The 81,161-nt window shown below is 55.7% G+C and carries 63 protein-coding genes and 1 pseudogene (1 of these 64 only partly in view); 46 read left to right on the top strand and 18 right to left on the bottom strand.

Features of this window, described 5'->3' with window-relative positions:
- The first annotated feature begins 117 nt into the window (after positions 1 to 117).
- Both Pla52o_RS24065 and Pla52o_RS24060 read left to right on the top strand, forming a co-directional pair.
- Positions 118 to 1,035: a hypothetical protein gene (locus Pla52o_RS24065; RefSeq protein WP_197169470.1), complete on the top strand. Its 918-nt coding sequence runs from the start codon at positions 118 to 120 to the stop codon at positions 1,033 to 1,035.
- Between the two features lie 25 nt (positions 1,036 to 1,060).
- Positions 1,061 to 1,783 carry an HNH endonuclease gene (locus Pla52o_RS24060; RefSeq protein ID WP_146597178.1) on the top strand — a complete coding sequence of 241 codons (723 nt, stop codon included), beginning with the start codon at positions 1,061 to 1,063 and terminating at the stop codon, positions 1,781 to 1,783.
- Positions 1,784 to 2,137: 354 nt separating this feature from the next.
- Here the strand turns inward: Pla52o_RS24060 and Pla52o_RS24055 are convergent, their stop codons facing one another.
- The 3 genes from Pla52o_RS24055 to Pla52o_RS24045 all read right to left on the bottom strand — a co-directional run bounded on the left by Pla52o_RS24055 (position 2,138) and on the right by Pla52o_RS24045 (position 7,060).
- Positions 2,138 to 3,181 carry a tyrosine-type recombinase/integrase gene (locus Pla52o_RS24055; protein ID WP_146597177.1) on the bottom strand — a complete coding sequence of 348 codons (1,044 nt, stop codon included), beginning with the start codon at positions 3,179 to 3,181 and terminating at the stop codon, positions 2,138 to 2,140.
- 292 nt (positions 3,182 to 3,473) lie between these two features.
- The gene (locus tag Pla52o_RS24050) at positions 3,474 to 4,820 is read right to left on the bottom strand and encodes a hypothetical protein (protein ID WP_146597176.1); all 1,347 of its coding nucleotides are present in this window, start codon (positions 4,818 to 4,820) and stop codon (positions 3,474 to 3,476) included.
- 1,781 nt (positions 4,821 to 6,601) lie between these two features.
- Positions 6,602 to 7,060, bottom strand: a complete 459-nt coding sequence (locus tag Pla52o_RS24045; protein WP_146597175.1) for a hypothetical protein — start codon at positions 7,058 to 7,060, stop codon at positions 6,602 to 6,604.
- 1,026 nt (positions 7,061 to 8,086) lie between these two features.
- Here Pla52o_RS24045 and Pla52o_RS24040 point away from each other — a divergent pair.
- The 9 genes from Pla52o_RS24040 to Pla52o_RS24000 all read left to right on the top strand — a co-directional run bounded on the left by Pla52o_RS24040 (position 8,087) and on the right by Pla52o_RS24000 (position 20,794).
- Positions 8,087 to 9,250, top strand: a complete 1,164-nt coding sequence (locus Pla52o_RS24040; RefSeq protein WP_146597174.1) for an AAA family ATPase — start codon at positions 8,087 to 8,089, stop codon at positions 9,248 to 9,250.
- Between the two features lie 10 nt (positions 9,251 to 9,260).
- Positions 9,261 to 10,652: a CpaF family protein gene (locus tag Pla52o_RS24035; RefSeq protein WP_146597173.1), complete on the top strand. Its 1,392-nt coding sequence runs from the start codon at positions 9,261 to 9,263 to the stop codon at positions 10,650 to 10,652.
- On the top strand, positions 10,649 to 11,590 hold the full coding sequence (locus Pla52o_RS24030; protein WP_146597172.1) for a type II secretion system F family protein: 942 nt from the start codon (positions 10,649 to 10,651) through the stop codon (positions 11,588 to 11,590). The genes Pla52o_RS24035 and Pla52o_RS24030 overlap by 4 nt, the downstream gene beginning before the upstream one ends.
- Before the next feature lie 36 nt (positions 11,591 to 11,626).
- Positions 11,627 to 12,547 (top strand): type II secretion system F family protein, encoded by a 921-nt coding sequence (locus Pla52o_RS24025; RefSeq protein ID WP_146597171.1) that lies wholly within the window; start codon positions 11,627 to 11,629, stop codon positions 12,545 to 12,547.
- Complete coding sequence (locus Pla52o_RS24020; RefSeq protein ID WP_197169469.1) at positions 12,537 to 12,971, top strand: TadE/TadG family type IV pilus assembly protein; 435 nt, start codon at positions 12,537 to 12,539, stop codon at positions 12,969 to 12,971. Before Pla52o_RS24025 ends, Pla52o_RS24020 begins: the two co-directional genes overlap by 11 nt.
- 15 nt (positions 12,972 to 12,986) lie before the next feature.
- Entirely contained in the window at positions 12,987 to 13,451 is a 465-nt protein-coding gene (locus Pla52o_RS24015) for a TadE/TadG family type IV pilus assembly protein (protein WP_146597169.1), read from the top strand.
- A gap of 9 nt (positions 13,452 to 13,460) precedes the next feature.
- Positions 13,461 to 14,921, top strand: coding sequence for a pilus assembly protein TadG-related protein (locus tag Pla52o_RS24010; protein ID WP_146597168.1), 1,461 nt, complete (start codon positions 13,461 to 13,463; stop codon positions 14,919 to 14,921).
- 195 nt (positions 14,922 to 15,116) lie between these two features.
- Positions 15,117 to 16,931, top strand: a complete 1,815-nt coding sequence (locus Pla52o_RS24005; RefSeq protein WP_146597167.1) for a bifunctional diguanylate cyclase/phosphohydrolase — start codon at positions 15,117 to 15,119, stop codon at positions 16,929 to 16,931.
- A gap of 659 nt (positions 16,932 to 17,590) precedes the next feature.
- A complete protein-coding gene (locus tag Pla52o_RS24000; RefSeq protein ID WP_146597166.1) occupies positions 17,591 to 20,794 on the top strand; it encodes an SIR2 family protein in 3,204 nt (1,067 codons plus the stop codon).
- A 236-nt stretch (positions 20,795 to 21,030) separates the two neighbouring features.
- Here the strand turns inward: Pla52o_RS24000 and Pla52o_RS23995 are convergent, their stop codons facing one another.
- The gene (locus Pla52o_RS23995) at positions 21,031 to 21,267 is read right to left on the bottom strand and encodes a hypothetical protein (RefSeq protein ID WP_146597165.1); all 237 of its coding nucleotides are present in this window, start codon (positions 21,265 to 21,267) and stop codon (positions 21,031 to 21,033) included.
- A gap of 945 nt (positions 21,268 to 22,212) precedes the next feature.
- Here Pla52o_RS23995 and Pla52o_RS23990 point away from each other — a divergent pair.
- Positions 22,213 to 22,722, top strand: a complete 510-nt coding sequence (locus tag Pla52o_RS23990) for a hypothetical protein (RefSeq protein WP_146597164.1) — start codon at positions 22,213 to 22,215, stop codon at positions 22,720 to 22,722.
- A gap of 336 nt (positions 22,723 to 23,058) precedes the next feature.
- Here Pla52o_RS23990 and Pla52o_RS23985 read toward each other — a convergent pair whose 3' ends face one another.
- A complete protein-coding gene (locus Pla52o_RS23985) occupies positions 23,059 to 23,673 on the bottom strand; it encodes an SDR family NAD(P)-dependent oxidoreductase (RefSeq protein WP_146597163.1) in 615 nt (204 codons plus the stop codon).
- Positions 23,674 to 23,999: 326 nt separating this feature from the next.
- On the opposite strand from Pla52o_RS23985, the gene Pla52o_RS27975 reads away from it, so the two are divergent.
- The 3 genes from Pla52o_RS27975 to Pla52o_RS23970 all read left to right on the top strand — a co-directional run bounded on the left by Pla52o_RS27975 (position 24,000) and on the right by Pla52o_RS23970 (position 26,728).
- On the top strand, positions 24,000 to 24,149 hold the full coding sequence (locus Pla52o_RS27975) for a DUF1559 family PulG-like putative transporter (RefSeq protein WP_197169471.1): 150 nt from the start codon (positions 24,000 to 24,002) through the stop codon (positions 24,147 to 24,149).
- Between the two features lie 43 nt (positions 24,150 to 24,192).
- Entirely contained in the window at positions 24,193 to 25,713 is a 1,521-nt protein-coding gene (locus tag Pla52o_RS23975) for a hypothetical protein (RefSeq protein ID WP_146597162.1), read from the top strand.
- A 688-nt stretch (positions 25,714 to 26,401) separates the two neighbouring features.
- Entirely contained in the window at positions 26,402 to 26,728 is a 327-nt protein-coding gene (locus Pla52o_RS23970) for a hypothetical protein (RefSeq protein ID WP_146597161.1), read from the top strand.
- Positions 26,729 to 26,973: 245 nt separating this feature from the next.
- Here the strand turns inward: Pla52o_RS23970 and Pla52o_RS23965 are convergent, their stop codons facing one another.
- The gene (locus Pla52o_RS23965; protein WP_146597160.1) at positions 26,974 to 27,639 is read right to left on the bottom strand and encodes a protein-L-isoaspartate(D-aspartate) O-methyltransferase; all 666 of its coding nucleotides are present in this window, start codon (positions 27,637 to 27,639) and stop codon (positions 26,974 to 26,976) included.
- Between the two features lie 532 nt (positions 27,640 to 28,171).
- Between Pla52o_RS23965 and Pla52o_RS23960 the strand changes: the two genes are divergently transcribed.
- From Pla52o_RS23960 to Pla52o_RS23945, 4 genes are all read left to right on the top strand, one after another.
- A complete protein-coding gene (locus Pla52o_RS23960; RefSeq protein WP_146597193.1) occupies positions 28,172 to 30,166 on the top strand; it encodes a M13 family metallopeptidase in 1,995 nt (664 codons plus the stop codon).
- A gap of 634 nt (positions 30,167 to 30,800) precedes the next feature.
- Entirely contained in the window at positions 30,801 to 32,120 is a 1,320-nt protein-coding gene (locus Pla52o_RS23955; RefSeq protein ID WP_146597192.1) for a CpaF family protein, read from the top strand.
- A gap of 191 nt (positions 32,121 to 32,311) precedes the next feature.
- Positions 32,312 to 33,280, top strand: a complete 969-nt coding sequence (locus tag Pla52o_RS23950; RefSeq protein ID WP_146597159.1) for a type II secretion system F family protein — start codon at positions 32,312 to 32,314, stop codon at positions 33,278 to 33,280.
- A 123-nt stretch (positions 33,281 to 33,403) separates the two neighbouring features.
- Entirely contained in the window at positions 33,404 to 34,384 is a 981-nt protein-coding gene (locus Pla52o_RS23945) for a type II secretion system F family protein (protein ID WP_146597158.1), read from the top strand.
- A gap of 91 nt (positions 34,385 to 34,475) precedes the next feature.
- Here Pla52o_RS23945 and Pla52o_RS23940 read toward each other — a convergent pair whose 3' ends face one another.
- From Pla52o_RS23940 to Pla52o_RS23930, 3 genes are all read right to left on the bottom strand, one after another.
- Positions 34,476 to 34,922: a DUF4112 domain-containing protein gene (locus Pla52o_RS23940; RefSeq protein WP_231612623.1), complete on the bottom strand. Its 447-nt coding sequence runs from the start codon at positions 34,920 to 34,922 to the stop codon at positions 34,476 to 34,478.
- A gap of 7 nt (positions 34,923 to 34,929) precedes the next feature.
- Positions 34,930 to 35,415 (bottom strand): hypothetical protein, encoded by a 486-nt coding sequence (locus Pla52o_RS23935; RefSeq protein WP_146597157.1) that lies wholly within the window; start codon positions 35,413 to 35,415, stop codon positions 34,930 to 34,932.
- 68 nt (positions 35,416 to 35,483) lie between these two features.
- The gene (locus tag Pla52o_RS23930) at positions 35,484 to 36,035 is read right to left on the bottom strand and encodes a DinB family protein (RefSeq protein WP_146597156.1); all 552 of its coding nucleotides are present in this window, start codon (positions 36,033 to 36,035) and stop codon (positions 35,484 to 35,486) included.
- Positions 36,036 to 36,552: 517 nt separating this feature from the next.
- Between Pla52o_RS23930 and Pla52o_RS23925 the strand changes: the two genes are divergently transcribed.
- Positions 36,553 to 37,059, top strand: a complete 507-nt coding sequence (locus tag Pla52o_RS23925) for a hypothetical protein (protein ID WP_146597155.1) — start codon at positions 36,553 to 36,555, stop codon at positions 37,057 to 37,059.
- Positions 37,060 to 37,100: 41 nt separating this feature from the next.
- Here the strand turns inward: Pla52o_RS23925 and Pla52o_RS23920 are convergent, their stop codons facing one another.
- Positions 37,101 to 37,874, bottom strand: a complete 774-nt coding sequence (locus tag Pla52o_RS23920; RefSeq protein ID WP_146597154.1) for an alpha/beta hydrolase — start codon at positions 37,872 to 37,874, stop codon at positions 37,101 to 37,103.
- Between the two features lie 362 nt (positions 37,875 to 38,236).
- Positions 38,237 to 40,273, bottom strand: a complete 2,037-nt coding sequence (locus Pla52o_RS23915) for a sigma-54-dependent Fis family transcriptional regulator (RefSeq protein WP_146597153.1) — start codon at positions 40,271 to 40,273, stop codon at positions 38,237 to 38,239.
- 175 nt (positions 40,274 to 40,448) lie between these two features.
- Here Pla52o_RS23915 and Pla52o_RS23910 point away from each other — a divergent pair, with 175 nt between their 5' ends.
- The 5 genes from Pla52o_RS23910 (at position 40,449) to Pla52o_RS23890 (ending at position 44,583) form a co-directional block, all read left to right on the top strand.
- On the top strand, positions 40,449 to 41,264 hold the full coding sequence (locus Pla52o_RS23910; protein ID WP_146597152.1) for an enoyl-ACP reductase FabI: 816 nt from the start codon (positions 40,449 to 40,451) through the stop codon (positions 41,262 to 41,264).
- 480 nt (positions 41,265 to 41,744) lie between these two features.
- Positions 41,745 to 42,338 carry a thioredoxin family protein gene (locus tag Pla52o_RS23905; protein WP_146597151.1) on the top strand — a complete coding sequence of 198 codons (594 nt, stop codon included), beginning with the start codon at positions 41,745 to 41,747 and terminating at the stop codon, positions 42,336 to 42,338.
- Positions 42,335 to 43,288, top strand: a complete 954-nt coding sequence (locus Pla52o_RS23900; protein ID WP_146597150.1) for a prenyltransferase/squalene oxidase repeat-containing protein — start codon at positions 42,335 to 42,337, stop codon at positions 43,286 to 43,288. Before Pla52o_RS23905 ends, Pla52o_RS23900 begins: the two co-directional genes overlap by 4 nt.
- 59 nt (positions 43,289 to 43,347) lie before the next feature.
- Positions 43,348 to 44,040 carry an ABC transporter ATP-binding protein gene (locus Pla52o_RS23895; protein ID WP_146597149.1) on the top strand — a complete coding sequence of 231 codons (693 nt, stop codon included), beginning with the start codon at positions 43,348 to 43,350 and terminating at the stop codon, positions 44,038 to 44,040.
- 192 nt (positions 44,041 to 44,232) lie between these two features.
- Positions 44,233 to 44,583, top strand: a complete 351-nt coding sequence (locus Pla52o_RS23890) for a hypothetical protein (protein ID WP_146597148.1) — start codon at positions 44,233 to 44,235, stop codon at positions 44,581 to 44,583.
- A gap of 162 nt (positions 44,584 to 44,745) precedes the next feature.
- Here Pla52o_RS23890 and Pla52o_RS23885 read toward each other — a convergent pair whose 3' ends face one another.
- Positions 44,746 to 46,605, bottom strand: coding sequence for a sulfatase-like hydrolase/transferase (locus tag Pla52o_RS23885; protein WP_231612622.1), 1,860 nt, complete (start codon positions 46,603 to 46,605; stop codon positions 44,746 to 44,748).
- Between the two features lie 385 nt (positions 46,606 to 46,990).
- On the opposite strand from Pla52o_RS23885, the gene rplU reads away from it, so the two are divergent.
- The 4 genes and pseudogenes from rplU to Pla52o_RS27970 form a co-directional block, all read left to right on the top strand.
- Positions 46,991 to 47,302 (top strand): 50S ribosomal protein L21, encoded by a 312-nt coding sequence (gene rplU, locus Pla52o_RS23880; RefSeq protein WP_146597146.1) that lies wholly within the window; start codon positions 46,991 to 46,993, stop codon positions 47,300 to 47,302.
- A gap of 41 nt (positions 47,303 to 47,343) precedes the next feature.
- Positions 47,344 to 48,372, top strand: coding sequence for a serine/threonine protein kinase (locus tag Pla52o_RS23875; RefSeq protein WP_146597145.1), 1,029 nt, complete (start codon positions 47,344 to 47,346; stop codon positions 48,370 to 48,372).
- A 181-nt stretch (positions 48,373 to 48,553) separates the two neighbouring features.
- Positions 48,554 to 49,210: an FKBP-type peptidyl-prolyl cis-trans isomerase gene (locus Pla52o_RS23870; RefSeq protein WP_146597190.1), complete on the top strand. Its 657-nt coding sequence runs from the start codon at positions 48,554 to 48,556 to the stop codon at positions 49,208 to 49,210.
- 218 nt (positions 49,211 to 49,428) lie between these two features.
- Positions 49,429 to 50,352 (top strand): annotated as a pseudogene (locus tag Pla52o_RS27970) (PDZ domain-containing protein); the annotation flags it as partial.
- Between the two features lie 885 nt (positions 50,353 to 51,237).
- Here Pla52o_RS27970 and Pla52o_RS23860 read toward each other — a convergent pair.
- Positions 51,238 to 53,166, bottom strand: a complete 1,929-nt coding sequence (locus tag Pla52o_RS23860) for a family 16 glycoside hydrolase (RefSeq protein ID WP_146597143.1) — start codon at positions 53,164 to 53,166, stop codon at positions 51,238 to 51,240.
- A 183-nt stretch (positions 53,167 to 53,349) separates the two neighbouring features.
- Positions 53,350 to 53,640: a hypothetical protein gene (locus tag Pla52o_RS23855; protein WP_146597142.1), complete on the bottom strand. Its 291-nt coding sequence runs from the start codon at positions 53,638 to 53,640 to the stop codon at positions 53,350 to 53,352.
- A gap of 108 nt (positions 53,641 to 53,748) precedes the next feature.
- Between Pla52o_RS23855 and Pla52o_RS23850 the strand changes: the two genes are divergently transcribed.
- From Pla52o_RS23850 to dprA, 4 genes are all read left to right on the top strand, one after another.
- The gene (locus Pla52o_RS23850; RefSeq protein ID WP_146597141.1) at positions 53,749 to 56,004 is read left to right on the top strand and encodes a serine/threonine-protein kinase; all 2,256 of its coding nucleotides are present in this window, start codon (positions 53,749 to 53,751) and stop codon (positions 56,002 to 56,004) included.
- A gap of 264 nt (positions 56,005 to 56,268) precedes the next feature.
- Entirely contained in the window at positions 56,269 to 57,045 is a 777-nt protein-coding gene (locus tag Pla52o_RS23845; RefSeq protein WP_146597140.1) for a hydroxypyruvate isomerase family protein, read from the top strand.
- 92 nt (positions 57,046 to 57,137) lie between these two features.
- Complete coding sequence (locus Pla52o_RS23840; protein WP_231612621.1) at positions 57,138 to 58,463, top strand: TCR/Tet family MFS transporter; 1,326 nt, start codon at positions 57,138 to 57,140, stop codon at positions 58,461 to 58,463.
- A 266-nt stretch (positions 58,464 to 58,729) separates the two neighbouring features.
- Positions 58,730 to 60,043 carry a DNA-processing protein DprA gene (dprA, locus tag Pla52o_RS23835; protein WP_146597139.1) on the top strand — a complete coding sequence of 438 codons (1,314 nt, stop codon included), beginning with the start codon at positions 58,730 to 58,732 and terminating at the stop codon, positions 60,041 to 60,043.
- A gap of 46 nt (positions 60,044 to 60,089) precedes the next feature.
- Here dprA and Pla52o_RS23830 read toward each other — a convergent pair whose 3' ends face one another.
- A complete protein-coding gene (locus Pla52o_RS23830) occupies positions 60,090 to 60,860 on the bottom strand; it encodes a 4'-phosphopantetheinyl transferase family protein (RefSeq protein ID WP_146597138.1) in 771 nt (256 codons plus the stop codon).
- A gap of 205 nt (positions 60,861 to 61,065) precedes the next feature.
- Between Pla52o_RS23830 and Pla52o_RS27575 the strand changes: the two genes are divergently transcribed.
- A complete protein-coding gene (locus tag Pla52o_RS27575; RefSeq protein ID WP_231612620.1) occupies positions 61,066 to 61,590 on the top strand; it encodes a hypothetical protein in 525 nt (174 codons plus the stop codon).
- Here the strand turns inward: Pla52o_RS27575 and Pla52o_RS23820 are convergent.
- The gene (locus Pla52o_RS23820) at positions 61,576 to 63,030 is read right to left on the bottom strand and encodes a bifunctional folylpolyglutamate synthase/dihydrofolate synthase (protein ID WP_146597137.1); all 1,455 of its coding nucleotides are present in this window, start codon (positions 63,028 to 63,030) and stop codon (positions 61,576 to 61,578) included. The two genes, Pla52o_RS27575 and Pla52o_RS23820, sit on opposite strands and share 15 nt — an antisense overlap.
- A 428-nt stretch (positions 63,031 to 63,458) precedes the next feature.
- Here Pla52o_RS23820 and Pla52o_RS23815 point away from each other — a divergent pair, with 428 nt between their 5' ends.
- From Pla52o_RS23815 to Pla52o_RS23760, 12 genes are all read left to right on the top strand, one after another.
- Positions 63,459 to 64,436, top strand: coding sequence for an ABC transporter ATP-binding protein (locus Pla52o_RS23815; protein ID WP_146597136.1), 978 nt, complete (start codon positions 63,459 to 63,461; stop codon positions 64,434 to 64,436).
- On the top strand, positions 64,433 to 66,328 hold the full coding sequence (locus tag Pla52o_RS23810; protein WP_146597135.1) for an ABC transporter permease: 1,896 nt from the start codon (positions 64,433 to 64,435) through the stop codon (positions 66,326 to 66,328). The genes Pla52o_RS23815 and Pla52o_RS23810 overlap by 4 nt, the downstream gene beginning before the upstream one ends.
- Positions 66,325 to 68,106, top strand: a complete 1,782-nt coding sequence (locus Pla52o_RS23805) for an IRE (iron responsive element) (protein WP_146597134.1) — start codon at positions 66,325 to 66,327, stop codon at positions 68,104 to 68,106. Before Pla52o_RS23810 ends, Pla52o_RS23805 begins: the two co-directional genes overlap by 4 nt.
- A gap of 289 nt (positions 68,107 to 68,395) precedes the next feature.
- Positions 68,396 to 68,650 carry a BON domain-containing protein gene (locus Pla52o_RS23800; protein WP_146597133.1) on the top strand — a complete coding sequence of 85 codons (255 nt, stop codon included), beginning with the start codon at positions 68,396 to 68,398 and terminating at the stop codon, positions 68,648 to 68,650.
- A 511-nt stretch (positions 68,651 to 69,161) separates the two neighbouring features.
- Positions 69,162 to 70,157 (top strand): TIGR00266 family protein, encoded by a 996-nt coding sequence (locus Pla52o_RS23795; RefSeq protein WP_146597132.1) that lies wholly within the window; start codon positions 69,162 to 69,164, stop codon positions 70,155 to 70,157.
- Between the two features lie 15 nt (positions 70,158 to 70,172).
- Positions 70,173 to 70,865, top strand: a complete 693-nt coding sequence (locus Pla52o_RS23790) for a tRNA (adenine(22)-N(1))-methyltransferase (protein WP_146597131.1) — start codon at positions 70,173 to 70,175, stop codon at positions 70,863 to 70,865.
- Positions 70,866 to 70,950: 85 nt separating this feature from the next.
- Complete coding sequence (locus Pla52o_RS23785; RefSeq protein WP_146597130.1) at positions 70,951 to 71,457, top strand: hypothetical protein; 507 nt, start codon at positions 70,951 to 70,953, stop codon at positions 71,455 to 71,457.
- A gap of 436 nt (positions 71,458 to 71,893) precedes the next feature.
- Positions 71,894 to 74,368 (top strand): PSD1 and planctomycete cytochrome C domain-containing protein, encoded by a 2,475-nt coding sequence (locus Pla52o_RS23780; RefSeq protein ID WP_146597129.1) that lies wholly within the window; start codon positions 71,894 to 71,896, stop codon positions 74,366 to 74,368.
- A 14-nt stretch (positions 74,369 to 74,382) separates the two neighbouring features.
- Positions 74,383 to 75,840 carry a DUF1501 domain-containing protein gene (locus Pla52o_RS23775; RefSeq protein ID WP_231612619.1) on the top strand — a complete coding sequence of 486 codons (1,458 nt, stop codon included), beginning with the start codon at positions 74,383 to 74,385 and terminating at the stop codon, positions 75,838 to 75,840.
- Positions 75,841 to 75,962: 122 nt separating this feature from the next.
- Positions 75,963 to 76,724 carry a 3-keto-disaccharide hydrolase gene (locus tag Pla52o_RS23770; protein WP_231612618.1) on the top strand — a complete coding sequence of 254 codons (762 nt, stop codon included), beginning with the start codon at positions 75,963 to 75,965 and terminating at the stop codon, positions 76,722 to 76,724.
- A gap of 41 nt (positions 76,725 to 76,765) precedes the next feature.
- On the top strand, positions 76,766 to 78,838 hold the full coding sequence (locus tag Pla52o_RS23765; protein ID WP_146597128.1) for an FAD-dependent oxidoreductase: 2,073 nt from the start codon (positions 76,766 to 76,768) through the stop codon (positions 78,836 to 78,838).
- A gap of 256 nt (positions 78,839 to 79,094) precedes the next feature.
- Entirely contained in the window at positions 79,095 to 79,412 is a 318-nt protein-coding gene (locus Pla52o_RS23760; RefSeq protein ID WP_231612617.1) for a hypothetical protein, read from the top strand.
- Between the two features lie 10 nt (positions 79,413 to 79,422).
- On the opposite strand, the gene Pla52o_RS23755 is transcribed toward Pla52o_RS23760, so the two are convergent.
- Both Pla52o_RS23755 and Pla52o_RS23750 read right to left on the bottom strand, forming a co-directional pair.
- Positions 79,423 to 80,418 carry an NADPH:quinone reductase gene (locus Pla52o_RS23755; RefSeq protein WP_146597127.1) on the bottom strand — a complete coding sequence of 332 codons (996 nt, stop codon included), beginning with the start codon at positions 80,416 to 80,418 and terminating at the stop codon, positions 79,423 to 79,425.
- 435 nt (positions 80,419 to 80,853) lie between these two features.
- Positions 80,854 to 81,161, bottom strand: the end of a protein-coding gene (locus tag Pla52o_RS23750; protein WP_146597126.1) for an acetylxylan esterase. The gene runs 1,909 nt beyond the window's last position; only the last 308 of its 2,217 coding nucleotides appear in the window; its start codon lies beyond the right edge, outside the window — the gene reads right to left on this strand; the stop codon is at positions 80,854 to 80,856.

The raw sequence follows: 81,161 nt of genomic DNA, 5'->3' as shown, positions 1-81,161 counted from the left end.
GAAGAACCGTTATTCGTCGGTGAATCCTGATCCACAGGAGGCACCATTTACCTTCCCGTTAAGACCGGCCCACTGTCAACTTTTCGTGGGCAATTCCACATGACAGGAAAAACTCCCTTGATGGACTTCGACGAGCTGAAAAGGCGTTCCTTTGTAATCCGCGATCTGCTCAAGAAGTACAAGGTCAAGCTCGTCGCTGGCGAGGGGTTCCAGCAGGCTCTGGCTGAAGCGGAAGCAATCGCCGATGCCGTCACGAAGGGCGAAAAGGGCACCGAGAAAGCGTTCGTCGAAAGCGCTCGGGCCGCAAGCATCGTCTGGAACCTATCTGAAACCCTTAAGCCGTGCCTCGACCACGGGCTCGATCCGACCCAGCATTTGAAGCAGATCACTACCGGCTCGGTCGATTACGGCACTCCGGCCGGCGAAGGCGAAAACAAGAAAATATTCTTCAAGGACTTCGAGCTTGAACTATTCGCCGCAGCAGAGTGCATCAAACGTGGGATGAAGGTGGCGCTCAATCCAGTATCGAACGACCCATCCGGGGACCTGTTCATCGAGCCTTTGCGTGCCGAGGTGAAGCATCCGAACTCGCCGAACCAACTCGTAAAACTGGTCAAAAAGTTCAACGGCAAACTGAACGAGAACGACTGCTTCGGCGTTTTTGTCGTTGGGCTAGAGGACGCCTTCAAGGTCGATCCTGGCAAAGTATTCAGCTACGAGGCTGAATGGCGTGCCTGGCTTGAGTCGAAGGCAAACGAGGTTGAGGAGTTCGGCAAGACGTTTCTGCAACTGGCGGCGAAACTGCCACGGATTCTCGTCGTGGTACAGACCTGGACCGTCTGGTTCCAGGCAGATGGAGCCGTCAATCTTCGCCGCCAGGGAAATGCCGTTCTGTTTGACGAGCACGCCAACGTGCCCGAAGCGGCGGCTTTACGGGCGTCGGAGGTTGCGGCGGCTTTCAACCCCAACTTCGGGTACTGGTCGAAAATTAAGGATAAGGTCACAGCCGTCCAGCCAAACCCGTCCGCCGGATAATATATTTCCCTGATAGGTTACACCGATGGCGAGAGCTAACAATCCCGCAATCCTCGGCGAGTGCGCCTACTGCCCGGTCCCGGGGACTACCAAGGACCACATCCCACCCCAGACGATCTATGCGAAAGGAACCCAGAATAAGCCGTGGGTTCCCGCATGCCGAAGATGTAACGGTGGCGCGAGCAAGGACGACGAGTACATGCAGCGGTTGGCGATGCTCTCGGGAGCCGAGGCATCGAAAGACGCCCAGGCCGTCGAAGAGCGGTTTATGCGGGCTATTCAAAGGAAGGAGGCCAAGGGGCTCCAGGCCGACACGTTCGCCTCGCTGTCGAAGCAGACCCCAGAGCAGGAACTGCTGTTCCCTGGCGGGATCAACATGGCCCTGCAGGGCGAACGCCTTGGACGGATCACTGACAAACTCGTGCGGGGGTGGTGGTACAAGCTGAGCAATGGGCTGAAAATCCCCGCCGAACACTCCATCATGAAGTACACGCTAGGCGACAGGAAGAATACGAACCCCCTGTACGATTTCAACGAGCAAGAGATAGGCAAATGTCCCGGTTTCTTCTCGGGGGACTATGCCTTCTCCATGCAGATGGCGTACTGTCCGAACAGCCAACTGACCTGCTGGCGCTTCATCTTCTTTAAGGTGTTCGGGATCATGGCATATACGTGCAGGAAGCACGAAGCGGGCTTTGACATTCTAAATCTTCGGAAGCCGTACTCCGTGATCGACTACAACGACTGACGGGATTCAGTCAATGCCGTGCCTCAAGCCCCTTGCACAGCATACGTTCTGAAAGTGCGAACTCATTCAGGTGTTACGTCATCCTTCCGCCACCGCAACCTGGCTTCCCAGCCCCGGACCCCGGTGACCAAAAGTTCAATAGCCGTCTTGTCGCTACTACTAATTCGAGCGTTCTCGGGACGCCCAATATCGGCCGATTGCATTCCCAATTTTCACGACTGGCACCGACATGGCTGTCTTCGAGCCAAAGGCGCGAGACCGGCAGATTCAGGGCCAAGCATCAGACAAGTAGCACGCACAGGACGAACCGTCCTATGCAACAACCTGCATGCTCCGGTTTCATCGACCGGTAGATCACTCGCCTGCAAACTTCCTTCGGCAGCAAGGGCATTCACCCTCGATCCCCCGTAATAGAGCCATGAAGGCGGAAGGCTGCGGGATCGTCATGATTGCTTTGAATGCCAATGGATCTCGATGAGCGTAGTGCCGGTAAGTGACGCCGCTGACAGAGTGACCGAGGATTTCGATGGAAGACTCGGGCATGTGCTCGTCGTAGTAAGTCGCGCAAGTCTTGCGGAGATCCTTCAACAGCCAGTCTTTGGCAACGCCGGTTTCAATATCGACTTTATCGCGAATCCCTGCGAGGGCGATCAGCCGTTTGAAGACCGCGTTGGGCCTCGCAGTTCCACCAACGAATATCGGTTCCTCTGGTACGAACATTGGAGGTTGAAGCCGACGCAAATGTGCGTGAACCGCCCGATTAATCGGCCGATAGAACGATTTGTTCGTTTTAACTCGTCGATAGAATAGCCATCCATAGCGAGATCGAAGCTTCGATTGTCGATCAGGCGATTCATGGCTCCAGAAAACGTGCCGCCATAAGAGCGGTTCGTGAGTTGTTTTGGTCTTCCAGATGGTACCCGTATCCAGGCCGTAGTTGAAGAAAAGAACGATCGCCGATCGCCAGTACTGACCAAACGGGTGCGGTTGCTTCCACGCGCGTGGTCGGCGCATCTGGTAAGTGGCAAAGTAGAGTGCGTTCAGTTCCGCCTTGCTCAAATACTGACGGCCAGCGACATCGCGTTGCGGACGCGGCTTTGGGAATCGCGGAAGCGACTCAATGATGTCGTTTTCCCATGCCCATGCGGCGATAGCGCGGACATGATCGCGTGCCTTGTTCGATGTCCGCTCCGGATTCTCACCTCCTTGTTTAACTGCATCGTCGTAAATCCAATCCAGAAAATCTCGAATGCTCGATCGGGATAGCTGTTCCAGAGGGATCTCTTGCCCCCAATTGATCCACTTTCTCACGGTGGCTTTGTATTCGTCGCTTGTGCCCTTCGAGTGCTTCTTGGCTTTGCAATAGCGTTGGACAGCGGATGGAAAATTTGTCGACATCTGGAGAATCTCCTGCGTTGCTGTCGACTACCTCCAGCAAGCTCCTCTCGACATGCGATGTGACCGAATGCTCCCTGCTTGACCTCCGAATCTCGGAATAAAATGCGACACTCCACGGTAGTTGGGACCGTCGCGCCGTGCCCGGTCGATGAAACCGGATCTGGCTCAGATTTCGTTGCACCGAACGGTTCGACTCTTGTGCGAGCAGGCGGCTTCGGCGTGTCGGACCGAAAAGCTCTTAACTTGCTGTGACGCCGTCGAATGCGGCGAGGATAGTGATATCGCTGAACGACTAGCGTCTCATTGATTCCACTACCGAGTTCGCCACGGCCCGTACCACGGACGGAATCTCGTCCATCGTCGCTTTCCACGACCACTTTTCATCAGTGACAAACTCCAGGACTATGTCCTCATCCAGCACATCCCCGCGTGCGACTTCGACGAGGAAGATCGACATTTCTTTCTCCAATAGGAACACGACGTGTTCGCCCAGGGCAAGCTGATTTGTCGTCGATTGCCGCAACAATCCAACACTACCACCGGCCTCTGCAACAGACGGCTTCCCCGGAAACTTTGGTTTTTGCCGTGGCGGGGTATACGTCCAACCAAGCTGGACATTATGCACCGACACCGGTCGGGCACTTTCATTCTTGATGACGAATTCAAGCAGGTCGTGATCGAGGCCAGGCGGTCTTGTCACGCGCGCTTTGACATCTAGCTTTAGCCCCTCGGCAGATGGTTCCTCCGCTGGCTCATCTGTGCCCGGCAGTCGATGCGCAATCGCATCATGTTTGAAGACGACCATGTTCTCATCTGTTGCTAGCCAAAGCTGCTGGTCGCCGTCGAAAACTCCAATACCGCTTAACTCCTCGACATCGCGGTTTATGTGAATCAGCAAATCTGCTGCGTCGTGTTCTTCCAACCGGACAGGTAGAGTTCCCCTGATCGTATCGAAAGCCTGACGCGCGCCCTTCTTGCCCTCTGGCCCCCACTGTATCCAACAACTCGTGATATAGATCGCTCCCTTTCCGTTGTTGAACAACTGAATCTGTGCCTGAAGCTTCTGGCGGTTCCACACCGGATTGACTCGCACTTTCAGGTTTCGACCGCCCTGCTGCTTTAGCTCATTCAGGATGCCGACCTGTTCGCGCAGCAGCACCGTACTTTCCTCCCGGAAGAAAGCTTCCTTGGTGGTCCGGTTCTTCTCCTGCAGGAGAAGAGTTTCGAAGTGCAGCGCGCCCCACGGTTGTCGAATCTCGATGCCGCTAACCGCCTGCTTCGCTTTCCAGCCTTCAAACCATTCGGTTTCCTCAAGGCTCAAGTCGACCGGAAGGCAAAGCGTCCAGCTTTTGACCTTAAACTTTGTGCTGTCGCGCACCGTAGTAAACGAACCACGAATCTGACCCTTCTGGGCGTCCTCGATCTTGCCGGGAAAATACTTGATCTGAAACACGTCGATTCCATCAGGATCGCTGAATTCCCCCTCGAAGGAATCCAGGCCGCCATCGCCTTTGAAGATTCGGATGCGTTGCGAATCGGGTCTCTCCACATGAATCAGTTGGCTTACCATGTCCTCGAATTTTTCACGCGCCCCTGCTAAGCCCCATAGGATTTGCAGATTCGACAACTTGATAGCCAATTTTGTCTCTTTCGTTGATGCGGCGTTACAAATACTTCAGCCCGATAGAGCAGTATCACCGAAAAGCCACCCACCTGGGAATGCCACGGACGGTGTCCAGGCGGAAGAATGTGCGCGTTAGATGACTCCTCGTTGAGACCCAAATGGCTTGATCAAGAGTGCGCCCAGAAGGGCGTGTCTGGTGTCAGGTAATGTCCGAGGCTGCGGCCCAGCGAATCTGCTCCGGTGGCCGACGCCGGAGCAGGCTGACTCATGCCGAAATCTTGCTTCGGTACTGCCATGCAAAGAGTTCCGCGAGACGCCACGGATCTGCTACGGTTGAGAGCCATGGCTCACATGGCATGTTGTCGGGTAATCAGTCCCAGTGGTGAGCAAGGTGATTCGTTGGTGCCACTGGCACGATGCTGGTTGCAACCATGGCAAGGTGCCAGAAGTGCCATGCTGAATGCGCAATGCTCGACAAGGTGCAATCGAATCGGCACTCTGAATTTCATCGGTTCGCTGGACGGTAGTACAGACGGGAATTCATAAGCTGACGGAGGAGATCGGCTCGGCTGGCGAGAGTCTTGGCAGAACAAACCCTTGTAGACGTGATGCCCACCCAAATCCAGAGCAGAGGGATGAACATCGCGACGAAGACCCCGAACGCCTGTAGCGAGACATGCCCGGCGAACGCGTATGCGAACTGAGCGACCGCGACCACGAAGAAGAGCTCGAGCCAATGTGGTGTCGGCGCTTGCCGTGTTCCTCGTCCAGACGCAACCTCGGCAGTTGCCAGAACACACGCCGCCTGATCTGCGGTTAGGAGACTTTTGTCATGCGTAACACTCTAACTTTTCGCTGTCGACTGGATCAAGAACCGTTTTGGAGACGCCAAGGGCAGAGCATCTTGTGGAGGCATGCAGGGCTAGCGAGAGCGGGCTAGCCGTAGACGCTCGGTGTGGCTTCACGGTTGCCACGACCGATACCCATGGTGATCGCGCGGCCCGTCGACTTCTGGGGCTGGCTGCTCGGACGCTGGCTGGCCGCATGACGACAAAGCGTTAGGACCGCCCCGTTGGGGCTTTTCCGGCGATTGTTGTTGATAACCCAGGCCGTTGGCCTGGGCTGACATAGGACTGCCCCGTTGGGGCGGAGATGTGACGGTCGAGGAAGGCTTCGCCAGGGTCAGGTCTTGTATTCGGTGTTCAGTAAGCCAAGTCGATCGAAGCGGTTTTGGAAGGTCCGCTTGACTGCTCCGGTGGCCGACAGCGGATTCATTTGCACGAACGTTACGACGTTCCGATTTTATCGACCGGATGGCCTAGTCACCTATAAAGGACTATTTCACTCCAGAGGATAGATCATGCGTTGAACGTGACCGCTTTGGGGCTTGGTGATTTCAATCGAACGCTGATTCATGCCGGTGAAGATTTCAGCCCACCCCGAACACTGGTTGCAAGCGTTTGGCGTGGATGCCTTGACGCACGCATAACTACCGGCGTCAGCGGATGTTCCATTCCTGCGACAGCAAGTGACAGAACAAGTGACATTATTGCCAATGCTAAGCAAATGCGCTTCCAATGCTTTAGCGACGCAAGTCGATGAAACCCCAATGATTTACACTGTTTCCAATGCGGAAGCGGTGCAAGGCCAATGCTTTGAGAGTGGCTTCAGGTTCTAGTGCCCGCAAGGTCGTGGAGGTTCAAGTCCTCTCATCCGCACTGAGTCAAAGAAAGGGTTTTCGCCCTGGGTTTTATTTTAAAGGCCGCAGCCTGCGCGCGTCCCCTCTGGGGTTCGCTCTACTGCGATTCGGGAACTTGCTGGATCAGCTTGACCGGTCGCAGGCGGATGTAGGTCACGCCGCCTGAAAACATGGTTTCTTGGAACGTCTCGAATCGCCCTTTTCGTTTACCGACGACAAAACGCACGCCTTCGCGTGTAAACGATCTTCGGATTCTCGATTGGGATGTCTGCATCGCTTGTCGATTCAGCGCCCCCCATGTGCCTCCCCTCTCAAAATCGGGCAGTGCAATGCCCTTCGGCGGCGCCGCCTGAAGCGAGCGAGTTTCGGGCAGCGGAATGACGAACGCGGCGATGGCGATCGCGACGCCAGTCAAAGCGAGTTGTTTTTTCATTTTCGCATCCATCGAGTGAGGTTCCACGACGCGTGGTTTGAGAATTACAACTCGCCACACCAGCGAAAGCTGACCTCGAAACGACCGCCGATTCATCGCCAAGCCGACTTCTAGAACCGCCATCTTTCCATGAGGCCGTCCTTGGGCTGATGGATCCGTGCGTGTGGGGGCGCGTATGCGTGTGCATGCGTTTGGGGGGGAAGCCATCCAGCGACGACCGTTCCTACCGCCATCTCCGCCGCAGCCGCTCACCGCGTTTTGCTCCACACGCCGCATTCGGATTGCAGCTCGCTTGATGCATGGCGACACGACAAGCAGAAGACGCACGGCCCTTGATCCAGTCCGGAACTGCCACCGCACCTGAACGCGTGACCACTTCACCCAATTGCATCTGAGACGTTGCACCAGCCTGTGTCGCGATGAAACAGCCCAGAGGTGTACAAACGCATCCGCAGCAAAGCAAAGCGATCCGTCACCAAAACGACGTCGCAGCGGACACCAAGGCCAACCAACCGGGAAAGCAATTAAAACCAATGCAACGGCGAGGCACGACGCCAGCAAACGCGACCACACAACGCCTCGCACCTGAACAAGCTTGCACTGCACAGACTCGCACCAGACTCACCACCCCCCCCGACAAACACAACTGAGATACAAACGCGTGCACTCGACAATCTGGTGCAACCCACTGCCATTAACGAAAACACGATAAAAAAGCCAACAAACCGTCGAAGACAACCCATTGCACCAACCCCAGGTGCAACCGAATGCTCTTATTCACGCAGCCGAACTCCGCGGCAAACACCCGCAGTGGCGCAAGGCGTTATCTGAACTGGCGCCAACGCGCCGCACTGCGACAGGAAAAGGGATCAGCACACCCCCCGGTGCGACCGTTAGACGCGGAGAAAAGAGTCATCAAGTTGACGGCAACGGTGAATACAGGAAGTTTGCTCCCATCCGGTGCTATCTAGTGTCATATGCTTTTTCAGACTCTTGCACCTGCAACAAGTTTTCCCCGCTGCACTCAAATGCTCTGAGTTACACGCACTCGCCCCCGGGAACTTGACTCACAGGTGAACAAGCATTGAACCGGCCGTCGTCGCCCCCTGCCCCAGCCCCCCCTGCCTTACTGAAAATAATTGCGAAACCATGAATGGCATTGTGTACAGTGATGACTTCTCGCTCGCAAATCTAGTCTGCGAAAGTGCAGTAAAAAATGGCCTTTGCTGCGAGACCATGCCGATCAACGAAGCGTTGTCCGGCCGCAGTAGCGGAGAAGCTCAACTCATCTTTGTCGTCATCGGCTTGCTCGTCGACGACACCTTAAACCTGATTGATCGCTGCGTCTCGCAATCCCAGGCAAAAGTGGTGGTGGTCGGGTCTACCGCGAATGCGAGCTTGGTGGTGGAGTGCATTCGCCGTGGAGCATTCGATTACATCGACCTGCAATCGGAAATCGCGAACGAAATCGCCAGTTTGGTTCGCCGCTTGGACGCGACGAGCAACGAGACGCACCCGAAGCCACCCAGCATTGCGGTTTTGTCCACCGGAGACGTCAGCGATGCGGACTTGGTTGCATTGAATTTCGCCTCCGATCTGGCGAGTGCCGCAGGCGGCTGTTGTCTGCTGGAACTACGGTTCTGGGGGGCCGCGTTGGGATCACGGTTACAGTTGGATCCCCACCACACCTTGGACGACTTGCTTGCTCACACTCGCATTGATCCGCAAATGTTAGCCCAAGCGTTGTACAAACACTCTTCGGGAATCCAGTTGTTGTCGGGGTCAACGCATGTGCAACCCCGTTCGCCAACGGATGACCGCATCACGGCGCCGTTTCTTCAATATGCACGCTCGCAAGACATGCCAACGGTGATCGGGTTTGACGATTTCACCAGCCATCACAATCTGGCTTCCGTTTTTGAATGCCACAGCGTTGTCGTTTGTTCGCGATTGGACATCACGTCCTTGTGGAGAACCGAAAAACGACTCCGCCATTTACTCGATGCGGGGATCGCAAAGGAGCGGATCCATGTGGTCACCGTTGACTTTGACAATGGATTTCATCCTACGACGGATGAAATTCGCAAAGCACTTCACGAGGTGAGTTTGCACATGATTCCGATCAACGCGGCCGAGCAAACGGTCAGCACCAATGTCGGGCAGCCGGTCATCAACCAATATCCGCGTAGCGTGATGTCGATGGGGCTGAAGGCCGCGAGGCGTCAAATCACTGCCGATGAACCGGAACAGGTGCATGGACTAAGGCGTCGTTTACTGCAACGCATGGGCCTTCAAACATTAATGACAAGCTAAGGAAGCCAACATGAATTCAACCGAAACAGTAGCCTCCCCACGAGGTGCAACGCTGCTCGCCACCCCGAGCACCGGCAGCCAAGACACGCGTAGCAAGCGATTGCTTGAGCTCAAGGTGCGGCTACATCAGAAGTTAATCAATGGGATTGACATGCGTGTCATGGAGACCGTCTCGACGGACGTTCTCGTCACCCAACTTCGCTCCGCCGCAGAGAACCTTTGCCAAGATCACATCGACTTGTTAACGCAAGAAGAGCGAAGTCAGTTGGTCGATGAATTGGTGGACGAAACCTTGGGCTTAGGTCCTTTGGAGTCCTTGCTGAACGACCCAACGGTGTCGGACATTTTGATCAACGGGCCGAGCAATGTGTTCGTCGAGCGACGGGGCCGATTAGAGAAAACGGCAACGCAGTTCCGCAGCCTGGAGCACTTAATTGAAATTGTCCAACGGATTGCCGGCCGGGTAGGTCGCCGAATTGATGAATCGAGCCCGATCGTTGATGCACGCTTAGCCGATGGCAGTCGCTTGAATGCCGTTTTTCGCCCGCTCGCGATTGACGGGGCGTTGGTTTCCATTCGCCGAGCTTCCTCGCGCCCCTTCACGGCAACCGATTTAGTGGCCCACAGCTCGATCAGCAAAGAAATGTTGGCTTTTCTGGCGGCCTGTGTGGGCGGCGGAATCAACATCGTGATTTCGGGGGGAACCGGGGCAGGCAAAACGACGCTGCTCAACATCCTTTCGTCGTTCATCCCATCCACCGAGCGCATCGTCACGATCGAGGACGCGGCGGAATTACAACTTCAGCAACCTCACGTAGCCAAAATGGAAACGCGGCCTGCAAACTTGGACGGGCGCGGTGAAGTGACATCCCGCGACTTGCTAAGAAACGCGCTGCGGATGCGGCCCGACCGCATCATTATCGGCGAATGTCGAGGTAGCGAAACCTTTGACATGTTGCAATCGATGAACACGGGGCATGACGGCGGGTTATCCACCGTACACGCAAACAACTCTCGCGAGGCGATTTCACGTCTGACAATGCTAACGGCCATGGCGGTGCCCGATCTGCCGATGCATATCATCCAACGACAAATCGCCAGTTCGATTGATCTCGTCGTCCAAGTCTCGCGTTTGGAATCGGGCCAACGCAAGGTCACTCAGATCTCTGAAGTGACGGGAATGTTGGGTGAAAACGTCAGCATGCACGACATTTTCACTTGGCAGCCAAGCGGCGTGAATGCCGACCATGTTCCCGTCGGCCAGTTCGTGTCGAGCGGAATCGTCCCTGCATGTGTCGAAAAGCTGAAGCAAAAAGGATGGGACTTGCCTCTCGAACTGTTCTCGATGGGCGTTAACCCGGAAGAGAGAATTGACCGCGTTTGGAAAGGAGAAATGCGATGAACGCAATCCTGATGTCCACCGTCGCAACGGGCTGCATCCTTACCGCTCTGTTGCTGCTGCATATGGTTTGGCAATGGGCATGCGGCTACCCATCCACCTTGAAGACGCGACTACGCCAATTCACTTCGAAGCAGCCATTTCATGGCAGCCAATCGATTTTCAAACGACAATCGGAACCGTGGTCATCCGAAGTCGATCGCCGACCGTCGATCGGACAAATGGCGGAACGATTGCTCGAACAATCGGGGACGGAGTGGTCGGTTCGCTCGTTCGCAATCCGCTCGGGGGTCAGTGGAGCCCTTGTCTCACTCGTCGCAGCGTTTTTCCTGAACGCGTATGCGATGGTGTTCGTCCCCCTTGGATGCCTGCTGCCGATTTGCTACTTGGTGTGCAAACGGCGGCGGCGGCGCAACCAATTGGCAAAACAGTTGCCCGCCGTATTGCAATTTCTCGGACGTGCGGTGCGGTCGGGACAAACCGTCCCCTCCGCGATGAGCACGGTCGCCGAAGCATTCAGCGTTCCGGTATCCACGGAATTTGCCTTGTGTTGTGATCAACAACGACTCGGGCTCAGTCGCGAATCGAGCCTGCGTGAAATGGCGGTACGATGCGGGGTCATGGAGCTACAAATCTTTGTGGTCGCGTTGATTGTCCAATCACGTAGCGGGGGTGACATCGTCACCATGCTAGAGAACTTGGCGGTGACGCTACGCAAGCGACAACAATTTGACCAGCGAGTGCGTTGTTTGACCGCCGAAGGTCGAATGCAGGCGTTCGTCTTGATGGCGCTTCCCATTGTCGCGTTCGCTGGACTTTACTTCCTCGCACCTGACTATATCGGCACGCTGATTGAGCGGCCGTCGATTTTGGTCGCGGCATTGTCGGCACAAGCATTGGGAGCATGCTGGGTCCAATCCATCATACGAATTGATGTCTAGGCATTCCTGACAATCCATCACTGCATAGGGGCAAACATGCATTACTTTCATCTACCAATCGTCATTCTCGTCTTTGCACTCTCGTCGTTCGCATTCTATGTGATCTTTCAACGGTGTGATTATTACCAACGAATGCTACGGAACCGAACCGTTGCCATCGGTGGCGGATCGCCCGATGCGTTGCGGAGTCCCAAGCCAGGCACTCGATGGTGGCGGCAAATTGACCGCATCGTTCCGCACGTTAACGAGAAAAAGTCGCTGCAAAAGCAACTCGCTCGGGCTGGCTATTACGAGCCCACCGCGGCGCGAAATTACGTTGTGGTTCAAGCGGTTCTACTTGGGGTCGCAACCGCCCTAAGTGCGATTGTCATGTTGTCAGAATGGTTCCAACCGCTCGCATTGTCGGTGACGGTATGCTTGGTGTTATGTCTGTTGGCATTCTCCGCGCCGATCGGTTGGTTGAACCACCAGACACGCGGGCGTCATCGCATGCTGAGAAAATCGATCCCTGATCTGCTGGAGTTGATGGTGGTCTGTTTAGATGCCGGCTTGAGCCTGCCTTTGACTCTGCAACGAATGACTCATGAAATGGGTTTTGCTCACCCTCAATTGGCGGATGAATTAGCGACGGTGCAGCGTGAGTATGCGATGGGATTGACGTTGGAAAAAGCGCTCGGGAATTTTGCGGAACGGACTGATTTCGAAGGTCTCAAAACGCTTTGTTTGTTCACGCGTGAAGCTCAGAAGTACGGAACCAACATTACCGATGCGTTGCGTGACCATTCGTCGTTGTTAGTCGGTCAACGAGAGGCTGCTGCGGAAGAGATGGCACAACGCGCGAGCGTCAAGATCCTGCTGCCCGTTCTCTTGCTGATACTGCCAGCGGTATTTGTTGTCGTCGCGGGTCCCGCATTCCTTCAATTGCTCGATGCGTTTGGGAGCCTCAATGTCAAATAACCATGATCCTCATTCACAACGACGCCGCCGCGGGTGTACGACGGTCGAAGCCGCCGTGGTCGCACCGGTGTTTTTGCTGACGGCGTTAGTCACGGTTGATTTCTGTCGGATCTACCATGCGGAAACCATTGTTTGCCAAGCGGTACACGCTGCGGCGGTGCATGGAGCAGGTCGCAACTTCTATGCCGAAACGCGTGAACAGTGGGAGGCCGAGGTGCGCGAAGTGGTCGACCGAGAGCTCGAGCCCCTCGGTCCCCAAGGGACCGACAATGTGCACGTCTCCGTCACAGCCCAGCAAGAAAATGAGCTGTACTTTTTGGCGACCGTTGAAGTTGCATTTCCCTTTCAGCCGATCATCGCCTCGAATTTCCTACCGCTGGAAATGTTGATCAATCGTCGTCAAATCATTCGTCGTTACCGTTAGCCCGCAGGAACCCCAGTGCCTCGCACATTCAATTCAAACTCTCGCCCGGGTCGGCGCGGTGCGACACTCGTCGAGTCCGCAATTTTGCTGCCCGTGTTTTGCCTGTTCATATTCACATTCATGGATTTGGGACTACTGACATTACGGAAAAACACGCTCACCGCTGCCGCCATCAACGTCAGCCGTGCGGTTGCCATTCACAGTCGCGAGTACCCCGGAAACGACTTTCCGTTGGGGCCCGAGAGCGTGAATGCCCCGATCGATTTATTGGCGGGGATACCTCGTTGTGCGATGCCACCGTTACCGACGATGGAGGCCGAAAATGTACGACTCCAGATCCAGTGGTCAGGCTCCCCCGACGCCCCTCCGCGGTCCACCACCGTCCAGCTTGATTATTTGCATCAATCGCTGCTCGGCGCACTGGCGCCCTGGCACAACACCGAGCTGAGCGCGGTTTCCAAAGCGGACATCGCAATCTGAGAATCATTCATGCAATCACAAAATCAAAAAAGCCAACGATCGAACTCTAACGGTCGCAACGGAAAGATTCTGATTCTATTAGCCGTGCTGCTACCGACACTGATGCTTGTCACCGCATTGGTGGTCGATGGGAGCAGCTTGATCGGGAAGCACCGTCGGCTGCAACACACCGCGGATGCGATCGCGTTGTCGGCCGCCGCTGAATTCGTGCGGACGGGATCAGCGACTGCGGCGATTGCGAGCGGTTACACACTCGCCCACCAAGTCTGTGACACGGATTCCGTGGACGTCGAGATCCACTCACCGCCTGAGGACGGCCCCCATGCGGGCCAACGAGGAGCCGTTTCGGTTAGACTCGCTCAGCGTTCGAATTTACATCTCGCGGCGTTTGTGGCCACGTCGGTGGATGATATCCGCACCTCGGCAACGGCTCGCGCCACCCCGGCACAGCATCCCAACGCATTGGTCGCCCTTGCCTCACGTCACCCACGAGTATCGATTTTGGGATTGCCGACGCTCCTCGGTTCCTCGCTTTCGCTAGCCGCTCTAGAAGTGGAAGGGATCGGGAGTCTCGAGGTGCATGGGGCGATCCACGTCAACAGCCAATACGGGCGTGTCGATGAAAACAATCAACGCGTGGGCAGGACGATCTTGCCACCCTATGGCATGATGGTGACTCCAGGGCTTGGGCTTGCCAAAGTTAAAGCCAAGGAGATTCGCGTCGTAGGCGGCGTCGATTCCCCCATCCACTATCGAGCGCTCGACGGTAGCCCCACCGCACTTCGCGCCAATCGCTTTCCAATTCGCGATCCCTACGATGATCTACCAACGCCCCCGGTGGCCAGCGGTCCGTCGCGTGGAGGCGTCACCGTCGTCGGGCTGCCCTTAATCGGCCCGCCGGTCACCCTTTATCCCGGAACCTATGATTGGATCCAAGTGGTTTCGGGAATCGTCACTTTCAAACCCGGTGTATACGTCATCAAGGGAAAGCACCCGTTGACCCAGCAGGCGTTGGCTCTGCTGGCTGGAAGGGTGACGGCCAAGAATGTGATGTTCTATATCGGCGACCCTGCGAATGCCTCCTCAGGCTCAGGCACAGGCGATTTATTGGATGTGCTCGAACCGCTCGTTGGCGATGTGGACGTCGTGCCGAGCGTCATCATCGCCGAGGCAGTCAGCCGCTTGAGTATGTCTGGAATCCAGGATCCGGCGAGCCCCTTTCATCAACTCTTGATCTACCAGGGGCGTGAGCAACGCAACGCCATTGTGATCGAAGCCAACGACCTGTTGAAGACATGCGAACTCTCGGGATCCATCTATGCGAAACGTGGACATTTATTGTTCGCAGGTCGCGGCAACTATGACTTGAGCGTGGTGGCCGGAACCATGCGTTTTCTAGCGGTTGGAAAAACCACACTCCAACCCCAGCACTTGCTTCCCCCTGCAGAGGATGTTTATCTCGTGGAATAACGCACTGCTTCCACCATTCATGAGAGGCTGCTCCGCTTGGACCTCTCGCTTTTTCCATGCCGTCGATCGCCACCCTTTGATGGGCTGCGATTGACGCAGCCGATTGGTCGTATTTCATGATCGGCATCGCCCCTTCACTCCGCCAAATGGCGATTTCCTCACCTCTCACTCTTACCCATCCCAAGGTCCCACGGCATGATTCCGATTGAAGTCCTCACGTTGCTGCTGACGTTTTTCCTTTGCCTAACGGTGGTGGTTTGCGGACTACGGCTGCGAGCTCAACGAAAGCGGCTTGCGTTGTTGGCCCATTCGATGGACGCGGTTTCCGAAGCCTACCTGACGATCGATCAACGGCAACGGATCCGCTATGCAAACCGCACAGCGCTACGGATTTTCGGCGAACGGTCACAGCATGTGATGGGGCGACCGCTAGGGGATTTTATCCTCGCACAACTCGATGCTCCCCACCGTGACCAATTGAGGCAATTGTTGGCCCAAGCGAGTTGCTCCTCACGCTGGCACTCGGCATGGTGCTGTGACGGTCATGGGAACGTCATTTCCATCCAATTCAAAGCGGGAGCTCATCGCGTCAAATTCGATGGTTTTATCACGCTGCGTCTACGGGAAACCAAGATGGAGCAAGATCTAGAAGACACACTGCGGTTAAACGAAATCCGGCTGACTCAAGCCCAAAGGTCACTCCATACGTCTAGCCAACACATTGAAGATGCCGTCGAACGCCGCACCCAAACCTTGCGTGAGGGGATTCAAGTTGCCGAGAAGGTGGTCGAAACGATTCAGCAACAGAACTCACAACTTCAACGACTGGCCAACTACGATCCCATGACCGGCTGCCTTAACCGCAGAGCATTCTTGTCAACGCTTGAGTCCGAATGGACCCACGCCAAGCAAGCCCAACTTGCCTTGACCTGCATCATGGTCGACGTGGATCACTTTAAGTCCGTTAATGACAACTTCGGTCATCCCGTCGGAGACCAGGTCCTGAAGTCGGTCGCCGCGATTCTATCCCAAGCGTTTTGCAGCGCAGGTGCTGTTTGCCGCTACGGTGGCGAAGAGTTTTGTGTGCTGTTACCCAACGTGAGCATGAAGGATGCAGCCCAACGCTGCCAAACGGTACGACAACGCATTAGCGAGACCGATTTCCCGTGTGGTCTGTTGACCGCAAGCTTTGGGATCTCTTGTATCACTCAAGGTGCGAACGATCCGCTTGGCCTGATTTGCCAAGCCGACGAGTGCCTCTACCGAGCCAAGGGGCGAGGCCGCAATTGTGTCGTCCATCGGGGTGTGCTGAGGATGGAAAGTGAAATCAAAGTGCCCAGCGAAGCTCCCGCTCAACCTGCCACTCCGATTTCGTTTTCCTCGGTCTCGGCATTGGTCTCGGCACTTGCCTTTCGCGACCTCGCCACCGCAGAGCATTGCCGGCGTGTCGCGGATCTATGCGTCAACGCGATGTCGGATGAATTGTCACCGCGCCAACGTTACGTGCTGGAGATCGCGGCGCTACTGCATGATATCGGCAAAATTGGCGTCCCCGACTCGATCCTTTTCAAACCGACCCCATTGGAGGCAAGCGAACGACTTCAGTTGCAACAGCATGGCAAGATCGGGTTAAGTATTATCGAAGAGGTTTTTCAGCACCCCGATTTGCTCAACATCTTGCGGCATTATCACGGCATCCACTCGAAAACGTCGGAAGCGTTATCTGACGAAGTCACACGCAGCGTGAAAATCCTGAGAATTTGTGATGCCTTTGACGCCATGACTCGGGATCAAGCTCACCAAAACGCATCCTCGTTACCCGATGCATTTGCCGAATTACGAGCCAATCCACGTGGCCAATTCGATGAGCAGCTTGTCGAAACTTTGATCCGCAACCTCACCGACGATGGGACCGCCGGGATGGAAGAGAGGGACACCCCGTTGCCCTTCATTGCCATGCCAGGCGTGAGCCACCCGACATTAACGGACGCCCCCTCGGCACTGCACTGAGCAGCGAAGTGCGAGGAAGAAAAGGTGACGAGAGAATAATTGCGACCTTTGACTTATTCCTGCTGCGGCGGATTCTTTCGGGAGCGACCGCGATGGACGGACGTTTCCCCTGCCGCTTCGACGAGATACGTCCGCAAGGGATTGCGTTGCGACCCGATCGTCACCGGTTCAGACAACGCCACCAAGCGTGACACCACAATTTCACTTGATTGCTACTTTCCTCGTGTTTCAAGCGGTTGCGTCATTCCTGCCAGTTGAGTTTTTTTAAAGTCACGAATTTTTCGACCGCTCACAAAAACGCCCGTGTGCCAGCAATGACCCACGGGCGCTTTTTCGTTTCGGTTCCATCCACGCTGGTCGCCCGCTCCTATCACCCGATCTTCTGGATCAAAACCCACGCCGCCCCAGCCAAATTCTCAGCTTCGATTCAAACGAGGCATACGAATTGCCCCCCAACAAAGTGCTGTGTCCCTATGGTCAATGCTCGCCGTGCCTTCGACGAATCCCGAGTGGGTTCGCCTCGCCTTGTCGCTGGCGAGGCTCAGGCCCTCGCTTCGCTGCCGCCGGAACTGGGTCGCGGGTTGGCGATTTAAGCATCGTTCGCTTCGGTCAAACTAGTTCCAGATGCCGATTGGAGGCTCAACCGAGGTTGCGGCGGCGTGGAGGCCGTTTCTCCTTTGGCAACATCGCTTTGCTGCCGCTATGAAGATGACAAGGCAACGCGCAAAATAGAACGCGAACCAACAGCCTATGAGGAAAACATGAGCGAATTTCCAAACGCACTAAAAAACGAGGTCGAGTCTGGCAATGCTGTGCTATTTCTAGGTGCTGGAGCATCCATGGGCTGCCGGCTCCCCAACAACGAGAAACCTCCAAACGGCCAAGGCCTCGCGGATATCCTCGCGAAAGAGTTTCTAAGCGACGACTACGTCGGATTTGGTCTTGAAGAAGTCGCAGAACTTGCGATCGACCAACATAACTTTAGTAAGGTGCAAAATTTTGTCGCTGACTTCTTCAATCGCTTCCAGCCAACGCAATCTCATTTGAAGCTAACTTCCTTTCGTTGGCACGGAATCGCGACGACAAACTACGATCTGGTCCTAGAGCGTGCTTATGATCAGGCTTCAAATCCGGTCCAACAACTCAAGCCGATTTACCGAGACGGCGATCCTATCGAGACAAAACTGAAAGCCAGCAACGCAGTCGCATACATGAAGCTTCACGGGTGTCTCTCAATCCCCAACGATGAGAGTCTTCCGCTGATATTGACCTCCGATCAATACGAACAGTTTCGGGAAAACCGCAATCGCCTTTTTTCTCGACTCAAAGAATGGGCATCGGAGTTCCCTGTGCTGTTCGTTGGCTACAGCCTCCAGGACAAGGATTTGCGGAAGTTGCTAAACGAGCTCGATTCTGAGATGAGATCAAGCCGCCCTCGTTTTTATCTCGTCGGCCCTGGTTTTCGCAGCGAGCAAGTAAGTCTTTGGGAATCAAAAAGGATAACCGCCATTAAAATGGACTTCGACTCCTTCGTCGACGAGCTTGATGCGAGCATCGGATCAGTTTTTCGAGGGATAGTAGCCGCGTCCCACTCGGAACCGAACGACTACTTGCATTCACGGCTTCCGACAGGAGAAAAGTTATCTGAACGCGCAAAGCTTTTCATAGAAGCTGACGTCGATGTCGTAAACGAGCTCAAGTCCGTCGATGCCGTCAAGCCAGAGAGTTTTTACCAAGCCGCCGACAACGGTTGGGGTGCTATTGACGCATCACTTGACGTGCGAAGACGTATTACCGACACGATTCTCGAACGGCATGTCGTAGACCAAATAGCTTCGACTGAAACCCCGAATGCCTCATTCGTTCTGCTTAAAGGGCATGCTGGATCAGGTAAATCCATCACAATGAAAAGGCTTGCCTGGGAGATCGCACGCGAATTTGAGATGCCGTGCCTTTTCTTGAAAGAGCTTGGAGAGCTAACTCCAAGTGCGGTCATCGAAATCGCGCGAGCCATTCAAGAGCAAGTTGTACTCTTTGTCGATGATGTTTTGCGTGTTCATCGTGAGCTAACCACCTTGCTTGAGTACGCCTCGGATGCAGGAGTTCACATACTCGTGGTCGGTAGCGTTCGTCAGAGCGAATTCAATTCACGACGACTTGAGCTTGAGGAGCTAGTCGATGAAGATTACGAACTGACCTACCTCTCTGAGCGAGAAATACGAGGCTTGCTATCGTTGCTTGAGACACATAAGTGTTTAGGAGAGCTAGAGTCAAAATCCGAGGAAGAGCGGTTCAAGGAGTTTAGCGAACATTCTGGACGACAGCTTCTTGTCGCTCTGCATGAGGCAACTCACGCCCTCAGCTTTCGTGAAATCATCTGTGACGAGTTCCGAGGAGTGCAGCCAGACGAAGCTCGCCAAATCTACAAGACAATCTGTGTTCTCTATCGTTTGAAGACACCTGTCAGGGCCGGACTAATTTCTCGCATACACGGCGTAGGATTCGCCGAGTTTTCCGATAAGTTCCTCGATCCTCTGGAACGCATTGTGCGTGTCATCGGTGGCGATAAAGGCAGGGACTATTCGTACGTAGCTCGGCACTCGCAAATCGCTGACATGGTCTATCACGACGCAATCAACGATGCCACTGAACGTCTTGAGGCTGTGCTGAAGTGCCTGCGTTTTCTTGATCTGGATTACTCGGCAGACAGAGAGGCCTTCTATCAGCTAATAAACAATCGGACCGTTCTGGAGCTATCAAAGAACAGAGCAGACGCAAAGCTGATCTATGACATTGCCTGCAAGAAATCCTCCAACGATGCAGTCGTAATTCATCAGCAGTCGCTGTACGAGATGAAGCATCCGTCACCGCATCTGAAAGAGGCAGAGACATTACTCGTTGAAGCCAAGAGGCTTGACCCGAATAATCCGACGATACTTCACAGTTTTGCTGAACTAGCATTCAATCGAGCTAAGAATGAACGACCACCGTTGCGCAAGGCGAAATACCTTTCAGAAGCAGACGAAGCATGTCGGTCTCTTGTTGCCCGCTCTGGGTACACCAAGTACTCACGCAACACGCTCGTCAAAATAAAGATGGAACAGCTGAAACTTGCCTTGGCCACCGAAGAGACGTCTGACGAATCATTGGCGAGACAGCTCAAGTCACTTGAAACCGAACTTGCTAAACACAAGCGAGCTAATCCAAATGAACAGTTCCTGCTTTCTACAGAAGCGGAGCTAGCAAAATTCTTGAGCCAAACCGAGAGATTGCTTTCGACATTAGAAAAGGCTTTTGCCGCCAATCCCAAAAACCTGCACGTTGCAATTAGCCTCACTCGGGCGAGACTCGGTTCCGGAGACAACGAGGGCGCTGAGTCCATTGTGCGACAGGCTCTTTTCTATAACGAACACGAACCACGTCTGCATTATTTGCTGAGCTGTATTCTGCGAGAAAAGCCGGATGCAAGCGACCAAGATCTCCTGTACCACTTGAGGCGGTCGTTTACGCCCGGTGACAAGAACTATGACGCGCAGTTGATGCATGCCAGGCAGCTGTACATAATGAAAGGGCACAAGGAGGCGCAGCCGTATTTTTCTGAATTGGCTACAGCGCGTGTTTCAATGTCCGAGCGACGCAAACATCATTTTCCTTTAGACGAGGAATTTCAGGGTCGAATTGGAAACATGCTTGCAACCGCGTGCTTCATTAAATGCAATAAGACCCATGAGTTGCTATTTGCCCATGAATCCAGTTTCATAAATGACTCATGGCGAGAAGTGATCTACGACAGTCGAGTGCGTTTCAAAATCGCTTTCAACTTCCGCGGTCCGGTCGCATTCGATGTCGATTTTGACGAGTAGCATTTACGGCAACTAATCTGCCGACACTAAGCATCTCGGGGTCCCTGGAAATTTCAGGTGTCCGCACCGGTGGTATTTGAATCAAGCACGGCTCAGAGCAATTGCTCTGAGCAATTTTGTTGCTTTACTAGTCCTGGTGGAGCGAAGTAGCTTTGAATCCGTTCAAAGCCTTTCGCCTCTGCATGAAACAATGCTGCTCCGCCGTGTGTCATGTGACGTTCGAGAGCCCGCATGGCCTAGGCGTCGTTGCGGCTTGTGCTCTGCCTAGCGATCGCAAGAATCGCTTGCCTTATCTCAGGCGAAACGCTGCTCCAAATCGCGATCAATTCGCTAAGCGAATCGTCGATTTCATTTGCTGCACCCAAGACTGCACCCACCGCTTCGGAAACATCCGTTTCACCAGCGTTTTCGATGGTTGCGTCATTCCTGCCGGGGGTGCATTTTGAAAAGTCATGAATTTCTCGACCGCTCACAAGAACGTCAGTGGGCCAGCAATGACCCACTGACGTTTTTTCGTTTCGGGACTATCCTCGCCGGCCGCCCGCTCCTATCACCCGACCTTCTGGATCAAAACCCACGCCACCCCAGGCTAATTCTCAGTTTCAGTTCGATTGCGCATCGCAATTGCCCTCCTACAAAGAGCTTTGTCCCTCTGCTCACAATTACAGCGAGGCGGAGAAAAATCAATAGCGATGCTTCGCGATTGTTACTCGTTCGAGAAAGACCGGCTTGGAAACGTGATCGGGGTTAGCCGAAACTATCCGGGTAAAGATTACGAGCAAGGATAACGCAAAACCCGAACTGAATAGAAGTCCTGCGTCGGGAACAATCCGTGTGTTCGGTGTTCAACAGGGAGAGCATGAGGCGGCGTCACGCGGCGAAGGTTTTCATGCCCAGGCTGCCCCGGATCCAGCCTCCCATCGCTCACTACCACTTCGCCCTCCGAGCACCTTGCGTCAACTGCGAAGCGTTAGTGTCGACAAGTTCCTTTCGAAAACGCCCGCTTACCACTGAGTAGCTCGAGCCCAATACGTGGTATTTCGCAGTGCAGTTTTGGGGCACCTCGATCGCACGACGATGGCGCAAAACAGTGTTCCGGTGGCTGGCACCACAACGCAAGACGTAAGCGGTCCACGGAAAGGCCGAGCAGGCTGCGTCCTCCCTCAAATGCTCCCCGTTGCTACGGCTGCGCGAGTGCTCACCAATGCAATGGAGTTCAAGGGGGGATGTGCCAAGTCGTTCTCGTGCAAATTTGCAAGAAAGGAGCATTGCCATGGTTTTCGAGGGGCGTCAGGCTGCCCCTGCGGGACCGAGCTGGTTATATTTGTCGAACAAGAACCGAGATTAAAAATTCATGCAGTTTTAAACCCGTGTAATTTCTTTGTTATCCGATTGAAATTCTCGCTCGACCCCAGCCTATGTCACGCCCGCCTGAAACGATTGGATTTCGCATTCTACTCCAGCACTCACCGGACTATTGCTTCATCGACAAGTTCCTGGAAGCGATTGACGCCGCCCCAAGTAGGCTCTATCGAGACAAACGAGGGAAAGTCACTTCACAGAAAAACTCTGGTTACCGGGAATGGATGCCTGACGGATCGCACAATCAGGACCGCCGGAATCCAGTAGGACCGGAAATCAAGGAAAGCGGCTACAAAGAGCGAAGTGAGTACCGCTTCGAAGTCTTTCGCAATAAGTTTCCCGAAGTGTTTTGTCTTGCATATGCAACTGGGGATGAAAAGGGCACTAATGTTGATATTCTCCGCAAGAACGCTGGTGGAATCTCCAAACGTGATCTTACAAAGGGGTTTGCCACCGCCCTGGAGTGGTTTATCGGGCGTACGATGTATCACTTTGGAGATTCCATAGACTCATTCCACGTTGAGAACTGCTTAATGGAGTCCGTGCCTACTAATGACACCCGCTGAACCTGCGGGCATCGACGGATAACCAACCAACGAGTGCACCGCAACTATGAATCGACGCTTCACAGTTTAGATGAGGGGAAAGCAACTGACCTGCTCCCCTTTTCTGCACCAACCGCAGTGAGAAAATCGAGGGTTCATCTGGCCGGGCGCGCCCGGCCAGATGAAGAGATTTTTTTGGGGGCCAGGTTGCCCAAAACGCTGTGGGGTCGATGTTCGTTGTAGCCCACACATCAAATAGACAAAACAACAAAAGCGTTCCACAGCCGGACTCGACCCAAATAGCGAAAAGCCTTGAACCGGGTTACGTGATTTACCGTCCACACGAGATCGGTTGGCTTAGTCGAGCATGCGTCCATCGCGAAAACGAAACGCTCCGTCGACTGGCAAGACCGTTCCCGTGATATAGTCGGCATCAGGCGACATCAGGAAGGTGGCCGCACGACCGATATCCTGAGCTGTTCCCAGCCTTCCCCATGGCATCTTGGGCGTTTCATCTTCGAAAAATTTCGGCGTGAACGCCTCTCGTTCCCCAGGCGTGTCGATCCAGCCAGGCTCAATCACGTTGACATTAATTCGATGACTGGCCAGCTCGACAGCGATTGTTCTAGCCAATTGATTCAAGCCCGCTTTGGCTGCGCAGTAAGCGCTCTTCTGAGCCATAGGCCGTTGAGCGAGAACGCTTGAGATAAAAACAAGCTTGCCGGCAACACCTTCGTCCACCATCTGGCGTGCCACCAATTGGCTCATATGAAAACTACTGAACAGGGTTCCCTGAATCACTTTTTCAAAGTCATCCGGAAGCAGGTCGAGAAAGGGAGAGACTTTCTGAAAGGCGGGACAGCTTACGAGGCCGTAGACCGGACCTGATTGCTTGACCGCTTCGCAAAGCAAGTGTTCGCAGCCTGCGCGCGTGAAGACGTCGGCTTCGACACCGTTCACATTGGCACCCAGGTCACGAAGCTATTGAACGGTGGCCTTCAGATCTTGGCTTCCGGGGCGATCATTGACGATCAGAGTAGCCCCTACCCAACGTGCCGCGGCAGAAAGGCAACATGCGCTGTCCCCGACCGGGTCACACGGGTCACACCTGGGCGTGGTTGATCTCGGCAGGCAAAGCGGCACCGGTCTTTATAACGCCGGATTCAATTTATGAAGCTTGGTAGTTTCGCAGTTGCTGGTATCTAGGTTGCGAAGATCCCTCGCGGGACCAAACCAACTCACTCATCCGATCCAAAATATTCGACATGTCACCTCGATTCGCTTAACTTGTATGCGACCTGCCAACCAACCTGAAACAGATCGGGCTCGCCCTGCACAACGACCACGATACTCATCGTAAGTTTCCATTTGGTCGTTTCGGGCGAAGTGCCAAGGCCCTACTAAGCTGCGGTCTCACTTCTGAAGGCGTGCAAATGCTTGGCACATGACGCACTCGCATCAACAACGACCCTCTGAGGACTTCTTCTAGATATGTGCAACAAATTCGTGGGAAGCTACATCGCTATGATTCTCGTCGCGGCAGCATTTTGCTGCTCGTCGTCCCATAGCGAAACGATCCACATCGGCGATCGCAACCAGATATTTATCGACGGGCGATATCTCGAATCGGTCAAGAACGTCGGCATCGAAGTCTGCAAGCCGATCAAGACGAATGATAAGTGCCTAGTGGGTAGCCTGGATGGTTACTCTTCGATAATCGAACCCGATGGTAAATTCCGCATGTGGAGTGCCTTGACCAAGGACGGTGTTAATTGGCGAAGAGTGTCGGGAGCTACCCAACCCGAGCCCGACGATATCCTGGGCGCCTACTTCAGCGGCGCCACGATGTTCGTCGACCCCAAGGCCCCGCCTAGCGAACGTTACAAATTGTTCGATGGCCTACAAAACATGATGCGGGCTTCCGCCGACGGTACGGACTGGAAGACACTCAGCAATAGCGTCTTCCCTCAGCAGGCCCGGTATCTACATGGCATGGACAGCCAAAACGTCTGTTTCTATGACACTCGGATCAACAAGTACGTGGCTTACGTGCGTGTGAACAAAATTTACGAATGCCCGCCCGAGCGGGTACCTTACTACAAAACACTTGGTACACAGCGATACGGTGGAGAAAACAAGTACGCCCGCCGCACCATCGGTCGCGCTGTCAGCGACGACCCGACTAAGTTTCCGATGCCAGAGGTGGTTTTGGAGCCCGACGACAAGGACCCAAATTTCGGCGGCGTGAAAGTGATGGATTTCTACTGTCCCCAGGTCGTTCAGTATCCGCACGCGCAGGACGCATATTTCCTGTTCAATTGCCGCTATCGCTCTTACGAGGATTGGTATTTGCCAATCGACATGTCGAAGTACCCAAAGAGCAAAACACACTTCACCTACAACTGCGGCGTCGAAGACATGGAACTTGATGCCAGTCGCGATGGCATCAATTGGGAACGTTACGACCGCAAACCTTGGATCGCGTTGGGCAAACCAGGCAGCTTCGATGCGCTAACGATGTATATGTCTCGTGGCATGCATGTTGTCGACGACGAGATCTGGATGTACTACATCGGCTTCGACGACCCGCACACTGGAAACGCCGAAGCCATGAAACACGCAACACTCAGCCGGGTCGTGCTACGCAAGGACGGCTTCACCTGCGTTGAGGCCGAATATGCTGGCGGAGAATTCACGACGCCGCCGCTGAACTTTGACGGCAACACTCTCAATTTGAATATCGAAACGTCGGCGATCGGATTGGCTCGGGTTGAAATCCAAGACGAGGCCGGCAACCCGTTGCCGGGCTTTGCGATGGAAGACTGCGACCGTATCCATACGGCCAATTCCACCGACTGGAAGGTGACGTGGGGGGAAAATGGCGACCTCTCCAAACTTGCCGCGCAACCAGTCCGTCTGCGTTTCGAATTGCAATTCGGGACAAAGCTATATGCCTTCCGATTTCCCAAATCAACGGCTAAGCAGGTAGGCCGGAGTCTTTCGGTAGATTAGCCGTTTTGGCGTTAGCCACGGTTCAAGCGGTTCAAGCGGGGCTAACGCTGGGCTGCTAAAAAGTTGGTGTCGCGGATGTTTGAGCGTGCGCAGGATTTCTTCCTTACGCCAACGGCGTCAAACAACCTAGCCCAGGGTTAAAGTCGAGATTGCCGCAGGCAGTCTCGCTGCAACCCTGGGTCTTGGAGACCAAAAAACGGCCCGTCGCAGCTCAGATTTTGGCGGCGGAGCCGCCAAAATCTGAGCTGCGACGGGCAAGACGCGGGGGAATCTCAACCCAGGGCTGCGGCTTACTCGCTATGCTCGTAAGACCTTGCCCTGGGCTAAGTTGTTTAACGCCGTTGGCGTAAATGGAAACGAGCCCCAATGGAAACGAGCCCGTGGAATGAAAGCCTAGCAAGCAAATTCGGCGTCCATACCAAAGTTTTAGCAGCCCAGGCTTGCGCCCAAGCGGCTAATGGGATTTCACCCAATCATTCCTGCCTAACTGCTTAGTAGCGATGCAGTCGTAGAAAGGTGATTCCATTCACGAAAGTCGCTACTGAACCTCGTGCGGGTTGAAGCGACGTCTCGCTTTGACTGGTATGCTTGGGGTTCACAAGATCGAATCGGATAGTGAATCGTTCGTTAGGCAACCTACCCATCGCATGAACAATGTCCGGTTTTGCAATCTCAATGGCACGTCCAAATGAGTGCTTCGCAAACGCATGCACCAAACGTCGACCCGAGCGACACTGCAGCACCGATGCCAGCCAAAAAATCGTCGCTTCCAATTTGGATGGCGGCGGTATGGGTGATTGCACTGTTCTTGCTGCTGCCTGCCGTTAACGTAAATCGCAACAACCCGCCAGCGCCGGGAACATTTCTCGTGTTTCAAATTGCGATCACACTGATTTCATTCGTCGCCGGCTCTCTACTAATCGTCCGACCTCGCAAGCGATGGCTTTTAATCAATATTCCGTTTGTGATTTTTCTGGCTGTCGTGACAAGAACGGTCTGGACTCACTTTCCATAGGCCCACCTGCACGTTCTTGCAATCAACACCTTCATCATTGATGTAGCTACCGTCGCGTTCGCGATGGCCCCCGTTCTAGCGAACGCAGCTACGGTTTGAATCCCACGTCGTTTTCCAGAATGCGCTGCGCACCGCTGAAGCATCGCATTGTCATGCGAAAATCACCTCCGTGTTTCGCGTCACCTTTTTCGCGTCACCCTTTTCACGTCGGCAGGTCACAGACGCTGCGACCGGGGGCGGGCGGTTTATTCCTCGGTGGACTCCCAGCCCGCTTCGCCGACTAACGGCACAAAGCGGACGTCGGTCAGCTGCTCGTGTTGAAAATCATCTTCGCCTCGGCGGGTCACGCGAATGAGTTTTTGACAATGCTGCTGATCCCCAACGGGGATGACAAGCCGTCCTCCGATTACCAGCTGTTGCAACAAAGCGGGCGGTACCCGCGGAGCACCTGCGGACACGACGATCGCATCAAATGGAGCGTGTTCGGGCCAGCCAAGGGTGCCATCGGCGTGCAGCACATGAACATTGTCGTAGCCAAGTCGCTCCAGCCGCGACCGAGCCGCGTCGGCCAGCTCTCGATGACGTTCAACCGTAAACACTTCCTTGGCGATCCGCGACACGACGGCAGCTGCGTATCCCGAACCTGCACCGATTTCAAGCACTCGATCGGTGGCCGTCAACTCTAACGCCTCCGCCATATAGGCCACGATCAACGGTTGTGAAATCGTTTGTCCCGAACCGATCGGCAACGGGGCATTGCGATAGGCAAACTCACGCATCGCTTCGCTGACAAATTCTTCCCGCGGCACCGACCGCATCGCTTGCAAGACGGCATCGTCCCGAACTCCGAGCCTGCACACCCCGGTCTCAACCAGTTCATTGCGTTGACGATCAAAGTCGACGTTACTCATGATCAGATCCTGGGGAGGATCATGGGCGGTGGCTCAGGTTTTCTCGGACCGCAAAAGTCCCCCAAGACGCCTGCCTCGGACGGAAGTCTATCGACTGCCAGTGAAACGACTTTCACTTGAGCCACGCTAGCAAAAGCGGAATTCCCCCCGTCCTGTTCCTCCGGCAAGGTCAATCATATCGCCCGCACCGGTGTCAACCAAGGGCGACGGTCGCCCCCAACGATGAACGGGCGGACGAACGGGCGGACGAACGGGGCAACGGTGGAAGACAATTTGTTTTACAAACACCCTCCCGTAAATCGCGATCCGGCCGAGCGAGGATGATACACAGGGGATAATGAGCGCCACCGTTTTGGGATAAGATAGAATGCCCAGCGTTTCGTAGGCTCGGCACTTCACGATCATCCATGGTCTACGTGGTCACCCGCTGTGCTGCTACGACGACGCCTCACCTCAATTTTCAATTCTGTCGGAGACACCCTTGATACGCTTCAAACTCAGTTCCATTGTGGCCGGTGCATGCTTGTTCGGTATGAGCGCAACGGTTCCAGCCCAGGACGCAGCGACGACGCCGACTGCGGCCGTTTCGGGGATCGATCAATCGTTGTTCAGTGAGAGCGTGACGCCCGGCGAAAACTTTTATGAATACGCGAACCAAAAATGGCTCGAAAACACCTCGATTCCGAGCGACAAATCGGACTATGGGATCTTCACCGTACTAAATGACCAGACGCGAGAGCAGGTTCGCGAGTTAATCGAAGCGTCAGCCGAAAAGACGAACGCCAAAGGCACGGCGGCCCAAAAGGTGGGCGACTTGTACCGCAGCGTGATCGATATCGAGGCTCGAAACCAAGCGGGGATCACGCCCATTGCTCCCTTCATCCGCATGATCGACCAGGCCGAGTCCAAACAAGACATCGCCACCCTGCTGGGCAACCTTTCACGCAACGGGGTCTACGGTCCGGTTGCCTTGTACGTGAGCGTGGATGCTAAGAAAAGTGACCAATACACGGTCTACGTCACTCAATCGGGATTGTCGCTTCCGGATCGCGATTATTACCTCTTGGATGAACCTCGCTACGTCGCGCTGCGAGCGCAATTGAAGGATTACATTCGCGACCTGCTGAGCGTAGCCGGATCGGTGACGGATTCCGACGTCGAGAGTATTTACGAGATCGAGCGTGCGATCGCCGAGGCTCAATGGAGCAAGACCGAAAACCGCGATCCTGAGAAAACCTACAACGCGATGAACGCTGCGTCGCTTGCCGAGCAATTGGGCAGTTTTGATTGGACGGCGTTTGCCCATGCTTGCGGATTAGAGCAGCAAGACAAATTTGTCGTTCGCCAACCGACCTACATCGACGCGTTCGCGAAACAGTTTGCTCAAACCGACGTGGCGGCATGGAAGGCGTATTTAAAGTTTCATTTGATCGACGCTTACGCTTCGACACTGACCGAGACGCTCGAGCAACGCCATTTTGCGTTCCATGGCACCGCCATCAGCGGCATCACGGAACAGGAACCAATGTGGAAACGCGCCGTCAACACGACGAGCGGGGTACTCGGCGAGCTCGTCGGACAAGTCTACGTGGAACGGCACTTCAAGCCGGAAGCGAAGCTGCGGATGAACGAATTAGTCGAGAACCTAAAGCGGGCGTTCGCCAAACGGATCGAGTCACGTGATTGGATGGGCGCAGGAACGAAGAAACAAGCGATCGAGAAACTAGGCTTGTTCACGACCAAGATTGGCTATCCCGATGAGTGGAAAGACTATTCGAGTCTGAGTATCGATGCGGATTCCTTGGCGGCAAACATGATCGCGTCGGCGAATTTTGAGCACCAACGGGAACTGGAAAAACTGGGAGGCCCGATTGATCGAAACGAGTGGCACATGACCCCGCAAACGATCAATGCCTATTACAACCCGACGATGAATGAGATCGTGTTTCCGGCCGCGATCTTGCAACCTCCGTTTTTCAACATGGCGGCTGACGATGCCGTGAACTACGGCGCGATCGGGGCCGTAATTGGTCACGAGCTAAGCCATGGTTTTGACGACAAGGGAAGCAAGTACGATGGCAATGGAAACTTGCGAATGTGGTGGACTCCGAGCGATCGCGAAGAGTTTGAACGCCGCGCTGCAATCCTGGCCAAACAGTACAGCGAATTCGAACCGGTCACAGGCAACTTCGTTAACGGCGACTTGACGCTGGGCGAGAACATTGGCGATTTGGGTGGCTTGAGTTTAGCCTATGAAGCCTACCACCTTTCCCTCGATGGCCAAGCAGCTCCCGTGATCGACGGATTGACGGGTGATCAACGGTTCTTTCTTGGCTGGGCTCAAATCTGGCGTCGCTTGTATCGCGAACAAGAGTTGCTGAAACGCTTGGTCACGGATCCCCACAGCCCCAGTGAATATCGAGTCAATGGGATCGTGCGTAACATGGATGCCTGGTACAAGGCGTTTGATGTCAAGCCAAGCGATCCTTTGTACCTTGCACCCGAAGAGCGCGTACGGATCTGGTAGCTCGCTCGACAGGCACCGCAGGATGGTCATTTTGACGTGACGCGTTTTTGATCACCCTCGCGTTGAAGTTGAGTGGATTTCACAACCCGAAGTGTCAGCGAGGGAATTTCGCGGTTGACGCGGGCCCTCGCTGACTCGCTTTGAAATTGCGTGGATTTCACAACCCGAAGCGCCAGCGAGGGAATCTCGATCTTAACTCGGTCCGTCGATGGCGTTTGGGGTGATGATTTGCCGAGAAAAACGGCAATCGCGCCACTTCAAAACGAACGCGTCGGGCTGTGATTTGCTGAGAAAAAACAGACGCCATCCTTGTCCATCGCATCCGGCACGACCGAAATCTTCCTTCGCCTGCCGACGCAAGAGTGATCCTGAATCACCCCCGCACAGTTGCGCTCACCCGACTCTTCTACAGTAATTTGTGCGGTTTGGGCGACCTGTGCCTTAATCGTGGTCTATGTTTTCGTGGGTCATTCGATCACCAGGTCTGCCCTACCACCGATTTCCATCCTCTGATGGCGGTTTGATTGAATGCCCCCTGCACGCCGCTTCGCATCTGAGCCTTGTTTTGGAAACAGGGATGGCAGTCGAAGCCGAACAAAACATTGTCTGCGTTTTCACCGGGGAACTTCCAGCCATGCGATCTGGTACACAAACAGCCAAGCCTGAAGTCAGTCGTCAGAAGCAATTCGAAGAGATCAAGCGACGTATCCACGGCAAGCTGGTCGACAAACTCGACCTTTCCCGAGTGGGTGAGTTGAAGGGCGAAACGCTGACCCGCGAAATCCGCCTTGTTGTCGAGCACCTGTGTGACGCGGAAGACACACTCCTAAACCGTCAAGAGCGTGATCGCATCATCGACGAAGTGCTCGATGAAGTGCTCGGACTTGGCCCACTTGAGCTGATTCTAAAGGACCCCAAGGTCAGTGACATTCTGATCAACGGCCCCAAGAACATCTACGTCGAAAAAGGGGGCCAGATGCAGAAGACGGACGTTGAGTTCCGTGACAACAAGCATCTGTTGCAAATCATTGACCGCATCGTCAGTAAGGTAGGCCGTCGTGTCGACGAAACTTCCCCGATGGTGGATGCTCGTTTGGAAGACGGCTCGCGTGTGAATGCGATCATTCCCCCGCTGGCACTTGATGGTGCGGCCGTTTCGATTCGTCGTTTCGGCAGCAACCCACTGAAACTCGAAGATTTGCTGAACTACAAAGCATTCACTCCTGAAATGGTGATGTTGCTTGAGGGTTGTATCAAGGCTCGCTTGAACATGATCATTGCGGGCGGAACGGGCTCGGGTAAAACCACGCTGCTAAACACATTGTCCTCCTTCATCGGCCATGACGACCGTATCGTCACGATCGAAGACGCGGCGGAGTTGCAGTTGCAACAAGACCACGTCGTTCGATTGGAAACACGCCCCGCGAACATCGAAGGTTCTGGAGCGGTAACGGCAACGGATCTTGTCAAGAATGCACTGCGGATGCGTCCTGAGCGAATCATCATCGGCGAATGTCGCGGTGGTGAGACATTAGACATGTTGCAAGCGATGAACACGGGACACGATGGATCGTTAACGACGGTCCACGCCAATACGCCTCGCGATGCGGTCGCCCGTCTAGAAACACTCGTCATGATGGCCGGATTCGACTTGCCGCTCAAGGCGATTCGACAACAAATCTCAGGAGCCGTTGATGTCTTGATTCAAGCAAACCGCTTGCAAGGAGGACCGCGTCGCGTGACGGCGATCACCGAAGTGGTCGGCATGGAACAAGACACCATCGTCCTACAAGACATTTACCGTTATGTCCAAAAGGGCATTAATGAAGAGGGGAAAGCGTTCGGTCACTTTGAGTGCACCGGAGTACGCCCCTCCTTTATGGACAAGTTGGAATCGGCGGGTGTTCGTTTGCCCGCCAGTGCGTTCCGTGAACGCGTCATCATGCCCGCGTAGTCCAACGCTGAAAAATCACTGGCGTGTCGTGGAACGGTTTGTCCCGTTGCCGATGCGTCGGGTTACGAAATCTGAACGCTTTACCTCGGTCGGTGAAAGCGCATATGAGTCAGTGAGTGTTCCTGTGCCAACTCGCCAACATCAGCGAGAGGCACCCGACAAACTTCCTCGAGAATCAAAGTTTTTCTGTCATGAGCGGAATCGTCATCATTGTCGCCGTGGGTGTCTTTGTTGCATCGTTGGTTGCATTTGCTATTAACGTCATGATGCCCGGCTCCGATGCAACGGCTGCAGAAGACCGACTCGCCGCAATGGCTTCGCGCCGTGGTGCGAAAGGCGGCAACGAATCGGACTTCAAGTCTTTGTTGCTCAATGGCGACGAAAACTCAACGAACCCGATTGCCAAGTTGTTGAGGGAAGTCCCGGGGCTAAACGACTATCTCGAGCAAGCCGACATCAAGATGACGGTGATGCAATTTGTCTTGATTTGCCTCGCCGCCTTCGGGGGTGGGATCGCGGCGACGGTGATCTCACCATTGCCCATCTTATTGGCACCGCTTGTCGGCGGCGCGTTTGTGACATTGCCCATCGGTTGGCTGATGTTCAAACGCAAGCGACGTCTGGGCCGTTTTGGCGACCAGATGCCAGAAGCACTCGAATTGTTAAGTCGCTCCCTTCGCGCCGGCCACTCGCTGAACGCCGGCTTCGACTTGATTGCAAAACAAATGGAAGAGCCGTTGGCGCTCGAGTTTGGTCGTGCCTACGAAGAACAAAATCTCGGCATTCCCCTCGAGGAAGCCATCGAAGGGATGGCAGCCCGCGTGCCCAATATGGACCTTCGCTTCTTTGCAACCGCGGTCATTTTGCAACGACAAACGGGCGGTGACTTGGCCGAAATTTTGGACAAGATCAGTCACCTTGTTCGCGAACGACTGCAAATCCAAGGGCAAATCCAAGCCTTGACCGGGGAAGGGCGAATGAGTGGTGCGGTGCTGCTGGCCCTGCCACCAGTCTTGTTTCTGGTAATGCTAAAACTGAACTACGAATACGTGATGATGCTATTCACCGACGAGTATGGACGCTACATGCTCGGCGGGGCGCTCGTCACCCAGTTAATTGGTGCATTGATGATCAAGAAAATCATCACGATCAAAGTCTAGCCTTGATGAAGGTGCAACCCGCACGGCGGGACCGCATGCTTCCCCTGGCTTCCAAACACACCTGTCACCCACTCCACTCGCATCCTTCATCTCGTTGAACGAGTTCTGTCAGGAACTTTTATCATGAACACATCCACGATTCTGGCCTTCGCACTTGATCCCGTGACGGTGACATCGATCGCGATTTTCCTCGCCGTCACTGCGGTTGCCTGGGTCGTGTTGGGCCGTGTTAGCGGCGATAACAAGCCTCGCGCTGAAGCACGCCTTGATGCGATGCGCAGCGCCCGGGGCGCGAAGGTCGAACTTTCCGATGCCGACAAAAAACGCGACAAGAGTGACAAACTCGCTGCCGCGCTCGAAAAGGCAACCTCACCGCTCAAGGATACGGTGACGGGCACCGAAAAAGAGATGGGCGCGCTGCGAGTCGAACTCATGAATGCCGGTTTCCGACGCGAAACCGCCCCAGTGGTATTCAAGGGAGTCCAGTTGATCGTCGCATGTATCGGGTTGTTTTTCGGAGGGGTGCTAGGGATTTTCACCGACGGCCTGACTCAAGGCTTGCTGGTGAAATTGCTGGGCGGCTTGGTGCTTGGCTTCTTGATTCCCAAATTTGTACTCGGACACCTCGCCAAGAAACGCAAAGAGCAAATCTTCCTCGGGCTACCCGACGCATTGGACTTGATGGTGGTCTGTGTGGAGGCAGGCTTGGGAATGGATCAAGCGCTTCGCAAAGTCTCCGAAGAGATGAAAAAGAGCCACCGCCAAATTGGTGAAGAGTTCAACGTGGCGAACCAACAACTGCAATTCGGTAGCCCCCGAAGCGAAGTCCTCCACGCGCTCGGACAACGAAGCGGCGTCGATGATTTGAAGCAATTGGCATCGATCTTGATTCAAGCCGACAAGTTTGGTTCGAGCGTAGGAGCAGCACTGCGGATCCAAAGTGACTCGATGCGAACCAAACGTCGGCAAATCGCGGAAGAAAAAGCAGCCAAGACCGCTGTGAAAATGATTTTCCCGCTGGTTTTGTTCATTTTCCCTGGCATCTTCGTGGTCCTCGTTGGCCCTGCGGGAATCAGCATGTATCGCAACATGCTTAGCCAGTAAGATCCGCGTCGCAGATGACGGCGACCTGGTTCGCCGCGGAATGCTTCGGGGCGGCACCCGGCTCTCGAGGCCGCCATCCCTTCGGCGCCCATCATGCCGCAGGGCCGCGCCCACGACGCAATCGCGCCTGGGTCTGAAGCTCACGACGAATCAGCGTAGCGTTGCGGCGATTGCTTTTCCAATAGACATCAAAAATGTCTCCAGCCACGGGAACCGCTCCCCCAATCAAATCGACCAGCGCGTTGAACAGCATCTTTCCTAAGATGCGCTTCCGAACGCGAAGCTGGAACGCACTCCAGAACAAATAGCTGTGCGTGAGAGCCGACGCAGCATCTCCCACTCCTGGAATCAGCCCGATGACATTATCCAAGCCGAAACGGATCTTGGTGCCGGGGATGTGGAATCGATCATCCAACAGCGAAGCAAAACGCTCTAGTTTTGCCAAGTCGGGATGCTTCGTAGGATCGAGTTTCTTTGAATCGGGCATCGAGTTTTTGCCAGCCAAGCCAAAGGAGCGGGCCAATCCAATGACGGCCATTGCTCACTTAAGAGCGGTAGTAATCGACCCACTGGATTTCCAGGCTAACCTCATCGGCGAGCAATTTTCCAGGGATCACAATTCGCATCGTTTCATTCGTGCGATCGACGCGAATATTGGCTTTACCGGAGGGTTTGTCTTGGAATGAGGTCTGATCCTCGGCCAAGCCAAATTGATCCATCTGACCGCCGGTGTTGCGAGATCCGGTGATCAGCAACTTTTCGCCGCGGAGGGTGAAACCTTCGAGCTCTTTGAGTGGTTTCCCCGCTTCGTATTGAATCTGCAAAACGATTGTCTCGGGCCAAGACGTGCTTGGGCACCTCCGCTCCACTTTGATTCGCCCGATCCCGAAGGATGAGTGGATTTTGATCTCTAGTTTTTGATCACTCTGTTGGATTTCGCTTTGCTCACACCGCTTTTGCATCGTGATGGCAAAATCGTCCCCGCTGGCCCACAGCGGCAATCCGAAAACGAGAACCAAGAGGGTGATCATGAACCGTGTCCAACAAGATCGAGTTTGAAGCGGCATCGAAGTTTCCGGAATGAAGCGTTTACTCGAAACTACATGGAATCACTCAATCGGAGCGAGACCTTACAGCGCTTGGCGACGATCTCGAGATGGTGCTGGAGATGCCCCGCTGTGAGCCATGCGAGGGCGCGCACGGTGACGGTTTGTTGGTCTGCGACCCCAGAGCGATCCCATGCACTGGGGGTAATCCGTCTCAACAGGGCCATGTTGGCCTGGCGAAGCGCCGTAAGTTCGTCGACGATTTGGATGAACTTTCCCAGCCCGAAACGGCTGTCCGCATACGCGTTTTCATCCCATCCGGGCAACGCCGTCGAATCGCCTGCCGCAAAACAGAGGATGCGATAGCCAAAAATACGCTCGCCATTGGCACAATGCTCAACCACTTGGCGAATCGACCAACCATACGGAGGATGAATCTTGTCGGTCTGATCTGCGCAAATACTGCTACCAAGCTCCGCAATGCAATGCAATTGCCGGTCGAGTGCCTGCAGGACGCAGTCACCCGGAACACGCTGGATCAGTTCCCGTTGGTAGGTCGAGGTCGTTTCATCGTGCGTCGGCCGCCGGCTTGAGATTCGTGTCATGCGGGTTCGTGTGATGCAGGTTAATGAGCGAGTGAGAAAGGAGCGACGAAGCAAACGGTGAACGGATTATAGTCTCATTCGAGCCATGAAAGTCGATTCATCGCAACGGAACGGATAGCTGAAAATCCCGCTAATTCAAGCTGGGGCTAGGAGTTTCAAAAACGGCATGTAAGATACAACTTTTAGAATGGCTGGAAAAGAACAGCCTCCTCTGCCTCCTCTGCCCTGCCGCGCGACGCGAATCGCTCTGCTGCGACGCAACCTACGGGGCCGAGGAGGCAGGTGAGGCAGAGATTAAAAAACAACGGAGTTATTCCCTCAGATTGGGTCGGTCCATGTAAAACGACCGCCCCTTGATTGACAAGCCAGTGGATTAAAATCCGATCCACAGAGGAGTTAACATCGAGACCTAAAACCACGAGAGGCCTTTGTGATTCAAATCATTGCATTTTTATTTGCAATATTACTAGTGGTCTCTATCGCTGTGACGGTTCAGGGGCGCCGAACGATTTCAAAGATGCGACGCCATTGCGACCTTGCTTTGGAGAATCTTATCGAAGCCATTTCGAGAGAGCATTTGATTGTCGGGCATCTTCTCGATGCATTGCCCAAAAACTTCGAAAGCGCAAGGCAAATTCAACTTGCCGATGCCTACGAAAAGTCAGCAAACGCGCTGCGGGAATTGCGTTTGGACACCTCCAACCGAGCCACGGCTCGCATCTTAGCCGACGAGCAGTGCAAGTTGCTGGTCACATCGATTCAGTTGCAGAAAAAGATTCAAGACGACGCCGACGTGATCAGCCGGGCAACGATTCAGGGTTGCGTCCAGGGATTGTCGCAGGCGCAAGAAAAGGCTCATGCCGCGATGACGTCGTACAACTTGGCGGTCGTTTCGATGGCAACGCATTGCGAATTGCTCATCCCCTCGCTTGTATGCCGTTGGACTCTGCGTGATGCGTGTCATCGCCCCTTGATCAACTGGATTCCGGACGGCAGCAGTTCGAGCATGGGATATGACTTTTGATGCCGATAACGCGGACACAAAGGCACGCTGCGATTGTTGCCTTAGGCATCTTCATGACCTTCAAGATGGCCTTCAAGAGCCTCGACGTCCTTGATGTCTTTCATCCATAACGCGGTTTGCTCGAGCGAATCGCCATCGATGGTGTGCCCGCCACGGAAGCGATGAAACTTGATTTTGCTGGCCGTTTCGGTAAGCAATTGCGACAATTCCACTGCGCTAGAGAAGGGCAGGACGGGATCAAGGGTACCGTGAGATTGATAGACGCGGGTCTCACTCAGTCGCTTCAAGACGGGTTCCCAGAGGGATTGGCAAATCAGGGTTCCTGAGAACAGGATCAAGACTGCCGGCGGATCCACTTCACCTCGCAGCGCGGTATCGAGCGCCAACATGGCGCCTTGCGAAAAACCACCTAGAACCAGCGGCACCGTTGGCGTTGGCATGTCCGCTTTCATCGCCGCGATACTTTCGCACAGGATGTCGCGGGCCTCGTTGATTCCCGGTGGTTCCGCGTCATGCAATTCGCTGAACTTAGACGATTGAACGAGCTGGGCCAGCTGAGCCATATTGATCGGCCACCAAGCTCGCCCATCGGGCATACCGAATTCGGCAAGCGTTTGCGGGGCCGCAGGAAAGACAAAGCGGAAATCGCCAACGTCATCGCCCAACAACGAGCCCCATTCAAACGCGAGCGAAGCGAGGTCCGAGCCGGGTGCTCCGTAACCGTGGCAAAGGACTACGAGAATTTTGGGGGACACGCCTCCATCGACGACAATGCAGTCCAGTGATCCGTAACGCGAGTGACGTGGTTCTTGCATGACAAACTTGAATTCAATCTGCGATCTTGCTGTGGGCGGAACTTAGGCAACTCAGCAAGGGTTCTCGCTGAGCGCAAGTTCGGCCGCAATTTAGGGGGATTTAAACGACGTAACCAAAGTCGGTGCGACTTCCGCTACGCTTCCGAGGCCCAGTTTTTAGGCGATCCGAGAATGAATGGAAAGGCGGTGGGCGCAGCGGCACCTCAAGCCGCTTGGCCGCGATCGCGCCGTAGCCCCTGCACGGGCGGCACTTGCGCTCGCGAATTCACGTTGAACCAGGGGCGTGTGGAAAAATCACGGGCGAGTCGAATCACGGGGCGCATCGAAGCACGGGCGCATCGAAGCACGGCCCGCTTGCATCGCTACTCGCCTGAAGTGGGCATGCCAAGTTGACGCATTTTTCGATACAGGTTAGAGCGGTGCAGTCCCAGACGCTCGGCGGCTTCGGTCATATTGCCGCGACAAATCTCGATCGCCCGTTCGATGTGAGCGACTTGATAAATTCGCGTCGCATCCGAAAGCGTCTCCGGAGCATTGCTCAAAAACGATGATTCCCGGCTCGCGTTCGACGACAATGCCGCGTTTCCACCTAGCATCAAATCTTCCGCCGAAATCGTGTCCTCACTGCACAGATAGCAGACACGCTCCATCGTGTTTCGCAATTCCCGCACGTTTCCAGGCCATGGGTGTGACAACATCCTCTGTTTTGCCAGTGCATCAAACTGGGGAATCGCCCGACCGATCTGATAGGAAAAGTGTTCGAGGAAGTGCTCGGCAAGCAACAAAATATCGTCTCCCCGTTTTGATAGCGAAGGCAAGGTCAACGAAACGACATTCAAGCGAAAGAACAAATCCTCCCGAAATCGCTTTTCGACAATGCGTTGTTCGAGTGGTTGATTGGTCGCTGCGATGACGCGTACATCGACCGGAATGGTTTGCGAGCCGCCCACGCGGACCACCACTTTCTCTTCGAGCACTCGCAGCAGCTTCGCCTGGCCCCCCGAACTCATATCGCCCACCTCGTCGAGGAACAGCGTTCCTCCATGAGCGAGCTCGAATTTTCCCACGCGAGTTTGGCTGGCGTCGGTAAAGGAACCTTTCTCATGACCGAACAACTCGCTTTCGAGCAGCGACTCGACCAATGCGGCACAGTTGACTGCGACGAAGGGGCCACTTCGGCGATTGCTTTCATAGTGGATGTGTCGCGCGAGCACTTCCTTGCCGGTGCCATTGCTGCCCAAGACGAGGACGGTGAGATCCGTTGCGGCCACTTTCTGGGAATTTTTGCGAACTTGGTCAATCGAGGGATGATTGCCAATCAATTGCGTTGCCGAGGCAGCGTCGTTCACCAATCGGTCTCGCGAAACCGTCAACGACTTGCGCGTTTGCATGCTGCGAATCGCCGCTGCGGCATGCAGCGCCAAGTCGGACAAGACGGCCATGTCCAGATGATCGAACGCGCCGCTGCGGTGATTGATCGCTTCAAATACGCCGATCAAATCGGCACGCCCCACGGCGTTAGCGTTGGTGATTGATCCTGCGTGCACCACCGGATTGCTCGGGTTGCTCATCGGAACGGCAACGAGCGAATGGGTCTGGAATTCGAGTGATTGGTCGACGCTGCGATTGACGCGAGCTTCGTCATCATCACTGTTGGTATTCCAAAGTTTCGCTTCACCAGAGCGGAGCACTTCGCCGACCACGCCCGCTTGGTCATCGACTTCGAGCGGCTTGCCTTCGACCCCCAGGGCGGGTCGACCAATCAATTTCTTGCGACGCCGATCCCATAAAAAGATACTGGCGCGCTCGCAATGAAGCAGTTTCGTTGCGGTATCCGCGATCCGCTGTAACAGGGCTTCGTCATCGTCGAGTTGTTGCCACTGGGCCGCGGCGCGGAGCACGGCGGACAATTGTTCAATGCGACGCACGTTGCGGTCATGGGCGTCGACGCGTTGCAGCGCCGCCGAAAGCAGATTGGCAGCGGATTGGATCCGAGCGACGTTTTTCGCGGATTCGTAATCCCCCGAAGCATCCGAGAGACGCAGCACCAAGGCCGATGCGGGCGAGGCTTCACTAGGCGTATCGCCACGATGGGGCGAACGCGTTAACGCGACCGCAACCCAACCATTGGCGGAAATGGGACCGCTGCGGTCGAAGCTTTCCCCCACCAATTCACTGGGAAAAGGCCGTTTTTCGCCCACCCAGCACTCCACAGCCCATGCGCCGCTTCGCTGACTCACCAGACCACCAAATGCCCCCCCCGTCGAACGCAGCAGCGTCGGCAGGACGGATTGCAGGAACTCTTTGCGAGAGAATGGAGCTTGCAGAGCCTTCAATATCTCAAACGACAAGCCAACTTCGATTTCTTCGATTTTATTCATCACAGGCAACTCGGTCATCGAAAGGTTTCCCTCCTCTGCAGTAAGGCAAATAGACGAGCATGGTACTAACGCGTTATCCTAGGCCCTCGTCGCCAATCGGCGCGAACATTCGATCGCGTGAACTTCTTGATGCGATCTTTGCGTAACACGGTCTCCAAGAGTGACCGCTAAGTTTTTTTAGGAATATGAGACGATGCAATTCACTGGCAAAAAAGGTCTGATTTTGGGTGTGGCGAACGATCATTCGATCGCCTGGGCCATCGCAAAACAAATTATGGAACAAGGCGGTGAATGTGGGTTTACGCACCTGCCCGATCGGGCGGATGACGAACGACAACGCAACCGCCGACGCGTCTCGCAATTAACGGACAAGTACGAGAACGCCAAGTTTCTCGTCCCCATGGACGCGCAAAACGACGACGATGTCCGCAGTGTTTTTGAACACACTGCGGAACAATTCGGCAAAATCGATTTCATGCTGCATTCCATTGCATTTGCGGACCGAGACGACCTCGCTCGCGACACCGTCGAGACAAGTCGTGCGGGATTCAAACTCGCAATGGATGTGAGTGTCTACACTTTGATCGCATGCACAAACGCTGCTAAGCCTATCATGAACCCGGGGGGATCGATAGCCACTATGACCTACTTTGGGGGGGAAAAGTGTGTGCCTGGGTACAACGTCATGGGGATCTGCAAAGCAGCCCTGGACGCCACGGTACGCTACCTCGCCTACGATATGGGGCCTCAGGGAGTGCGAGTGAACGCACTTTCGGCCGGCCCCATTCGCACCCTAGCCGGACGGGCCGCCGGGGTCGAAAAAATGCTCACCATGTACGAACACATGGCCCCGATGGGACGCAATGTGACCCACGAGGAAGTCGGCAACACCGGCGCGTTCTTACTGAGTGACGCTAGCAACGGAATCACCGGCGATATTCTGCACGTCGATGGCGGCTATCACGCCATGGGCAGCCCAGGACGATTGCTCGATCAATTGCAGAAATAACGGCAGTTGCAGAAATAACGGCAGTTGCAGAGACAACGGGCCTGCGACGCGGGCCCAGCAGATTCGAAACGGGACAAGTCGATTTGAAACGGCCCGGGAGATTCGCAATGGGGCGGAGCACACGACGCGGTGCCCAACCTTTCGAAAGGCTCCCCCCGCAGCGGATCGCGACCGACATGACCGCGACCGACATGACCGCAACAATGACATGACCGCAACAATGACATGACCGCAACAATGACACGACCGCGACAGTGACACGACCGCGACAGTGACACGACCGCGACAGTAACAGTGACATGACGGCGATAGGGGCATGACGGCGACGCGTTTGAACGCTCGCCATGCCAATCGAGTCAAACGCGGGCGATAAGCGGCGGAGGAGGGATTCCACCGTCCATTTTTTATGCGAATGTAGAGACTCGCTGGACTCACCAGCGACGAGCTGACCAACGACCTGACACGAGGATTGGACTTAAAATGGTAAGAACTGCAAGCACCATGTTGCCCCTGGGGACCGCTGCGCCGGACTTCAAGTTACCTGAATGTGGCGGAGGTGAAGTATCGCTGGCGGACGTCGCGGGCGGCAAAGCATTGTTGGTCATTTTCATGTGCAACCATTGCCCTTACGTCAAGCATGTGGCCGAGCAGGTGAAGCTACTGAGCGACGAATACATGGCCAAGGGTGTCACGGTCGTCGCGATCAACAGCAACGACGCCGAGAAGTATCCCGATGACGGGCCGGAGGCGATGGTGAAAGAAAAGGGCGAGCGCGGCTACGCGTTTCCGTACCTGTTTGATGCCGATCAAAGTGTCGCGCAAGCCTACCACGCGGCCTGCACTCCCGACTTTTTCTTGTTCGATGCAGACGTGAAACTTGCCTACCGTGGGCAACTCGACAGCAGTCGTCCCAAGACCGACGTGCCAGTGACGGGCGCCGATCTGCGGGCCGCGTTGGATGCGGTACTCGGCGGCGAGAAACCAAGCGAAACGCAAGTCCCTTCGATTGGTTGCAACATCAAGTGGAAAGAGGGGCAAGAGCCTCAATACTTCAATCCGCTAGGCTCTGCGTGAGCGGTCACGAATCCCCGCAAAGCTACCTGCATGAATTAACACTCCGCTTGGCAATCGGAGCGTTGAATTTATCGCCTGAGGTTCGCCAATCTCAGACCGATTGGCTCGTCGCGCAGCAGCGTGCCGATGGAGGCTTTGCTGGCCGTGAAGGCGAGAGCGATCCTTACTACACGGCCTTTGCGCTGCGTGGCTTGTGGATCCTCGATGGCTTGACTCCCGAGGTGGGCGAGCGAGCGGCCAGCTTCCTGCGCGGCCGGATGCAGCGACGCGAATCGATCATCGATATGATTTCGTTGGTCTTTGCAGCGGCGATTTGCGAATTATCCGTCGGCGCGGTGGTGATCCGAGACGATGATGATTCGTGGCGTCACAACATCGCACAGTTGCTTTCCACGCTTCGCACCGGAGACGGCGGTTTTGCAAAAACCCCCGAAGGCCGAGCGGGAAGCACCTACCAAACGTTCCTGTCGGTATTGTGTCACGAATTGATCGAAGTGCCGGTACCGAACCCCGATGACATCGTTCGCTTCCTCGCGTCGCAAGCTCATGTCGATGGCGGATTCCTCGAGATTCGTGCGGCAAAACGGCCCGGAGTGAATCCGACGGCCGCTGCGATTGGAACGCTCAAAGCGCTCGGCCGGCTCGACACGATGGACCATACCGCCACGATCGAGTTTTTGTCGGAAATGCAATCGGATGAAGGAGGAATGACGGCAAATACCCGCATCCCCTTCGCCGATTTGTTGAGCACTTGTACGGGATTGATCACGCTCGTCGATCTCGACGCGACGTCGGTCGTGAATGTGGCTGCGATGCAAAAGTTTGCGATGATGATGCAGCGCAGCCCCGGAGGCTTTGTCGCATTGTCGCTTGATGACACAACCGATGTCGAATACACGTTTTATGGAATCGCAAGCTTGTCGCTGTGTGCAAGCGAGCTGACACGCTAGAGAGCCGCGTCGGTGTGGCCCCCAAACTTCTGGCAAAATCAAAGGGAAGCAATAAACTGATGGCGACACACAAAACCCAAAGTACGTTGGTGGTGGAGCATCTTGCCAAGTCGTATCCGACCGCAGGCGAACCGCTACAAGTTTTGAGTGATGTTTCCCTGTCGCTTTCCGCTGGCGATTCGCTGGCGATTGTGGGGCCGAGTGGCTGCGGAAAAAGCACGCTGCTTCAGATTCTCGGGACGCTCGATGTTCCCGATCATGGCAGCGTTCGCATTGATGGCCAGGACCCGTTTGCCTTGAACGAAAACCAGCTGGCTGGTTTTCGCAACCAACATGTAGGCTTTATCTTCCAGGACCATCACCTGTTGCCTCAGTTAACGGTGCTCGAGAACATTCTCGTCCCCGCCCTTGCCCAAGGGAGCCCTCGACCGGAGCGATTCCAACACGCCCAACAACTGCTCGAAAGTGTCGGTCTCGCCGATCGCCGAGGGCATTTGCCCAGCGAGCTTTCTGGGGGCGAGCGTGAGCGAGTCGCCATTGCACGGGCACTGTTGATGCGTCCCTCGTTGGTCTTGGCTGATGAGCCAACAGGGAATCTGGACCGCCGCACCGCCGATTCGGTGAGCGAATTACTGCTTGATTTGCCGACCCGGCATGGAGTGATTTTGGTCGTGGTCACGCATAGCCATACGCTTGCCTCAGCGCTCCAACAACGCCGCGAACTGAGTGATGGCAAGTTGAAAGAGTGTTGATGCGTCCAGGTGATTTTCGCCTCGAAATAAGCTCCCAGCCTCCCCGATCGCTTGCATCGGGGAGTCCGTCTCGCCGAAGATAGTTGAAGGCAAGCGGCATTGCCTCGGATCGATGCACCGCTTTCCTGACCACGCTGCTTTCCGGTTCTTCACCGGCAGGTTCCGGGAGACTCGACTGATGGGAGAATCACGATGCAGGAGCAGTATCACGGCTGGGATGAATTAGAGGACCAGAAGGGCTTCTATCAATTTGCCGACGTGCTTGGCCAAAAGCGTGGGGAGAGCACGTTTGTGATCACCGGCTTTGGTAACACACCGGGCCGACGCGAAGCAATCTCCGCCATGATGGCCGCATCGAAGCAATTCCGATGCAAGTTGCACATTCGCAAAAACGAGTCAACCGATCGGCTGCTCAATGAGCTCATCAAGGCCTCGATGATCAAGGTCGCGCTGGTGCAAAAAGGTGAATTCCAGGAATATGGGGTGCTGGGGATGAGCGCCACACCGCCTCCGCCAACGAAACCGTGGTGGAAGTTTTGGTAACCGATCATTTGCGATTGGGGGCAGCGGCGAAGCTTGTTGATTGAATCCGCCACCAGCGTGCTTCATCTCCACCAGCACGCTTCATCTCCGGCATCACGCTTCATCCCAGTGATGCCACGCTCGATCACGGAACCCTCCACTCGATCACGGCCGACACCTCGATCACTTTGCCGAAAAGTAATCCAAACGGTCTTTGACGTCCCCCCGCTTCTCAAGCTTGATGCTTGACTTCAATTGCGGCACATCGATCGTCAATCGATCCCCAAAGAAATCGTTCAAGTAGGTTGTCGTGTTGAGCATTTGCAGCAATTCGGGTTCGCTACTCGCTCGCGTGATCGTTCGATACAACGCGGGGCGAACATCTTCGTCGGTCACGATTGCCAAGAACTCGATCGCGCGCAGGGCGACAAGCGGCTCTTCGTCGGACAACCGCTCCCGCACCATGCGGACCAGCGGCTTCGCATCGCGTCCAATGCTCGCCGCGGCAATCAATCCCCAATAACGATCCCACGGGTCGTCACTTGAAATCGCTTCTTGCATTTTCGCTTCGGCATCGCGAAAGGGCAGCAACGCGAGGTTGGCGATGTCAATCCATTTGGCAATCCGAGTTTGGTTTTGTTGACCAAAGGCGGTGGGATTGTGCATCGCCGACTCGCACAGGACCGCTTCGGGAAAAAAGCTTAAATCCGGCATTGCTTTGAGACGTTCGTTGAGCCGTGCACGCATCTTTCGTAGAGTCCCCTGAGACTCGGGATCGCCCACGAGATTATTGATTTCATGGGGATCACTTTCGAGATCAAAGAGGGCTTCGGTCGGCTTGGCACCAAAGAATTGGCGTTGAGTGCCACTTAACTCGCCATTGGCAAACATCGTCCGCCACTCTTTGTAGGCGAGCATCTTGTAGCGATAATTGTTTTGCAATGCATCAGGATAGAAGGGCTCGAAATGCCGCATGTATTTGGTGTTGCCGATCCGCAAGGAACGCACCAGGTCAGACTTTTCATCGAAACGGTCGGCGTAGCCCAAGGTCTCCTCTCGCGAGTCCACTTCGGCCGCGTCGACCCCTTTGCCTAGAAAGGCTTTCCCATCGATGCCAGCGGGAATCTTGATGCCGGCCAGGTTCAGCACCGTCGGCCCGAAGTCCACAAACTCGACAAAGCCAGCGGTGCGACTCGCTCGATCGCGAGACACCGAATCTTTCCATCGCTCGGGGATGCGAACGACAAGCGGGACGTGGAGCCCGGCTTCGTAGGCGTAGCCTTTGGAGCGTGGCAGGACGCCGCCATGATCGCCAAAGTAGAAGATAAATGTGTTTTCAAGTTCGCCAGCGGCTTTCAATTCCGAGACGACTTTCCCAACGACGTCGTCAATCGCCATGATGCGATCGTGGTAGCGTGCCCGGGTGTAGCGAAACGTGGGCGTGTCGGGAAAGTAAGGCTGTAGTTTGACCGCAGCGGGATCGGTTTGAGTGGGCTCAGCCATGGCCGATTCAGGAAAATGGAGACTCCCCTCGTGCGACAACGTCGACGTCAAAACATGAAAAAACGGAGTCGATTCATCAGGCCGTTTCTTCCATGACGCATGCTTGGACGATTCGCTCCAAACGTCATCCGAAAGCTCCGCGTTGTAATCCTGCTTGCGGTTGTTGGTCGTGTAGTAGCCGGCCGCTCGGAGGTAGGCGGGAAACATTTTAACCCCCGCGGGCATCGCCGCGAGCTTGAACCGACGGTGGAACTGAGTACCAATGCGAGGGGCGTAGCACGATGTGATCAGGGTGGTCCGTGCGACCGAACAGACCGGGGCACAGGAAAATGCCCGCTCAAAGGTGATCCCATGAGCTGCCAAGGCTTCAATCTGAGGTGCTGGTGCCCCATCGGGATCAAAATGACGGAGGTAATGTTTCGAATTATCCTCCGACATAATCCAGACAAAATTTGGCCGATCCGCGGCGGTTGCCGCTCGGGGGAGCAGCCATGACGATGCCAAAATCGAGACCATCGCGAGCAGGAAAAAGCAGGACATGCGTCGATTGGATGAGCATTCGGAGGCCATCGGTGGTCCGTTGATGAGGCGAAGGGTCGGGGGCGGAAAGGGGGCCATAACATCGGCCTCGCTTCCCTTAAGCCGACCTTATCGTAGCTTAGTCACCCCAATCGGGGCTCACCTTTGGCTGCGAATTGCGTCACTCGGGCTCTGCGAGTCCCAACATTTAGGACCGGGACGTCCGATCGCCTCATCCTCGGCGCGTTTCGCGACGAATAAAGGGTTTGCAGCGTTCAATATTGAGCAGAGACTGAAAAAACAGCCGCGAACGGTCAAGTCAGGCCTGTACGTAGTCTGAATCGCTCGATACACTGCGCCGCTCGACAAACCGCCCTTACGCTTAAATTCACTTGAGAGTGCATAAATGTACGCTATCGTTGTAGATGGTGGCCGCCAATACCGCGTCGAACCTGGCATGGAAGTTGACATCGACTTTCGCGATCTTTCCCAAGGTTCCGAATTCACCTTCGAAACAGTCCTCGCGGTCAGCGCTGACGACGGCTTGAAGCTTGGTGCGCCCACTGTAGATGGAGCTTCGGTGATCGCTTCGGTGATCGGTCCTAAGAAGGACAAGAAGATCTACATCCAAAAGTTCCGTCGCCGCAAGCACAGCAAGCGTCGCACCGGGCATCGCCAATTGCACACCCGTGTCAAGATCGAAAAAATCGCTGTCTAGCACGGTTTGTCACTGTGTAGGACGGCCTCACCGAGACAAACGTGCCATCTTCCCGATTTTCCGACTACCAACTAGGGACCATTCTTGGTGTCGGTACGGTAGGTACGGTCTACGAGGGGATTCATAAGGAATCCGGTGAGCGCGTTGCGATCAAGAAACTGCATCCTGGGGTTAGCGGCAACAAGTTAATCCGGGCTCGGTTTCGTCGTGAAATGAGCGTCCTGGAGCGTTTGCGGCACCCCAACATCATCGCCTCCTATGGCGGTGGCGAAGCGAACGACGGCCAGCTCTATTACATCATGGAGCTTGTCGAAGGCGGCACGATGCACGAGTTGCTCGAAACTCACGGGCGGCTGGCGTGGCAAGAGGTGGTCGACGTTACCCGGCAAGTGGGATCGGCGCTGCAGTGCGCCCACAATCACGGGGTGATCCATCGTGATTTGAAGCCGGGCAATCTCTTTCTGACCCTATCGGCGATGGTCAAATTGGGCGATTTCGGAATCGCTCGAGATTTGCACGACAGCGATTTAACCGCCACCGGTCTCACGGTCGGCACACACGCTTACATGTCGCCTGAGCAGATCACGGGCGACGCGATGATTTCGGGCAAGACAGACTTGTACGCACTAGGCTGCTGCATGTTTGAGATGCTGACGGGGCGCAAGCCGTTCTTGGGTGAAAATTTCGCTCAGCTATTTGAGCAACACCTTCGCGCCAAGCCACCGCAGGTGAGCAAGTTCCAACCCGAGTGCCCTCCCGAGCTCGACCAAGTGATCGCTCACTTGATGGAAAAGAAGCCCGAAGATCGCCCCTTCAATGCTCGAGCCGTCCAGGGCGTGATGCTGCAAATAGGCGAAAAGTACGGTTTACACGAAGAATTGGCCTGTGAAAAATCGGGCCACGACGTGGCGGCCGAATCGGTGACCGAAAAAGGACGCCTGATTCTGGAGCAGCGGATTCACGCTCGGCTCCACCCAGCCTCAAAAGTCGACGTCAGCTGGGGACGCATCGCCGCGGTGGCGGCCGTGATTGGCGGCATGATCCTTGCTGCGATCGCTTTGGCTCCTTAAACGCGAAACCTTGCTTAGCGTGGTAACGCAAAGTGAATCGCTTAGGTATAAATACACGCCGACACCCCCTCTTTAAAACCAGGAAACCCTACCCATGTCCCACCTGATGATTTCAACACGTACGTTTCTCCAGTTTGGCGGGTTGGTTCTCGTCGCTTTTTCCCTTTTGACGAGTCCGACGATGGCCGAAGATGACGCCCCCAAGAAAGAAGACACTCCCCGAAAATACGAGAAGCCCGCTGACGAGATCGGCTACTTCTTAGGTGTTTCCCTGGGACAACAGATGAGCAGCCAAGGCTTCCTTGCCAAAGACATGAACTTCGATGCCTTGATCGCAGGCCTGACCGATGGCTTGGCCAGCAAAGAGCCCGCGATGGCTGATGAGCAGTTGCGTGAAGTCCAAGGCAAGATGGAGACCATGCTCCGCGAACGCCAAGAAGAAGCCATGCAGAAGAACAAAGAGAAGGGACAAGCTTGGCTGAAGGAAAACGCTAAAAAAGAAGGGGTGAAAACCCTCGAAGGCGGAGTCCAATACTCCGTGATCGAAGCGGGCGAAGGCGCGTCGCCGACCGCTTCGGATAAGGTGCGAGTTCACTACACCGGCAAGCTGATCGATGGAACCGTATTCGACAGCTCGGTCTCACGCGGCACCCCAGCGGAATTCATGGTCGGCCAAGTCATCCAAGGATGGCAAATGGCACTTCAACAAATGAAGGTGGGCGACAAGTGGATGCTCTACATTCCTTCGGATCTCGCCTATGGCGAACGCGGCAGCCAAGGCGCGATCGGCCCCAACGAAGTGCTCGTCTTCGAAGTCGAATTGCTCGACATCCTGTAATCGCCCCTGTCGATCGCGGATCGATGCCAACCGCTTGAAACAAGCGTTCAACCAATGAGAAAGCCGAGTCAAACGACTCGGCTTTTTTCATGCGCGTCACCGGGGCGATTTAGCAGGCCGCTGATGCTCCACAACGATCCCGCACGGACCGATCCCGCACGGAACGATGCGAACGAGACGATTAAAAAGTTGACGTTGTTAGTGCGTGCGCAGGATTGATGCGTGCGCAGGATTTGTCCCCTACGCCAACAGGGATAAACGGAAACGAAGCCTGTGGAATCATGGCCAAGGCGGAATCACGCTCAGCAGGTTGGCCCCAGAGCCATTCAATCAGGCACGGTGTTTGCGGCGTTGATCAAAGCGTCAAAGGTCTCGTCTGCGTCTGCAATGTTGGAGACCGCAGCTCGACCTCACCATCCCTTCCAAGGAGCAAACTCAAGATGCGCAAAACATGGTTTAAATCGTCAAGCTCTCTTGTGACCGCGGTCACGGCGACCGGAGTCTGCGTCGCCCTTCTCTCCGGAGCCACCGTCGCTACGCCGGGTTGGGCGGACGATCCGGTGGCTCCGCAGCCATCGGCTGAACAACAAACACGGGCTGAACAGCCAAGCAAACCTGATCCGAAATCGTCCAACCTGATAAACCAACACGCAGAGGATGAGTCGCCAGCGTTGGGGGTCATCGTCGGCTCCTGTCCCGGAGACGGGGTGTGCGTGATGGACACGGTGTGGGGCAGCCCCGCGGCCGAAGCCGGCATTCGCCAAGGCGATTACATCCTAGCGGTTAACGATACGAAGATCTCTTCGCCACAGGAATTGATCCAAACGCTAGCCAAGATGAAACCGGGAACGCAGGTGAGCGTGACGACGTGGCGGCAAGGTCAAGAACAGAAAACCGAGTTGATGCTGGCATCAAAACAGGAGCAGCAACCCGAAAGCCATAAAGCGTGGCTGGGCGTGATGTTGACGCCGACCGATGGCAAGGGAGTGCAAATCCAACGAGTCATGCGAGACAGCCCAGCCGCCAAGGCGGGGCTTCGTAGCGGCGATACGATCGTCAAGCAAAACGATCAAGCCATTGCCGACATTGAATCGTTCATCGCCAGCGTCGAAGACTTGGGGCCTGGATCCAAGTTGAATTTGACGATCCTGCGAAACGGACAGGAAACGCAAATGCCGGTCCAGCTTGGCCATGTGCATGACGCATCCATCCAGTTCCTGCGTCAAGCCATGCGACCGAACGTGGATGCCCCTACCATGGCGTCTCCACTACGCAATGGCGACGAAGGAACGGAGATGCTTGATGAAACGCTAGACGAAATGCGACGCCAAATCCGCGAGTTGCAGGAACAAGTCAAAGCGTTGAGCAACGCTGGCGATCCTCCGGCCACTGCAGCGGACGAAAACGACTTGTCACAACGACCTCAACCACACGAATCGGAGATCCTCGCGAGCGACGAGCTAACCGACAGCGGCGTGATGTTGGTGGCCCAGCGGGACCGTGGTCGCCGTGGTGGCAATCGGAATCACGACTGGGATCGAGGCCGTCGTGATCGAGGCCATCAAGACCATAGTTGGCAAGATCGATATCGATCGGGCTACCGTGCACCACTGTATCGCAGCCCGCGATACGGCAACCAGTACTACCGCTACCAAGGCCGGCCTTACTACGGAAATTACGGACGTGGCTACGGTTACGGGTATGGCCGCTCCGGAATCCAACTCGGCAATTTCGGCGTCTATTGGTACTAAGCAGGCCAAGGTAGGTCGTTCGGTTCCTAGGTTCGCGGGCGAGGCGCCCGCGAACCGACCTTATACCAATCGACTGTTACCGACCTGCATCGACCACCCTGAAGACAACTTCACAGAGCCGCTTGAAGTTTCATGAGTCAAGCGGGGCCCGGTGCTTACACGGGCCCCTGCTTACACGGGCCCCTGCTTACATGGGCCCCGCTCAGCCGGCCCTTGCTCACACGCGCCCGTCCTTACACAGGCCTGGGTTTGCGTCAGCCGGGGTGGCTTCGCTGCTTACTCGGCTGCTTCGAAGCGATAGATACATTCACCGCGAACGCTGTTGGTCAAGTAATAGACCTCGCCGGCCGCGTCTTGGCCAAACGCCAATACTGGGACGCTGTCGGGAATCACTTGATCATTGCGCGTCGCTTTGCCCGTTTCGGGATCGTAGCTCAATGCCCAAACCGTGCCGGTAACGTAATCCGCGTACAGATAACGGCCAGCCAGTTGCGATTGACGATCGCTGCGATAGACACGGCCGCCGGTGATCGACTTTCCGATCTCGTGGTCATACTCCCAAACCGGACCGATCGGCTCGCTAACGCCGGCCACCGATGGACGATTGCCGAAGGGATGACTCCCCTCGCGATTGCTCCAGCCATAGTTGCCGCCCTTGGTGATCACATCGACCTCTTCCCAAAGCTCTTGCCCGACATCGCCACACCACAACCGCCCCGAAGCGGGATCAAAGGCGATTCGCCAAGGGTTGCGAAGACCGTACGCATAGATCTCCGGCAAGGCGCCGGTGACATTCACAAACGGGTTGTCCGCGGGAATGCCGTAGGCCTTTCCGTTGGCCGCTTTATCGACATCGAGACGCAGTATTTTCCCAAGGATTTTAGAGAGGTCCTGTCCAGCGCCGTAAGGGTCGTTGCGATACCCACCGTCGCCGAGTCCAACGTATAGATAGCCATCGGGGCCAAACTCAATGCTCCCTCCGTTGTGATTCTGAAACGGTTGGTCAATCTCCATCAAAACCTGTTCGGACTCAGGATCCGCTTGGGCTGGGTTGTCCTTGGACATCGTGAAGCTGGAAAGGATCGACTTCTTCTCATTGGCAAGCGAATAGTAAACGTAAAATTTCTTGTTCGCTTTGAATTCAGGATGCAACGCGAGCCCGAGCAAGCCTTGCTCATTGGCCCCCGGCTTTTGCCAGTCGTAGACTTTGTCACGCAAATCCAGCACCAATTGGGACTGCTTGACATCCGCCTTGTTTTCAAACGACCAAATCATGCCTCGTTGCGAAATCGCGTAGAGACGATTGGGCATCCCTTTGGCGTAGGTCAACTCGATCAAACGAAGTGGGCGAACTTGGCCCGCATCGTTGATGCCTTCCCATTGGTCCCATTGCAGGTTCGGAAATGCCAACACGCTGCGCATCCCCAATTTACTGTCGATCGGTTGCGGAACCGGTTCGTTGTCTTTGAAGCGGCGGAGCTTGATGTTGCGGTACGCAACCTCATCACCGTGGTCTTGCAGGCAGATGTGACCTTCGCCGGCCTCGCCGAAGCCGTCCCATTTGGCGAACTTACTGGCGGCGACACGCTGTTTCCACGTCTCATCCCCGATTTTGAAGTTGTAGTAACGCACTCCATTCATACACACGGTGCATTGGTCCTTGGAGATGCGGAGGTACAGTTCGTTCCATTGGCCACTGGGGCGGGTCGCGTCAAGCGGCGCGTTTTCGCCAGGAGCGGAACCTGGTTTGTAGAGCTGATAAAGCCATCCCGCCTTTTGCGGATCTCTGCCTTTGACATTGTCTTGGACCTGGATTTCGGGGCCGCTATGGTAGGGTGCCCCTTCGCCTTCGACGACGTGGTACATCACTCCACTGTTTCCCCCCTCGCTAATTTTGTATTGCAGCGACAGCTCGAATGATTCGAACTTTTCCTTCGTGATCAGATCGCCAGCTCCTTTGGCATGACGAACGAGGGCTCCGTTTTCGACCTTCCAACCGTCCGAAACGCGATCACGCTTGTAGTTTCGCCATCCATCGGTCGACTCGCCGTCGAACAACAACTCCCAACCACTTCGCTTTTCCGACTCGGTCAACTGATTGGCCGAACCGGCTTGCGCCGCGTCCGGCGTGTCGCCTCGGAGGGAGGGGCATGGGATCCATGCCAGACAAAAAACGGCAATCGCTAGGTTGAACCGCATTTTCATTTTGATTCTTTTCGCTGGAGGGTAAGGAAGTGCAGGAGGGCTTCCCACAGGAAACTCGGAAATCGGTCTGCGGCGCGAGGCCGCTGCGAAACGCCTGCGTGGAGCTTCGAAAAGCCGGGAGGCTCGGTCTGACAGTATCACTGGACAACGCATCGTCGGCAACGTGTTAGCCGACTTCGACAATCAGATTTGTCGTTCAGGTGCCGATTCCCATTGCCGGCCCCGCCGTGCGGCGACAACCGTTTCACGGCTACGCAAGGGCGGCGAGGGGGCGTGCCCGGACAGGGCCGCCGCGACGATCCGCGACGATCCGCGACGACCTGTGACTCGCTTGCGCCAAAGCATCCGCAAACGAAAACGCGTCCAAGCGGCATGGGGTTTGCGTTTGCGATGACGATCCCGGTCTGGTTCGCTCCACACCGGGGGCTGGGATTGCTGGATTGACGTCGTTTTGGCAAAACAATTCAACTGCATCGTGTTAAACTAAGGTTTGCCAGAATCCTTACACATTTGGACGCTCTGGTGCGTTAAACTACCCCCTCGGGGCGGACAAACGCGGTTTGTTGTTCTCAACGCTAATCTATGAATACGACTCAACAAACTTACGACTTCCTCACTCCTGCATCCCAGCCCGACGAGCTGGGGATACTCGGTTCGTATCGAGTGATCAGCGAACTAGGCCGGGGAGGGATGGGTTATGTGTTTCGCGCCGAAGACACACGCCTGAAACGGGCGATCGCCTTGAAGGTGATGAACAAAAAAATCGCGGCGACCCCGAATAGCCGGGCCCGATTTATCGAAGAAGCTCGCGCGATGGCGGCGGTCCATCACGACAATGTGGCGGTGATCTTCGAGGTGGGCGAGCGCAATGGCACCCCCTTCATGGCCATGGAATTGCTGAAGGGGCAGACGCTTGAAGCGATTAACTTAAAAAAGGTTCAGCTGGGCTACGAGAAAATCCTCGATTTTGCGGAACAGATCGCCAGAGGATTAGCGGCGGCCCATGAGAAAGGGATCGTCCATCGCGACATCAAGCCGGCCAACATTTGGATCGAAGAGGGAAGTGAACGAGTCAAGATTCTCGATTTCGGTCTCGCGCTCGCCCAGACTCCGATGGATCGGATTGCGGGAACCGGCTCCGTGATCGGAACCCCCGGATACCTGTCACCCGAGCAAGCACGCACCGACCCGCTCGACGACCGCAGCGATTTATACAGTCTCGGTGTGGTGTTGTACGAATTGTGCACCGGCCGCTTGCCGTTGGCGTCCTCGACCGTGTCGGGACAATTGATCGCGATCTTGTCACACACGCCCAAGCAAATCAGCGAACTGAACCCCACGATCCCTGCGCCGTTGGTGGAACTGGTTCACCAATTGTTAGCCAAAGAGGCTCGCGACCGCCCTCATTCGGCAAAGCAAGTCGTCGAAGATATTAAACGGGTCACCGAGCAGTGCCACGCCAAGTCCGAGGTCGCGCTGGCAATCAACAAACTACAACTTGGGCTAAGCGAAGTCGTCAACAAGAAACAGGAAGACGACCTGTTTGCCGACAACGTGATTGAGCTCGTTCCCGAAGAGGTTCCCGATCCCTTTGCGTTTCCCGGCATGCCGCCGCCCGCAACGATGCCCGGAACCCCCTCCGGCCCAGCGACGGCCGCGGCGGTGGCGCCGCTTCGTCGACCGGCTAGCCCGACTGCGACACCGCCCGTTGCCAACGCCTCGTCATCGATCGATTGGAAACAACAATGGCCGTTCGTTGCGATCGGAGTCTTGACGTTGCTGTTGATCTCGATTGCCATCTATGCATTCTCGGGGCGGACCGAAACGCCCCCCTCCGGTTCGGTGGCTCAGGTTTCCGACGTGAATGACTCCGCCGTGAGCGCGTCCGGCGGTCCCGCCCCCGCAACCAACGTCGCGAGTGAAGAGCCCCCGGCAGCGCCCAAGCCGGCAGCAAAACCGGAAACGAAACCAGCGCCTGCTGCGAAGCCGCCACTCAAACCAGCCAAGCCCACCGCAGACGCCAAGAAGCAAGAGAAGAAAAGCCAAAACAGCGACCCTAAGCCAGTTCCCAAGCAAGACAAACCCGCCCCGAAAGAAGTAAAGAGCGAGGCGTCTAACGCAATGACATCGATGTCGGCGCCGCAGTCCGATACGGCTGACCCCTCGTCCATCGCCGCGTCCGAATTGCCACCCGATTCGACCGCGATGAAAGACCTCGGCCCGCAAGGGAATGCCGCGAGTGAACCCAAAAAGTCTACGGTTGCGGTCAATACGATTGCGATCAGCTCCGCAGATGGCAATGGAGCCGATTCGTCGGTTCGTCGTGGCGCCGGAGATCCGCTGGGGTTGAATCACGGGATCGCGGTTCAAACTCGCAATGGCGCAGAGATCGAGCATGCCTACATGCGATTCGATCTCAGTGCGGTCGGAAAGCAACGCAGTAAGATCGTCGATGCCCACCTGGTGCTGACGCTGCCTGGGGAGGACCGGCCTTCGGATGCTACGTTGCGATTGTATGGAGTCGACACTCCCGCCGCCGAACGATGGCAAGAATCGGGTCGATTCGCGTTGTCTTGGAACAATTCTTATTCAAAACTGGGGCTGAGCTCATTGCCGGTCTTAGCAGAAAAAGCATTGTCGCAGCGGTCCAACGGCAATGACCGCCAAGTGGTGATTGATGGGAAAGTGCTAACCGAGTTTATACGCGATTCGAAAACCGGCTCCGTAACGCTGATCCTCGCGGGAGGGCGGGCCGATAACGGATTGTTGCCCTTTACAAGCCGTGAACGCGGCTCAGACGAGGCTCCCAAGCTCCTGCTTGATCTCCCCCTTCCATAGCTCCCCCCCGCCCGGTACCCACTCGGGCATCCTGCGGCACCCTCGTGCGGGATGTCCGCATTCGTGTAGACTCTTCGGAGTCCTTCCTCATGCCTGGGGCTCCTTTCGCCGCAGCGCGTTGCGATGCTCGGCTAGGATTTTGGTTGATGGTTGCTCGACCAGGAACCAGCCTGCCTCTGCGTCATCGTCACGGACGACACGAACTCAAAAACGCTTCGGGAACCTTGAGCCTCCTGCGAAGCGATATCCTCCCACTAGAATCCCATGCCCAACCACCTGAAACCCTCCGTTTGCATTGATGCCGTGTTCGAGAACGTGCCCTTGGGCGACGCGGTGAAGTCGGTGGCGGATGCAGGAATCAAGGCATTCGAATTTTGGTGTTGGTGGGAGAAAGATCTCGACGAACTAAGAAAGTGGCGTGATGCCGAGGGGATGGCGATTTCGGCCTGCTGCACGAAGTTCATTTCGCTGGTGGACCCTGCACAGCGCAGCGATTATTTGGCCGGACTCGAAGCATCCATCGCCGCCGCCAAGCAGCTTGATTGCCCCGTTTTGATTTCGCAGGTTGGTGACGCTCGCGAAGGCATCTCGCGTCAGCAGCAACACCAATCGCTGATCGATGGATTGCGTGAAGCGGCACCGATGCTCGAATCGTCCGGCGTGACGCTGGTGATCGAACCGTTAAACGAATTAGTCGATCACGCAGGCTACTATTTAATCCGTAGCGAGGAAGCCTTTGAAATCATCGATGCCGTGAATAGCCCCCGGGTGAAAGTGGTATTTGACATCTACCACCAACAGATCAGCGAAGGGCATGTCATTCACAACCTTGTGCAAAACATCGACAAGATTGGACATTTTCACGCTGCGGGAAACCCCGGCCGTCACGAGTTAACGACGGGGGAATTGAACTACGAGCAAATTTTTGCCGCCATTCGTGCGACCGAGTACGACGGCTACGTGGGACTAGAATATTGGCCACAGCACGATCCCCCAACGGGACTGCGGCAAGTCGCTCGCTGGTTTTCGGCTACTTCGTAAGCGATCCCGCTTGGCGTCACGACTTCGCCAACGAACATTTTGAATTCATTCAATGAGGCACCTCCGAGCCTCTGCTAACTGAAGAGACTCTATTGAGCGACTTGAATAACGATTTCCCGGATCCGGACACGCCTTCGCCCTCCCTGCCGCGCCAAAAGCGCAAGGCGGCGATCGCGTTCATTCTGCTGACGCTGTTTATCGACATCCTTGGCATCGGGATCGTGATCCCCGTTCTGCCCGAGTTGATTCAAGAGTTGATTGGAGCAGATGAATCAGGCGCCAGTTTTTATGTAGGCGTGATCGGCGCGATGTACGCGCTGATGCAATTCCTCTTCGCGCCGATCCTCGGTGCGCTCTCGGATCGCTTTGGACGTCGGCCGATTTTATTGGTTTCGCTGTTTGGGCTGGGCATCGATTTTCTGATCCAAGGTTTTGCCCCTAATATTTGGTGGCTGCTCATCGGTCGCCTCCTTGCCGGCGTGATGGGGGCGAGCATCACAACGGCCAATGCCTACATTGCCGACGTCTCGACCGATGAAAACCGAGCGCGGAACTTTGGCTTGGTCGGGATGATGTTCGGGCTTGGGTTTACGATCGGGCCAGCGCTCGGCGGGATGCTGGGAGCCTACAACTTGCGCTGGCCGTTTTTCTTGGCGGCCGGCTTGGCGCTGCTGAATTGGATGTACGGTTACTTTGTGTTGCCGGAATCCTTGCCCAAGGAAAACCGCAGCGAGTTTCAACTCTCCAGCGGCAACCCGTTCCGCACGCTAAGGCAATTGAAGGTTTATCCGTTTGTCGTCGGATTGACGGTCGTGTTTCTTTGCAAATCGCTCGCCCAACGAGGACTCGAAAGCGTCTGGGTTCTGTACACCGGGTATCGGTTTGATTGGGACGCGGCTGCGAACGGCAAGGCGTTGGGGTTGGTCGGAATCATGGCGATCATTGTCCAGGGCGGGTTGGTACGCCCGATCATTAAACGCTACGGAGAACGCAACGCCGTGCTGTTTGGAACGCTCGTCTCGGCAATCGCATTCGCGGGCTATGGCTTGGCGGATCAAGCGTGGATGATTCCCTGTGTGATCGTATTCGGATCGCTCGGAGGCTTGGCAGGGCCTGCGATTCAAAGCTTGATTACCGGCGCGGTCAGCGAGTCGGATCAGGGCAAGGTCCAAGGGGCACTCACCTCGTTGGTCAGTTTAACGAACGTCATCGCTCCTCTCTTTTTTACCGCTGGATTGTTCAAGTATTTCACCAGCGATCACGCACCAGCGGCCATCCCTGGAGCTCCCTTTTTAGCCGGAGCGGTGCTGATCACGATTTCGTTGGTCGTGGCAATCCAAGTCTTTTATCGATTCCCACGAGAGGAAACCGTGGAGCGGGATTCCGTTGAGGCGGAGTCGAATTACGACGCCACTTGATTTGCGACTCGACTTTCCCCGCCCTGCCTCTTTATACTTGACGCAGTGTACTTGACGCATTGCGAGTGACGTCGACCGATCGCCCGTCACTCTCTTCGCTTCGTTTCTGTGGAGAGTTAGGGGATGCCCATGCGCTGGATTTACCCTCGATGCGAAATGCTCACTTCGCGTCATCGATCGCAGGACCACGCGGCGCGGCGCAGGTCACATCCGTTGCGGCCCCGCCCCGCCGCCCCCCGCGCCCCATTCCGACAGGGACCGGGATAATGGGATCCGAACCGACGCCGCGGGACGATGACGAGCAAGCCACGCGTCTGACAGACGAAGGTCTGCCAGACGAACCGCTGCCAGACGACGGCTTGTGGGCGAGCACCTTCAGCGAGCGTCCGCCAGATCCCGCCCGGTCCGAGCCCGTCAGCCCAGCACAAGTCCACTCGGACGCCTCAGCCGTCCCCGACGCCCCGAAGCAACGAATCGTTCGTGCGGAAACGGCAACCATGTTGCTGCTTTCGATGCTCCCCGGCATGGGGCCACGAACGTTATCCGCGCTGCTGGAGCAATTCGGTTCCGCCGAGCAAGTTTTGCACGCGGCGGACGCGCAACTCGCATCGGTTTATGGAGTCGGCCCCAAGCTGACCCATGCCATTCGGACCGCATCACATCATGTCGATGTCGACTCGATGATCCAATGGTGCTGTCAAAACGACGTGGCGATTGTTTCCGCAGACGACGACGATTATCCCCCTTCCCTTTTTGATCTTCCGGATGCCCCGCCGATTCTGTTTGTCCATGGCGAGATCCTGGCGAACGATGAGCTTGCGGTCGCGATCGTTGGCACTCGGCATGCCACGACGTATGGTTTGAAGCAAGCCGAGCGATTCGGCTACGCGATGGCCCGCGCTGGCGTCACGGTCGTTAGCGGAATGGCGCGCGGGATCGATTCGGCTGCACACGAAGGGGCCCTCAATGGAGGTGGCCGAACCATCGCGGTGCTCGGCAGTGGACTTGCGGAGATCTACCCCAGTGAGCACAAACCGTTGGCGGAAAAAATCGCCGCCAACGGGGCCGTGATCAGCGAGTATGCTCCTCACACCAAACCACACGCGGGAACGTTTCCACAACGCAATCGATTGATCGCCGGGTTGTCGTTGGCGACGTTGGTGATCGAAGCGCCCGATCGCAGTGGAGCACTGATCACCGCTCGCTTAGCGTGCGAGCTGAACCGCGAAGTGATGGCGTTGCCCGGCCCCGTGACCAGCCGCATGTCACGAGGATGCAACCAATTGATTCGCGACGGAGCCAAATTGGTACAAACCATCGAAGATCTACTTGAGGGAATCGGACCGATGGGCAGCCCCATCGAGATGGGCGAGGGACAATCGATTCGCAACGGCGCCGATTTGTTACTCAACGAACTCGAGCGAACGGTACTCGACGCGGTGGGGGAAACGAGCACTCCGATCGACGAGGTGATTGTCAAAACCGAGTTGCCCGCCCATCGAGTGTTGGCCACGATCAGCGTACTGGAGATGCGTTCGCTGGTACGACGCTTGAGTGGCCAATACGTCTCGCGAGTTTGACCGGTGGCGTGATCAAGTACGCCACCACCTGGAACAACGACCTGCGTTAAGCGTGCTGGGCCACGACTTCGTCAAAATCACTAAGCTGCATCGAAACCCGCGGATCATCCGGGTGGGTTGCCACTGCGATCGCCGCGATAAAGGTCTGGCGAGGATAGAAGGAGAAGAAACTCCACTGTTGATCGCTCTCCAATCGCGGATCGAGCATGCGAATGGTCGGTGTGTCATCGTCGATATTTTCAAATGCAAAATCGGACAACGGGGTGTGCAATCCGGTCCCGATCGCTTTGATGAACGCCTCTTTGAGCGTCCAAACTCGCAGGAATGCCGATTTGCGTTTGCGGGCGTCGGCGAACGAATGAACGTACTCAATTTCCGGAGCCGAGAAATAGCGGGTGGCTAATTCGGGATCGGTTCGCCGCTCGAGTCGTTCGACATCCACCCCAAGCAATTGATGCTTCGTATGACCAATGCCACAAAGCACCAATCCATCGGTGTGTGCGATGTTAAAGGGTTGCGCGATTTCCGGGGGCGATTTCACCGCGGGTTTGCCATGTTGCAACGCATGAAACTCGATGCTTCGAGCGGGCACTTCGGAGCCGCCCAACAAGTGTCGCGCCATGCCACGGCCGACGATATGTTGGTTGCGGCTGGTCATCACGCGAAATCGCTCGGCGCGCTCACACTCGGATTCGTCGAGCCATTGATGACAGAACGCCTCGACCGGGCCGGGCACCTCCGAGGAACTGGTCGCGTGCCACACTCGGACCGGTGTATCGTTGCTTGATTGAAGGGTGGCGTCACACGAAGTGGGCATCGAACTTTGAACTAGCGAGTACGTGAGGAGAGGGGAAGCATGCTCCTCATTTTCGTTAAAACCGCGACAGGCGAAAGGAGTGCTAAAGTCGGGGGAAACGAAATCAAATGAAAAGTTTCAATGATGCTGGGGCGGATCGGTCGATCTAATCATAACCGTAGCTCAGAGAGGTTTGATTAGGTAACACGGTTTTGTTGGGTAAAGAATGCAAACGACAATTTTAGCCCAAATGCAACAGGCTCAGCTCTTGATGTTGGCTGGGTTTGTGATGTTAGGCTGGGTGCTGGCACGCCGGCAAATCGCGTTGCGTAAACGTGTCAACCAAGACTCGCGAGCAACCCACCGGGAACTCAAAGCGATCCAGCAGCGGAAAGACCCCGTGGCGCCCCTTTCCGATGCTCCTGCGGAGACTCAGCGCTGGCAAGTCGCGATGTTCGACCTGCAACGAGAGTTGACCGCCGAATTGGATACACGGATCGCGGTCGTGCAAACGTTGATGCGGCAACTTGACGAGCGGATCGATACCTTGGCGACGCTCCCCCCCGGTCCGGCTGCGGACGCGAACCAAGTTGATTTGCGTCAAGTGAAAAATGCGTCCCAGACACGCTCGGTCTTAGAGCTGCGAATCGCGGCACTGCATCATTCGGGATTAACGTCCGAGGAAATCAGCCAACAGCTTGAGTTGCCCCTTAGCGACGTCGAACTGATTCTCGGTTCAAGTACCGCCTAAGCTCAAGATCCATTGCCGCGCCTCGGCGGCGAGAAAGAAGGAACCGCAAATCACCAAAACGCCCTCGGGGGTTGCCAGTTCAAGGCCGCGTTTGCAAGCCTGGATCGCATCCTCGACGACTTCCGCATGCTGGCGAAAATCGCTTGGCACCATCGGCAACATTTCCGTGGGCTCGCGATAGCGAGGGTTTCCACTGTATTTCGTCAACACGAGGTGGGCGGCCTTGGGGGCCAGCGACGCGAGCATCGATTCAGCCGATTTGTCTCGACTGGTCCCAAACACGATCGTGACCGGCCGCCCCTGCAAACGAGCGTCCATGGCTTGGATCAAGGCGGCGACCGAATCGTCGTTGTGGGCAGCATCGACCAAGGCGATGCCCCCTTCTTTGAGCTGGAATCGCTCGATACGAGCAGTGCAGTTCAGCTTGAACAACCCCGAATCGAATGCGGTCTCAGGGACCGCCAAACCGTGCTCGGACAACAAGTCGACCACCGCAATTGCGACCCCGGCATTGCGAACTTGGTGGGCACCTTCCATCGCTAACGTCACGTCGCGCTGGTCGCGAAGCGGTGCGGTGAGCCCTCGGTAATGAATTTGTGACCCCCACTCGGGGTGCCTCTCGTTGGAAACCGTAAAATCGTGACGACTCGGCGAGACCGCACATCCCCCTTTACCCAATTGCGTTTCGCCGAGTTGCCCTTCGCCGAGTTGCGCTTCGCCTAATTGATAGAGGGGCGAATTTTGTTTTGCCGCCGCGGCGTGGATCACCTCAATCGCTTCGGGCCGGACCACGCTCGAGACGACCGGGACGTTGGGCTTGATGATGCCCGCTTTCTCGGTCGCAATTTCGGCGATCGTATTTCCGAGCACCTGTTGGTGGTCCAATCCGATGCTGGTGATCGCGGTGACCGACGACGCAAATACATTTGTACTATCGAGTCGCCCGCCGAGGCCCACTTCCAACACGATGGCATCGCACGCCTGGGCCTGGAAATGCAGCACCGCCATCACCGTGGTCAGCTCGAAAAATGTCGGTGCCGAGCCTGATTCGCGGTCCATTTCCTCCACGACGTTGCGAATTTGCTCGACCAACGCAACGAGTTCGTGGGGGGCACAGGGGATTCCGTTGATCCGGAACCGCTCTTCGAGGTCGCTCAAATGGGGCGAGGTGTACGAGCCTGTCCGGTAACCTGCGGCGGCAAGAATGCTGGCGACCATCGCAGCGGTCGATCCTTTGCCCTTGGTGCCAGCGATATGGATCACCGGCTTGGGCGGTCGCAGGGCATTCGCATAGAGATAGTCCCCCAAACCGAGGCGTTCGGCGAGCTCGACCATCCGCCCCAACCGAAATGGATAGCGGGCGGGCGTCGTGGAAATCCGCTCGTAATTGATCCGCTGGTAGAGAAAACGGAGCGAGTCTTGGTAGCCGGGGGCAGACATGAACGCAAAACGACACGCGACAAGAAATCAAGACAAGCGATCGCGGCCGGTAAGGGCTCCGAAGGCTCTAACTTCCGAAGCTAGAATGTGTTTTTTAGGCTTTGGGATAGCGAATTGGCAATCCGTGGTGCTTCGCTCGGTCGCCCCGATGCTCACGCCCCCTCGCCCCGACTTTTCCTTGCCCCGGGCGAACCGAACGACTCCCTTAGGTCTGCTCGCTCTCGCTTCACCGCGACTCGCCTGGGCGATCATCGCCGCCTAACCGGCCCTGGGGTCCTGTTTCTTGCGGTAAACCTGCGGTAAAAATCCGAACCCTTTACGGGATACCGCCGTATCGTAAAAACCTTCGGATCCCGGCTTTTTATTTACCGGGATGCACCTCGTTATGATCCTATTTTTCTTCTTCTCAACACAGAAAGCGTTTGCTCGTGGATACCGATGCTACTGCGGTCGCTGAGTCTGCCGACCAAGCCGCTCCGAATAGTTCTGCGGACACCGATTCGGGGGTGGTCATTGAAACCCGAAATCTGAGCAAGATCTACCGCGACTTTTGGGGCCGCAAGAAGGTCCACGCGCTCAAATCGCTCGATATTGAGGTCCGCCGCGGCGAAATCTTCGGCCTACTGGGGCCCAACGGTAGCGGCAAATCGACGACAATTAAATTGATTCTCGGGCTATTGTTCCCTACCAGCGGCCGCGTGCTGGTCTTTGACAAAGACGCCACCGAGACGAGCAAGAACGAGCGGATCGGCTACCTGCCCGAAGAATCTTATCTGTACAAATTCTTGACCGCCGAAGAAACGCTTGATTTCTATGGCCGACTTTTCAACATGTCCGGGGCTCAACGGAAGCAACGGGTCGAGGAATTAATCAAGTTGGTGGGGCTGCAAGGAGCCAAACATCGCCAGCTTCGCGAATACAGCAAAGGGATGACACGCCGGGTCGGTTTGGCCCAGGCGTTGATTAACGACCCCGACCTAATTTTGCTCGACGAACCGACCACCGGGCTCGACCCGATCGGGACTCGCGAAATGAAGGATTTGATTCTCGCACTGCGAGATCAAGGCAAGACGGTGTTATTGTGCAGCCACCAACTCGCTGACGTCCAAGACGTTTGTGACCGCGTTGCGATCTTGCACCAAGGTGAATTGAAAGAACTCGGTCGCGTCTCGGATCTGTTGAAGGTCCAAGACATCACCGAAGTGCATGCTCGCGGGTTAAGCGAAGCGGCCAAGACCGAGATCGCCGAAGTCATCAAACGACACGGTGGCACGGTCGAGTCGATCGACAATCCAACCGCGACGATGGAAGACCTGTTCCTGAACATTGTTCGCGAGAGTGAAAACCGCCCAGGAGCACGTCGCGTGACTTCCGAAGGTGGTCTGTCGGAGGAAGCGGGTCAATGACGCTACAACCAGAGGATTTTTGGTCATTCTACGAATGGCTTGTCCGTCCCAACGCATTCCTCGAAAGCGCCTTGCTGCAAGGCATTGTGCTGCTCGTGCTCGCGATTCTATTGGGATTGATCATTGGCTACATGATCTCCGCAGCCCGCTATGGGCCGAGTGAAGGATTTTATTCGGTCGCGCGGACGGTTCGCGACTTGGTTCGCTTCGACTTGCCCGGCACTTCGGCTCGCCGTGTGATGGCGTTGGCTCGCTTGGCGTTCAAGGAAGCGATCCGGCGAAAAGTCTTGTTCGTGGTCGGTTTGTTTGTGGCCGGTTTGCTGCTTGCCGGTTGGTACCTGAACCCCGAAAGCGATGATCCGGCACGACTGTACATCAGCTTTGTTTTAACGGCGACGAACTACTTGATCCTTGCTTTGGCGTTGTTTATCAGTGCGTTTTCGCTACCTGCGGACATCAAGAGCAAGACGATCTATACGATTGTGACCAAACCGGTGCGTCCCACCGAAATTGTGCTCGGTCGAATGCTCGGTTTTGTCGCCGTGGGCACGATGATGCTGGTTCCGATGGGTTTGGCGAGCTACTTGTTCGTCACCCGAGGCTTGCGTCATAACCATCTCGAAGTCACCGACGTACGCGAATTAAGTAACGGGCGACTCGAAGGGGAAACCGATTACGTTCGCGGCCATAAACACGCCTTCTCGATCGATCCTGATTCCGGAGGCCTTGGGCTAACGGACATGGTTCGCGGCCATCGCCATGTGGTCACTCGCGCCGATGATGGGACGTTCACGATTGGACCTGCTACCGGCGGGCTGCGTGCACGTATTCCTTCTTACGGCCAGGTCCAGTTCTACGATCGCCAAGGCGACAAAAAGGACACCGGGATCGACGTCGGTCAGGAAAAGGTCCAAGAGGGCTACGCCAGCGCAGGGATTGCTCGCTTGGTGGGGGTCACCTCAGGACCACGGCGCGTCGAGCATGGCTATATCGAAGGGGGATCCCTCGGGCTTGCCGAGTTCCTGTTTTCGGATGTGACGCCTGATCGCTACGAAGATGGACTGCCATTGGACATGTCGATCCGTGCCTATCGCTCTTACAAAGGCGATATTGTCACCGGGATTCGTGGCTCGATCACGATGAAGCATCCGAGCAAAGCGATTAGCAGTAATCCAATCACATTTATCGTGGACGAGTACACCGTCGACGAAAAAATCTTGCCACTGAGCATCGAAGGCACCGATGGCAACGAAACCCGTATGCTCAATGTGTTCGATGATCTGGTTGATGAAAACGGCCAACTACTGGTCCAAATTCGTTGTCTCGATCGCAGCCAATACTTGGGCGTTACCCAGAGCGGCGTCTACCTACGTCCCGGCGAGAACAGCTTTGCTTGGAACTTAACCAAAGCGTACCTTTCGATTTGGTTACAGATGACGATGATCGTCGCCTTCGGCGTGATGTTCAGTACGTTCCTCAGTGGACCGGTCGCGATGGTCGCCACCGCCGCGTGCGTGCTGCTGGGCTTCTCGGCCGAGCAAGTGTACGACACGCGTCATTACATCGACTCGGGGATTGAGCGAGGTGGAGGACCGATCGAGTCGGTGGTGCGCATCCTCAGGCAAGACGCGATGACGACCCAATTGGATGTGGACGATTTGGCGGGCAAAGTCATCAAGACGGTGGACGCCGGGATCGTGTATTCACTCGATGCCGTCGCAACCGCACTCCCCAACTTGCCCAAAATGGTCAGCACCGCGGAATACGCGGCGAGCGGCTTTGATATTTTTGGCGCGTTGTTGGCACGCCATGCCGCAGCCACCCTGGGCTACTGCATTTTGGCATTTCTCGTCAGTTACTTTTTCTTGAAATCGCGTGAGATCGCGGCATGAACCGTACTACTGTCCTCAATCGCAAACTTGTTTACCTCGTCATCCTGTTGGCCATGGTCGTTCCGCTGTACATGCTCGGGCAACCGAGCGGGGGCACGGGGGACTCCGGTGGTCAACTTGCCGAGATGCGTAACAAGTTTAATATCGCCGAAAGCGACCTCGGTGAGATTAGTCCTGCTAGCGAAACCATGAAGCTTGCCTCGTTGGGGCTTCGTGGGGTTGCGGCAACGTTGCTTTGGAACAAAGCACACCACTACAAGGTGCTTCACGAATGGGATCGTTTGAAAGCGACGCTCAACAACATCGCACTCTTGCAGCCTCACTTTGACAAGGTTTGGGAGCATCAAGCTCACAACCTTGCCTACAACGTTTCCACCGAGTTCGACGATTATCGTCAACGCTACGAAATGGTCCGCGAAGGAACCGAGTTCTTGTCCAAAGGAGTGCGTCAGAATCGCAACGCGCCCCGCTTGGTCTGGTACACCGGTTGGTTCTATGGCAACAAAATGGGGATGGCCGACGAGAAGACTCAGTTCCGAAAACTGTTCTCCGACGACGAGCCGCTTCATGAATCGTTGATGGAACAAGGGATCGCGGTGGATAGCCCCGATGCCCGTGGTCCTTACTTCAAACCCGACAATTGGTTGGTCGGTCGACTGTGGCTTTTCCACGGCTACGAAATTGTTGACTCGGGAGTCAAAATCCGTCGCCAAACCCCGCTGAACTTCTTTGAAACCGGTCCCAAGTGGCGTATCAAGCACGCCGAAGCGATCGAGTCCGAAGGCGTACTCGATGATCGCGCGCAAAGTGCGTGGCAATTAGCCTCGGCGGGTTGGCGTGAATTTGGTGAGCGAAGTGTGCCGACGACATCGCCGTTTACAATCAAGTTAGGGCGACTCGATGAATTGGTTCGTTTGCAGGCGCTTCGCGTCGAAGAGCTCGAGAAGATCCTTGGCCAGTCGGACTTGAACTGGAATTCCTATGCGGAACTCATGGACTTCGCTAAGAAAGCTGATCCCAAGGTGCGACTCCAAGCGATCGAATTGGCAGGCGAAATTGTTGACCTCGAAGAGCGGAAGAAAAAGACAGACGGCTACCGCAAACAGATCAACTATCCCTACTGGGACACGTTGTCGCTGGCCGAACAAGAAGAGCGAACCGTCAAAGCGCGACGCTTGATTTTCGAAGCCGAGAAAGCGAACGAAGCCGCCGAACTTGACAACGCAATCTCGCTCTATGAGGAAGCGTTCGGCATTTGGGCCGAGATCTTTGACGACTATCCGATCTTGACCATCGATGACTCGGCCGAAGACTTGATGAAGTCGATTCGCCGTTACTCGATCGCGATCGACAGCGAAGAATTGTCGGACGATTTCCCACTCATTGCGTTCGTCGAGATGATGTCAAACGACGGCGGAGCCAGTTCGGAAGTCTACGAAACGGTCCGCGAAACCCAAAAGCGGAAGGTCGAAGCCCGCAAGAAAGAACTCGAAGCGGAAGAACTCGAGCGTGAACGCAAAGCGGCTGAGGAGATGAAAAAGGAAAAAGCCGACAGCGAAAAGCCGCCAGCCGAAAAGGCTGATGCTAAGCCAGAGATGAAGGCCGAAAAGGATGCGGATAAACCTGAGCCCGAAGCGAAGCCTGAGCCCGAAGCGGATGGCAGCGACAAGGAAGCTGACAAAGACGACAAGGGCGAGAGCAAGGCCAGCGATGACAACGACTCGCCGGCCGAACCCGAAGTGGCCGAGGAGCAGGGAGAGGGCGACGCCGCGCCGTAATGTCCTCGTCGTCTCGATTAAGAAACGCGATTGAGAAATCGCGATTAATCGTCGCTAGGGACAGCGAATCAAAATTGCTAGCTCCGAAAGATGCTAAATCTTTTTAGCAGTTGCCCATTGCCAAACAGGGCGGGGGGTGTGAGAATGTTTGCTCCCATTCAGGCCAACCTTGCTTGGCCGCTTGCACTCACCCCTGAATACGTCGTCAGCATGAGACGACCCCGCCTGTTCAGAGTGAGTGCACAAGCACACTCTGAAATTTTGTTTTCGCATTCAAAGGACTGATTCAATGCTGGGTATGCCGGTAGAGACGCAAGTTGCAAACGACAACACCGAAGTTGAACAACTGCGATACCAAATTTTGTGCAACTTCAAAGCCAGCAGCTATCGCCAGCTTCGCCAAGTGGATGTAACGGTCGGCGATGTCGGTGCCGTGGTGCTTCGCGGCGAAATGGAAAGCTACTACTTGCGTCAGATGGCATACCAAACCGCGATCGAAACTCCCGGCGTCTTCACCGTGAAGGATCGCTTGACCGTTCGCTAGAGCGTTTTTTTGATCTCGCTACCGTCGCGTTCGCGGTGGCCCACGCTCTGGTGCACGCAGCTACGGCTTGAATCCCACGTCATTTGTCCAATGGCTCTAAAAGGGACAGCCGAGTGCCGCGGCAAAACGAGAATAATCTCGTCCGCAGCAACGCCCTGATGACGGAACGACATCGGTGAGCCAATCTCTTATTCGCGTTCTTCCCTAGCGAACTTGGCTGACTTGAGGTCTGAAGAGACGGCGCGCGAGCGCGGTGCGGCCAAGCGGTCACGGACCGCCCCCCCATTGCTCCGATTCCGCGGGAATCGCTGAAGGGGCTCGCTGAATCGCCGCCATGGGACCGCTGCGAAAACGCCAAAAAATTCATGCGTGGCGAGGTCGGACAAGCCTGAACCATTCATCGCTTCATACGCTATAAATAAGTTGCCATCGTGGCATCGCTCGCCTCATCGACGGAGACCGATGAAAGCCGAGTGCAACGACGTCCAACCGATCTCTCAGAACGCTGCTCATGACCATTCACATTCACTGCCAATGCGGAAAACAATTGGCCGTCCCTGAAACTTACGCCGGAAAACGAGTCAAGTGCCCCTCCTGCGATGCCATGCTTCAAGTCCCCGCAATGTCCGAACCAATCGAGTTGTTCGATGATGCGCCGGTCAATCCGTTTCCGGTAGCCGCGGGAGCGCGAACCATGGCCTCCACCGGCGGTGGAGCCCCCGCGCGTCGCAGCCACGAAGTGGACTACGAGATCGTCGGCAACGATATGCAAATGGTGATCGTCGAACTGGATCCTGGAGAAACCGTGATCGCCGAAGCCGGTGCGATGACGTACATGGAAGAAGGCATTCAATTCGAAACCAAGATGGGAGACGGCTCGTCACCCGACAAAGGTTTTCTGAGCAAAATGATGAGCGTCGGTAAGCGTGCAATCACCGGTGAATCGCTGTTCATGACACACTTTACCCACACCGGTGTAGGGAAAAGTCACGTTGCGTTTGCGGCTCCCTATCCCGGCAAAATCATACCGATCGATCTCGCTACGATCGCGGGCAACGATCTGATTTGCCAAAAGGATGCGTTCTTGTGTGCCGCCCTGGGAACTCAGGTGACGATCGCACTGAACAAAAAAATCGGAACCGGTTTGTTTGGCGGCGAAGGCTTCATCATGCAAAAACTCGTTGGCGACGGATTAGCGTTCATTCACGCGGGTGGAACGATCATTGAGCGAGAATTGCACGGCGAAACTCTACGGGTCGACACAGGATGTTTGGTCGCGTTTGAACCCCACATGGAATACAACATCGAGCGTGCCGGGAATTTGAAAAGCATGTTCCTCGGAGGCGAGGGCCTATTCCTTGCCACCCTGAGTGGTCACGGACGAGTCTGGCTACAAAGTTTACCGATGCGACGTTTGTCGGAGCGAATCGTGGCCAACGCAGGTCCGTCTGGAAAGGGCGAAGGTTCGATCCTGGGCTCCTTTGGCAACTTGCTCGACGGAGACTGAGTAAACGATTTTGCCATGCCGAAACTAGACATCCGCTTGAAAACCGTCGCTTCGCTCATCAATCCTGGCGGTGATGCGCCGGTGACGCACGGCGACATCGGTTCGGATCACGGCGGGCTGCTCGTTTCGCTGCTGCGCGACAAGCGAATTGCCCGCGGGATTGCGGTCGAGAACAAGCCGCAACCGTATGAGAATTCGTGCCAAGCCTTAACAGCCCTTAACGCCGAAGTTCGCTTCGGTGATGGCTTGGCGGTGATCGAACCCGGCGAGCTGAGCAGCTTGAGTATCTGTGGAATGGGAGCCGAAAGTATCGTCAAGATCCTTGAGGCGTTCCCCGACCGCGTTCCAGATCACGTTATTTTGCAACCCAATCGCCAACATGAACTCGTTCGCCAGTGGGGATTGCGGAGCGGTTTTCATTTGCATGAAGAACAAATTGCCTGGGGACACTGGCCATACGCCGTGATTTCGTTACAGCGAGCGGAAATTGCTGGCGGCGATGCGGGCGAGGCGAACGACCCCGCCTACGCCGATATCGATCATCAGGCGGCGATCTTGTTTGGTCCGCTGATCCTCAAACGCTGGGATCCTAAATTCGCAGCCCGACTTCGCGAGGAAGCCGCCTACCTGCGTGGGCTCAAACAATTATCAGGCGACTACAAACACCGGTTGCAACAAATTCAAAAAGTGTTGGCAGCGAGTCCATAGCCTCCCTCATCGCTCTGGACGCCGAGTCTCCGAATAAGCGAAAAGATGAGAAACGGTTCGGTTCCCAGGAAAGTGCCATGCCATCATGACGGACTCAAACCCCAACAAATACGCATCGCTGAGAGATGGATTCGCGGCAATGCGCGAATTGATCCTGGTTCTGGCGATGCTAGCTTTACTATTCGCCCCCTCGACCATTCGTGAAATTTTGAACGACGCCGGGATCCGTTCGTTTGCAGGGGTCGAGTTTGATGAACAAACACTTGATGAAGTCGAATCAGCGCATACACGCGTCGCCGAACTCGAACAGCAACTTGCGTTCGCCCAGCAACAGCTTGCCGGTATCGGCCAATCGAGTGCCGTTCGCGCCGATCCGCGATTTGGAACGGTTTCAAAAATGATCGCAGATGCTCAGCAATATGCATCCCAAACCGAAACCGACCTGCGAGAGGCCAAGGACAAGCAGGTGGAACTTTGGAAGCGTGCCGGGAAACCTCCGCGGAGCCGGCCAACATCGGTGAGTGCGGAGGCCGACCCTTCGTCGCCAACGCAATCAGCACTGTTATCGCCCGCTGAATTGTTTTCACGCTGAATTGCTCTCCCGCGGCGTTGATTTCGTAGCGGCGGCGCAGCCCCCCAACCGATGCGACCCTGCTATACTTGCAGGATGAAATCTTCTCCCTGCGCTGCATCACCTCGCTGCCCAACGCAGCCTCCCCATGCGACCGGCAAGCTCCCTCGCCGCGCGGTTTTCGTGCTGGGGAGGGTCGCCTCGTTTGCAGCGATTACGATCCATGTCGAGGACGAAGCTCCGTGTCGAGGACGAAGATCGATGGCGAGGCCTGAACCGGAGTGCCATTTCGCCTGAGACCAATTGGAAAATAAAGTGCTCCGCAGCAATGTTGCTGATCGCTTAGCGATGTGACGTGGAGAATGGGTTACAAGCCGCATCGTCGGAGACAACGAAGCCCATCGAGGGTTGAAGCGAGCATACCGAGCATCATGGCCGCACCCCGGGATCTCCTAAAATGAAAAAGTCAATGCATGCGGTGGTCGTCACACTCGCACTGCTAATCGGCGTGTGTTTGTCGACGCGTTGCGAGGCGCAATCAGGCAATACGGAATCCGAAATCGATTTTGACAAACATGTCGCGCCGATCTTGGTGTCTCATTGCACCGAGTGCCACTCGGGCGCCGACCCCGAGGGAGGACTATCGCTTCTTGACGCAACATTAGCGATGTCGGAATCCGATAGTGGATTAGCAATCGTTCCCCACGATCCGACGAACAGCGAGCTGTGGACGCGGGTGGACGCTGATGAGATGCCGCCCAAACACCCGCTCCAGGACGATGAAAAACAGACGTTAAAACGATGGATCGAGCAAGGGGCACGGTGGGGAACGAGCCCGATCGACCCGTACGCGAGCTCCACGTCGACGCGCGCAGGACGCGATTGGTGGTCGCTTCAACCGCTGAGAAATCCTCGCGTGCCGGCCGTTGATCACGATCCATGGGTGGGTCATCCCGTGGATGCATTCGTTTGGAATCGTTTGCATGCGGCGGACCTCGAGCCCTCTCCTGTAGCCGATCCGCGCACATTGATCCGGCGACTCTTTTTCGATCTGATCGGACTTCCGCCAACTCCGGAACAAGTCGCTGCGTTTGCCGCGTCCCCATTGGACGCCGCCTACGAAAAAATCGTTGACGAGTTATTAGCGTCGAAGCACTACGGCGAGCGCTGGGGGCGGCACTGGTTAGACGTTGTACGTTTTGGTGAAAGTGATGGGTTCGAACGCAACGCTCCTCGAAACAATGCGTGGCATTACCGCGACTGGGTAATTCGATCCCTCAATGATGATTTGCCCTACGACGAATTTGTGCGTCAACAATTGATTGGCGACCTGACCTCCGCTGGGATCGACGGAGCCGCTGCGACCGGTTTCTGGGTCGCTGGGGTTCACAATACCGTTGTTGGCGGTAGTCCCCGCATGAAGGAATTAGCTCGCCAAGACGAACTCGAAGAGGTGCTTGGCACGCTGGGACAAACCTTTCTCGGCTTGACGATTCATTGCGCTCGATGTCACGACCACAAATTTGATCCGATCTCGCAAAAAGAATTTTATCAAATGGCGTCCTCGATCTCCGGCCTTGGCTACGGGGAACGACTCGAACCCTCACCACGCGATGTCGAGCGGCTAAACGTCTTGGATTCCGAACTGGTTGCGTTGCAAAATGAATTGTCTTTGATTGAAAACGAAGCCAAACGTGCGGTGCTGGCGAATCGCAAAGCAGCAACGCCTCCCTTCCCCGAGCCTCCATCGGCCGAAGCCGCCCAAGCCTCCGCGAGCAGCGACGTCCGCGTTACCAATGACGTCAGCGAACAAGCGTGGCTCGATTCGCTGGACCCCGCGTCGCGCGACCGCTACCAGGCGTTGCGGTCAAGCATGGCGGAGAAGGGCAAGGCAAGAAGCGAATGTGCGGCCCAGGCCAACGCCAAGATTTACACCTTGATTGCCAAACCCGGCGTGAAGACAAACGTGCTGCTTCGCGGCGATCCCGCAAACGTGGGTGAAGAGGTTGCGCCAGCGGGACTCGCCTCGATTGCGGGGCTCTCCGGAGATTTCAAGCTTGCCCCGGATGCGCCCGAAGCAGAGCGTCGCCGCAAACTCGCCGAGTGGATTACGAACGACGCCAATCCCCTCTTGGCTCGCGTGATGGTGAACCGTATTTGGCACTATCACTTTGGCGTCGGCATCGTCGATACGCCCAACGACCTGGGGTTTAACGGGGGTCGCCCGACTCATCCTGATTTGCTCGAACATCTCGCTTGGCAGTTTCGCGAAGGGGGATATCGCATGAAGCCTTTGCATCGAGCGATGGTAACCTCGCGAACCTACCGACAAGCTTCCCGGGGGATCTCTCCCTCGCAACGTGCTAAAGGCGAAGCCATCGATACGAACAATCGATTGCGGTGGCGAGGCACATCACATCGACTCGAGGCCGAAGTGATACGCGATGCGATTTTGTCGGTCAGTGGAAAATTGCAAGAGACGATGGGGGGACCTAGTTTTGTCGACGTCTCGGTTACCGTAAACAATGGCACCACGTACTATGAGCCGATCGATGCCAACGGCGATGCATTCGAGCGACGAACGGTTTACCGCTTCAATCCTCGCGGAGGCCGAAGCGCCTTGCTCGACACCTTTGATTGTCCCGATCCCGCATCCACGGCGCCACGTCGTGCGGTGACCACCACTCCGTTGCAAGCGCTCAGTCTAATGAACAATGCGTTTGTGTTGCGAATGGCGGATCACTTTGCTCAGCGTTTGCAGACCGAGTCGCCCGGCGACGTTTCCGCGCAAGTGACACGTGCATGGCAATTAGCGATCTGCCGTGATCCTAGCCCTGACGAGCGAACGCTTTCCGAACGACTTGCTCGCAATCATGGTTTGTCGGCATTGTGTCGAGGACTGTTTAACCTCAGCGATTTTGTGACCAATTAACCAAGGCCCGAGTGATGTCGAAATCGAGTGTTTCGCAGACGGATCGGATGAGTGAACGGGCACACCCCGCTACAGATCGACGCGACTTTTTCAATTGGGGCATCAGCGGCCTTGGTGCCACCGCATTGGCGATGATGTTAAGTAGCGAGCGGTCGGTTGCCCCCGCAGCGGAAGCCTCGATTCAGCCCAAGGCGAAGCGGGCAATTCACATTTGTTTGGTCGGGGGACTTAGCCACGTCGACTCGTTCGATTACAAGCCCGCACTCGCAAAGTTGCATGGCAAGTCGTTGCAAACCGACGAACCAATCGATCTCTTCTTTGGCAAAATGGGCTTACTACGCAAACACGATTGGGCGTTCAAACCACGCGGAGAGAGCGGTCTGGTTATCTCCGATATGTTTCCTCATCTCGCCGAGTTGGCCGACGATTTAACGATCCTTCGTTCAATGCAGTCGAAATCGGCCAACCACACCCCCGCTCTGTTTTTGGTAAACAGTGGTTTTGAGTTCAACGGATTCCCCTCGATGGGAAGCTGGATTTCGTATGGAATGGGATTAGAGAACGAAACGTTGCCGGCGTATGTGGTGCTCAACGATGAGCGAGGTGCACCCAACACCGGTGCGTCGACATGGAGCAGTTCGTTCTTGCCATCGAATCATCAAGGCGTTGTGCTTCGCGGTGGCGATCAACCCGTACGCGACCTGTTTCCCGCACAAGACCTTGGCGTGGCGGACATGGCAACTCGCGAATTTGTCAACGCGATCCATCAACATCACGTTGACCACCACGGTGCCGACGCTGCGTTGTTGGCACGCGTGAAGAGCTACGAATTGGCTGCAAAAATGCAAACGTCGATTCCCGAAGTCAGCCGCTTTGCCGATGAGTCCGCTGCGACACAGCGAGATTATGGCATCCACGAAGAAGCGACGGCGGATATGGGCAGACGTTGTTTGCTAGGACGACGATTGTTAGAGCAGGGGGTGCGGTTTGTCCAATTGTTTTCGGGAGGCCCCATCGCGGGAAGCCCACGCGCCAGTTGGGATGCTCATGAAAACGTCAAAGAGAATCATACGATCGAAGCGGGACGCATCGACAAACCCGTTGCGGCCCTGTTGCGCGATCTGAAACAACGCGGAATGTTGGATGATACCCTGGTGTTATTCACGACCGAGTTCGGTCGCACCCCATTCGCTCAATCCGCGGCCGACCAAGTGGGCCCCGGACGCGATCACAACCGCTACGGATTCAGTTGCTGGATGGCGGGGGCGGGGGTCAAACCCGGCATTGCGGTGGGCAGCACTGACGAACTTGGCTGGAAAGCGGTCGAACGTCCAGTCCCCTGGCACGACTTTCACGCTACCGTGCTCCATCTTTTCGGGATCGATCACGAAAAATTAACCTTCTATCACAATGGTATCCAGCGTCGTTTGACGAACGTCCACGGCGATGTGGTGCGTGAAGTGCTGGCGTAGGGGGGGGGGGACGAATAGGATCCAGCCCCGATGAGATTTAAGACGAAGTTTCGATTCGGCTATACTATGATCGTCTAAAGCAGATCAAAAATTAGCTAACTTCAGAATCCTCAGGAATCCAAATGGTACGTCAATCGATTCTCTTTCAAACCATGGTTGCCCTTTGCATTGCAAGCGGAGCGGTGATCGCTGGCGAAGTCGATCCACAGCAAAATGATTGGTACGAAAAATACAAAAACCAACAAAACATCCCCAAAACGGACGCGATGCTGTTAAACACCGACTCCGAACCGGAGTTAAGCGAAGGATTCACTTCGTTGTTTAATGGCAAGGATTTGACCGGCTGGACTCCCAAAGGGGGCACGTGCTCGTTCGAGGCCAACGACGGAGTGCTAACAGGCACCTGTGTTCCCGGATCTCCCAGCACCTACCTTTGCACCGACAAAACCGACTACGCTGATTTCATCTTCACTTGCGAGATGAAGTGGGAGGCGGATGGGAATTCGGGGGTGATGTTTCGCGCACAAACCAAACCGGGCGGAAAGACCGAAACCGTTTTTGGACCTCAAGCGGAAATGGAAGGAATCAGCGGCGACCGGCATTGGTCCGGCGGAATCTATGGCCAGAGTTGTGGTGGCTATTTCTATCCGCTGTGGTTGAAAGAGCATCAAAGCGTTCGTGCCGCGTTGAACAAAACCGATTGGAATCGTTTGACCATCATGGCCAAAGGCAACGTGGTCAAAACATGGCTCAATGGGGTTCCCGCAGCTCACTGGGTCGACGACGGCAGCTACCCCAAGGGCTTCTTCGGATTGCAAATCCATTCCGGCAAAAGCGGCACCGTGCTGTGGCGTGACCTCCGCGTCAAAGAGTTAACCGAGTAACGACTGGGCCGATTCATGCTCCGCTAGTGGGATTCCTTCGAATGATTCGGATTAGAAAGACGCCCCGCCACGCTTTTTATCGACGAGTGCTGCTGGTGGTTGCATTTTGGGTGGGCTATAGCGCGCCCTGTCCAGCCGCCCCCCAAGCCGATGTGCTGGTCTACGGCGCTACGCCGGGCGGTTTTTGTGCGGCGATTGCTGCAGCACGCGAAGGGGCCTCGGTGATCCTGCTTGAGCCAACCCGCCACGTGGGAGGCGTTAACACCGGAGGCCTGTGCTTTAGCGATTCCAATCAAACCGTCCGCAGCACGGTGATGGGATTGTTTGATGAATGGCATCGACGCATCGAACGAGATTATCAATCACGCGGAATCACGCTGCCGTACCACGTTGGCACCAAAGACCAAAGCAAGTGGTCCTACGAACCGCACGTCGCGGCGCGTGTGACCCAGCAAATGCTCGACGAGGCGAACGTAACGGTGCTGACCGAACGCGTGCTCGAGTCGGTGATCAAGGACGGTTCACGGATCAAAACGCTGCGGACGCGTGACGGTGATTTCACAGCCAAGGTGTTTATCGATGGAACGTACGAAGGCGACTTGATGGCCGCGGCGGGAGTCAGCTGGACGATCGGACGCGAGGGCAAAAGCGAATATGGCGAATCGTTAGCGGGGAAACGGTATCCCAAGTCGAAGATGAACATTTCCGGACTCGACGACGATGGCGAACCGATGCCGCTCGTCACCACCACCGATGCCGGCCCGGTCGACCAAGGCGACTCCAATGTGATGGTTTACAGTTTCCGGCTGTGCCTCACCGCCGACCGTGACAATCGGGTGCCGATGCCCGAACCAACGAACTATGATCCCGCTCGCTTTGAAGTCGTTCGCCGCCACCTGCGAAACAACGGCAGCGGCGTCGGCTTCGATTTGTACGAGGTGCCCGGCGGAAAATTTGATGGCAACAACTCAATCGGAGGCCAGTTCTCGCTCGGTCTGGTCGGCATGGGTAATGGTTGGAGTGAAGCCAACGCAGAGAAACGTCAACAAATTTGGGAAGCCCACAAACAATACACGCTCGAGTTTTACAAATTCCTGACCACGGATCCGGCGGTCCCCGATTCAGTGCGTAAACATTACGCGCGGTTGGGGCTGTGCAAGGATGAGTTCGCCGAATACGGGCACTTCTCGCCACAGCTTTACGTTCGCGAAGGACGACGCATGAAGGGCATGTATGTGGTCAGCCAGAAAGATATTCTGGTCGAACAGGAACAGAAAGATCCGATCATCGTGTCATCCTTTCCAATCGATTCTCACGATTGCCAACGAGTGGCGTTGAAGGACGGCGGCGTGATTAACGAAGGAACGATCTTTCCCGTACGAATGAAGGGAAAGGGTCACGGTTACCCGTATCACATTCCCTATCGCGCAATCCTGCCCACGCCCCACGAGTGTTCCAATCTATTGGTTCCCGTCGCCCTGTCCTGCACCCATGTCGCTATTTCTTCGATTCGGGTCGAACCGACCTGGATGATTCTCGGCCAGAGCGCGGGGATCGCTGCGGCAATGGCAGCAGATAAAGAAGTGGCGGTTCAAGACCTTCCGTATCCCGAGTTGCGTGAGCGACTACTTGAACAAAAACAGGTGCTCGAAATTCCCGCGGGGATTTTGGACGAGGTCATCGTGGATCCGGCAAAAATGCCCGGCATTGTGTTGGATGATGAAGCGGCTGAACTTAGCGGCACCTGGAAACACTCGATGCTCTTCTCACCGCACGTCGGCCGCGGCTACGTGCATGACGACCACACGGCCGATGGCAAAGCGCAGGCCCGCTTCCGTTTCACGGCGACGAAGAACGCGGAATACGAGCTGCGCATGGCCTACTCGGCGCACCCGACCCGGGCCACCAACGTGCCCGTGATCGTGACCCAGGGAACTGAGCAAACAAGGCTGATTGTGGATCAAACCATTGCCTTGCCGTCGGGGCAACCCCTCCGTCCCATCGGCACCGTCCAACTCCGCAGTGACATGGAAACCGTCATTACCATCACCAACGCCGACACCGATGGATTTGTGATTTTGGACGCAATTCAGTTGCTGCCGGTCGAGCGTTGAGCAAAGAGGCAAACGTTGTGGTTTGCTAAAGAGGACGTGGAAACATATTTTTCACACTACCGATGAAACGAATCCTCGAATGAATCCTTGCGATGGTGTTCTTCCTGATTTGCAACCCAAATAAGATTGTTCACCCCCGTTGGGAGTTGGTCGGTATGATTGCACACTCAAACCGGGGTGCGCCGCGTGCCCCCGGGCTTTGTTGTTCAACAGCTTCGACGTGATGAGGTGGGCCACGTTGTTACGATCACGACGAATGTCGCTACGTCGATTCGCTGCCGCATTTCCCGTGACAGCGATTGCCTTTGCTTGTTTTCGGGATCTGCCGTTTGCCGGTACGACACTGGGGTTCGTTGTAGGCGTTCCTGCATTTTTTATCGTCTTGCTAATCCAGCGGGATCAAATCCGTGGCGTGCTCCGCTGCTACATCTATGCGGCATTGGGCGCTATCCTTGCTGTCGAGCTATGGCCGCCCGACATTTTGTCCACGATTTTCGCCAGCGTGATTGGCTGGGCAGTGGCCGTGATTCAGAACCAATACATTCGCGTTCGACCTACGTCGGCAACCGATTGACTTTCGCATTTCAACGCGTCGTGAGCACCAATTTCCCGGCCAAATTACCCTGATTTTGCAGCGTTTGTTTTTCTTGCAACGCATGGGCCTCGGCCGCGTCGCGGAGCGGCATCACACGATCGATTAGTGGACGAATTTGTTTGGCGGCCAACCAGCGGTTGATGTCCTCGGCGGCCGCTTGTTGTTCTTCCACACTCGCTTTGAGCAGCATAAAACCGTGCAGCGAGCAACCTTTGACGTAAAACGGTCCGACGGGAAATACCGGCCGAGCATCGCGGCCCGCCATCACGACCATTCGCCCACGTGGCGCCATGGCAGCGATGGCAAAGTCGAAATCAGGTTCGCGAAGTGTTTCAAAAAACACGTTAACACCATCGGGTGCGAGTTTGCGTAGTTGTTCCGCGACATTGCCTTCGCGGTAGTCGATGACTTCGTCGGCCCCCAACTCGCGACACAAATTCACTTTTGTTTCACCCCCGGCCGTTGCGATCACGCGAGCGCCGATCGCCTTAGCCATTTGCACGACGGCGGACCCAACGCCTCCCGTTCCACCGTGCACAAAAATCGTTTCGCCACGTTGCAGTCGGGCTTCACGAAAGATTCCCAAGTGTGCCGTGACACCGACCAGGGCGATCGCCGCCGCGTCTTCGTTGCGTACCTCGTCCGGTATCGGATAAAGCCATTTTGCGTCGACCGCACACAACTCGGCGAACGTCCCCTGGTGAACGCCTGGGCCTTGTTGGATTCCCCACACTCGGTCGCCTGGTTTGAATCGCGTGACGTCATCTGCGACCGCGTCGACTGTACCGGAAAGATCCGATCCGATGATGAACGGCTTGGGCAGTTCCATCGCAACGGCGCCGCTGCGGATGTACAAGTCGATCGGATTCACCGAAACGGCGCCGACACGCACCCGCACTTGCCCCGCTTGAAGGATAGGATCAGGCACTTCGCCGAACTGAATCGACGAAGCGAGACCGGTTTGTTCAATAAATGCAGCTTTCATCGTCGTCGCTCCAAAGCAAGTCGTTGTATAAAAGGGGCGAGCAGATCGGCAGTGCTCCGCCGCGGCGCGGCGTCTGGGGTAAACAAGACGCCGATCCCCACCGCTAGCCTGGATACTTCATCACCCCACGGGCAAGCGAGTGAACAGCTCACTCGACTCGGTCCCTCGCTGACGCTTCGGGTTAGGAGTGCAGGCCAGAGCCTATGCGAAATTGAAGTGGGATGTAGGGCCGGTTCCCACCGGCCAATCACAAGCCCGCCAATCACAAGCCCGCCAATCACAAGCTGGCCGGTGGGAACCGGCCCTACTTGGAATCCGACGTCAATTTTCAAATTGCTCTAGCCCGCAAGGATAGCGAAAACGGTTCCTTTTGTCTCGCCAGTCAACGACGCCTGGAGACGCTTAAAACCGAGGCCCAAAACGTCTCCGCTGGCGCTATCGCGACTGCAGGATCCAATCGATGGCTGCCGTGGTCGCATCGGCTTCCGTTTTGGCAACGGAAACCGCATCGGGTTTGCCCGCCGCCTGATAGCCCTGCTGTAGGATCGCGGGGGCGGCCTTCTCGCCACCGATCCAGAGTCGGTTCGGGGCGGACAATGCCAATAACGTTGGCAAGTCGCCGTACTTAATCGCTCCCGGAACAAAATCAGGGGCCCGCCAATCCTCCAAGCTTGCGAAGCGAAATCCCTCGGTGTCGATCGCGGCACTTGCGATCTGCGCCCCCGCAATCGCACGTGCTGCGG

Source organism: Novipirellula galeiformis, assembly GCF_007860095.1.
Lineage (GTDB): Bacteria > Planctomycetota > Planctomycetia > Pirellulales > Pirellulaceae > Novipirellula > Novipirellula galeiformis.
Note: the sequence above shows the minus strand (reverse complement) of the source record. Positions and strands in the feature narration are given on the sequence as shown.

Coding starts and splice junctions, on each gene's coding strand:
- Pla52o_RS23940 (WP_231612623.1), bottom strand. CDS start 34,922: ATGGCCGTCATTGGATTGGCCCGCTCCTTTGGCTTGGCTGGCAAAAAC.
- Pla52o_RS23975 (WP_146597162.1), top strand. CDS start 24,193: ATGTGCAACAAATTCGTGGGAAGCTACATCGCTATGATTCTCGTCGCG.
- Pla52o_RS23930 (WP_146597156.1), bottom strand. CDS start 36,035: ATGACACGAATCTCAAGCCGGCGGCCGACGCACGATGAAACGACCTCG.
- Pla52o_RS23760 (WP_231612617.1), top strand. CDS start 79,095: ATGTCGCTACGTCGATTCGCTGCCGCATTTCCCGTGACAGCGATTGCC.
- Pla52o_RS23830 (WP_146597138.1), bottom strand. CDS start 60,860: ATGCCCACTTCGTGTGACGCCACCCTTCAATCAAGCAACGATACACCG.
- Pla52o_RS23950 (WP_146597159.1), top strand. CDS start 32,312: ATGAGCGGAATCGTCATCATTGTCGCCGTGGGTGTCTTTGTTGCATCG.
- Pla52o_RS23970 (WP_146597161.1), top strand. CDS start 26,402: ATGAGTGCTTCGCAAACGCATGCACCAAACGTCGACCCGAGCGACACT.
- Pla52o_RS23890 (WP_146597148.1), top strand. CDS start 44,233: ATGCAGGAGCAGTATCACGGCTGGGATGAATTAGAGGACCAGAAGGGC.
- Pla52o_RS23845 (WP_146597140.1), top strand. CDS start 56,269: ATGCCCAACCACCTGAAACCCTCCGTTTGCATTGATGCCGTGTTCGAG.
- Pla52o_RS23990 (WP_146597164.1), top strand. CDS start 22,213: ATGTCACGCCCGCCTGAAACGATTGGATTTCGCATTCTACTCCAGCAC.
- Pla52o_RS23920 (WP_146597154.1), bottom strand. CDS start 37,874: ATGCAAGAACCACGTCACTCGCGTTACGGATCACTGGACTGCATTGTC.
- Pla52o_RS23775 (WP_231612619.1), top strand. CDS start 74,383: ATGTCGAAATCGAGTGTTTCGCAGACGGATCGGATGAGTGAACGGGCA.
- Pla52o_RS27575 (WP_231612620.1), top strand. CDS start 61,066: ATGCAAACGACAATTTTAGCCCAAATGCAACAGGCTCAGCTCTTGATG.
- Pla52o_RS23855 (WP_146597142.1), bottom strand. CDS start 53,640: ATGCAGTTGAATTGTTTTGCCAAAACGACGTCAATCCAGCAATCCCAG.
- Pla52o_RS24010 (WP_146597168.1), top strand. CDS start 13,461: ATGCAATCACAAAATCAAAAAAGCCAACGATCGAACTCTAACGGTCGC.
- Pla52o_RS23800 (WP_146597133.1), top strand. CDS start 68,396: ATGCTGGGTATGCCGGTAGAGACGCAAGTTGCAAACGACAACACCGAA.
- Pla52o_RS23895 (WP_146597149.1), top strand. CDS start 43,348: ATGGCGACACACAAAACCCAAAGTACGTTGGTGGTGGAGCATCTTGCC.
- Pla52o_RS23860 (WP_146597143.1), bottom strand. CDS start 53,166: ATGAAAATGCGGTTCAACCTAGCGATTGCCGTTTTTTGTCTGGCATGG.
- Pla52o_RS23770 (WP_231612618.1), top strand. CDS start 75,963: ATGGTACGTCAATCGATTCTCTTTCAAACCATGGTTGCCCTTTGCATT.
- Pla52o_RS23905 (WP_146597151.1), top strand. CDS start 41,745: ATGGTAAGAACTGCAAGCACCATGTTGCCCCTGGGGACCGCTGCGCCG.
- Pla52o_RS23915 (WP_146597153.1), bottom strand. CDS start 40,273: ATGACCGAGTTGCCTGTGATGAATAAAATCGAAGAAATCGAAGTTGGC.
- Pla52o_RS24005 (WP_146597167.1), top strand. CDS start 15,117: ATGATTCCGATTGAAGTCCTCACGTTGCTGCTGACGTTTTTCCTTTGC.
- dprA (WP_146597139.1), top strand. CDS start 58,730: ATGGGATCCGAACCGACGCCGCGGGACGATGACGAGCAAGCCACGCGT.
- Pla52o_RS24025 (WP_146597171.1), top strand. CDS start 11,627: ATGCATTACTTTCATCTACCAATCGTCATTCTCGTCTTTGCACTCTCG.
- Pla52o_RS23870 (WP_146597190.1), top strand. CDS start 48,554: ATGGCCGAAGATGACGCCCCCAAGAAAGAAGACACTCCCCGAAAATAC.
- Pla52o_RS23955 (WP_146597192.1), top strand. CDS start 30,801: ATGCGATCTGGTACACAAACAGCCAAGCCTGAAGTCAGTCGTCAGAAG.
- Pla52o_RS24035 (WP_146597173.1), top strand. CDS start 9,261: ATGAATTCAACCGAAACAGTAGCCTCCCCACGAGGTGCAACGCTGCTC.
- Pla52o_RS23885 (WP_231612622.1), bottom strand. CDS start 46,605: ATGTCCTGCTTTTTCCTGCTCGCGATGGTCTCGATTTTGGCATCGTCA.
- Pla52o_RS23805 (WP_146597134.1), top strand. CDS start 66,325: ATGAACCGTACTACTGTCCTCAATCGCAAACTTGTTTACCTCGTCATC.
- Pla52o_RS23810 (WP_146597135.1), top strand. CDS start 64,433: ATGACGCTACAACCAGAGGATTTTTGGTCATTCTACGAATGGCTTGTC.
- Pla52o_RS23925 (WP_146597155.1), top strand. CDS start 36,553: ATGCGACGCCATTGCGACCTTGCTTTGGAGAATCTTATCGAAGCCATT.
- Pla52o_RS23960 (WP_146597193.1), top strand. CDS start 28,172: ATGAGCGCAACGGTTCCAGCCCAGGACGCAGCGACGACGCCGACTGCG.
- Pla52o_RS24055 (WP_146597177.1), bottom strand. CDS start 3,181: ATGTCGACAAATTTTCCATCCGCTGTCCAACGCTATTGCAAAGCCAAG.
- Pla52o_RS23935 (WP_146597157.1), bottom strand. CDS start 35,415: ATGATCACCCTCTTGGTTCTCGTTTTCGGATTGCCGCTGTGGGCCAGC.
- Pla52o_RS23910 (WP_146597152.1), top strand. CDS start 40,449: ATGCAATTCACTGGCAAAAAAGGTCTGATTTTGGGTGTGGCGAACGAT.
- Pla52o_RS23780 (WP_146597129.1), top strand. CDS start 71,894: ATGAAAAAGTCAATGCATGCGGTGGTCGTCACACTCGCACTGCTAATC.
- Pla52o_RS23965 (WP_146597160.1), bottom strand. CDS start 27,639: ATGAGTAACGTCGACTTTGATCGTCAACGCAATGAACTGGTTGAGACC.
- rplU (WP_146597146.1), top strand. CDS start 46,991: ATGTACGCTATCGTTGTAGATGGTGGCCGCCAATACCGCGTCGAACCT.
- Pla52o_RS24030 (WP_146597172.1), top strand. CDS start 10,649: ATGAACGCAATCCTGATGTCCACCGTCGCAACGGGCTGCATCCTTACC.
- Pla52o_RS23785 (WP_146597130.1), top strand. CDS start 70,951: ATGACGGACTCAAACCCCAACAAATACGCATCGCTGAGAGATGGATTC.
- Pla52o_RS23850 (WP_146597141.1), top strand. CDS start 53,749: ATGAATACGACTCAACAAACTTACGACTTCCTCACTCCTGCATCCCAG.
- Pla52o_RS23765 (WP_146597128.1), top strand. CDS start 76,766: ATGATTCGGATTAGAAAGACGCCCCGCCACGCTTTTTATCGACGAGTG.
- Pla52o_RS23820 (WP_146597137.1), bottom strand. CDS start 63,030: ATGTCTGCCCCCGGCTACCAAGACTCGCTCCGTTTTCTCTACCAGCGG.
- Pla52o_RS23945 (WP_146597158.1), top strand. CDS start 33,404: ATGAACACATCCACGATTCTGGCCTTCGCACTTGATCCCGTGACGGTG.
- Pla52o_RS23795 (WP_146597132.1), top strand. CDS start 69,162: ATGACCATTCACATTCACTGCCAATGCGGAAAACAATTGGCCGTCCCT.
- Pla52o_RS24040 (WP_146597174.1), top strand. CDS start 8,087: ATGAATGGCATTGTGTACAGTGATGACTTCTCGCTCGCAAATCTAGTC.
- Pla52o_RS23790 (WP_146597131.1), top strand. CDS start 70,173: ATGCCGAAACTAGACATCCGCTTGAAAACCGTCGCTTCGCTCATCAAT.
- Pla52o_RS23755 (WP_146597127.1), bottom strand. CDS start 80,418: ATGAAAGCTGCATTTATTGAACAAACCGGTCTCGCTTCGTCGATTCAG.
- Pla52o_RS24045 (WP_146597175.1), bottom strand. CDS start 7,060: ATGGCGGTTCTAGAAGTCGGCTTGGCGATGAATCGGCGGTCGTTTCGA.
- Pla52o_RS24020 (WP_197169469.1), top strand. CDS start 12,537: ATGTCAAATAACCATGATCCTCATTCACAACGACGCCGCCGCGGGTGT.
- Pla52o_RS24060 (WP_146597178.1), top strand. CDS start 1,061: ATGGCGAGAGCTAACAATCCCGCAATCCTCGGCGAGTGCGCCTACTGC.